Consider the following 112,419-nt stretch of genomic DNA (forward strand, 5'->3'; position numbering starts at 1 on the left):
CAATGCAGGCGGGGTCCGAGTTGAGCTACGGGTTAGGCCTTGGGATAGCGATAGTGGCCTGTGATTTTAAAATCGAAGAGACGATCTTCGAGCATGACACCCCAGCCGATGTTGTGGATGACGAGTGGAACACCTGCTTTTGATCGCTAATTCGAAACCAGGCCGATGTGAGGTACACCGGAAGTCAACTGCCAAGTGACAATGTCACCAGGTAGATAGTCGTTTGAATCTTTGGTGATGGGGATTGTTTGGCCGTGGCGCTTGAAGAAAGTTGCTAGGTTGGGAACCCGCCGGTGGTCGATGTTCTTGTCGGTGGACTTCATGTGCCAGGATTTTGGGTATTCATCCCAGGCGCTCGACATGTCTTGGTGAACAAGGACCTGGAGATCAACCCCAAACTTACGGTACGCCCGGATGATTACATCGGAGCATACGCCTCGATCCAGGGGGACATCGCCCCCTGGATAGTTGAGCTTTTGGTATCGGCTGTCGTAGTAACGCGTGACGCCGATTTGGGCTTTTGCAGCGTTGACCAAATCTTGTGCGGAAACCCCGGCCAGAAGACCCGATGAGCTAATCAGAATCAGAGCATGGGTTAGGTTTCGCATGATCATGTGGCCTAACGAACAAGGCTAACCGGCCACGCCTGCACCGAGACGACAAGCGGAGCCGAGGAAGCGGGAAGTTGAGAGAGAACGGAAGGCAATGCAGGCGGGGTCCGAGTTGAGCTAGGGGTTAGGCCGAAGCTTGCGGACCATCTTTTGAACAATAAGGATGGAAATATAGTACCAGAACGTAAAGAAGAACATGTGAAGAGTGAAACCTGGATGCTGGAAATAGAGGTCGTTGATATAAAATCCTGATGGCGCTGAATTATCGTTAATTACAGTTGTACCCTTGGAAAATGGAGGCGGATTGGGCAAATCTAGCGCGTGAGGGACATAGTAGAAGTTATCTGCAAATTTATTAAATTTAAATAAAGGTTTGGCGGTAAAGAATACTGGATAAGCCAGGCACCTAGCTGCACCTTTTATTACTGCGTCACCTGGAAATGAGGACCAAGATTTAAGTGCAGTGGCATAAACAAAAAAGGACAGTATGGAACATCGCAGGAGCAGTAACAGGTGAGAGAGGAGCAAAGCACCTGGCTTACTAGCTATGCGAATAGTCAGAAGAGGATGAGTTTCCAGCTTCATGGGAGACGAGCCTTCGAAAGAGGCCTAACGAATGAAGCTAACCGGCCGCGCCTGCGCCGAGGCGATGAACGGAGCCGAGGAAGCGAGAAGTTGAGAGAGAGCGGAAGACAATGCAGGCGGGGTCCGAGTTGAGCTAGGGGTTAGGCCTGCCTTCGAAATCTTGATACGAGTTTAACAATTAATAGAAGAATCGAAACTTGTATCACGGCACAAAATGTGATCCAGCCGAGTTGAACAAGAGGTTTTAAGAAGACGCCAGGCCATAGATCGCACATTTGTCTTAATGATGAAGATAATGGCATCGACCAAAGGGCTAAAAGAATATCGGGTAAGAGATGCTCTCTAGGCGAATTGAGGTATATCAGGTCGATGGACCAAGCCCACAGAATGAGGCCGAGTATTAGCGCCGCGTAGAGCCGAACGCACAGTCGTAGGATGGGCATGTGGCGAGGCCTAACGAATGAAACTAACCGGACCCGCCTGCACCGAGGCACTGAGCGAAGCCGAGGAAGCGAGAAGCTGAGAGAGAGCGGAAGGCAATGCAGGCGGGGTCCGAGTTGAGCGGAGGGTTAGGGGCCCCGGACGAGTCGTATCGTGACTTCAAAACCTAATTGAACTGAGTGTCCAAGCTGGGGCGAATCTCTACATTTCCTGGTTTTGAGAAGACAACAAATATTCTAAATTTTCGAGCTATCGGTTCCGTTGATTCAGTTGGGGGGAATTTCAGGGTTGAGCTCCAGGATATAGCCGTGGGAGCCAAGGAAGGATGATAGGCCGTAGATTTAAGTGAATTGGCCTTGGTGACTTTGCCAGAGGTATCGACCTCGAGAAGAACTTCTACCGGCCCAGAGAAACCTGCCATTTTTGAAAGAGTTGGGTAGGGCGGCGGGGTAGGCTTCCCCATTTTTGCCCACATCTCATTTGAAATATCTGTATATGCCTTCAGTTCTTCTGCACTTGGGCTGATTGAGTTGAATTTTGCTGTTTGAGAGAAGGCAGGCGTCGCACTTACGACAATGGACAATGCAACCCGGTGAGCGGAAAACATCGAGGGCTCCTAACGAATGAAGCTAACCGGACCCGCCTGCGCCGAGGCGCTGAGCGGAGCCGAGGAAGCGAGAAGTTGAGAGAGAGCGATAGGCAATGCAGGCGGGGTCCGAGTTGAGCGGAGGGTTAGGCCATTCAGGACGGACGCAGAAAACCGAACACATGGAACTTGGTGTAGATGACCCCATTGGCAGACCCTTGGAGAAGAATCCAGGGGTGGGGGTTAGCCTGGAGCTGCGATAGAGGGAGAGAAATGGTGCCTGCGGAACTACGCATGGCAGGAGTGACTTGCCATGATTTACCACGATCAAAGCTGATTGCAATTTCGGCGATGTTGGCATGAACACGCCAGGTGAAGCCCTGAGGTGGAGTTTCATCGCAGTCGAATTGAATTGAGGTGTTTGGCGCGGTGAACCGTTGCTCAGAAATGACCTGGCTACCCCGCAAAATGCGGTAGCCAATGCCCTGCCGATTGGAAGGGACCAGTGCGTACCAGGAGTGAGCAATATCCTTGTCGTTACGCGGCGTCCAGGCAAGGCTGCGCCGGACTTGGCATGTGGTCTTTATTGATTCGCCTGTGGAATAGAGATACTCAAGGACATACCCAGGTTGTGAATCGTTCAGTTGTCGAATGCCGTCAGTAGAAAACTCGAAGGTGGCTGAGTAGATCTCACTCTTACCAGACTCGTATAGAACCCCTTCAAGGGATATCGAATGAGCCGTGCCCAGGGCCAGTGACTCGTCTGATTGTGCCCTACCCGTTTGAACCTCTTGGCCGATGAGTAAAAATGCGGGATGAAGGCTCAGTGAGCAGCAAAAGAGAAGTGGAAGACAACTGCCCATGGAATGGCCTAACGAAAGAAGCTAACCGGCCCCGCCTGCACCGAGGCAATGAGCGGAGCCGAGGAAGCGAGATGTTGAGAGAGAGCGGTAGACAATGCAGGCGGGGTCCGAGTTGAGCGGAGGGTTAGCCCAGGGGTCAGACGTGATGTCCTGTGACGGCCGTAATTGCTGTACACAGATTTCTATGAATGTGGTTCAACTTTTGAAGGCATTGATATGCGGTTGGCCTTTTTGCCGGATCATCGTGTAACATTAAACCAACAAGTTCTGAAAGTTTGTCCCCTTCTGATCCAATAATTGGCTTAGTAACAAGCTTGATTGGGTCGGTGACTTTATCTGGTTGAATTTGTGGATTCTGGCCAGAAAGCATCTCATAAAGAACGGTTCCGAACTGGTATATATCACTGGCCGTAGTAATTGGATGTTTACGATTTATGGCCCTAGACACAAGTTCCGGTGTTCGATAGCGATAGGGCATTCCGGGCCATTGTGTGCCGGTAAGTGGATCTACATCATCATCATCAGCATGAGTGCCGTCGATTACTTTGATGAGACCGAAATCTGCTAATTTAGCACCGGCATCGCTGATTAAAATGTTTTCTGGTTTTATATCGCGATGAATTAGGGGAGAAGATAGTGTGTGAATTGCATTTAAGGCGGACATACAATTCATGGCAATTCTAATGGCAGAAAGTCGATCCAAGGCTTGAGTTGCAATTAATGTACGACATGTTTTCGGAATGTATTCAATAATGACGAATGGATATTCAATTTTATCAAATGATAAATATTTTCCCTCATCAAAGACGCGAATGATAGCTGGATGGTTTAAAGCTTTTAAGTGCTTTATTTCTTTTAAAAAAGCCAATAGACGACTAGGATTGCTCATTTTATGGAATACTTTAAGCACGAATTGCATGCCTTGATTGGACCCGGAAGAGCAGGTAACGAGAAATGCTGTTCCATTACCCCCCTTACCGATGAATCGATTATTATAATAATATGCAGTCTCGCTTTTAACAGATTTCAAGTGTTGAAGTGAAAAATTATCTCTAAACTCTGGAGATTCTTCTGCCGGTGATTTAGTGACACTTGGAGTATTGGACATTTAGAAATCTCCGATATCGGCTAACGAATGAAGCTAACCGGCCCCGCCTGCGCCGAGGCGCTGAGCGAAGCCGAGGTAGCGAGATGATGAGAGAGAGCGGAGGGCAATGCAGGCGGGGTCCGAGTTGAGCTGAGGGTTAGGCCGCCCGTGGTAGCAGAGGGTGGAATTGATCTTTCGAGTAGGTGAGTACGAAGATCGCATAACAATTACAGCTACCCACCGCAATCACTAGGCTGAATAGAGCCCAGAGAGGAATGTTGCGCCAAACACCCTCCATTGCAGCAAACGGACTCAGCACACCAAGCGGGATTATGACGAATAGTATCCACTGAATGGTGAGAGCCACCATCCGGGCGATGTTGGTCAGTCTCCAGAGTCCCAGGGCCAGCGGCAGCCAGAAAAATGCCCCCATTGCGCCGAATCCCCAGTGGCCCTTGAGCCCGAGGCGGATGCCCATGACCGCTTCGGCTAGATAAAAAGCGCAAAGCCCGACAATGGCTATCCGTAGGCCGATCCGGTTGGTTTGGGGAAGAATTGGCATGCGCGGCCTAACGAAACAGGCTAACCGGCCACGCCTGCGCCGAGGCGCCGAACGAAGCCGGGTAAGCAGGGAGATGAGAGGGAGCGAGAGGCAATGCAGGCGGGGTCCGAGTTGAGCTAAGGGTTAGGCGCTTACAGAGTTCTATTCAAGGCTCTTCAGCCAGACAATTGCCGAATCGACGTCGCTTAGGAAGGATCGGGAAAACTCCGGCGTTACCGAGTCTGTGGCATCCGATTCAGAGAGGGAGGAATCTCCCATCGCCTTTTGGTATGCATGGAATGCCGAAATCCCTTCCCCATTCTTTAGGTACCGGAGTGCCCAAATGGCTAACAGCTTAGATTTCTGGTGGTTGGACAAGGGAAACTCCGAGCGCCTAACGAATGAAGCTAACCGGACCCGCCTGCGCCGAGACGCTGAACGGAGCCGAGGAAGCGTGACGTTGAGAGAGAGCGGAAGACAATGCAGGCGGGGTCCGAGTTGAGCTACGGGTTAGGCCTTGGGATAGCGATAGTGGCCTGTGATTTTAAAATCGAAGAGACGATCTTCGAGCATGACACCCCAGCCGATGTTGTGGATGACGAGTGGAACACCTGCTTTTGATCGCTAATTCGAAACCAGGCCGATGTGAGGTACACCGGAAGTCAACTGCCAAGTGACAATGTCACCAGGTAGATAGTCGTTTGAATCTTTGGTGATGGGGATTGTTTGGCCGTGGCGCTTGAAGAAAGTTGCTAGGTTGGGAACCCGCCGGTGGTCGATGTTCTTGTCGGTGGACTTCATGTGCCAGGATTTTGGGTATTCATCCCAGGCGCTCGACATGTCTTGGTGAACAAGGACCTGGAGATCAACCCCAAACTTACGGTACGCCCGGATGATTACATCGGAGCATACGCCTCGATCCAGGGGGACATCGCCCCCTGGATAGTTGAGCTTTTGGTATCGGCTGTCGTAGTAACGCGTGACGCCGATTTGGGCTTTTGCAGCGTTGACCAAATCTTGTGCGGAAACCCCGGCCAGAAGACCCGATGAGCTAATCAGAATCAGAGCATGGGTTAGGTTTCGCATGATCATGTGGCCTAACGAACAAGGCTAACCGGCCCCGCCTGCACCGAGGCGATGAGCGAAGCCGAGGAAGCGAAATGAAGAGAAAGAGCGGAAAGCAATGCAGGCGGGGTCCGAGTTGAGCGAAGGGTTAGGCGCAGTTTAAATCAAAGGGCGAGATGGCGTGGTTAAGAAATCAGTGACCAGTCTCTATCCTTCTAGCTACTACGGCGCAAATCAGTGTGGCTGCCACGTAGGCCATTCCTGAAATGAAACTGAAATGAAAGAACAACCCTCCAACCGCAACCACAAAGGCCAACGTTCCAAAGTAGTACAAAACGAAAAGCAAGAATTTGAAATTTGATTGGCCCAAATTAACTTCAGTTGCTGGGTGAACAGCCAAACCACTAGTGACCAATACGGGAATCGCAAAGGCGAAACCATAAACGGTCACCAACAATGAATGATCAAGTTTTGGTAAGGTTGCGAGCTGGATAATTGTGGCTAGGCCAGCGGCAGCGAGACCGAAAGAAATGAGGTGCGCTATACCACGCCCGTTCTGTTCTTCTTGATCCGAAGTCATATCAATCCTTCAAGTGTGGAACTGAACGGTCGTTCGCGCCTAACGAAAAAAGCTAAGTGGCCGCGCCCGCACCGAGGCGACGAGCGGAGCCGGGATAGCGAGATGTTGAGAGAGAGCGAGAGGCAATGCAGGCGGGGTCCGACTTGAGCGAGGGGTTAGGCCATGAGCTAGGACGAACACCTAATAGTCTTTGAGAATTGAGGCCGCTGATTCGAATACAGAATCCTCAATTTTCTCTGGAGGGGAAACCGAAAAATCGACCTGACCTGAATCAAGAATGAGTTGATTGCCTTTGAGCGACTTCACCTCCGGATCGAGGTGGGAATACATGCCAACGAAGTGGAGTTGAGAATCGAAGATCAGCAAACGCTTGGTAGCGCGGTAGGACCGACCCCAAGTAGTAACGAAATTGACCAAATGATAGGAATGAGTGGATTTAGTTTGACCAAGGTAGCGAAATTCTTGTTCGTGGAATTCGCCTCTCTTCCACATAGGAACCTTCGCTGATTTAGCAACGCGCCAGAGCTGCACTACTAGAGGACGGGGACCAATAAGGTTGCGTCTTGAGGAGCCAGCAATAATTACGGAGCTTGCCACTGAGGCGAGGAAGAGAACTCGAATGAGCTTCCGACCGATCATCGAGTGGCCTAACGAAAGAAGCTAACTGGCCCCGCCTGCGCCGTGGCACTGAACGGAGTCGAGAAAGCGGGGAGATGAGAGAGGGCGGAAGACAATGCAGGCGGGGTCCGAGTTGAGCGATAGGTTAGGCGATGTAACACGCCAGCTATTATTTAGTTGGTTGTATTTTTAACCACAAAGCGACCATTTTGAATGGCCGTGAGAATTTCATCGGTGGATTTGTCACTTGGATTCGTGACTTTATATTGTTTGAAACAAGAAATAGCCTTGGATTTGTCGCCAAGTGCGAGGTAGGACATTCCTAAAGAGTAGTTCGCATCGGTAACACCAAGTGAAAGCGCTTTCTGAAGGTATGGGATTGCAAGTGCGGATCGACCAGAACCACCAAGGAAAACACCATACATAAAGTTCCCTTGAGGGTCGTCTGGGACCATTTTCAGGAGCCTTTCGAAACTATCGGAAGCTTTTTGCGCCTCGCCTTGGATATCAAGGTTGTGACCGATGCTGTGGAGCAGACCGCCCCTCCGGAGTAGTCCTGGAGTGGTATTTGGGTTAGCGAGAAGGATGTCAAAAAGCTTGGAAAGAACCTTCACATCCTCGGTGGCTCGGAGTTTGTCCTGTGGGGAGTCGAATTGTGTTGGGTAATTCCTGGCATGGTCAACAAGGTCAATAAGGATTTGATCAAGGTATTTGAGGTCGAAGCTCGCTTTCTTATTGGGAGAAGATTCTGGAGGGATCAGAAGGCGTTTGGGTTCATAGGTTCCATAGCTGCCTCCGAAGGCAGCTGCCAAAGGGTAACAAAGGATTAGGAAGGTACGAGCGATTTTAGTTTTCATGGTGACGCCTAACGAATGAAGCTAACCGGACCCGCCTACACCGAGACGAGGAGCGGAGCCGAGAAAGCGAGAAGTTGAAAGAGGGCGGAAGACAAGGCAGGCGGGGTCCGAGTTGAGCTAAGGGTTAGGTGGCGAGGTATGGCGGGTAGGGTTGGCACTAGGGTTACCGACTTTTATGGCGTTTGCGAGAAACCCGGGGCGGCTTCTTAAATTTTCGTGGAAGCTGCCCTCTGATCGCAATCAATCCATGGAGAAATATTGCGATTGGAGCCGATATGAGGATGAAAACTGTAAGCAAGGATGGCGGATAGGAATGAAGAGCCAGTTGCGTGTGAGCAAACAAGACCGGCAGTGAGAAACCAATCAAGGCCATGGATGGCCATCGATCTTGTATTTCACGCTTCTGGGCCGGCTTACGGAGTGCCAGTGCAATTGCGATCACAAAAATAATTGCGAAAGATACGGAAAGTTCAAAATTCTCAGGAGAGAAGAAGCCGAAAAGCACAGTCACCAGCGCTGCCAGTAATATGCCGAAGGCATAAACGAAGAGCATCAACCAGAACGCAGTTGGGTCATTCTCTCTATAGACCGTCCCACCTCTCATGGTGAAGTAGCCATTTCTAATAGCGTTTCGAAATGCGCTGGGGAAGAAGCATAGGACAGGAACGATTAGCAAGAAGGCGCAGCCTTGCGCATCGTTCGCCGGATTACTTCCATTGAGTACAGCGATGGTCAATGAGCCACCTAACGAATGAAGCTAACCGGACCCGCCTGCAGCGAGGCGCTGAACGGAGCCGAGGAAGCGAAATGAAGAGAAAGAGCGGAAGGCAATGCAGGCGGGGTCCGAGTTGAGCTAAAGGTTAGGCGCTCGGAATATTTCATTTTGTTTTGGCCCTAAATGCTAGAACAGTCGCGACGATGGCCAAAAAGAATGATGCAGCGAGAGAAACTTCAAAAGCATAGACATAGGGCTTGTGTGCATCGATGGTTTGGCTACTTGGGTTGGGACTCGAAGAGAACAAGTGTACAAAGCCGAATGCTAAGATCAGCAGGCTGACAACGAAAATGGCCTGAGCTAGGCGGGCAATTTGTTGTGCACGGCTCGTCATGTGCAGCGCCTAACGATCGAAGGTAACCGGCCCAACCGCAGCCGGCCGATGGGAGGGGAACGGAAATCCCAACCAACACGGGAGAGCGGAAAGCACGTGCGGTTGGGTCCGAGTTGAGCGCAAGGTTAGGCCGAGCCGTCAGCTCTGCCGTGGCATGAACCGAGGCGACGGGAAAACCAAGCGGAGATTGAAAAGAACGACCCGGGGCTTGCCACCATGAACGCACGCCCGCCCCAAACGCCCAAGCAAAACGGCCGAACAGGCGAATTTGCAGGCTGAACGGAAATCAGACAGGCCTGCTTCTCGAGGCCTAACGAATGAAGCTAACCGGACCCGCCTGCACCGAAGCGCCGAGCGAAGCCGAGGAAGCGAGATGTTGAGAGAGAGCGGAAGGCAATGCAGGCGGGGTCCGAGTTGAGCTGAGGGTTAGGCCGATGGTGAATTTTTATCGGGAAGGACGATGTAAAGGATGAGTGGAATGAGGCCCATGAGAAAACCCGATAGGGCGAACCAAGGGGATTGGCCAATGCGCCGGAGCGCAAGGGCAGCCATGAGATTTGTAAGTGCAAATCCAAGGCTGAAAATTGCCATCGCAATGCCCTTGTAGGGCGCGAGTTCACCGAACATATAAACGAAGGTGAGGCCAAAGGTCAGAAACAAGGTGACGACGAGCCCAACCAGATGAGCGATAAAGAAGGGCTGCTTGTATTTGCTGATGGTCATCGAGAGGCCTAACGAATGTGGCTAACCGGCCCCGCCTGCACCGAGGCGCTGAGCGAAGCCGGGATAGCGTGAAGCTGAGAGAGAGCGGAGGACAATGCAGGCGGGGTCCGAGTTGAGCTGAGGGTTAGGCGCAGTGGTGTGACGAGAAGGCTCATAGTGTATGCGCGGATTTGAGACCTTCAACGGATTCGGCGAATCGCTTTTCTTCGACTTGAAAGGCCGGTTGCTTTCTTAAATCCGTAGTCTTCTTCAGAGTCTCGCGAAACCAAAACCCAGCATTATCTGGATCAGTTGCATGTGCCTTAGCGTTATAGACCAAGCCAGCCAAGTCGTAATTCAGTTGGGATTTCGCTGCGCTGATATCTTGGCGCTCCAGCATTGCCAAGAGTTTTAAATCATTGTCGGCTGACATGAAATCGCGGGAAGCAAAGTCTTCCATGACCTCACGGTGGTGCTTTCTGGCGGAAATGGCATAGGTTCCAGCTGATCCGACGCCAATGCCAATCAACGCCGAGAGTAGGGGAATAGTCACTGACTTGGTGGGTTGCATGGGGCGCCTAACGAATGAAGCTAAGCGGCCACGCCTGCAGCGAGACGATGAGCGGAGCCGAGATAGCGAAATGCTGAGAGAGAGCGGAAGGCAATGCAGGCGGGGTCCGAGTTGAGCTAAGGGTTAGACCATGTATGGCAATTGCACGAATTATATCAAGGTTGGCGTAAGCGATGACATTCGAGTTGGTATTTAGAATCAGACATTTTCATTTCCAAAATTTGGGCTTTTGGAATTTTATTAAATACTTGTTTAATGATTCGATTTTTAAAATTGGGTGAAGCATGAGCGCCGATAAATATTTTTTTAATGCAATCATCTGGAATATCCACCAAATAAATAGGATAGCCAGATTTGTCCATGTTTGGAGGAACGGCTACGTCGGAGAAATTGCGGAAAATTCGGACTTCTTCCTCGTAAGCCCAATCCAGAGGTTTCTGACATAGAACTTTTGTGTAGGCATCATGTTCGTCAGGTTTAATAAGACTTCGTTGTGTTGTATAACTAACTAAATATGGGGAAGTGTCATGTTTGTCTGGAGATTTTTGCCTAAAAAATTTGTGCATTGAATCAAAGCCGATAACAAAACCTTTATGGCCATCGGCGTAATGGGACCACATTAGTAGATTGCTGAATGTTCGTGATAGTGAAAGGATTCCCAATTTTTCGTTAAGCTCATCCATGAGGCTAAGTCCAATGCGGTGAGGAGAAAGTCTTTCTTTGGCTTTATTCCTGATTTTTTGAACTGCACGTTGAAGCTTTTTTCGATTTTCGGGGGTCCTTTCGTGAAGCGGAATTCCGTTCCATAGATCCTTGGCTTCCTTTTTAATGTCTTCGAAAATATCGCCTGTTTTTGAGCTAACATCAATTAATGGCCTTGATTCGAACGGGTCGTTTAGGGACTTTGGTTGAGTAAATCGAATGGCCAATTTTTCCAGGACATCAATTCTTGCTTCAGGCAAATATTTGTAAAGCATGCGTGCCTCGAATGAGGGTCTAACGAATGAAGCTAACCGGCCCCGCCTGCACCGAGATGCTGAGCGGAGCCGAGGAAGCGAGATGAAGAGAAAGAGCGGAAGGCAATGCAGGCGGGGTCCGAGTTGAGCGGAGGGTTAGGCAGCTAGTCACTTGGATTCCATTTGCCGCTTTTCTTTTAGAGATTTAAGCATCTCCAGTATGTTCCAGCCGTCAGGGGAGTGGAAGTTAACAAACACCCAATGCCCACTGACCTTCGCTACCTCGGGGATGGCTGCTGTATCTGGAAACATTCTGCCTGCGCGGAATCGATGGACGTTCACTAAATACCGATCACCTTTCGATGTAGCCTTGCCTACCTTGTAATGAGCTTCTGGCCAGGCGCTTTGTAGGAATGGATCGCCGTCCAGTCCCACACTCACGCCGTTCGCTTTCGCCTGCGCCTCGAGGTCTTCCCGGAGTGCCAAAGCGAGTTCTGGGCTGAACGATTGGCTCTTGCGTTTCAGAGCGATCCCGAACGCTGGATCACCGTGGTTTTTGAGGGCAATTGGCGTGTACCAATCGTAGAACTGCTGAACGAATAACTTCGCGGATATTTGTTCATCCCCACCTTGCGCATGTATGGGCAGCGCGATGAGCATGATCCCAATGGCGTTAGCTATTCGATTCATAGCTGCCTAACGAATGGAGCTAACCGGCCCCGCCTGCGCCGAGGCGCTGAACGGAGTCGAGGAAGCGGGACGAAGAGAAGGAACGGAGGACAATGCAGGCGGGGTCCGAGTTGAGCTAGGGGTTAGGCCTCTCGGAGGATGAGGACGATGTACATACAGACCAATACCAATGCTATGAGCGCGGGCATATTTAGGAGCAGAATAAATTTACGACTCCAATATTTTCTCTTTATGAAAGTGAGAATCGGCAAACACAGTAATGCTGGCAAGCCCAAAATGAAACACGATGCGGTTGCTTCCCATGATTCGTTGTGAATTGGATTCCCGGAAAGTTTGAACCCAAACAATGTGGTAAAGGACATTAAGAGGGCTGATAGCCAGCACCAAACAGATAAGAAAATGGCGATGCCTTTCCATACTCTGTTGGTAGGGACCGATGAAGCTTTCCCAACATTGCTGACTGGGGGTGCGTACGGGTTGAGATTTTGATTCATGAGGAATTGCCCGCTGGGAGAGGCCTAACGAAAGAAGCTAAGCGGCCCCGCCTGCACCGAGGCGATGAGCGGAGCCGAGATAGCGGAATGTTGAGAGAGAGCGGGAGGCAATGCGGGCGGGGTCCGACTTGAGCGGAGGGTTAGGCGTACCGGCCCCGAAACCCTAATCAAGTTCATCGAATCTTGTTAGAACGAAGACCAATTCAGATCTTATAGCCCCTGGAACCACCAGGAACGCTAAGAAATCATGGTTTGGCTTCAAGTATTGCTTAACTTCAGGAATTAAAGAATCTTGGATTGGAATCCATTCCTTGATGCCCTTGGATGTAACCAGAATTTCTTGATGATATGTGGCGAAAAATTTAACAACATTTGGCAGTGCCTTCCATGAGATCTGAAGGCTCTTTAGTAGTTCAGCCTTTTGGCCGGTAATTGGACGCATTTCGCCTAGGTATGTTAGTTGAGTCTGATATTTGTGAATTTCAGTACACACATTAAGGTCTGATGCAGGATCAGCACAGGTTTTCCTCTCGAGGAGGATCTGACCAAACGGTCTTGGAAGGTATGCCGATGCATCTACCTGACCAGGCAGGCTTGTGCAGACCAGAGATAGTAGAAAGGTGAAAATCAATTGGGCGTTCATGACAACCATCCAGCATGAAGGTGGGGACGCCTAACGAATGAAGCTAACCGGCCACGCCTGCACCGATGTGATGAGCGGAGCCGGGATAGCGGAACGTTGAGAGAGAGCGAAAGGCAATGTAGGCGGGGTCCGAGTTGAGCGGAGGGTTAGGGCGACTCGGAATTTTCATTGTTTTGGAGTGGTACGGAGAAAAAGCCTGTAGATCTTGATGCAGCCCCATGCAACCAAAGGCTGGAGAAGGAGGAGCGTAACGGCAATACAGATTGTAAGAACTGTGGTGATTGGCCTGAGGCTCGGGATGAGAACGAGGAAGCATAGCAAGGCAAAGACTGTAAGCATGATGGAAATGAACCCAATAATGGATGCAGTTCTGCTGGTGATGCCGACCAAATAAAGAAGATCAGAGATGAAATCGGCTCCCCATCCTTTACTGAAATATAGACGGTAGACGACTTTGATAGGGCTTGACCTCTCTTTGGTTTCAGGACCGCTCATGTCGGGAGGCCTAACGACTCAAGCTAACCGGCCCCGCCGTGGGCCCGGAGGATGAACATGACGAAAAGCAATGAAGGCGGGGTCCGGGTTGAGCGCACGGTTAGGCCGCGCTGGGTTAAGATCACGCGGCGCACGAAGCCACCTGAAGGTGTGCCGTGCTTCTTCTACGAACCCGCTTCCGAGGGGCGCACCGAGCGCATTTGGATTGGCGCTTATGAATACAGCTTCGAAGCTGAGGGCTGGTTCTACGGCAACGCAGAAGGGCATTTCTACTGGAGCCATAGCCTCCAGGAATGGGTGCTGAACGACAACGAGTGGGACGACGACTACAAGCCCACACGTTTCATGGTTCTGCCCGAGCCGCCAGCGGTCTAACTTTCGAGCTAACCGGCCCCGCCGTGGGCCAAGGAGACACGATGAGCCAGGATGCAATGAAGGCGGGGTCCGAGTTGAGCGCTAGGTTGAGCGCGGCGAAACTCACATACGAAGACCTCAAGAAGCTGGCGAACCTCCTGAATTTCTGTGCGAACGACCTGCCTTTAGAGTTCAGGCAGGAAGCCGAGGATGCCCGCCGCCTGGAGGATGTGCTCGGAATGCGATGGGGGCAGATCAAAGCCATCGAGAAGGAACCCGGATTCGTGAGGAACCCGGATCCATCGGCGCCGCCTTGGGAAAGAGAGAAGTGGCCCAAGTAGCGCCCAACTTTCGAGCTAACCCGGGCCAAGCGCAGCTTGGGTCCGGCGTTGAGCGAGCCGGTTAGGCCGCTCGGAAAGGATGAGATGAGAACCAGAGAGAAGAACTTCTTGGACGTTGAACGCCTGAAGACGGTCTTCAGCTTTCAGATTCAGTGGAAGGGGAAGTGGTGTTTCCCGACCGGGGCAGACGGCCAGTTGCAGAAGTTTGAGACCCGCGAAGCCTGCAACGCCGCCCGTGCCGAATACCGGAAGAAGCCCACGGTCACGGCCTAACGAATGAAGCTAACCGGCCCCGCCTGCTCCGAGGCGCTGAGCGGAGCCGAGGAAGCGAGAAGTTGAGAGAGAGCGGTAGACAATGCAGGCGGGGTCCGAGTTGAGCTAAGGGTTAGGCCGCGAATTAGTTTTTGAGCCAGGTTGCACAGATTTGGATACCCGAACCACTATAGCTTTTAGGCTTGCCGACAATAAATTGAAACATTTCATGCAGAATGACTTTATTGCCACAGACCCATGAATGACCTAGAACAATTTCATTATTCCTGGCAAGGCCAATCCAGAAATTCCCCTCAACTGAGCCATTTGAGACCCCACGAAACGCTCGGTCGCCGCGTTTCTTGAGAAGGAAGTGATACTCCGCAATCTTTTGTTGATCGTCTTCTGGGATGTTGTCGGGTTTTGCTTTGGCCAATGGGATTTGGATTTGAGTGACTTCTTCCCCGTCGATCCTGACGGCCAGATTGAGGGTGTACTGGGCCTGATCCTTTGCGCACCAGAAATACCGAGGACGATTGTTGATTTCATTCATCCGCTTCTGGACTTCCGGTGAAGGCTGTCCGGAGGCCTGGACCGCCATGGCGAACCAGATTAGTAGCAGCCTAAGAAATTTATGAGGCATGCGAGCGGCCTAACGAATGAAGCTAACCGGCCCCGCCTGCACCGAGGCGACGAGCGGAGCCGAGGAAGCGAGAGGTTGAGAGAGAGCGGAAGGCAATGCAGGCGGGGTCCGAGTTGAGCGGAGGGTTAGGCGCAGTGGGTTGGCTTACTCTGTTGGTTTAGATGTTGACAATGAAGAAAAATAGAACCAAGACCTGACTTGCCCAGAAATGTTAAATGGCTTTTTTGAGTATTCTTTGGTTAATTTCGAATGCAATTTGTCGAGGTTGTTCGAAAGCGTGTTAATGGAAAAGCTGCTGGAATCATCGAAAATAATCACGATGTATGAGTATGCTTGTCGACCTCCGGCATGGTCCAACTTAATTTGATGGATAGACGCGAATGGATGAAAGGAGAACCTGAGCCCAAATAATTGTTTGGCGATCCCCGTTGAATTGAAAATATAGCGTGGTCGCATTGTGTTGGAAATGAGAAGAGTTGATGTGAATAACCAAATGAAAAACTCGAGGTGGATTGAAGGAGTGCTGTGATAGAAGGCGAACCTTGCGAGACCTGCGATAAGCGTCATCACGCCGAGGGCACGAGCGATATTCGTTGGCAGAGAGGGCAGATCAACGATGGTCCACATGGTATTGCGCCTAACGAATGAAGCTAACCGGGCCCCGCCTGCACCGAGGCACTGAGCGAAGCCGAGGAAGCGAGAAGTTGAGAGAGAGCGGAAGGCAATGCAGGCGGGGTCCGAGTTGAGCGGAGGGTTAGGCCACGACAGATGGACCCCCAAGTCATTTCATAGATAGTGCTGGAACGAGGGTGCCAAGGTATGTGAGATAGGGTGCAGCTCGTTCTGCGACACAGATGGCTTTGTCGATGAGGGTAAGAAGGGCAATCGCTTTAGAAAAGCCCGGATCTTCTGTGACATTGATCGTCGTTTGACGGCTGGCGCGAATTAGGCGCCCAAGTGATTGATCAAGCACATCTTGTAGAGATTGGTTACCTCTGATCTGGAATTCTGCAACTGCTCTGCGCATTGTCTCAATAAAATCAAGAAGGATGCACCTCAGTTCTTGGTTCATGTCGCATTCGTTGATGTAGTTAAACAATGATTCTATTTCGGATTTAATTTCTTCGAGTTGATCGGCCGGGATATGGGGTTGAATTTCTTGTTTTGTATAATAACTCGACGCGATTTTTAAAGACAATTTCGCCTGCTCATTGTAATAATGCGCAATACTTCCAACAGGTGTGTCTATGTTCGGAAAGCAAATTGCGGTTCCAAGATCGGAAAGCGGATCGAGTATGATTGATGAATCAAAACCGGGCATTGATGTGAGTTTGAGTTTAACGTCTTCAAGAGTTTGGTTGACTTTTGCAAGAAGAAAAAATATAGATGCTGTATCTGAAGGTTTGACATTGAATTCTATGGCCCAGGCTTCTCTAACAGTTTTTTCCTTACGCTGATTGAAAATCCTGTCGAGCATTTCTACGAGATTGGTTGCCGGGTTTGACATCGTGACCTCTGCAAGTTGAAGGAACTGATGATGAGTGGCCTAACGAATGAAGCTAACCGGACCCGCCTGCACCGAGATGCTGAACGGAGCCGAGGAAGCGAGATGTTGAGAGAGAGCGAAAGGCAATGCAGGCGGGGTCCGAGTTGAGCGGAGGGTTAGGCCTGAATTGAAGAAAGGGGTTTTGTATTTGGCCTTAGAGAAATCGTAAACCAAAGAAGGGCAGCCCATTGGATTTTGGGGCCGACACTTAGTAGCTGAATATATCGTGCTGATTTGACCATAACTTGCCTAGGAATAAATGCAAAAATAAAAGGATATAAAAAGGTAAATATTGATGCTGCTAATAAGAGAAGGGTCGGTTTGCTGCGAAATTTTTTATGCAGCAATAGCGAGGCTACAAGCGCCAAGGGGTAATGCGCTGATAGAAATCCGAGCGTCGGAATAAAATATATAAAAATAAAACACAAGGGAATTGAAATAATAGAATAGGTAATTATTTGATTGCGATTTAATGTTGAATAGCTATTTTTCCAACCAGAAAATAGAGTGAGTATTTGAAAAACAATAATTGTTCCTAAAATATCCAACCAAAGTCGTGCAGATATTTGGTCTCCAGCACCATCTGACCATGTTGACATAAGACTAAAAAACCTTGAAATGGCGACTAATAATGCCATTGCATAACAAGCAAAAATAGCGGGTTTGATGGTGATACGGAAGGGCGCATTATACACTGATGATGTGTCGTTCATAAGGATCCTTTAGTTGGTGTGTTGGCCTAACGAATGAAGCTAAGCGGCCGCGCCTGCACCGAGACGATGAGCGGAGCCGAGATAGCAAAATGTTGAGAGAGAGCGAAAGGCAATGCAGGCGGGGTCCGACTTGAGCGGAGGGTTAGGCTGACGGGACAGCCATCGGGTTTTTAAGGTAGCTGGCAGCCGCATCTATTGCAGCATCTCCGCTTTTCTTCGCAAGATGCTCGACCATTTCTTTGCCTTTTTGTTTCCAGTAGGCATCCGGGACCTTTGCGTATTGGAGGCAGGCTTTGAGAATCTCAAGTTCAGCCAGGCGATGCTTCACGCGAATAGACAATCTTAGATCTGTGCGGTCGATATGCCTTCCGTCAAAGCCACAAATGAAGCCGTGTCCCTTTACGTTGTTATTCAGAAATGTGAGGGTCTTCGCCTGGAGTATTTCGTGTTTCAGCATCATGCCTTCGCCATCCGCATAGACTTCGCTATGGGTGTTTCGGTCGAATGGTTGATCGACAATCTGGAGAACCTGTTGCTGCCAATCGGACCATTCGAGGTATAGCTTTTCAAGCTCGGCCACTACCCACGCTTGATTTGGATTCGTCAGTTCAAGGTTCACGACCTGTTGCATGGCTCTGTTCCTTGGTGGGGAAGCCTAACGAAGGAAGCTAACCGGCCCCGCCTGCGCCGGGGCGCTGAGCGGAGCCGAGGAAGCGGAATGAAGAGAAAGAGCGAAAGACAATGCAGGCGGGGTCCGAGTTGAGCTAAGGGTTAGGCGCTGACCAGTAGGCTTCACTTTCGATGCATACGGCGTGGAATGGCCAAGGTGAGGACTTTAGCGTTGCCTGGAATTGTTCTATCTCGGTTTGGTTCAATGGGCGCCATTTTTCGCTACGTTTGAACCCGAGACTTTCATTGAGGCTCAATGGGAATTGGAGAAGAGCCTTCTGCTGCGCCTCAGCAAGAGATTCTCGGTTGGCACCCCCACCGGAGAGTGGATTGGCGAGTTGAACTCCATCATCTTCCCAACCACAGAACCTGCAGATGTCAAAGCTGCCATACCCTTCGTCGATTACGAGGAACCCACAGGAAGGGCATGGAAGCAGGTCAGTCATGAGCGCCTAACGAATGAAGCTAACCGGCCCCGCCTGCACCGAGGCGCTGAACGGAGCCGAGGAAGCGAGAAGTTGAGAGAGAGCGTAAGGCAATGCAGGCGGGGTCCGGGTTGAGCGAGAGGTTAGGCACCCCATGAAACTGGAGCCCAAACGAGCCACCGGGATTTCGGGGTGAGAACGGACGAAGGGAATGCCGACCGAACAAGGACGGGCCTTCACGCGACCGAGCCCAAAGGTAAAGAACCAAGGCGGATTGCGCCAGAGGTGGAGCAGGTGGAGGAACGGCGCAGCCAGGATGCCACGGGAAACCGCCGGATTGACCCGACAGACCGCAGGAGCACGGCGCTGGAGTGCACCCGCGCAAGCCCGCCATTCACGAGCCGCCGAAGCCACCAGGCCCAAACGATTCACGACCGCCGAAGCCGAGAGGTCGAACCCGAACCCCGATTGAGAAGGACCAGACCCGGGCGACGACGGGAAAGCGCCGAGTGTGCCTAACGAAAAACGCTAACCGGCCCCGCCTGCACCGAGGCGACGAACGGAGCCGAGGAAGCGAGAAGTTGAGAGAGAGCGGAAGGCAATGCAGGCGGGGTCCGAGTTGAGCGAGGGGTTAGGCCCTGCGGGCTTTGAGTAATTTCTTTGCAGCAACCAAACGTTCCTTAAGTTTGGCTGGCCCAACCCCGAGTGCTTTGGGCTGCGCCATATATCGTTCAAGAATGGAAATTTCATCTTCGTACCGTTTTTCTTTTCGGTAAATTATTGCAAGTTGCTCATAATACCAGGGCGCAACACCCCAACCATCGCCTGCAAACCTTGATTCTGATTCTGTAGCTTCGACCGATTGTAACAATAGTTGGATTGCCTCGGAATGGCGACCCTCTCGTTTGAGTTGCTTGATGGTTTCAACTGTCCCTGTGTAATGGACGCCATTTACTGAACCAGCGGCCAAAATTGACTCACGATATTTATTGGCTTCCTCGACGGCGGATTCTATGGCCGACAAGGGTAACTCTCTCTGTGGCGCGGGAGAACTGGTGAAGAAATTTCTTAGCCAATGCATTGATGCCTCCATTGAGGCCTAACGAATGAAGCTAACCGGCCCTATTGCTGCGGGGACACGGGTGCTGAATTGTTTGAGGACCCTAGCGCGCAGCGATAGGGTCCGAGTTGAGCGCAAGGTTAGGCCGAGCCCCAAGCAGTAGCACCCCGAGCACGCGCCGCGCCTGGATTCGAGCCTGCTTGTGTGAGAGCGAAGGTTCATGCCGACGAGCCCAAGGGAGAACACCGGGGTTATCGCGTGTGAGTGAAGATTGAGAAGCTGAATTGCCTGAATGATGGCAGAAATCCATGGGCCGATGGTTGATGAGTAAGCGATAACCCTATTCCTTGAACGCTGAAGGCTGAGGAACGGTGAGGCTTTGCCATGAATTTGGGAACGAACGGTCGAACCAGCCGAACTCCACGCACACCCCGCAGACAGAAAGAGAAGGGCGAACGAGGCCTAACGAATGAAGCTAACCGGCCCCGCCTGCACCGAGGCACTGAGCGGAGTCGAGGAAGCGGAATGATGAGAGAGAGCGGAAGGCAATGCAGGCGGGGTCCGAGTTGAGCTGAGGGTTAGGCTGCCTGTTGTCATTGGACCACCCAATCAGCGGGAAATGAAATTCGCCTGCCTTCGATTGAGAGAGTGCCCTTGCCGCCTTTGACGGAGACCTTGAATGACTTTGGAAGGGCAGGATCACCCGGATTTACAAACTCGGCCTGGAACCGCTGCTTATTGGTATCGCACTTGAGGAATTTGAACTGCCGTTGCTGAAGAAGTGCTGGTTCTTTGGCTGTTGGCGAGGAGAACCTGATTGGCCCCACGATTGAATGAGATTCAAGTGAAACGGCCATGCTGAGCCCATAGCCGTCAGCTTTGAAGTCCAACGAACCCGTTGCCATGGCTGTGCTGACAGCCAAGACCGTGAAAGCCGCAACCTGGACGAGTCGGGTGTGCATGAGCAGCCTAACGAATGAAGCTAACCGGACCCGCCTGCGACGAGGCGCTGGACGGAGCCGAGGAAGCGGGAAGCTGAGAGAGAGCGGGGGGCAATGCAGGCGGGGTCCGAGTTGAGCGGAGGGTTAGGGCGATCTTAGTAGGAGTATGGTTCATTTGAATCATGTAGGTCGATACCTGAAAGTTTGAACTCGTAGACCCGCCTTGCGAATTCGTTTGTTACAAAAGCTCGGCATGGTAATTCAGGAATCTGAAAGATGTGGGAATCGCCGATTAAACTGGTTTCGAAGGTCAATTTACTTACAAGATTAATGGAGCCAGAGGCGCTTCTGCGAACGACGGATTTGCCAAGGTTCAGAGCGGGGATAGAAGTAGTGATTCGGTACGCCCAGAATTTGCCTAACTGGGAGACTGTCGGGTATAGATTCCCATGTGCAAGAAGTAAATCATTCAGGGCATCAACGGCGCATTGACTAAATAGAAAGACATCGGGGGGTAACTGAGAGAAATCAGGAACCGGTTTCCCATCTTCAAGTGATTGCCCGCTAAGAGTGATCTCAATTGATGACCAGTTTTGATAAAAGGAATCTTCTGACGCGGGCTCGAAGTATAAGGGAAAGTCCTTGGCCTGAGGCGAGCCCAACTGTCCAAAGGCCCAGTCTTGTCTTAGTTCGAAGACTTGTAGATTGTTCAAGCTGGGAGCCCTAACTTTGAATTGGACGATGGCGGTTGGGTGGTTGGGAGTTCGCCTAGTCCTGGGGATGGGCTGGAGGGGGAGGGTTTGTGTTTGGGCGATTGGGCGAACTGGATGGGTGGGGTGGCGCGGCGAAAAAAAAGCGATAAAATCATGTGGCGCGTGGAATTCTGGGGAAGAGACTGGGCAAGGGTAGCGCAATCGTTAGCGCAATAGGCGGACTGGACCGATCGGGGTGGGAGCCATGCTTGGGGGAAATAGGCAGACGGGTGGGGGGCGGATCGAAGGGGAGGCGGGGCAGCCGCCGCGGCTCCTGGACCAGCTGCGAGGGCGGCTGAGGGTCCGGCACTACAGCCTCCGGACGGAGGATGCCTATGTGGACTGGGTGCGGCGGTTCATCCTCTTCCATGGCAAGCGGCACCCGAGGGACATGGGGGCCGGGGAGGTCCAGGCCTTCCTGAGCCATCTGGCGGTGGATCGGCGGGTGTCGCCCTCGACGCAGAACCAGGCCAAGGCGGCCCTGCTCTTCCTTTATCGGGATCTGCTGGTGGTGGATCTTCCCTGGCTGTCCGAAGTGGTGCAGGCCAAGCGCCAGCCGCGGCTCCCCGTGGTGCTCACGCCCGGGGAGGTGCGTGCCCTGTTCGACCAGATGGAGGGCGGGATGGCCCTGGTCGCGCAGGTGCTGTACGGCACGGGCCTGCGGCTGATGGAGGGGCTGCGCCTCCGGGTGAAGGACGTGGAGTTCGAGCGGCGGGAGATCGTGGTGCGGGACGGGAAGGGGGGCAAGGATCGGGTGACCATGCTGCCGGACCGCCTGGCCGAGCCTCTCCAGGCGCACCTGGAGCGCGTGCGCGCGCTGCATGCCCGGGACCTGGAGGAAGGTTTCGGGGAGGCCCCCCTGCCGGACGCCTTGGGGGTCAAGGGCCCCCATGCGGCGCGGGCCTGGGGCTGGCAGTGGGTCTTTCCGTCCGTTCAACGTTCGGCGGATCCACGCTCCGGCGTCGTCCGGCGCCACCACCTCCACCCCGAGAGTGTGCAGAAGGCGGTGCGCCTGGCGGGTCGGACCGCGGAGCTGGTGAAGCCCGTCACGCCACACGTGCTGCGCCACAGCTTCGCGACCCACCTGCTGGCCGCGGGCCATGACATCCGCACGGTGCAGGAGCTGCTGGGGCACAAGGATGTCGCGACGACGATGATCTACACCCATGTGCTCAACCGCGGCGGCCGCGGTGTGGCGAGCCCGCTGGACGGGTTGTGATTTTTTGCCACAGATGAACACAGATGAACACGGATGGGCCCAGGCCCCTCACCCGTGTTCATCCGTGTTCATCTGTGTTCATCCGTGGCTGACCTCTCTTTTCCGGAAGGAGTAGCCTCGTCCCATGCACATGTCCGACCGGGCGTTCCGCAAGCTGGTGGATGAAGCGCTGGCGCTCGTCCCGGAGGAGTTTCGGCCCTACCTGGAGGGCGTGGCGGTGGTTCTCGAGGACTGGGCGCCGGACGCGCTGCTGGATGACCTGGGCGTGCCCGAGGACGAGACGCTCTACGGCCTCTACTCGGGCCGGGCCCTGACGGAGGGGCCGGCGCAATCCGGCGACCTGCCGCCCCGCATCACGATCTATCGGGGTCCCCTCCTGGAGGACTGCCCGGACGAGGACGACTTGCGGCGAGAGATCGCCACCACGGTCATCCACGAGATCGCCCACCACTTCGGCATCGGCGAGGACCGGCTGGAGGAGCTGGGCTGGGGCTGAGGCCCGCCGATCGTTGAAGCATTTCCGTCTATCGCCGAGCCACAGGCTGGAAAAGCTGGATCCGCAGAGAACACGGAGCACCCAATGGGCGTCTCTGCGATCTCTGCGTTCCTGATCGTCACGTGTTCAATGGCTTAAATTGATGAAACCAGTTGTGTAACAAGTCCGGGTTCCGATCTCGGCCCGACGCCCTGCCGGGCGCCCTGGACTTGCGGGAAGGTCCGGTAAACTGGAAGGTCGGAGTTCGGAATGCTCAAGCGTCTGTGGTCCACCTTCAAGGGCAGCGTGGCCGGTTCCATGCTGGTGGCCAATGTCCTGGCCATTTTCTCCGGCATGATTCCCGTGGCCCTGGTGAAGCTGGCCCTGCCCTTCGGGGCGGTCCGCCGGGGCACGGACCGGCTGCTGAACGGCATGGCCGAGGGCTGGATCGCCGTGAACGGCTGGTGGATGGCCCTGGTGCAGCGCATCCGGTGGGATGTGGCGGGCCATGAGGGGCTGCGGCGCAAGGGCTGGTACCTGGTGAGCAGCAACCACCAGAGCTGGGTGGACATCCTGGTGCTGCAGAAGGTCTTCCACCGCAAGGTGCCCTTCCTGAAGTTCTTCCTCAAGCGCCAGCTGCTCTACGTGCCGGTGATGGGTCTGGCCTGGTGGGCCCTGGATTTCCCCTTCATGCGCCGCCGCAGCGGGAGCCGGTCGAAGGACCTGGCCACGGCGCGGAAGGCCTGCGAGAAGTTCCGCCAGATCCCCACCTCGGTGATGAACTTCCTGGAGGGCACCCGGTTCAACCGGGCCAAGCACGCGGCCCAGGGCTCGCCCTACCGGCATCTGCTGAAGCCCAAGACAGGCGGCCTGGCCACGGCACTGAGCGCCATGGGCGAGCGCTTCGACGCCCTGCTGGATGTCACCATCGTCTACCCCGAGGGTGTGCCCAGCTTCTGGGACTTCCTCTCGGGCAAGGTGAAGCAGGTGGTGGTGCGGGTGCGCGAGCTGGAGATCCCCAAGGACTTGCTGGGCGGCGACTACGAGGGCGATCCCGCCTTCCGCGCCCGCATGCAGGCCTGGCTGCACGGGATCTGGGAGGAGAAGGACCGGAGGATCGAGGAGATCGTGGTGGGGATGCAGCCTCGCTCGGAGGCCCGTTCCTGACGAACCAGAGGCGCTGGAGGGCGCCTCTGGTTTCGCAGAGGGGATGCGCCCCCGACCTACCCGTTCACTTTCACGAACTGCTCCATGAAGTCCACGAGGGTCTTCACGTTCTCGACGGTGACGGCATTGTAGGTGCTGACGCGGATGCCGCCGATGTCGCGGTAGCCCTTCAGGCCCACCATGCCGGCCTTCTTGGCCTCCTTCACGAACTGGTCGTCCAGCTCGGGCGTGGGCAGGAAGAAGTCCACGTTCATGACGCTGCGGTGGGCCTTCTCGGTGACGAAGCCCTTGTAGAAGCCGCTGTGCTTGTCGACGCAGCCGTAGAGCAGCTCGGCCTTCTGCTTGTTGCTGGCCTCGATGGCCTTCAGGCCGCCGATGCTCTTGTTGTAGGCCAGCACGTTGCGCAGGATGTAGATGCCGAAGGTGGGCGGGGTGTTGTAGAGCGAGTTCTTCTCGGCGTGGATCTTGTAGCGCAGGTAGCTGGGCAGGTCCTGGGCCTCGCACATCTCGAGGAAGTCCTCGCGGATGATGGTCAGCGTCACGCCCGAGGGGCCGAGGTTCTTCTGGGCGCCGCCGTAGATGAGGCCGAAGGGGCTCACGTCGAACGGGCGCCACATGATGTCGCTGCTCATGTCGCAGATGTAGGGCACATCGCCGACCTTCGGGAACTCGTGCCACTGGGTGCCTTCCACGGTGTTGTTCGACGTGAAGTGCACGAAGGCGCTGTCGGGGCCCACCTTGATCTCGTCGGCGAAGGGCAGGCGGCTGTACTTCAGCTCCTTGGTGCTGGCGGCCACGCGGACGTTGTCGCCGCCCACGAGCTTGGCTTCCTTGGTGGCCTTCTCCGCCCAGTTGCCGGTGACGATGTAGTCGGCCTTGCGGCCTCCGCGCAGCAGGTTCAGGGGGATCATGCCGAAAGACAGGTGGGCGCCGCCCTGGAGCAGCAGCACCTTGTAGTTGCTGGGCAGGCCCATCAGCTCCTTGGTGAGGGCGATGGCCTCCTCGTGCACCGCGTCGTATTCCTTCGACCGATGGCTGACCTCCATGACGGACATGCCGGTGCCGGCGAAGTCCAGCAGCTCCTCCTGGGCGCGCTCCAGCGCGGGCAGGGGAAGCCCCGCGGGGCCAGCGTAGAAGTTGATCACGCGATGGGTCATGGGGGATCTCCTCACGCTTTGAAGTCTGACAGGATGGCCACGACCTCGTCGCCGATGCGGCCGAGGTTCTCCTTGGAGCTGGCGCCGAGGTGGGGGGCCATGAAGACGTTGGGAGCGTGGAGCAGGGGGCAGTCGGCCGGGGGCGGGTCGCTGGGCCACACGTCGGTGCCGTAGGCGCGGACCTTGCCGCTGTGCAGGGCGGCGGCCAGGTCGGCATCCACGATGCACTTGCCGCGGCCGGTGTTGATGAGGATGACGCCCTCCTTCACCTTGGCCAGGAAGGCGGCGTTCACCATCCCCCGGGTCTCGTCGGTGAGGGGCAGGTGCAGGCTGATGACATCGGACTTGGCGGCCAGCTCGTCAAGGCTCACCAGCTTGGCGATGGGGTGCTCCTTGAGGTAGGGATCGTAGGCGATCACCTCCATGCCGAAGGCCTGGGCGCGCTTGGCCACTTCCGTGGCGATGTTGCCGGCGCCGATGAGGCCCAGGGTCTTCCCGTAGAGCTCGGTGCGCTTCAGCTCGCTCTTGAGGAACTTGCCCTCCTTCATGGAGGTGTGGGCCTCGATGAGGCGGGCCGGGATGGCCACCATGAAGGCCATGGCCATCTCCGCCACGGCCACACTGCTGGCCCGGGGCGTGTTCATGGCCTTGACGCCCTTCTCGGCGCAGAGCTTCTTGTCCACGTTGTCCATGCCCACGCCGCCGCGGATGACGAGCTTGAGCGCGGGGGCCTGGGCCAGGAGGCTTGCGTCCACTTTGGTCTTGGAGCGGACGAGGAGGACGTTGGCCTGCCCGAGGGTGGCCATGTCGGAACTGACGGTGCCGAAGGCGGCGAGGCGCTCCGGCAGCTTGGCGTCAAAGGCGTCGGCGATGAGGGTGTGCATGCGGATCTCCGTTCAGCCTTCGTACATCCGGACCAGCAGCCCGGAGCGCAGCTTGGGTTCGAACCAGGTGGACTTGGGCGGCATGACCTCGCCGGCATCGGCCACGGACATGAGCTGGTCGAGGGAGGTGGGGTAGAGGGAGAAGGCCACGGCGTAGCCTTCCTTCACGCGGCGCTCCAGCTCGTCCATGCCGCGGATGCCGCCCACGAAGTCGATGCGGGTGTTGGTGCGGGGGTCGTCGATGGCAAGGATGGGGCCCAGCAGGTTCTCCTGGAGGATGCTGACGTCCAGGCCGCGGACGGGATCGCTGGCGGGGTAGGTGCCGGGCTTGGCCTTCAGCTCGTACCAGGCGCCGCCGAGATACATGCCGAAGGTGGTGGGGGCCTTGGGGCTGCGGTGGGCGGCGGGGGCCACGTCGAACGTCTCGCGCACCTTGGCCAGGAAGGCCTCCTGGCTGAGGCCGTTGAGGTCCTTCACCACGCGGTTGTAGTCCATGATCTTGAGCTGGTCGTGGGGGAAGACCACGGCCATGAAGCTCTCGAAGGGCTCGTCGCCCGTGGCGGAGGCGCCGGCGGCGGCGCGGCGGGCCTGGCCGTAGCGGATGGCGGCGGCGGTGCGGTGGTGGCCGTCGGCGATGTAGAGGGCGGGCACGCCGTTGAAGAGGTTCACCAGCTCGCAGATCACGGGCTCGCCGGTGACGACCCACACGGTGTGGCCGATGCCGTCCGGCGTGACCACGTCGTAGACCGGTGGCAGCTTCCGGATGTCATTGACGATGTGATCGATGTAGGGGACGGCCTTGTAGGTGAGGAAGACGGGCTCGGCGTTGGCGTTCTGCTCGGTGACGTGCCGGGTGCGGTCGTCCTCCTTGTCCTTCCGGGTGAACTCGTGGCGCTTGATGGTGCCGTTCTCGTACTCCTGCACGGAGCAGAGGCCCACCAGGCCCGCCTGCACATGGTCGCCCATGCGCTGCTGGTAGACGTAGAGGCTGGGCAGGCCCTCGTGCATGAGGGTGCCCTTCTCGATCATGGCCATGAGGTTGGCCACGCCCTTGGCGTAGACCTCGTCGGCGTGGACGTCCGTGCCCGCGGGCAGGTCGATCTCGGGGCGGCCCACGTGGAGGAAGGAGTGGGGATTGCCCTTCGCCAGCTCGGCGGCCTCCTGGGTGTTCACCACGTCGTAGGGCACGGCGGCGACCTGGGCGGCGAGCTCGGGCCGGGGGCGGTAGGCGCGGAAGGGCTTCAGCTGAGACATGGACACCTGCCTGGGAAGGGGGCCCCTCGGGGCCGCACACGCGCCATTATTCCCCGGTGGGTGCCCTTTGGCTCCCCCGGCCGGCCGGTTTTGACGAAAGTCCCATACCTGCACCCCGGGAGGCGCGAACTGTCAAATTCCGGCCCGGCCCGCAGACGGGTCCGGATCGCCCTCGGGCCCCAGGGAATCGCTGATCAGGGCCACGTTCAGGAGCAGCTCGGTGAGGGGGGTGTCGATGGTCCGCTCCACCCGGCAGGTCTCCACGAACTCGATGTCCGGGCGGTCCCAGGTGAGGATCTCGTAGACCGCGGGGAAGCCGCTCTGGTCGCGGTAGGCGGCGTGGATCACCTCGCCGCGCTTCAGGTAGAGGAGCCCCATGCCGGCCTGGGACCTGACCGTGAGGGTGCAGGACTTCTGCTCCCAGGCCAGGAGCTGGAGGATGCTGCCGAGGGTGAGGCCCCGGATCACGCCCACGGGCTCGGCCTGGACCGCCGTGCGGATCACCTCCATGAGGTGCCCCAGGCGGAGCGGCTTGGAGAGGATGCGGACGGCCCCCAGGTCCAGGGGGGTGTTCAGGTGCTGGCCCTCGTCCAGGCCGGTCATGACGATGACCGGGATCTGGGGGTAGAGGCGGCCCACCTTGGTGATGAGGTTGAAGCCGTCCATGACGGGCATGTCCAGGTCGGTGACCAGCACGTGGACTGCCTCCTGGCGGAGCACTTCCAGGGCCTCCTGGCCGTTCGAGGCCGCGAGGATCCGGAAGCCCTGGAGGCCCTTCAGGCCAGCCCGGTAGAGGCTGAGCGTGGCCCGGTCGTCCTCCACGACAAGCAGGGTGCGCCCAGGGGCGTCGAGGTCGGGACGGAGGCGGGAATGGGCGGCTGGGTTCATGGCACCTGCCTCCAGGATACCGTCACCGGGCCTCTCCCTTGGGAATTTTACGCGCCGGCGTGGGCTCCTTGGCGAGGATGGCCAGGGCCTCGGCGGCGTCCACGGGGTGCCGGGCCTCCCAGTCCATCACCCAGGGGGGCAGCTCAGCGTCCTCGTAGTCCCGCACCTTGCGGTGCCAACTCACGAGGGACTGCACCATGGCTTCATGGAGGTTCTCGGCCTTGGGCGGGATGTGGCCCTCCCAGATGGGCTCGTGGAAGTACGTCCGCAGGGTGGCCTCGACGGGCTTGCCCCACACGGCATAGGTGCGGTCCAGGGGGCCGCCGACGGGCTTCCGGTTGAGGTTCTCCCCGTAGAGGTAGTAGAACACCGCGTCGCCGTCGCTCCAGTGCCGAAGCACGCCGAAGGCCCCCTTGAGCAGCTCGTTCTGGAGGGCCAGGTCCACGGGCTTGTCCGTGCGGAAGTCCCAGGGGCCCACGTGGGCATGGGCCACGCTCGGGTAGCCCACCTCGGTGATCATCACGGGCTTGGGGCCCTTGGCGTCCGCGAAGCGGGCCGAGAGCGTGCGGGCCTTGTAGACGATCCACCACCAGGCGTCGCGGATCTGGTCGTGGGTGGGGTACTCGTCGTACTTGGCGATGGGGTCGTAGGTGTTGATGCCGATGACATCCAGGCAGTCGCCGAAGGTGAAGCTGTCATGGCTGTCGAAGTTCACGCTGTAGACCAGCTTGCCCTTGAAGACCTTGCGGACCTCGGCGGCCAGGGCCCGCCAGCGGTCCGGAAAGCGGTGGGTGGAGGCCATCTCGGTGCCGAGGCTGTACCACTCCACGCCGCCCTCCTGGGCCAGGGCCGCCAGGCGCACGTTGAAGTCCGTGTAGTTCCGCCACCACAGGTCCCAGTCGGATGGCTCGATGTTGCCGCGCCACCAGTCGGCGTTGTCCGCCTCGTCCCGCAGGTTGATGGTGGGGAAGAACATCATGCGCAGGCCCCGGACCTTCGCCTCGTGGAAGGTGCGGCGCAGGCTCTCTTCCGTGGGGCTGGAGGTGGGATGGCGGCGGATCTCGTTGCTGTGTCCCGTGTCCATGCGGTAGATGGCCTGGAGGCTCACGCAGGTGGCGCCCGTGGCCGCGATGCGGTCCAGCTCCTCGTGGTAGTCGTAGTCCGGCATGCCGGCGTAGAGCCCCAGCACCATGCCCCGGGGCTGCGGCACCAGGGCCCTCCGCTGCATGCGGCGCACCAGCAGCAGGGTGACCGGGAGGCCGAGGATGGCCAGGAGGATGAGGATGCGACGGATCATGCGGAGTGGCTCCAGGATCCAGGTTACAGGTTGAAGGGATGTGTCTGGACTCCGGACCTATGTCCGCTCCACCCGCACCTGCACGATCCGCGTCCCCTCCATCCGCAGCACCGTGAGGCGGGCGCCTTCGACGTCCACGGCCTCCTGGGGGCGGGGCACACGGCCCAGGCGGGCGAGGACGAGGCCGGCCAGGGTGTCGAAGCCGTCCCGCTCCCAGGCGAGGCCCAGCCGCTGGGCCACGTCATCCACATGGGCCTGGCCCGAGACGACGTAGACACCAGGGGCCTGCACCACCAGACCGGCGGGCGCTTCGTGCTCATCCTGGATCTCGCCGAAGACTTCCTCGAGCAGGTCCTCCATGGTGGCCAGCCCCGAGAGGCCGCCGAACTCGTCCACCACGATGGCCAGCTGGGTGCGGGTGCGCTGCATCTCCCGCAGCAGGTCCATCACGGGCTTGCTCTCGGGCACGAAACGGGGGGGCTTGATGAGCGTGGCGAGGGGGGGCTGGTCGCCATCCGGAAGCTGGATGAGGTCCTTGAGCAGGAGCACGCCGCGGATGTGGTCGATGCTGCCTTCATAGACGGGCAGCCGCGAGTGGCGGGTCCGCGTGAAGGTCTGCCAGGCCTCCTGGATGCTGGCCTCCAGGGGAACGGCGGCGATGCGCGTGCGCGGCGTCATCACCTCCCGCACGAGGGTGTCGCCGAAGGTCACGACGTTGCGGATGAGCTCCCGGTCGCCGGCTTCCAGGATGCCCTCGGCCTCGCCCTCCTCGAGGAGCGCGGTGACGGCCTCCTCCGTGGCGTCCTCGGGATCGGCGTCCTTCGCGCGCTCCTGGGAGCGCCGCTCGATGAACCGGGCCACGGGGTCCACCAGGGGGGCCAGGAGGGGCTGGATGGGCGCGTAGAAGGGGAAGAGGCGGATCAGCCAGCGGCCCGGATCGGCGGAGGTGAGGAGGGCAGGCAGGGCCAGGTCCATGCCCCAGAGCCCCGCCAGCACCAGGAGGCCCAGGGTCCAGCCGCCGCCGGGGAGGATGGACCGGAAGGGCCAGAGGAGGCCCAGCAGGACCAGGAAGAGGGCCTTGTTCCAGAACTCCAGGCCCAGGCCCAGGGTCCGGGGCCGCTCCAGGAGCGCCGCCAGGTGCGGGTCGCGGATGGTGTCCTCCTCCAGGAGCCGGCGGCGCTGGAGGGAGGGCAGGGCGTGGAAGGCCGATTGCAGCGCCATGGTGGTTCCCCGGTAGAGGAGCACCGCCAGGGCGGCCAGAAGGAGCCAGGATGTGGGGGCGCTGCCGCCGGATTCAGCCATGATTGGATTGATTCTAACGGGTTTCGCCGAGGACCAGCGGCTTCCGCCGTCGGCCGCTATCGGCTCCCGCCGCGGGCCAGGATCTGCCGGGCCAGGTCGGCCTTGGCTTCGTCGCTGAGATGGAGCTTCCGGCGCCCGGCCTCGCGGAAGTATTCCTCCGGGTCGCGGCAGAGGCCATCCGGCGTGGGCGGCAGGCCCTTGCGGGCCCGGGCGGCGTTCAGGAAGCCGTAGGGTTCCTTGGCCAGCTCGGGGCTCTGGAGGAAGTGGCGGAAGGTCCACCAGCCGCCCAGCACGAACCAGACGCCCAGCACGGCCACGGCGCGGTGCTGGAGGCGGCGCATGAGGTCCGGCGTCTTCCGCACCTTCTGCCACCAGACGCCCACGGCGAGGTTGAGGGCGATGATGAGGGCTGTCATCGACAGGGTGCCCGCCCAGCCCAGGTCGCCCCAGCCCCAGCCTGTGAGGGCCACCACCGCCGGGGCCAGGAGGACGCTGAAGATCAGGTTGAGGTGCAGCATGTAGAGCAGCAGCGATTCCCGGCTGGCGGCGTCGATGGGATTGGGGCCCTTCCAGCGCGGACGCAGCAGGTCCACGGCACCCATGAGGGCGCCGCCCAGGAGGATCCAGCCCAGGCGGGCCGCCACGCTGGGCAGGGTGGCGTTGGAGATGGCCCCCAGCTCCGCGTACGTGAAGGCCCCGGACTTGCTGTGCAGCATCCAGACACCGTTGTGCTGGAGCCAGGTGCCGCCCCAGAGCCAGGCGTGCTGGGCCGAGGCGCCCCAGGCCAGCAGCATGGCGCCGAGGACGGCCAGGCCTGCGAGGAAGCGCGCCTCGCTCCAGCGGGCCTTCCCTTCCGCTTGCACCACGCGGAAGTGCCGGTAGAGCCCCCCCAGGAAGGCGCCGAAGGCCGGGAAGGCGAACCAGGGGAAGAGGGGAAACAGGGCCTGCACGCCGCGGTCGGGGTTGCCGTTGAAGAGTCCGCGGATGGGCAGCCACAGGCCGTCCGCCACGCCCGTGGCCCACAGGGAGGGCGAGACCAGGGGCACGAAGATGGCGAGGGCCAGGGCCAGGACCGTGAAGACCCGCGGGTTCCGCACCAGCCGCGCGAGACCCTGGAGGATGAGCAGCGAGAACACGATGCACTGGAGCACGTCGATCTTGAAGAGCTCCCGGGCCTTCTGGGCGGTGTTGAGCACCGTCCAGTCCGCGGCCGTGATGCCCGGGGCGTGCAGGGCGTAGGCGCAGAGGAGGATGAAGCCCAGGCGCCGGGCCGTGTCTGGCCAGAAGGGGCGCAGCGTGCCGTCCGTGCGGAAGGTGGAGATCACCAGGCTGTAGCCGGCGGCCAGGGTGAAGCTGGGCGCCACCAGGCCGTTCAGGTAGTTCAGCCAGTCCGGCCGGAGACCGGCGTGCAGCCAGACGTTGACCGCATGGACCTCGATCATCACGATCACGGCCCAGCCCCGCAGCTGGTCGATCCAGTCGCAGCGCTTCGACGGGGTCAGGTCATCCCAGATGGACATAGACGATTCCTAGCTGGCCTGCTGCCTCATGACGCTGTGCTTCTTCCCGTAGAGGAAGTAGATGACGAAGCCGAGGGCCAGCCAGGTGATGAGCCGCCACCAGTTGGCCGTGGGCAGGGAGAACATCAGCAGGAGGCAGGTGAGCACGCCCATGACGGGCACGAAGGGCACCCAGGGGCAGCGGAAGGGCCGCTCGGCCTCGGGATGCTTCTTGCGCATGATCAGCACGGCGGCGCAGACGATGACAAAGGCCAGCAGCGTGCCGATGTTCGCCAGGTGCAGCAGGGCGTCGATGGGCAGGAAGCCCGCCAGGGTGCCCACGAAGATGCCGATGAGGATGGTGGACTTCCAGGGGGTGCGGAACTTGGGGTGCACGTCGCCGAAAGTGGCCTTGGGCAGCAGGCCGTCCCGGGCCATGGCGAGGAAGACGCGGGGACCGCTCAGCATCATCACCAGCAGCACGGAGGTGATGCCCGCCACGCCCGCGGCGGCGATGATGCCTTCCGCCCAGCCCAGGCCCTTCTGGCTGAAGGCGATGGAGACCGGCGCGTTGATGTCGAGCTGGTCGTACTTCACCATGCCCGTGAGCACCGCCACCACAGCGATGTAGAGCACCGTGCAGAGGATCAGGGACACCACGATGCCGATGGGCACGTCCCGCTGGGGGTTCTTGGCCTCCTCGGTGTGGGTGGAGACGGAGTCGAACCCGATGTAGGCGAAGAAGATGATGGCCGCGCCGGCCAGGGTTCCGATGGGCGCCCCCGCCGGATCGGTCTGGCCCGCCACGTGATGGCCGAAGACGTTCAGGCCGGTCCAGCCGAAGGGGGCGAACGGATGCCAGTTGGCCGGATCGATGAAGAAGGCGCCCACGCCGATGACGAAGAGCACGGCGGCCACCTTGATGGCCACCATGGCGGCGTTGAAGTTGGCGCTCTCATGGATGCCCTTCACCAGCACCGCCGTCACGATGGCCACGATGATCAGGGCCGGCAGGTTCATGGCAGCGCCGGTGGAGGCGAAATGCCCCGTGGCCGGGTCGTACTTCCAGGGGCTCTCGCTCAGCAGCTTGGGGATGTGGATGCCGATCTTGCTGATGGCGCTCTGGAAGTAGGCGGACCAACCCGTGGCCACGGCGGCGCTGGAGACGCCGTACTCGAGGATGAGGTCCCAGCCGATGATCCAGGCGAACAGTTCGCCGAGGGTGGCGTAGGCGTAGGTGTAGGCGGAACCCGCCACGGGCACCATGGCGGCGAACTCGGCGTAGCACAGGGCCGCGAAGATGCAGGTGATGCCCGCCACCACGTAGGAGAGCATCAGCGACGGACCCGCGATGTTGTGGGCCGCGGCGCCCGTGGCCACGAAGATGCCGGCGCCGATGATGGCGCCCACGCCCAGGGACGTGAGCTGCACCGGGCCGAGGATGCGGCGCAGGCGGTTCTCGCCCTTGGCTTCTTCGAGGAGCAGGGCCAGGGGCTTCCGCGCGAAGACCTGGGAGGTGGGGCGGGATTCGGTCGACATGAACAAAACTCCATGCGATCCGGGACGGGGGCCCGGAAGGGAATTCCAGGATGATGGGCCAGGGGGCTTCCGGCGATGCTAGCACCGAATGGATCTCGGTAAGATGCCCCCCATGCTGCCGACGACCTTCCTGGACGGCCTCGCGCGGGCGCGGGGTTCCCTGCTCCTGTGCCGGGGTTGCCTGGGACCCGTGGACGCGGAGGCCGAGGCGGGGCTCTGCGCCCGCTGCTGGCAGGGCCTGCAACCGCTCCCCGTGGGCCGCTGCGGGCGATGCGCCCTGCCGCACGCCGAAGGCCCCTGTCCGGAGCCGGTGGCCTGGGAGCTGGGCGAGGCCCTGTGGGACTACCACGGCGGGCGTCCGCCCTTCGGGGCGCTCGTGTTGCCGGGCATCAAACGGGGCGAGACGGGGTGGCGGAAGGCCCTCCTCCGGCACCTGACCCTGGCGGCGTTGCCGGATTGGGTGCAGGAGGCGGACCGGGTGACCTCGGCCCCCAGCGCCCTGCCGCGCCGCCTGTGGCGGGGATTCGACCTGGCCGCCGAGGCCGGGCGGGTGGTGGCGGACCGCGCCGGTCGTCCCTATGAGTCCCTGCTGGCCAAGGGCTGGTGGCGCGGGCGCCAGGCCACGCGCACGGAGAGCGCCCGTCGCCGCCTGCCCCGGAAGGCCATCACGCTGCGGCGGGGTGCGTTGCCGGGCGGGATCGTGCTGCTGGTGGATGACGTGTGGACCACCGGCACCACCCTCCTGCGCTGCGCCCAGGTCCTGAGGGAGAGCGGGGCGGACGAGGTGCGGGTGCTGGCGCTGTTCCGGGCGATGTAGGTTTCAGCTATCAGCTATCAGCTATCAGCTGTCAGCTGTCAGTGACTGGCCAGCGGCTGTCGCATCGGCACCGAGCTTCCCGCGGCCCGCAGGTAGGAGGCGGGCCAGGCGATTTCGGCGCCCATGGCCTGGGCGGCGTGCAGGGGCCAGCGGGGGTCGCGCAGGAGCTCGCGGCCCAGGAGGACGAGGTCGGCGGATTCCTGGGCCAGGATCTGCTCCGCCTGCTCGGCGCCGGTGATGAGGCCCACGGCGCCGGTGGGGAGGCCGGCCTCGGCGCGGATCCGGGCGGCGAAGGGCACCTGGTAGCCGGGGCCCAGGGGGATCTCGGCGCGGGGCACGAGGCCGCCGGAGGAGCAGTCCACCAGGTCCACGCCGAGGTCCTTCAGGTCCTTGGCCAGGGCCACGGACTGGTCGAGGGTCCAGCCGCCCTCCACCCAATCGGTGGCGGAGATCCGCGCCAAGAGGGGGACCTCCTCGGGCAGGATGTTTCGCAGGGCACCCACCACCTCGCGGACCAGGCGCGTCCGGTTCTCGAAGGAGCCGCCGTAGGCGTCGGTGCGGTGGTTCGACAGGGGCGACAGGAACTGGTGCAGCAGGTAGCCGTGGGCGGCGTGGACCTCGATGACCCGGAAGCCCGCGGCCACGGCGCGGCGGGCCGCGTCCATGAAGGCTTCGATGAGGGCCAGGATGCCGGGCTCGTCCAGGGCCGTGGGCAGGGTCCACCCGGCATCGAAGGGCAGGGGGCTGGGCGCCACGGGCGTCCAGCCGCCCGCCGGGGCGGGCAGGCTCCCGCTGCCCTTCCAGGGCGCCGGGTTCGAGGCCTTGCGTCCCGCGTGGGCCAGCTGGATGCCCGGCACGGCGCCCTGGGAAGCGATGAAGTGCGCGATGCGGGCCAGGGCCTTGGCCTGGGCATCGTTCCAGAGGCCGAGATCATCGGGACTGATGCGGCCCTCCGGCACCACCGCCGTGGCTTCCGTGATCACCAGCCCCGCCCCCCCCTGGGCCAGGCCTCCCAGATGGACCAGGTGCCAGTCATTGGCCAGCCCGTCCGTGGCCTGGTACTGGCACATGGGCGACACCGCGATGCGGTTGGGCAGCGTGAGGCCGCGGAGCGTGAGGGGTTGGAAGAGGCGGGTCATGGGACCTCCCGGACGATCGAGCCTACCTGAGGCGGGAGGGGTTCGATGACCCCTCCCACCGTGCGTTGCCTACATGCCGAGTGCCTTGCGCACCTCCCCCTCCAGCACCCCCTCGCGGATCTCCGCCAGGTCGTAGCGGACGCGGGTCATGGGCTTGGTGACCTTGAGGATGCGGGTGAGGTCGATGGGGGTGCCGCTCATCACCACATCGCAGGGCGTGGCCTCGATGGTGGCTTCCAGGTCCTTCACCTGCTGGTCCCCGTAGCCCATGGCGGGCAGGATGCCCTGTGCGTTGGGGTACTTGCGGTAGGTGGCGGCGATGGAGGCCACGGCGTAGGGCGTGGGATCCACGATCTCGTGGGCGCCCACGGCCTTGGCCGCCACCACGCCGGCGCCGTAGGTCATGGAGCCGTGGGTCAGCGTCGGCCCGTCCTCGATGACGAGGGCGCGCCGCCCCTTCACCAGCTCCGGCTTGTCGCAGGTGACGGGGCTGTGGGCGCGGATGACGCGGGCCTTCGGGTTCACCCGGGCGGCGTTGTCCTCGATGGCCTTGATGTCGGCCTCCTTGGCGCTGTCGCACTTGTTGATCACGATGATGTCGGCCATGCGGAAGTTGGCCTCCCCCGGGTGGTAGGCCATCTCGTGGCCGCTGCGCAGGGGGTCGGCGATGCAGAGGTGGAGGTCGCTCTTGTAGAAGGGCAGGTCGTTGTTGCCGCCGTCCCAGAGGATGACGTCGGCCTCCTTTTCCGCGCTGCGGATGATCTGCTCGTAGTCCACGCCGGCGTAGACGATGAAGCCATTGTCGATGTGGGGCTCGTACTCCTCGCGCTCCTCGATGGTGCATTCGTGCTTGTCGAGGTCGCCGTAGTCCGCGAAGCGCTGGCAGGCCTGCTTGGCCAGGTCGCCGTAGGGCATGGGATGGCGGATGGCCACGACCTTCTTGCCGAGCTTCTTGAGAATGTTGCTGATGTAGCGGGTGGTCTGGCTCTTGCCTGCGCCCGTGCGCACGGCGGTGATGCCGATGACGGGCTTTGTGGACTTGATCATGGTCTTGTCCGCGCCCAGCAGCTCGAAGTCGCAGCCGTGGGCGATGCAGAGGCTCGCCAGGTGCATGACTGTGGCGTGGGGCACGTCCGAGTAGGAGAAGACGGCCACATCCACCTTCTCGCGGTGGATGAGGTCCACCAGCTCCGATTCGTCGAGGATGGGGATGCCCTCGGGATAGAGCTTCCCGGCGAGCACGGCCGGGTAGCGGCGGCCCTCGATGCCCGGGATCTGGGTGGCGGTGAAGGCCACCACCTGGTACGCGGGGTTGTCCCGGTACACGGTGTTGAAGTTGTGGAAGTCGCGCCCGGCGGCTCCCAGGATCACCACGCGTCGGATCGGCATGGTCCTATGCCTTTCGGTCCAGCGATGCGCCGACACGCTCGGGGGTGGCAGTCCTGGCGGCACCGCGACGGAAGGAGGATAGCCGTCTCGGGCAGGTCTTGAGAATGGGGAAGTGGCTTGAATCACACCGCACGGGAAGGTCTATGCTTCTTCCATGCCCATTCCAGCCTCCCTCTCGGCCTTCTTCCGCCGGTGGCGCCGGTTGATCCTGGTGCTGGCCGGGGTCTACGCGCTGTGGATCCTGGTGGGCTTCTTCCTGATTCCGGCTCTGGCGAAGCCCCGCATCGAGCGGGCGGCCACCCAGGCCCTCAAGCGGCCCACCACGGTGGCCCGGCTGCGCTTCAACCCCTTCACCTTCGGGGTCACCGTCGAAGGCCTGCGGGTGGCCGAGCGGGGCGGCGGGGACTGGATCACCCTCCGGCGCGCCTACGTGAACCCCTACGTCTGGCGGCTCCTGCGCCACACGGTGGGGTTCGCGATCATCGAGGTCGACGGCCTCACCGTCCGAACCGTCCTGGACCCCGAGGGACGCCTCAACTTCCAGGATCTGCTTGAAGAGGAGGAGAAGCCGGGCGCCCCCGCCCAGGAGGCATCGCCATCGGCCTGGATCCTGGATGTGCGCCGCTTCCAGCTACAGGACGGGCGGGTGGAGTTCCTGGACCGCTCCGCCTCGGCCCCCTTCCATTCGGAGTTGGGGCCCATCGCCTTCCGCCTGGACAACCTGCGCACCGAGGTCGGCCACCGCAGCGGCGTCTCCCTAGAGGCCTGGACGGAGACCAAGGAGCACGTGGCCTGGAAGGGGGACCTGGGCTTCCAGCCCTTCGCCTCCAAGGGCACCCTGCTGCTGGAGAACCTGTCGCTGCCCAAGTACCGCCCCTATGAGCAGGAGCAGGTCTCCAGCGAGATCCGCAGCGGCACGGGCATGGTGCGGACCCAGTACCGCTTCGAGTGGTCCAAGGGCCACCACGTCGCGGAACTGTCGGGGCTGGATCTCAGCGTGAAGGACCTGAAGATCGCCGAGCGGGGCGTCGCTGAGCCCGTCATCGAGCTGCCCTCGCTCGAGGTCAAGGAGGGCAAGGCCGACCTGCTGGCGCCCTCGGTGGAACTGGGCTCCATCACCGCGGAGCAAGGCGTCCTCAGGGTGCAGGCCACCAAGGACGGCGCCCTGAACCTGGTGCGCCTCCTCACGCCGCCCAAGCCCAAGGAGAAGAAGAAAGATGAGAAACCGCTCCAGCTCCTGATCCGCGACCTGGCCCTGAAGGGCTTCCGGGTGGGCTGGGAGGACCTGGGACCTGCGCGGCCCGTGAAGGTGGAGGCCACGGACGTGAACCTGGGCTGGAAGAACCTGAGCCTGGATCCCAAGGCCTCCAGCCAGGCCTCCCTGGAGCTGAAGTTGGGCGCCGGCTCCCTGAAGGCGGAGGGCACCCTGTCCCCCTTCAAGACCGCCGGCGATCTCCAGTTGAAGGCCGAGGGGGTGGAGCTGGCCCCCTGGGATCCCTACCTGGACACGGCCCTGGACCTGCGCATCGCCTCGGGGAAGCTGGGGGCCGACGGCCGTGTGCGCTTCGCCTTCGAAGGTCGCAAGACTGATGGCGTCACCTACCGGGGCGCCGCCTCCGTGCAGGCCCTGGAGGCCCGGGACGCGGCCCTGAACGAGCCCTTCGTGCGCTGGAAGTCCCTGCGCCTGACGGGCGCGGATATCCACACCGCGCCCATGTCCGTGGCCGTCCAGACCGTGGACTGGACCGAGCCCGAGGGCCGGCTCGTGATGCAGCCGGACGGCAGCACGAATGTGGCCCGGGCTCTGCGCCTGGCCCCGGAGGGCAAGCCCCCGGCGGTCACCGCCGCCGTGGTGCCCGCCACACCCGCCGCCGCGCCGGACCTGGGCATCGAGAAACTCGCCATCACCGGCGGGCGCCTCAGCTTCATCGACCGCTCCGTGCAGCCCAATGCGGCCCTGGTGCTCAGCGATCTGGAAGGCAGCTACCTGGGCCTCTCCGGCCGCCCCGATGCGGTGTCCAAGGTGGACTTCAAGGGCCGGGCCGGCGGTCTGGCGCCCATCACCATCACGGGCCACGCCATGCCGCTGCGCCACGACCTGGACACGGATGTGGCCCTGAGGATCCAGGGCGCCGACCTCACGGACTTCACGCCCTATACGGGCAAGTACCTGGGCTACACCGTGCAGAAGGGCAAGCTGGTGGTGGACGCCCGTCTGCGCATCGACCACCGGAACCTCAAGTCCGAGAACGCCGTGAAGCTCGACCAGTTCTACCTGGGCGACAAGGTGCCGAGCCCCGACGCCACGGGCCTGCCCGTGAAGCTGGGCCTGGCGATCCTCCGCGACCGCAAGGGCGTCATCGCCTTCGACCTGCCCATCGAGGGCAACCTCGACGATCCCGACGTGAAGTACGGAAAGCTGGTGTGGAAGGCCATCTTCAACCTGCTGGGGAAGATCGCCGCCTCCCCCTTCACGCTGATCGGCAAGCTCTTCGGCGGCGACGCCGGCGACCTCAGCAGCGTGGCTTTCGCGCCCGGTTCCAGCGCCCTGGACGCCGCGGCCACGGCCAAGCTCCAGGGGCTGGCCAAGGCGCTCCAGGAACGGCCCGAACTGCGGCTGGAGGCCGAGGGCGCCGCGGACGAGGGCCAGGATGGCGGGGCCCTGCGCAAGGTTTCGCTGGAGGCCCTGCTGCGCCGCGCCCGGGCCCAGGGCCTCAAGGCGGAGGAGGCTCCCGTGCCGCCCGCCGAGCGGGAGCGCTGGCTCAAGGCGGCATACGACACTGCCTTCCCAGCGCCCAAGCCCCCCAAGGGCGAGAAGCCCGCCCCGCCCCCGCCACCGGCAGAAATGGAGCAGCGCCTCCTGGGCGTCCAGAAGGTGGATCCCGCGGAGCTGGCCCAGCTGGCGGACGCCCGCGCCAAGGCCGTGCTCGCCTGGCTGCTGGACACGGGCAAGGCCGATCCGGCCCGGATCTTCCAGGTCCGCACCGGCCAGGCCAAGGGCGCCGTCGTGGCCTTCACCCTGAAGTAGGCGGCCTACTCGGGTACGGCCTCCTCCCGGCGGGCTTCGGGCGAGGCCCCCGTGAGGGCGAGGCCGATGCCCCCCAGGGTGAGGGCGGCCGCGAGGAACCACGGCGCTCCGGGCACTTCACCGAGCCAGACGGCGCCGGCGGCGGCCGTGAGGGGCGGCACGGCGAGCTGGGCCACCGCGGCCCGGATGGCTCCCAGCCTGGGCACGACGGTGTACCAGAGGGCGTAGGTGGCGCCGGAGGCCAGGGTTCCCGAGGCCAGGGCGAGCAGCGCCCCCGTCGGGGTGAGGTGCCGGTTCCCCGCCAGGAGGAGGGGCCCCAGCGCCAGGGCCGTGGCTCCCAGGAACGCGGCGGCCGTGTCCACCAGGGCCCGGGAGGATCCCCGTCCCAGCCAGGTGTAGGCACCCCAGGCGGCGCCCGCGACCAGCATCAGCAGGGCCGCCCAGGCCTGGGGCCGATGCGCAGAGGGGAGGGTGAGCACCAGCAGTCCGGCGAAGGCCAGCGCCGCCCCGGTCCCCTTTCTCGACGTCAGCCGCTCCCCGCCGGCAAGCGCCAGTCCGAACAGCGTGGCCTGGACCGCCCCGAAGAGCAGGAGAGCGCCCGTTCCGGCGGTCAGGGCCCGGTAGGCGAAGGAGAAGGCCAGGGCGTAGGTCGCCAGCGCCAGGGCCCGTCCCGGGTGGAGCGCGCTGATGAAGGTGGTCCTGCCCCGGTGCAGCAGCAGCAGGAGGGCCAGGGCGCCTCCGCCCAGGCGGAGGAAGGAGAAGCTCGCGGCATCGGCCAAGTCGCTCCCCAGGGCCGCCCGGCAGAGGAGGGAGTTGGCGGAGAATCCCGCCAGGACCAGGATCAGGGCAGCAGGCAGGGGCCAGGAGGAGGGTCGGCGCCATGGCATGCCCGCAAGTATGCGCAGCCTGGGGCGTCCGCCAAGGGGAGTTTCCTGTGCGGACATGGATGGGCGCGCAGGAAGGGCTAATGGATGCTGCGGGCCGACCGCTCCCGGAGGCCCCGCACGCCGCTGAACATCGCCTGGATGCGGGGAAGGTCCGCCTCCAGGCTCCCGGTGGGGTGGAACACGGGCATCAGCCGGATCACATGGTCGCCGAAGTCGAACCCCACGGGCCAGATGGGCACGCCGGACGCCGTCGCGATCCAGTAGAAGCCGGATCGCCACTGGCTCACGCCCTTGCGGGTGCCCTCCGGGGCCAGGGCCAGCAGGCGGGCGGGGACCCCCTCGAAGGCCTTCACGCAGGCATCCACCACCCCGTGGCTCACCTGGCGGTTCACGGGGATGCCGCCCAGCCAGAGGAAGAAGCGCCGGAGGGGCGTCTGGAAGAGGGAGTGCTTGCCCAGCCAGGACACTCGCAGCTCCAGGGCGAAGACCACAGCCACGCCCACGATGAAATCCCAGTTCGAGGTGTGGGGGGCCACGATGGTGACGAACTTGAGCTCCTCCGGGAAGGCCCCCTCGATGCGCCAGCCGCCCAGGCGCAGGTAGGCCCGCCCGAGGGCCCGCCACAGCCAGCCCCGGGGCTGGCGGAGGGCGGGGGGAAGGGACGGGAAATCCTTGGGTTGGGGCAAAGGGATCCTCGCGAAGCGGAGCGCGGCATGGAAAGGATGGGCCCCACAGATTAACCGGGCCCGGCCATTCCGCCTCTGCGTACGCGCCGCGGGCGCCTTCCGGCGCCCGCTTCGTGCGTTCCCTGCCGGACTACTTGGCGGAAGCGTAGGCCTTGAGCCCATCGAAGGTCTGCCTGGCTCGGGCCTCTGGCCCTCGGGGCTACGCCCCCACCATCGGCTGCGCCGATGCGGCCCTATCCTCCCTTCGCTGTGCTTCGGTCGGATGGTCATGGCCCTTGGCCATTCCGCCTCTGCGTACGCGCCGCGGGCGCCTTCCGGCGCCCGCTTCGTGCGTTCCCTGCCGGACTACTTGGCGGAGGCGTAGGCCTTGAGGCCGTCGAAGGTCGGCTTCATGGCCTTCTCGCCCTTGTGCCAGTTGGCGGGGCAGACTTCGCCGTGCTCCTCGGTGAAGTCGATGGCGTCCAGGAGGCGGAGAACCTCCTCCACGCTGCGGCCCAGGTCGTTGTGGTTCACGGTGATGTGCTTGAGGATGCCCTCCTTGTTCACGATGAACAGGCCGCGCAAGGCGATGCCTGCGGGCAGCAAAACGTTATAGTCCTGGGCGATGGTCTTGTTCAGGTCGGACACCAGGGGGAAAGTCACGCCCTGGATGCCGCCTTCCTTGCGGGGGGTGTTGACCCAGGCGTGGTGGCTGAACTTGGAGTCCACGCTGACGCCGATGACCTGGGTGTTGCGGGCCTCGAACTCCTTGAGGGCGTCGGCGAAGGCCAGGATCTCGGTGGGGCAGACGAAGGTGAAGTCGAGGGGGTAGAAGAAGAGGACGACCTTCTTGCCCTTGTAGTCGGACAGCGAGATCTGCTTGAACTCGCCGTTGACCAGGGCGTCGGCCTTGAAGTCGGGTGCGGGCTGGGTGACGAACGCGGCCATGAAGCCTCCAGAAGGGGTCTTGCCCCGGGTTTCGTTGGGAATAATCAGGCTAGGGCCAGCCCACCCAGGGTTCAAGAAAAAATCTGACTAAATCGGTAAAGTATATCGAACCCATGGGTCAACTGAGGCGCGCAGATGCAGAAGTCACAGGGCTTCCATGCTACCCTGCGGGGTTCCGGCCCCCCCAAGGACCCCCATGCAGCCCATCCAGCCCATCCAGCTTTCCGTGTTCTCCGAGACCGCCCGCCTCCGGCAGGTGGTGGTCCACAACCCCGGGCCCGAGGTGGACCTGATGGTGCCGGGGATGATGGAGAAGCTCCTCTTCGACGACATCCTCTACGGCGACCTGGCCCGTCAGGAGCATTCCCAGTTCCGGCAGGTGTTGGCCCGGGTGGCCGATGAGGTGCTGGACATCCAGGACCTCTTCATCGCGGCCCTCCAGGACGAGGGGGTGAAGCTGGCGTTCGTCGAGGATCTGCGGCGCCTGGTGGGGCTGCCGGACGACACCTGCAACCTCCTGCGGGACATGACCCCGGCGGACGTGGCCCGCAGCGTCATCGGCGGCCTGCCCTGGGACGACATGCCGGCCCACACGCACTGGGAGGAGGAGTTCGACTACCGGGTGCGGCCCATCCCGAACCTGCTGTTCATGCGCGACCCGGCCTCGGTCATCGGCGACGGCTACAGCGTGAACTCCATGGCCACCTGGGCCCGGGAGCGCGAACCCCTCATCCTCAGCTATGTCTTCCGGCACCACCCGCGGCTCCGGCATCACACGGAGCACGACAAGTGGTTCGACCAGGTGACGCCCCTCATCCGTGGCGAGATCAAGGCGCCCGTGAGCCTGGAGGGCGGCGACATCCTCGTGCTCAGCCGCAAAGTGCTGGTCGTGGGCTGCTCCGAGCGCACCCAGGCGGACGCCATCCAGCTCCTGGCCGAGAGCCTTCGCGACCATCGCGCCGAGGACGACAGCAGCTTCGACCACCTGCTCATGGTGCTCATGCCCAAGAAGCGCAGCGCCATGCACCTGGACACCATCTTCACCCGCACCAGCGAGGGCGAGTGCCTGCTCTACCCGCCCTATTTCGTGGAGGGCAGCCGGGAGCTGCTGAACGTCACCAGCATCGACCTGCGCCATCCCGAGCTGCGCATGAGCACCCACCCGAGCCTGCTGAAGGCCCTGAAGGGCGTGGGCATCGACCTGAGGCCCATCTTCTGCGGCGGGAACGACTTCATCCTCCAGCAGCGGGAGCAGTGGACCGACGGCGCCAACGCCTTCTGCCTGGCGCCGGGCGTCATCACCAGCTACGGCCGCAACCTGGCCACCGCCGAGGCGCTCGACCGGGCCGGCTACCAGGTGCTGAACGCGAAGGCGGTCCTGTCGGATCCCGCCCTGGACCTGCTGGACGGAGGGAAATACCTGGTGCAGATCGAGGCCAGCGAGCTGAGCCGAGCCCGGGGAGGGCCGCGCTGCATGACCATGCCCCTCTCTAGGGAAGGCGCGTGAGCGCCGGTCGTGGAGGCGACCTGGACGCCGGCCGCCACCCGGCCCTGGCCCGCTTCGACCGGGCCCTGGCCGGCGGCGCGGCCCCGGAGGTGTGGATCCGCTTCCCCCGCCAGCTGGGCGATGTGGTGATGACGCTGCCCTTCCTGCGCACCCTCCAGCACCACTGGAACGCCGTGGCGGCGGAGCGGGGCGTGCAGCTCCGCTGGATCGCCGTGGGCCACCACATCGGCGCAGCCCTGCTCTCCGAGGCCGATCCCGCCTTCATCGCCGAGGCCCACATCGAGGGCGGCGGCGCCGCCAAGCCCGATCCCTGGGCCCTGGTCCGCGGCTGGCGGAAGCGTCCGCCCGCGGCCTTCCTGAACCTCTCCCAGAGCGCCCGCCTGCCCTTCGCCGCCTGGCTGAGCCGGGTGCCGCTCCGGGCCGGCATCGCCGACAACCACTTGCGCCCGCTGTATCACCACAGCATCCGCTACCGGAACCTGCCCCTCCACATCGCCACCCGCATCCAGCCCCTGCTCGAAGCCCTCACGGGCGACGGCCGGGCCCTCTGGCTGCCCCTGACCCCGGCCCTGCTGGGCGGCCACCAGGGGCCGGACAAGCTGCGGGCCGAGGGCTGGGGCGGGGAGCCTTACGTCACCCTGGCCTTCGGCACCCGCGGCTTCGGCAAGCGCTGGTTCCCCGAGGATCGAACCTGGCCGGAGCTGATGCGCCTGCTCCAGGGGCAGGGCTTCCGTCCGGTGCTGCTGGGCGGGCCCGACGAGGTGCCCCTGGGCGAGGCCCTGGCGGGCGCCGTCCCCGGGTCCCTGAACCTGGCCGGGAAGACCACCCTGCCCGAGGCCTGCGCCATCCAGGCCGCGGCCCAGGGCAACGTGGCCATCGACACGGGCCTGGCCCACACGGCCGCCGCCACCGGCCGACCCACGGTCACGCTCTTCGGGCCCAGCCCCGAAGTCTGGGTGAACCCCATCGGGCCCCGGGCCCTGCCCCTGCGGGGGCCGGATGTGGACTGTGATCCGGCGGCTCCCGTCGGCTTCCCCACCCACGGCTCCAGCGCCCACCGGATCTCTCCGGCGAGAGTGTTGGAAGTGTTGGAAATGTTGATGAAGGAATCCTGAGCGAGGTTCCTGCTAGACTGGATTTCCGCGCCTCGTCACCCGAGGCGCCCCTTTTTTTAGGGCCGACTTGACCCCCACCCCCCCGCAGACCCCCCAACCCAAGCTCAGGCACCGCCTGGAGTACGGGCTGTTCCGCCTGCTGGACGGGATCCTCGGCCGCCTGCCCATGACCACCGTCCAGACCCTGGGCGAGGGGGCGGGCACGCTGTTCTACCTGGTGGACCCCCGGCACCGCCGCATCGTCCGGGAGAACCTGCGGTTCGCGGATCTCGACTTGTCCGAGGCCGAGACCCGGGCCCTCTCCCTGGTCTGCTTCCGGCACTTCGGGGGCCTCTTCGTGAGCCTCCTCCGCCTGCGCCACGCCACGCCGGAAGAGCTCGATCGCTGGATCAAGGTCGAGGGGCTGGAGCATTTTGATGCCGTCCAGGCCGCCGGAAAGGGCTTCATCCAGCTCACCGGCCACTACGGCAACTGGGAAGCCGTCGCCCTGGCCCAGAGCCGCCTGGGCCGTACCATTGACGCCATCGGGCGGGAGCTGGACAACCCTCTGCTGGAGCCCATCTCGCTGGGCTTCCGCACCCGGTTCGGCAACCGGGTGATCCTCAAGGACGGCGCCATGCGCGACACCCTGAAAGCCCTGAAGGCGGGGCGGGGCGTGGGCTTCCTCCTCGACCAGGACGCCCTCACCAGCGGCGTGTTCGTCCGCTTCCTGGGCCAGTGGGCCTCCACCTTCTCCACGGCCGGCAGCCTGGCCGCCCGCTACGACCTGCCGGTCCTGCCGGTCTTCAGCTGGCCCAACCCCGACGGCACCACCACGGTGCGCTTCGAGCCCGCCTTCCACGTACCCGTCACCGGGGACGCGGCCCGGGATGCCTGGGTGGCCACCCAGCTCATGACCGCCCGCATCGAGGCCCAGATCCGCAAGGATCCCCGCTGGTGGTTCTGGATGCATCGCCGGTTCAAGACCCGGCCGGGGGAGGGCCATCCCCTCCCGGCTCCGCTTCCGCCCCGGGAGTGGGTAGAATCGATCCAACCACCCCCTGCGTGACCGGGCCCCTTCGGCCCGCCATTTTTTTGACCCCCTTTACCAGGACACCCCCCATGCCCAAGCACGTGCTTGCGAAGCTCGAACAGGAACTCAAGACCGTCAAGCAGGCCCTCCTGGTGGACATCCCCCAGGAGATCGCCCGGGCCGCCGGCCAGGGCGACCTGTCCGAGAACGCCGAATACGAACAGGCCCTCGCCAAGCGGGACATGTTCCAGAACAAGCTGGTGACGCTGGAGAAGCGCATCTCCGAGGTGGCCAGCCTGGACATCAGCCGTCTGCCCAAGACCCGGGCCGCCTACGGGTCCAAAGTCACGATCCTGGACCTGGATTCCGAGGAGGAGTTCACCTTCAAGCTGGTGCTTCCTGAGGAACTCGACGGCCATCCCCAGCATCTCAGCATTAGCTCCCCCATTGGCATGGCGCTGGTGGGCCAGGAGGAGGGCAACGAGGTGCGGGTCCAGATCCCGGCGGGCGTCCGGCGCTTCGAGATCCTGGAACTGAAGACCATTCACGATGTAGCCTAGGTCCGGCGAGGTCCCGCCATGAACAAGTACAAGCGCGAGCAGAAATGCTCCTTCTGCGGCAAGGAGCCCCACGAGGTGGAGCAGCTCCTCGCGGGGCCGGAGGCGTTCATCTGCAACGAGTGCCTGGAGGCGGGCCAGCTCCAGCTGCGGATGAGCCGCCAGGGCAAGCCCCTGGGCAAGCCCGACGCCCGGCTCAGCCGCCCCAAGGAGATCAAGGCCTTCCTGGACGACTACGTCATCGGGCAGGAGTCCGCCAAGAAGCGCCTGAGCGTGGCGGTCTACAACCACTACAAGCGCATCGTCACCCCCCGGAAGGCCCTGGGCGGCCCCGAGGTGGAGCTGTCCAAGAGCAACATCCTGCTGCTGGGTCCCACGGGCACGGGCAAGACCCTGCTGGCCCAGACCCTGGCCCGCTTCCTGGATGTCCCCCTGGCCATGGCCGATGCCACCACGCTGACGGAAGCCGGCTACGTGGGCGAGGACGTGGAGAACATCCTCACCAAGCTGCTGCAGGCCGCCAACTACGACGTGGAGCGGGCCCAGCGCGGCATCGTCTTCATCGACGAGATCGACAAGGTGGGCCGCAAGAGCGAGAACCCGAGCATCACCCGCGACGTCAGCGGCGAGGGCGTGCAGCAGGCCCTGCTGAAGCTGGTGGAGGGCACGGTCGCCAACGTCCCCCCGCAAGGCGGACGCAAGCACCCGCACCAGGAGTTCATCCAGCTGGACACCAGCAACATCCTGTTCATCTGCGGCGGCGCCTTCGTGGGCATCGAGGACATCATCAAGCAGCGCATCCGGGCCAAGGCCGTGGGCTTCGGCTCCACGCCCTCGTCGAAGGAGGACAAGGAGAACCTGCTGCGCCTGGTGGAGCCCGAGGACATCATCAAGTTCGGCCTCATCCCCGAGCTGGTGGGCCGCCTGCCCGTCGTGGCGGGCCTCTCGCCCCTGGACCGCGAGGCCCTGGTGGCCATCCTCACCCAGCCCAAGAACGCCATCACCAAGCAGTTCGTGAAGCTCTTCGACATGGATGACGTGGACCTGAGCTTCGAGGAGGGCGCCATCGACGCCATCGCCGAGCAGGCCCTCACCCGCAAGCTGGGCGCCCGGGGCCTCCGCAGCCTCGTGGAGCAGATCCTGCTGGAGCCCATGTACGAGCTGCCTTCGGACAAGCGCACCTCGCGCGAGTCCCTGCGCATCACCCGGCAGAAGGTGGAAGAGGTGCTGGGCCTGCCTTCCCAGCCCATCTCCGCGGCGGGCTGAAGAAGGGAAGACCTTTGGCGGTACCGAAGACCCTGACCCTGCCGGCCATCCCCATCCGGGACATGGTCCTGTTCCCCGGCGCCCGGGTGCCCTTCGTGGTGGGCCGCTCGGCTTCGGTGCGCACGCTGGAGCTGGCCATCAAGGCCGGCGACCACCTGCTCATGCTCACGCAGAAGGACGCCAAGGTGGAGGCGCCGGGCCAGGACGACCTCTACCCCATCGGCACCCTGGCCCTGGTGGAATCCGTCCTCGCCCTGCCCAAGGACTACTACAAGGTCGGCGTGAAGGGCATCGCCCGGGTGAGCCTGCGCCGCTATGACGACAGCGGCGAGATCATCCAGGCCGAGGCCTACCTGCTGGCCGAGCCCACCCAGCCCCCCGCTGAATCTCTCCAGCCCTTCCACCAGGCGGTGGAGGCCTTCCTGGGCCGCAATTCCGACGCCTCGCGGCTGCTCAGCATGGACCAGATCCGCGAGCTGCCCCTGGGCAAGGCCATCGACACCGTGGCCGGCCTCCTGCCGGCCGAGGTGAAGCAGAAGCAGGAGATCCTCGATCAGCTCGAGATCGGGCCCCGCCTCGAGGCCATGATGCGCCTGCTGGAGCTGGACGCCGCCCGCTCCGAGGTGGACCGCACCCTGGACGAGAAGACCCGGCAGCGCCTGGACCAGGACCACAAGCAGTACGTCCTGAACGAGAAGATGCGCGTCATCCAGCAGGAGCTGGGCAAGAAGGAGGAGAAGGACGAGTTCGCCCGGCTGAAGGACCAGATCGAGGCCGCCGGCATGAGCGCCGAGGCCAGGGCCAAGGCCCTGGAGGAACTGGAGCGCCTGGAGGCCATGCCGCCCCAGAGCGCCGAGGCCACCGTGAGCCGCACCTACCTGGACTGGCTGCTGGCCCTGCCCTGGACCACCATGGCCGACGAGCGCCTGGACCTCATGGAGGCCGAGCGCGTGCTCGACGAGGACCACTCCGGTCTCGACAGGATCAAGGCCCGCATCCTGGAGCACCTGGCCGTCATGGCGCGGCTGCAGAAGGTGTCTGACATGAACGAAGGGGGACCGCCCGGACGCGCTGCGTCCTCTGCGTCCCCCCTCGTGCTCCCCCACGCGGAGGCCGGGCAAAGCCCGTCCGCCGCGTCCACGAAGGTCTCCGAGGGCGAGAACCGTCCCCCCCTCCGCGGACCGATCCTCTGTCTGGTGGGCCCTCCTGGTGTGGGCAAGACCTCCCTGGCCCGCAGCATCGCCCGGGCCCTGAACCGGCCCTTCGTGCGGTTGTCGCTCGGCGGCGTGCGCGACGAGGCCGAGATCCGCGGCCACCGGCGCACCTACATCGGCTCCATGCCGGGCCGGATCATCTCGCTGATGAAGAAGGCGAAGGTCCGCAACCCGCTCATGCTGCTGGACGAGATCGACAAGATGGCCTCGGACTTCCGCGGCGATCCCAGCTCCGCCCTGCTGGAGGTGCTGGATCCCGAGCAGAACGCCAACTTCCAGGACCACTACCTGGACGTGGGCTTCGACCTCAGCCAGGTGCTCTTCCTGGCCACGGCCAACATCCGCCACCAGATTCCCGAGCCGCTGGAGGACCGCCTGGAGGTGCTGGAGCTCTCGGGCTACACCACCAAGGAGAAGCTGGCCATCGCCGAGCAGCACCTGCTGCCCCGGGCCCTGGAGGGCCACGGCATGAAGGACCTGGGCGTGCATTTCGAGCCCGCCGCCCTGGAGAAGCTCGTGCAGGACTACACCCGCGAGGCGGGCGTGCGCCAGCTCGAGCGCGAGATCGCCAACATCCTCCGCAAGCTGGCCCGGCATACGCTGCAGCCCGAAAAGGGTGAGGCCTTCGATTCCGTCATCACCGCCGAGCGCGTGCCCAAGCTGCTGGGCCCCGAGAAGTTCCTCGAGACTCGCGCCGAGGACACGGCCCCACCGGGGCTCGTGAACGGCCTGGCCTGGACGCCCACGGGCGGCGACCTGCTCACCATCGAAGCCGCCGTGCTGCCCGGCAAGGGCGTCCTCAAGCTCACGGGCAAGCTGGGCGAGGTCATGCAGGAGAGCGCCAACCTGGCCCTGAGCTACGTCCGCGCCCGGGCCGAGCGCCTGGGCCTGAAGCGGGATTTCCTGGACACGGTGGATCTCCACGTCCACGTGCCTGAGGGCGCCATCCCCAAGGACGGCCCCAGTGCCGGCATCACCCTGGCCACGGCCCTGATCTCGGTGCTGACGGGCATCCCCGCGCGAGCGGATCTGGCCATGACGGGCGAGCTGACCCTGCGGGGCCGTGTGCTGCCCATCGGCGGCCTCAAGGAGAAGCTCCTGGCCGCCCACCGCCAGGGCCGCAAGGCCGTGCTCATTCCCAGTGAGAACGCCCGGCACCTGGAGGAGATCCCCGCCGAGGTGCGCGAGCAGCTCAGCATCCACCTCGTCAGCCACATGGACGAGGTCATCCAGCTGGCCCTCACCCGCATGCCCCAGCCTCTGGGGGCCGAATCCGCCGGTCCCGGCCGCGAGAACCCGGCGACGGCGCAGTAGGGCTGTCAGCTCTCAGCTATCGGCTATCAGCTATCAGCTTTCAGTGGCTGACAGCTGACAGCTGACAGCTGACAGCTGATAGCTGATAGCCTGATTCCATGCGCTTTCTCTCCAGCCACGTCATCCACTTCGTCGTCATGGGGCTCGGCATCTCCCTGGTGCTGGGGCTCCTTCATCCGACGACGCGGCCGGAGCGGACGCGGGCCTCGATCCTCAAGCATGCGGCGGGTCTCATCGGCATCGGCCTGGCGCTGGCCTGGCTGATGTACCTGCTGCCCCGGCATCCCGTCCGCTTCTAGGAGCCGCCGTGGTCGAGAAGGTCCTGGGTCATTGGGCGAACCTGGTCGCCACCCTGGAGCGGGTCTGGCATGAGATCGCCCGGGCGGTGCCGCCCCTGGGTCGGGCCGGGGCCTTCACCATGGAGGTGCTGGGCAAGTACCACAAGGACGACTGCCTGAGCTACGCCGCGGGGCTCAGCTTCTGGCTGATCGTCAGCCTGGTGCCCCTGTCCACCCTGCTCTTCAAGCTGCTGGGAGCCGTCCTGGGCAGCCGCGCCTACGGGCCGGCCACGCTGAAGACGCTGCAGGAGATCGTGCCCTACCTGCCCCGCGAGTTCGTCGTGGACGCCGTGGCCAACAGCCAGCGGATCGGCGGCATGGGACTCTCCTGGGGCGTGCTCCTCTTCGGCAGCTACTGGGGCATCAGCCAGCTGGACACCAGCCTGGCGCACGTCTTCGGCCTGCGCATCAAGAAGCACCGGCAGACTCGAAAGAACCACCTGCTGCGCCAGGTGACGTTCCTGGTGGTGGGCCTGCTCACCCTGGTGGTCTTCCTGGCCCTCCTGGTGGGCGGCGCCCTGCGGAAGTTCATGCCCGCGAGGCAGACGGATCTCCTGCCCTACCTGGCGCCCATCCTGGGCCTGGTGGTGGTGACGGTGGTGCTCCAGCACCTGCCCCGTCTGCACGTGAAGTTCAAGCACGCCTTCCTGGGCGCGGGCATTTCCACAGCCCTGTGGTGGCTGGCCAAGTGGGGATTCGGCATCTACCTGCGCCACACCATGACCTGGGGCATCATGTACGGCTCGCTGCTGGGCATCGTCGCGGGGCTCATCTTCCTCTACTACAGCTGCGCCATCCTGCTGCTGGGCGCAGAGATCACGGCGGCCTTCTACCGCCACGAGACCGGGGCCACCCCGGTGCCGCCCTGGCTGAGGGGAAAGGCCGGCGAGGCGGGGGGGCGAGGCTAGGACGAGTCCGTCTGGGGAAGGCCGGCCTTGACGCGGAAATGTTATATCGTATGATTACGATATGAACAGGACCCGAGGAACCATTCCGCCGCGCTGCTGCACCCTCGCCATCGGGGAGCAGGATGAGGCCCGGTTCCTCCAAATGATGAGAGCCGCCGGGAATCCGCTGCGCTTCCAGATCCTGAAGTTCCTGGTCACCCATCCTGGCTGCATCACCGGAGAGATCGTGGATCACCTGCCCATCGCCCAGGCTACGGTCTCCCAGCATTTGAAGGTTCTTCGGGAAGCCGGCTGGATCAAGGGCGAAGTGGATGGCCCGTCGGTGTGCTATGAGCTCTCCCCGGAGAATACAGCCTGGTTCAGGACTCTCGTGGGACGGGTGTTCTAGAGCCTTCCATTTTTTTTGGCTCATTTAATCGTAATTTTACGATAACAAGGAGAGACCAGCATGAACCCGATCCAGGATTCCTCCCGCGTCGCCGCAGGTGGTGGCTACATCCAGGCCATGCCCTGCGCCTGCCTTCATTCCGACGGTGGCGGCGGTTTCCGCTGGCAGAACGGCCCGGACCACTCCATGACCCATCCCCCTGAAAGAGCCGCCATGCGTCCAAAGCCGTTGTTTCTGGCCGCCCTCGCCCTTTCTGCCATGGGTCTCCAGGCACAGGAGGTGGGGCGTCCCCTTCCCGAAAAACATCCGCCCGCGATCCTGGCAAGCGCCCTCCCCGCCCTGGCGACACGCAGAAAAGCCCTTGATGCGCTGCTCCACGAGCAGTGGGAGCACCATCTTCGCTCTCATCCGGAATTCGCATCGATCATTGGAGACAAGCGGTACAACGATAGGCTTTCGGACTTTTCGCAAGCAGCCATCGACCGGAACCTCGAACAGGCCGCCGTTTTCCTCGGGCGGTTCGAGGCGATTGACACCAGGGGCTTTTCCGCCCAAGAACGCCTGAACCAGGAGCTGATGGTGCGCCGCCTGCGCCTCGAGCTGGAAGGCGCGAGGTTCAAGGATTGGGAGATGCCCGTGTTCCAGAACGCGGGCATCCACCTCGACGCGCCGCAGCTTGTGTCGCAGCTTTCCTTCGAGACGGTGAAGGACTACGAGGATTACCTGGCCCGGCTCCACCAGCTTCCCCGAGCCTTCGATCAGACGGTGATCCAGATGCGGAATGGCATGCGCGATGGCCTCATGCCTCCGGCCTTCCTCCTGCCCAAGGTGATCCAGCAGTGCGAGAACCTCATTGCCCTCAGCGGGGAGGATTCTCCCTTCGCCCAGCCGCTGGCCAAGTTCCCCGCCTCCTTCTCCGAGGCCGACAAGGCAAGGCTCAAGGATGGCATCCTCCGCGCGATCAATGAAGAAGTCGTGCCCGCCTACCGGGCTTTCGCAGGCTTCATCCGCCATGAATACGCCGCCAAAGGGCGCGCGCGCGCCGGGCTCTGGTCTCTGCCGCAGGGTGAGGAGCGCTATGCCTTCCAGGTGAAGGTATCCACCACGACGAACTTGAGCCCGGACCAGATTCATCAGATCGGGTTGAATGAGGTGCGGCGAATCGAGGGTCTGCTGCTCGAGACGGCCAGGAAGCTCGGATTCCAGGATCTCAAGACGTTCAACGCGTCCCTCCAGGCCAACCCGGCGGTCCATCCCACGTCCCGGCAGGAGATCGTGGACCTCTACACCCGGTACACGACCCAGATGAACGCGAAGCTGCCCGAGTTCTTCGGACGGCTGCCGAAGGCCGGCGTGGTGGTGATGCCCGTACCGAGGTTCCGGGAGAAGGACGCTCCAGCTGCTTCCTACGACCAGGGCACGCCCGACGGCTCCCGCCCCGGCCACATCATGGTCAATACGGGCGATTTCGCCAGCCGTCGCACCCTCAGCATCGAGACCTCGGCGCTTCACGAGGGCGTTCCCGGGCACCACCTGCAGTTCGCTCTCGCCCAGGAGCTTTCCGGGCTCCCTCCCTTCCGCCAGCAAAGCGACTACACGGCCTACATCGAGGGATGGGCCCTCTATGCCGAGCAGCTCGGCGAGGAGGCGGGCTTCTACCGGGACCCCTACAGCTACTACGGGCACCTGCAGGATGAGATGCTGCGGGCCATCCGCCTGGTGGTGGATACCGGCCTCCATCACAAGAAATGGACGCGCCAGCAGGCAGTGGCGTTCTTCCATGCGCACTCGGGCATCGAGGAAGTCGTGGTCCAGAGCGAGACGGACCGGTACATCTCATGGGCGGGCCAGGCCTTGGGCTACAAAGTGGGCCAGCTCAAGATCCTCGAACTGCGCGACTACGCCAAACACCAACTCGGTGCGAAGTTCGACATCCGCAAGTTCCACGACGAGCTGCTCGGCGCCGGAGCCTTGCCCCTGGATGTGCTCGGCCGGCGCATCAAGGACTGGGTGGCGGAACAGAAACGTTGAGCGCGGGGACCGCCGAGCCCCGCGCACCCTTCAAGATCACCCCTAATCCACTGCCTCCTCTCTCCGTATTCCGCTCATCGATCCCTTGACCGGGAGGAACCCATGCGCCGACTTCAGCTGGCTTCGCTGTGCCTTGCCCTCGCCTCTTTCATCGCCCCGTCTCTGCCCGCCCAGGCGCCCCCGCCGCCGCAGGAGCTACAGGCGGAGAACGCCCGCATCCAGGACCTGTGGAAGGGGAAGAAGTTCGAGGAGGCCCTGACGATCCTGGCCGCCCGGGCCCAGTCCCCCGGCTTCGCGCAGCTCGCCGCCGAGACCCGGGCCGGCGTGCACTACAACATGGCCTGCGCGGCCTCGCTCCTGGGCCGCCGCGGCGAGGCCCTGGCCTACCTGGGCACGGCGGTGGGGGAAGGCCTCAAGGACTGGACGACCTTCAGCGTGGACACGGACCTGGATTCGCTGCGGAAGGAGCCGGGCTTCCTCTGGCTGGAGGGCATCGTCCGCGAGCGGGGGGACTATGTGGGCATCCTCCGGCGGTTCAAGGACTACGGGCCCGCGGGTCTTCCGGTTCCCGCCTTCACCTACCAGGCCCCGGATGCCGCGGACCTGGCCGCCCTCCGCAAGACCTGCCGCCTGGACGAGGTGGCGGGGAAGGGCCCCGAGTTCGAGCGGATCGTGAACCTCATGCGCTGGGTCCACGCCCAGGTGCGCCACGACGGCAGCTCGAAGAACCCCGAGCCCATGAACGCCCTTCACCTGCTGGAGGTCTGCCGCGCGGAGAAGCGGGGGATCAACTGTCGCATGATGGCCACCATCCTGAACGAGGCCTACCTCTCCATGGGCTTCAAGTCACGCCAGGTCACCTGCCAGCCCCTGGACGAGAAGGATCCGGACTGCCACGTGATCACCACCGTGTGGTCCAACGACCTGGGCCAGTGGCTCTACATGGACCCCACCATGGAGGCGTACTTCACGGACGGCCAGGGCCGCCCCCTCTCCATCGCCGAGGTGCGCGAGCGCCTCATCTCCGGCGGGCCCCTGGAACTCTCGAAGGGGGCCAACTGGAACGGGCGCCCCGAGAGCCCGGCCACCTATAAGGCCTACATGGCCAAGAACCTGGTGCGGATCACCTGCCCGATGGAGAGCGCCTACGGCTACGAATCCCGCTCCGAGCGCCGCTACGTGACGCTGGACGGCCTCGGCTTCCCGTCCCGGCCTGCCCGCGATGCCGCCGGAGGCCTCATCACCCACAATCCCGCCGCCTTCTGGGCCCGGCCGTGAGGCGCCTGGTCTCGCTGCTCCTCCTTCCCGGGCTCCTGGCCGCCCAGGAGGGACCGGCCCTGTCCCGAGCCGAGGCCCTGGCCGTCCTGGCGCGGTCGGGGACGGCGGAGGTTCGGGTGGGCGCGCTGGTGGACCACCTCCACCGGCGCATGCCCTGGGTGGCCACGGACTACCGCACCCGGACCGTGGACGAGATCCTGGTGCGGGGCAGCGGCAACTGCGCGGACCACGCCAAGGTGCTCCTGGACCTGCTGAAGGCCGGCGGCTTCGAGGCCCGCTGGGTGCATGAGATCAACCTCCAGGCTCCCTCCGACCAGCGCGAGGCCAGGGCCCGGACGAAGGTGGCCGAGGGCGGGAAGGGCTTCAGCGTCTTCGGGTACCGGCACAACGACCACCGCTGGCTGGAAGTGCGGGATCCCGCCAGCGGAGCCTGGTTCCCCGCGGATTCCTCGCTGGGCGTGGTGGGCGGGGAGGCCTGGGTGGCGGCCCGGCTGGGCTTCGGAACCCGGCCCGAGGCCGTGGCGGACATGATCGCCCCGGTCTTCGTGGAGGCCGTCCAGCCAGGCAGGCCGCCGGAGGCCCGCAGCGAGGCCTACCTTCTCAAGGCCTTCGGCGCCATGGAGGGCGGACGCATCCGCACCCTGCCGGCCTGGCCCGCCTGGGAGAAGGCGGTCCGGGCCCTGGAGCCCCATGCCTCCGCCGCCTTCCGGGGAACAGAGGATCTCCACGAGCAGGCCGAGACGCTGACAGCCCTTGCGGAGGCCTACGCGAGCCTGCGGGTTCAAGCCCAGGCCCTGCTGGCCCCTTCCGCGGCTGAGCTCGCCCAGCAGGGGGACCGGGCCTTCCTGGCCAAGGACTTCCCCCGCGCCGCCGGTCTCTACGACCAGGCCCTGGCGGCGGGACTGAAGGGTGCCCAGTACCCCTACCAGGGGGCCTGCGCGCACGCCCTGGCCGGGCAGGGAGAGGCCGCCTTCGGACTGCTTCAGAAGGCCCTGGAGCGGGGCTTTCGCGAGGACTCCCTCCTTCAGGAAGACACCGACCTGGCTCCACTTCACGCGGACCCCCGCTGGCCCAGAATGCTGGCGGCGGCAAAGGCCAACGCCCGGAACTTCCGAGCCGTCCACTCGGACCCCGACGGCGCGCGGTTCATCGCCACCGATGTGGACCTCTTCTGGAAGGCCTACGCGAAGCTCCCTGGCTCGCCGGATCCCGCGGGCCTCCTGCGGCGGGAGTACCTCGACCGGGGCAGCGTCGGCCTGCAGGACTTCATCCCGAACCGCATCCGGAGCGCCGCGAACCTGCTCGACGCCATCCAGAGGCACCCTCGCTACTTCGCCGCCATCCAGGAGAACACGCGGAAGGCCGCCGGGGTGGAGGCCGTGGCGAGGAAGTCTTTCCGGGCACTCAAGGCGCTCTATGCCGACGCGATGTTCCCGGATGTCTATTTCGTGGTGGGGGCCATGAACTCGGGCGGCACCTCGTCTTCCAACGGTCTGCTGCTGGGCATGGATCTGTTCGGCCGAGGGCCCGGCGTGCCCATGGACGAGATGGGCCCCTGGCACCGGGCGGTCATCCATACTCCGGCGGACCTGCCCAGCATCGTGGCCCACGAGCTGATCCATTTCCAGCAGACCCATGAGGCGCGCACCCTGCTGGGGAAGGCCTTCCACGAGGGTTCGGCGGACTTCCTGGCCTCGCTCATCGCCGAGGGCACCTTCAACCAGGCCGCCTACGCCTACGGCTACGCCCATGAGGCGGAGCTCTGGCGGGAGTTCCGGGCAGAGATGGCGGGAACGGACGCGTCCCATTGGCTCTACGGCAGCAGCCAGCGCGAGGGGCGCCCGGCGGACCTCGGCTACTTCATGGGCTTCCGCATCGCCCAGGCCTACTACGCCCAGGCCAAGGACAAGGCGCACGCCATCCGGGAGATCCTCACTTCCAGCGACTTTGAGGGGATCCTCAGGGACAGCCGGTACGGGGAGGCGCTGGCGGCCGGGACGCGGTAGGGCTTCACCTTCTGGGTCCTGAAGGGTGCAATGCCCTGGGCGGAGGCTGGGAGGCCGACCGGAAGGCAGAGGAATGCCAGGCCGATGCGCATGGGCCCGGGGCTCCAGCCAGGGGCGGCCTACTCGCCTCCCCGCGTGCTCGGCGGAATGGCGAAGCCGTCGGCTTTGTATTCGTTGATCTTGTTCCGTACCGTGCGGAGGGCGATGTCCAGCTGGGCCGCGGAGTGGGTGCGGTTGCCCTTGAGGGCGCTGAGCGTCGAGAGCAGCCAGAAGCGCTCCAGCTCCGGCAGGCTCAGGCCCAGGGGCAGCACGACGGGCGTGCCGAGGGCCAAGCCCACCAGGGGCTTGCGAGGATCGGCCACCACGGCGCCCGGGGGAAGCGGCCGCTCCTCACCTGGGGGGGGGTCCGGGGCGGGCGGGGCCCAGGACCCGGCGGCGTCCTGGACGGGATCGGCGGGCAGGCCTTCGAAGGCCTCGGGAGGCAGGAGCCAGCGGAGATCCTGCTGGCTGAGGCGGTGGCCCTGGTTCAGGACCACGCAGCGCTGGATGACGTTCTCCAGCTCGCGGAGGTTGCCCGTCCAGGGGTGGCGGGCCAGGGCGGCGAGGAAGCTGGGCGCCAGGCTGGGCACCGCCCGGTCGTTCTCCCGGGCGCAGCGCTCGGCGAAATGGGCGGCCAGCAGCTCCAGGTCGCCCAGCCGCTCCCGCAGGGGGGGCAGGTTCAGGGGGATGACGTTCAGCCGGTAGTAGAGATCCTCGGCGAAGCGGCCTGCCTTCACGTCCGCCAGGAGGTCGCGGCTGCTGAGGGAGATGAGGCGGACATCCACGGGGATGGCGCGGCTGCCGCCCACGCGCTCCACCGTCCGGTCCTGGAGGACCCGCAGCAGGCGATCCTGGAGGCCCAGGGGAAGGGCTTCGACGGCCTCCAGCACCAGGGTGCCGCCATCCGCCTGCTCGAAGGCGCCGGTCTTCGCGGCGGAGCCGGGGCGGCCGCCCTTCTCCAGGCCGAACAGCTCCGCTTCCAGCAGGTCTTCGGGGAGGGCGGCGCAGTTGAAGGTCACGAAGGGGCCGCTGTGGCGGGGGCTGGACCCGTGGATGAGGCGGGCCAACATCTCCTTGCCGGCCCCGCGCTCGGCCTGGATGAGGATGGTGGCGCGGCTGTCCGCGGCGCGGCGGGCCAGGGCCAGGACCTCGCCCAGGGCCCGATCCCGGGTGAGGAGGAGGGGGGCTTCGGCGAGTTCGGTGGTCTGGAGGTGTTCCTCGGAGATCAGGGTCTTCTGCATGGCGGCGGTGAGTTCCTCAGGGGTGAAGGGTTGGGGGAGGACGTCGAAGGCGCCCAAGGCCAGGGCCTCCCCGGACGCGCCGGGGCCGGTGGTGAGGAGGACGGGCAGGGCGGGATCCACGGCCTTGAGGCGGGCCAGGAACTGCGGGCAGCCCATGCCGGACAGGTGGAGACTCACCACCGCGATATCGAAGGTGCCGGGATGGATGCGGCGCAAGGCCTCCTCGCCGTTCCGGGCCAGCTCCACGGGGAAGCCGGCCCGCTTCAGGCCCAGGGCGAGGCCGTCCCGCATCGTGGGATTGTCGTCCACCACCAGTACCCGAAGGGGAGTCGCCATAGCTGGTCATCCATGCGTGGCCGGCTGGCCACGCCCCCGTTATCGGGCGTCGGTGTCCAGACTGGAGTTTTGTGCCGATCTGCGCCGCTTCATCCGCTGGGGCAGGTCCCCGGAGGCCGCTTCACCCCGGACCGGATCGCCGTGGCGGCGGATGAGGAGGTAGAGCTGGCGGCGGCTCACACCCAGGCGGAGGGCGGTCTCCACGCGGTTGCCGTAGGCCCGGCGCAGGGCCCGGTGCAGGAGGAAGCGTTCCAGGTCGTGCAGGTTCGTGGCCATGTCCTCGGCCTCGAAGCTGGGCGGGCCGGCCGGCTCGGGCTCCGGCAGCTGGCCCAGGAGCTTCCAGCGCAGCATCCGGTTGCGGAGCTCCCGGAGGTTGCCGGGGCAGGGCAGGGCCCCCAGGGCCGGAGGCCAGGGCGCAGGGACGCCCTCCTCCTCCGCCAGGGCCGCCAGCAACCCCGGAAGGCAGTCGGGATCCTCGTCCAGGGCGGGAAGGCGCAACTCCAGGCAGGCCAAGCCGGCGGGCATCGGGCCCCGGGCCGCCACCACGCCGCCGGGGTGGATGGCGGTCCAGGCGGCGCCTTCCTCCACCGAAGCGGCTTCGAACCAGGGCCGATTTCGGCGAAGGGCAAATTCTGCCGCAATCGTTGAGACCCCCGATCCCGCCGGGCCGTGGATCCATAAGCCCTCCGGCCGCGCCAGGAGGGCCTCCAGATGGGCACCCCAGCGGCGGAAGCCGGGCAGCAGGAAGAGGGGGATCACGGGGACTCCGCGTCCGGGGTTCCGGGCATCAGTAGGTCCAGGTGAGGGTGCAGCCCGTGTCCTTGGCGAGCCGTTCCGCCAGGTCGGGGTCGTGCTTGAGGCGCAGGTCCCGGCCGGCCCGGACGCGGGCCACCAGGCCCTCCTTCGAGCGGTACTCGAAGGTCACGGGCAGGTCGCCCCGGTGGTCCTTGAGGATCGACTCCAGGCGGGGCGGGCACTCGCCCACGGGCAGCCGCACCAGCGCCCCGGTGAAGCCCTGGCCCTGGAAGGTCTCCAGCGGCTCCAGCACGGTGGCGAAGACCTTCACCACGGTCTGCTCTTCTTCCTCTTCGGCGTCCCCGTTTCCGTTGCCGTTGGCCTGGAGGGTTTCCACCCGCAGCTCGCCCGTGATGCGCAGCATGGCTTCGGGCACCGCCAGGTGCCGGTAGCGCTCGAAGGGGCGCAGCGTGGCCTTCTTGGTGAGGGAATCCCACTTGCTGGCCATGAGCAGCACTTCCATCTTCCCGGCCAGGTCCTCCACCTGGAGGATGGCCCAGGGCTCGCCCTTCTGGTTGGTCTTGAAGGCCACGGTGCTGACCATGGCGCCCAGTGTGACCTCGCCGCGGTCCCGCAGCCGCCCGGCGGCCACGTCCTCCAGGATCTTGGCCAGGGTGCCGTGGGTGTGCACCTGGATGGCGTCGGCGAACTCCTCGAGGGGATGGCCGCTGACGAAGAGGCCCAGCACCTCGCGCTCGGCCGCCAGCCGGGTGCGGCGGTCCCAGGGCTCGATGCCCTCGGGCACGCGCCAGTCCTCGCTGAGGCTGGCCATCTCCGCGTCGTCGAAGAGGCTGGTCATGCCCGTGTCGCCGGTGCCGCGGGAGGCGGCGGAGATGGCGTCCGGCAGGCCCTGGACCAGCGCCGCCCGGTTGGGCTCCAGGCTGTCGAAGGCACCGGCCTTGATGAGGGACTCCCACACCTTGCGGTTGGCCTTCGAGAGGTCCGTGCTCTTCAGCGCGTGGAACAGATCCTTGAAGCCGCCTTCGGCCTCGCGCGCCTCGAGGATGGCCTGCAGCGCGGCTTCCCCAAGCCCCTTCACCGCGGCGAATCCGAAACGGATCTGCCGATCTCCCGTCGCGGTGAAATCGAGCGCCGACTCGTTGATGTCCGGCCCCAGCACCTCGATGCCCCGCTCCCGGCAGTTCTGCACGTACTTGGCCACGTCGTCCGTGCGGCCGGACTTGGTGGAGAGCAGGCCCGCCATGAACTCCACGGGGTAGTTGGCCTTCAGGTAGGCGGTCTCGTAGGCCACCATGGCGTAGGCCGCGCTGTGGCTCTTGTTGAAGCCGTAGCCCGCGAAGTACTCGATGAGGTCGAACATCTCCGCGACCCTGGCCTTGTCGTAGCCCCGGGCGGCGCCCCGCTCGATGAACTTGGTCTTCTCCTTCGCCATCTTCTCCTTGTCCTTCTTGCCCATGGCGCGGCGCAGCATGTCCGCCTCGCCCAGGGAGTATCCGGCCACGAGGCTGGCGATCTGCATGACCTGTTCCTGGTAGAGGATCACGCCGTAGGTGGGGGAGAGGATGGGCTCCAGGTCCGGGAACATGTAGGTCACGGGCTCGCGGCCGTGGCGCCGCTCCACGTACGTGGTGCCCATGCCCGCGCCCAGCGGGCCCGGGCGGAAGAGGGCATTGAGCGCGATGAGGTCGTCGAAGCGGTCCGGGCCCAGTTGGCGGAGCAGCTGCTTCATGCCTCCGGACTCGAACTGGAAGACGCCGTCCGTGTCGCCGGCGGCGAATAGCTCGAAAGTTTTCCTGTCGTCGAAGGTGCGGATGGACCTCATGTCGTGCGGCTTGCCGTGCCGCCGTTCGATGACCTCCTGGGTTTTGGCGATCTGGGTGAGCGTCTCAAGGCCCAGGAAGTCCATCTTCAGCAGGCCGGCGCGCTCGGCCTCGGTCATGGTGTACTGCACCATCACCTTCTTGTCCTTGTCCATGCTGAGCGGCGCGAACTGCGTCAGCTCGTCGGGCGCGATGATGACGCCCGCCGCGTGGACACCGGTGTTGCGGGCCAGCCCCTCCAGCCGCGCCGAGATGTCGAGGATGTTCTTCACCTCGGGATCGCTCTCGTACAGCTCCCGGAGCTTGTCGCTCTTCTCCAGCGCCTCGCCCACGGTGATGGGCTTGCCGGGCTCCTGGGGCACCAGCTTGGTGAGGTTGTTGGCGAAGGCGAAGTCCTTCTCGAAGACCCGCGCCACGTCCTTGATGACGGCCTTGGTCTTGAGCTGGTTGATGGTGACGATGTTGCTGACCTTGTCCTGGCCGTACTTCTCCGTCACGTAGTCGATGACCCGCTGGCGCCCGTCGCGGCAGAAGTCGATGTCCACGTCGGGCATGGAGACGCGCTCGGGGTTGAGGAAGCGCTCGAACAGCAGGTCGTACTGCATGGGGTCGATGTCGGTGATCATCATGGACCAGGCCACGATGCTGCCGGCGGCCGAGCCGCGGCCCGGGCCCACGGGCACACCCATCTCGCGGGCCTTGCGGATGAAGTCCCAGACCAGCAGGAAGTAGCCGGGGAATCCCATCTTGAGGATCATGTCCAGCTCGAAGGCCAGGCGCTCGCGGTACTTCGCCTCGGGATGCTTCAGCGTGCCGGCCTGCCAGCGGGGGCGGCACTCGGCCATGCGGGCCTCGAAGGTCTCCTTGGCGACATGGACGAAATAGCCCTCCAGGTCATAGCCGTCGGGCACGGGGAACTGGGGCGTGACGGGCTTCCGCGTGATGGGGAACAGGTCCACCTTGGCGGCGATCTCGAGCGTGCGCTCCAGATATTCAGGATGGTCCGGGAAGACGGCCCGCATCTCCTCGGGCGTCTTCACGAAGAACTGGTCCGTGGAGAACCGCATGCGCTTCTCCTTGGCCTTGGTGGTCTTCGTGCCGATGCAGAGCAGGGTGTCGTGCAGGTCCGCGTCCTCGTGGTTGAGGTAGTGGGCGTCGTTGGTGGCCACCAGCGGAATGCCCAGCCGCTCCGCGAGCTGCTGCTGGAAGGGGATGATCTCCTTCTCCTTGTCGAAGCCCTGGTCCTGGATCTCCAGGTAGAAGTCCTCGCCGAAGAGGTCGCGGAAGTCGCGGGCCACGCGCTCGGCCTGGTCCAGCCGATTCTGGAGGATGCGCGCCTGCACCTCGCCGCCAAGGCACGCGGAGAGCGCGATGAGGCCCTCGCTGTGCTCGCGGAGGATGTCCTTGTCGATCCGCGGCTTGTAGTAGAAACCCTCGGTGAAGCCCGCCGACACCAGCTTCGAGAGGTTGGCGAACCCCTTCGGATTCTTGGCCAGCAGCACCAGGTGGTAGCCCGCGTCGCGGCTGCCGCTGGGGTCCACGCAGTCCTCCAGGCCCTCCTCGCCCGTGAGGTTCTTGGCCTCGAGCTTCCGGTCGAAGCGGGTCTTGGGAGCCACGTAGACTTCGCAGCCCAGGATGGGCTTCACGGCCCAGGTGCCCTCGGCATCCTTCGTCTTCTCGCAGGCGTCGTAGAGCTTCATCATCCCGAACATGTTCCCGTGGTCGGTGACGGCCACGGCGGGCATGCCGCTGGCCCGGCACTTCTTGATGAGGTCGGGGATGCGGGTCAGGCCGTCGAGAAGCGAGTGCTCGGTATGCAGGTGGAGATGGGCGAAGCTCATGCCCCCATTCTCCGCCGGATCGGCCGCGACCGGGCAAGTGCCCGGAGGTCAACACCCGATCCCCGCGGGATCAGTGCCGGGAGAGCAGCTCGCGGAGGGTCTCCCGCAGGCTGGCGGCATCCAGGCCCAGGTCCAGCCGGACATGGGGACCCGCGGTGATGGGGCCGCCCAGCTGGATCCACCGGGGGCGCCGGCGCAGCAGGTCGTCCTCCCGCCAGACCGCCAGGATGCTGGGTTCACGGGCCCAGATGAGGACGCTGGGGTAGGGACCCTCCCGGGGGGGCACGGTACCCCACAGGTGCACATCGGCGCCCCAGCTGTGAAGCCACTCCTGGATCCGGGCGCTGGCTTCGGGATCGTCCATGCCCAGGGCCACCGTCCAGCCGGCCAGGAAGCCCCGGGTGCCCGGCTGGGCGTCGCCCTCGCGCTCGTACCAGCCCAGCCGCTCGGGGTGGTGGAGGAGGCGGGTCCGCAGGTGGTAGGAAGCACCGTCCAGGGCCACCAGGGGCGCTTCGGGGTTCTCGCGCACACGGTCCGCCCACCCGCTTCCGAAGAGTCCTTCCATCAGCGGGGAGGATCGGTCGGTCCGGAAAGCATTGCCCGGCACGAGGCTTCGCCAGATCTCGACCTCGGTCTCGGCCCGCTGGACGCGGGATTCCATGTCCCGCACCACGAGCCACTGCCAGGAGGTGCCGATGGCCATGGCCAGGATCACGAGGCTGAAGCCGGACAGCCGGATCTTGATCCCGAAGAGGCTCTGGGCGGCGATCTCCACCACCACCGGGACGGTGAGGGCGAAGAAGGCGAAGAACAGCCTCCGCCCCATGGGATCGCCGCCTTGCCGGGCCCGCAGGGACCAGTAGACGATGAACCCGCAGCCCAGGAGGTAGGTGAGGTCGTAGAGGCCGTGGGCCCACACTTCCGCCTGGCTCGGGTGGGTCAGGAGAAGGTTGCGGATGTAGTTGGGGATCATGCCCAGGGCGATCCATTCCGGGAATCGCCGCGGGAAGTATCGCGGGAACAGGTTCACCAGCGCCGCGCAGAGGGTGATGAATCCGACGGACACCAGCAGGCTCTGGATGCGGTCCACCAGGTCCGGATTCCAGGCCGGCATGGAGCCGAGGGCCAGCACCCCGTGCCGGACGCCCACGAGCAGGCAGGTGAGGGCCATCCAGCCCATCATCCGATCCCGCCGGGCCAGGGCATCCAGGCCGAAGCCCACGAAGAGGGTCGCCAGCGCTCCCGCCTGCAGGGCGTCGAGGAATGGCCAGTCCAGGAGTTGCATGCGAAAGCCCTCGGGCGGTGGGAGGATGATCCCGTCCAGCCTAAGTCGCTTTCATTGAACAATCCATTCCGCCCCCCCTTCCACGACCGCCCCGGCCTAATCCATTCCCCTCCGCCTCTCGTAGCCGCCACATCCTGGAGCAGCCGTGACCATTCCCTGGAGGCCCCGTTGATCGCCTTCGAGAACCTGGAAGTGCGCTACGCCGCCGCGGCGGCGCCCGCCCTGAAGGGTCTGACCCTCGCCCTGGACCAGGGCATCGTGGGCCTGCTGGGCCCCAACGGCGCCGGCAAGTCCACCCTGCTGAAGGCCCTTCTCGGCCTCCTGCGCCCCTCCGCCGGCGGCGGGACGGTGCTGGGCGTGGCCCTCGGGGCTCCCGAGGCCGCCAAGCTCCGGGCGCGCGTCGGCTACATGCCCGAGTACGACGCCCTCATCGAGGACGCCTCGGCCTATGAACAGGTCGCCTTCTGGGGCGAGCTGAGCGGCCTTGCGCCGGAGTCGGCCCGGGACCGCGCCCACGAGGTGCTCTACTTCGTGGGTCTGGATGAGGCCCGCTACCGGCCCGTCAGCGGCTATTCCACCGGCATGCGCCAGCGGGTGAAGCTGGCCCAGGCCCTGGTGCACAGCCCGGAGCTGGTCTTCCTGGACGAGCCCACCAACGGCCTGGATCCCGACGGCCGCCGCCGCATGCTGGACCTGGTGCTGCGCGTCCACGCGGAGCTGGGCACGGGCGTCATCCTGGCCTCCCACCTGCTGGGCGACGTGGAGCGCGTGGCGGACCAGCTGGTGATCCTCGACCAGGGCCAGATCAAGGCCGCAGGCTCCATGGCTGGACTGCGCAGAGCCCTGGCCCGGCGCGTGGAGCTGCGCTTCCTCGACCCGCTCGACGGAGGCCAGGAGGCCGCTCTGGCGGATCTTGGCGCGGTGCTGGAGGCCCGCAACGGCCTCTACGACCTGGAGCTGGCGGAGGCCGATCCCACGGCCGCCTTCCGCTGGGCCGAGGCGAAGGGCGCCACGCTCATCCAGCTCACACCGCGCCACGACCGACTGGACGAAGTGCTGCTGAGGGCCCTCCATGGGGCCCCGGCCGCCGGAGGGGGAGCCTGACATGCCCATCTATGCCCCCACGTTGCCGCCCGCGCCGGATCTCAGCCACGGCCAACCGCCGGCCCTGGTGCTCGCGCGCTTCGACCTGACGCGGCTCTGGCGCCAGAAGATCGGCCGCTTCTTCGGCTTCACCTTCCTCTTCCTGCTGCTGTGGAAGGTGGCCCGGATCTACGTGGATCATCTGCTCCAGACCAACCAGACCTTCCGACCCATGCAGGACTTCGCCAGGACCATCCTCACCCAGGGAGCGGACTTCCAGGCGGACCTGCTGAACCCCGCCAGCTACCTGCTCTGGTTCCTGGTGGCTCTGGTGGGCGGCGGGCTGGTGGCCCGGGACACGCTCTACCGCGTGCGGCCCCTGATGTATGCCCATCCCGTCGCGCCCCGGGACTACCTGATCGCCAAGCTGGGCTTCGCCTCGGCGCTGCCCTTCGCCATCCTCCTGCCCTTCGCCCTGCTGCCCTGGCTCATGTCCCTGATCCTCGCCGGCGCCAGCGGCCCCGTGTGGGTGACGGCGCCCCTGCGGCTGCTGCCGGCCATGGCCATCAGCTCGGTCCTCATGGGCACCCTGGCCGCGGGCGCCTCCAGCATGGCCGCCACGCCCCGGGCGGGCATCGGCTGGGTGCTGGGCCTGGTGCTGGGCTCGGCCACCCTGGCCTCCATGATCCAGGGACTGACAGGCTCCTCGGCCGTGCAGGCCCTCAACCCGATCCTGCTGGCGGAGACTTGGCCCCAGCTCTTCGTGGGCGTGGCCCACCCCCTGATGGGCTGGGGTCCCGCGCTGCTCGGCACGGCCCTCCACCTGGGTCTGTGGACCTTCGTGGCCGCGAAGCGGACCATGCCCTCCGAGGCGGTGATCTGATGATGACGCTCGACCGCGCCTCCCTCCGCTACGGCCCCATCCTGGGCCTCAGCCCCACCACCTTCGAGCTGCCGGACGGCGGCGGCATCACGGGACTGCTGGGCCCCAACGGCGCCGGCAAGTCCTCCCTGCTGCAGCTGCTCTCGGGCCTGCTGCCGCCCTCCGGCGGTGAGGTGAAGGTCTTCGGGGACGCGCCCTTCCGCAACCCCGCCGTGCTCGCCCGCCTGGGCCTGGTGCCCGAGGGCGACCGTCTGCCGACGGGTCTCCGCGCGGACCGCTGGCTGCGCATGATGGGCGAGCTCTCGGGGCTGTCCGGCGAATCCCTGAAGACGGCCGTGGCCCGCGCGCTCGCCACGGTGGGCATGGCCGACCGCGCCCATCTCACCTTCGCCCGCATGTCCAAGGGCATGCGGCAGCGCATCCGCCTGGCCCAGGCGCTGCTGCATGAGCCGGAGCTGCTCATCCTCGACGAGCCGTTCAACGGCCTGGATCCCGAGGCCCGCCTCACGCTCATGGCCCTGCTGCGGGACCTCGCCGCGACGGGCACGCGCATCCTGGTGTCGAGCCACATCCTCGGCGAGATCGCCCAGCTCACGGACCGCATCCTGCTGCTGTTCCGGGGCCGCCTGCTGGCGGAGGGCACGGTCACGGAGATCCGCCAGCTCCTGGACCGCCATCCCGTGGAGCTGCGCCTCACGGGCGAGGCCCAGGTGCTGGCCCGGTGGGCCGTGGAGCAGCCGGAGCTGGCGGCCCTGCGCATGGAGGAGGACGCCGTGGTGATCTCGGTGCGATCGCCCCGCGACATCCTGCCCCGCCTCCAGAAGGCCGCTGCGGAGGGCGGCATCCCGCTGCGGGCGCTGGATCCGCTGGATCTCAACCTGGATGCGGTCTTCCAGTACCTCACCAAGGATCACGCCTAATGCTGTCCGGGGATTCCTCGCTGCGCGAACATCCCCGGGCCCCTGCGTCCGGAGCGGGCGGAGCCCGCGCCGGACTTGCCCCACCGACGCTCAGGGGGAATCCATGACCACGACTGCGCCCTCTCCCCTGACAACGATCCGCGCCACGGCCCGCGGCTACGCGCCGCGCGTCCTCCAGGGCCGGGGCTGGGTGCTGGCGGCCCTGGTCATGGCGCCGGTGGGCCTCAGCCTCCTCATCTTCACCATCAGCCGGCTCCGAGGCCTGGACGCCGATCCCAGCGAGGCCCTCCGCATCTTCCACGAGGGGCTGGTGAAGATGATGCTGCCCATCATGGCCCTGGTGGCGGCCCCGGCGGGCATTCGCGAGGACCTGGAGCAGCGCACCCTGCCCCTGCTGCTGGTGCGCCCCGCGCCCGCCTGGGCCCTGCCCCTGGGCAAGGGCCTGCCCTGGTTCGCCTGGGGCGCCGCCTGGCTCGTCCTTGGGGTCCTCGGCCTCCAGCTGGTCGGGGGCGACCCCACCCTGCTGCCGGGCCGCATCCTGGCCCTGGTGGGCGCCTGGTGGGGCGAGCTGGCCCTCATGACCCTGGTGGGCCTGCTTTTCAGGCGCGGCACCCTCTGGGGCGCCCTCTATTTCTTCCTCTGGGAGCCGCTGGTGCGGATCTTCCCGCCCTTCCTCCAGCGCCTGACCTTCACCCACCACATCGAGAGCCTGGCAGGCAGCCGCGCCGCCCAGGTGGGGGCGCCGCAGCTGCTGGCCCAGGAACAGGTGACGACCCATCCCGCCCTGGCCATCCTGGCCCTCCTCGCCTTCGGCGCCCTCTGCTGGGCCCTCGCCGGCTGGAAGCTCCACCGCACGCCCGTGGGGCTGGCGGGCGCCGAGGCGGAGGGCTGACTCGCTCCGCCTCCCGCCAACCGGCACCCACGCTCATGGGAGGAGCACCAGGGCCCCCCGGGTCGCCCGGGACTCGAGCAGGGCATGGGCTCGGGCGGCCTCGCGCAGGGGAAGCGTGCCGTGGATGTGGGCCTGGATGATCCCCTGCGCCTGCGCGGCGAACACCTCGGAGGCGGCGGCGCGGAGGGCCGCGGGGTCGGCGATGTGATGGAAGATGCTGGGCCGCTGGAGGGCGAGGGAGCCGCGCTTCGCCAGGTCGGCGGGGTCCAGCGAGGGCAGGGGACCGCTGCTCCGGCCGAAGGAGGCCAGGAGCCCGAAGGGGGCCAGGCTGTCCAGGGAGGCCTCGAAGGTGTCGCGTCCGACCGAATCGAACACGGTGCCCACGCCGCGGCCGCCCGTGATCCGGCGGACCTCGGCAGGCACCTGGTCGTAGGCCGCGCCCCGGGGCACCACGAGGACCGCCTCGGCGCCTTCGGCCCGGACCGCCGCGGCCTTCTCCTCGCTGCCCACCACGCCGATGACCCGGCCGCCCTCGCGGGCCAGCCACCGGGTGAGGATGAGCCCCACACCCCCCGCCGCGGCGTGGACCAGGACCCAGGGTTCCACCCCCGCGCGCCACACCCGCCGGACCAGCATGTGCGCCGTCAGGCCCTTGAAGAGGAGGGCCGCCGCCTCCTCGTCGGACAGGTGCGCGGGCAGCGGCACCAGCCGGTCGGCGGGGTGGTTCCGCGCCTCCGAGTAGGCGCCCGTGGGCCCGTCCACATAGGCCACCCGCTGGCCCACCGCCAGTCCCGTCACGCCGGGCCCCAGGGCCTCCACGACCCCGGCGGCCTCGAAGCCCGGCACCGCGGGCAGGGGCACGGGGTAGGCGCCGCTGCGGTGGTAGACGTCGATGTAGTTCACGCCGACGGCCGTGTGGCGCAGTCGGACTTCGCCCGGCCCCGGGTCCGGGAGGTCCGCCTCCACCCACTGGAGGACCTCGGGGCCGCCGGGCGCCGTGAACTGGATGCGATGGGTCATGGGGCCTCCTGTTGTTCGATTGTCGTCAAACAATGGATTGATACATCCGCCGGACGCTCCCGGTCAATCAAAATAGTTTGAAAACCATCAAAATATTTGATGATCGAACCCCGAACCCGGGCATCCTGGAGCCATGCGGAGCCTCCCTCACCCCGGGCGCGACCAGCTCGACCTCCCCGCGGTGCTCTACGCGCTGAGCGATCCCACGCGCCTGGAGATCGTGCGCAGGCTGGCCGCAGATGGGGAGCGGGCCTGCGGGACCTTCGGCCTGTCTGCCACCAAGGCCACGCTGAGCCACCACTTCAAGGTCCTGCGGGAGGCCGGGCTCATCCAGACGCGGGTGGAGGGTGTCCATCGGTACAACAGCCTGCGGAAGCAGGATCTGGACGCCCGCTTCCCGGGCCTGCTGAAGGCGGTCCTCAAGGCCTCCGGCCCCTGTTGAGACGAGGCTCCGGATCGCCGGGACGATAGACTGGAGGGATGGCCGAACCCTTCCGCACCGTCACGCCCGCGGGCACCGAGATCCTCGTCGAACCCATCCCGCACGTGCGGAGCTGCTCCGTGGGGTTCTGGGTGCGGCGCGGCTCCCGGCACGAGGGGCCCGCGGAGGAAGGCCTGGCCCACTTCCTGGAGCACACGGTGTTCAAGGGCACGGCCTCCTACGCCACGCCCGATGAGATGGCGGCGGCCACGGACCGCCTGGGCGGGCACGTGGACGCCTTCACGGGCAAGGAGGTGGCCTGCTTCTACGGGAAGGTGCTCTCCGAGCAGCTTCCGGACCTGGTGGGCCTGCTGGGCGAGCTGGTGACCTCGCCCCGCTTCGACGCGGAGGAGCTGGCGCGCGAGCGCAGCGTCATCCTCGAGGAGATCGCCCAGAGCGAGGATCAGCCGGACGACTGGGTGAGCGAGCTGTTCTACGGCGGGTTCTGGGAGGGGACGCCGCTGGCGCATCCGATCCTCGGCACGCGCGACCAGGTGTCGGGCTATGGTCCCCCGGAAGCCCGGGCCTTCTTCGACCACACCTACCGGGCGCCGAACCTCGTGGTGGCCGCGGCCGGGGCCCTCGAGCCCGGCGCCTTCCAGGCGCTGCTGGCGCCCATCCTGAACCGCCTGCCGAAGGGCACGGACCATGCTCCGGACCTGCCGGCCCGCACGCGGCCCTTCCTGCTGAACGTGCCCCGGAAGGACCTTCAGCAGGCCAACCTGGTGATGGGCTTTCCCGCGCCGGACCACCGCTCGCCGGACCGCTCTGCCGCCAACCTCCTGAGCCAGGTGCTCGGCGGCGGCATGGCCTCGCGCCTTTTCCTGGAGCTGCGCGAGCGCCGGGGCCTCTGCTATCAGGTGGGCAGCTACCTCAGCCCCTATGCCGACACGGGCGCCCTGCAGATCAGCGCCAGCTGCGCCCCTGCTCAGCTGCGCGAACTGGTGAAGCGCACCATGGCCGAGTGCGCCCGGATCCGCGAAGCCGGCGTGGAGGCCGACGAGCTGGAGCGCGCCAAGCTCCAGGCCCGCACCAGCCTCGTCTTCAGCCAGGAGAGCAGCAGCAGCCGCATGTTCAGCCTGGCCCACCAGGCCATCCACCAGGGCGGGCTGCGCAGCCTGGACGACCAGATCGCCGAGATCGACGCCGTGACCCCCGAGGATGTGCAGCGCATGGCCCGGACCCTGCTCGATCCCGCCCAGGTCGGCGTCAGCACCCTCGGCACGCGGCGCGGCTGTGACATCCGGCCCCAGGACCTGGTGGCCTAAAGCGCTTTCGCCAGCCGTCTCACGGCCTCCTCCAGCTCCCGCTCGTCCATGGCAGAGAAGCCCAGGCGCAGGTGGGCAGTCGGGCGGCCCCGGAAGTCGAAAGCCCGGCCAGGGGTGAGGCCCACCCCCAGCTTTCGGGCGCGGTGGATCCAGGCCTCCAGGTCAACGGCGGGATCCACACGGAGCCAGAGGCTCATGCCGCCGGGCGGCAGGTCGAAGGCCACGGTCCCGTCCAGATGCCGGCGCAGGGCCCCGGCCAGGGCGGTCCGGCGGGCCTCGTAGATCCGCCGCATTTTTCGTGCGTGGCGCTGGAGCAGGCCGTCCTCCAGCAGGTCCGCCGCAGCCCGCTGCACCACCTGGTCCCCCTGGCAGTCCGCGGTCTCCCGGCGGGCAGCCAGGGCCTCCACCAGGGCCCGGGGGCCGGCCACGAAGCCCAGGCGGAGGCCGGGGGCGAGAATTTTGGAGAGGGTCCCCAGGTAGACCACCACGCCGCCAGGGTCGTCACCAGCAAGGGGCAGCACAGGGCGGCCCTCGAAGTGGAACTCGGCGTCGTAGTCATCCTCCAGGATGGCGAGGCGGTGTCGTCGGGCCAGGTCGAGCAGCCTCAGGCGCCGCGAGGCGCCCATGGTGACCGTGGTCGGGAACTGGTGGTGGGGCGTCAGGTAGACCGCCCGGAGGGGGCCCTCCTCCAGCCGCGCGGCCAGGGCGTCGACCTGCAGGCCCGCCTCGTCCACGGAGACCGGCACCAGTTCGGCGCCCGAGCCGCGGAGGGTGGCCCAGGCGGCGGGATAGCCGGGGTCCTCCACGGCCACGCGGTCGCCGGGCCGGATGAGGGTGCGGGCCACCAGGTCCAGGGCGCCCTGGCTTCCGCCGGCGACCATCAGGCGGTCTTCGGAGACGGCCAGCCCGCGCGTCTCCGAGAGAAGCCGCGCCAGGGCCGCGCGGAGCCGCGCCTCCCCCCGGGCGTCGCCGTAGCCCAGGAGCTCCCGGCTGGCCAGGGCCCGCCGGTAGGCGCGGGCCAGGAGATCCGTCGGCACGAGCCGCAGGTCCGGGAGACCGCCTCCGAAGCTCAGCAGACCTGGCTCCCGGAGGCTCCGCCTGGGTGCAGGGGCCGCCAGGTCGTAGCCCGGGCGGCCTTCGGCCCCGCCTCCGCCGGGATGCCTGGCGGCGGGTGCCTGGGGCAGGTCCCGGGCCACGCGGGTCGTGCGCGCCTCCGCCACCGTCCAGCCCTCGGCCTCCAGCTCCCGGTAGGCGGCCAGCACGGTGTTCCGGTGGACGGCCAGGGTCCGGGCCAAGGTCCGGGAGCCGGGCAGGGCGTCCCCGGGCCGCAGGCGGCCGCGCCGGATGTCGCCCCGGATGGCCTGGGCGATCTGCTGGAAGACCGGCTCGCGGGAGGTTCCGGGCTGCAGAACGATGGGGAAGGTCCAGGGGCGCATGGTCTAGTTGTAATGACAGAAATGGATCTTTTCAATGGGCCACATGGTCCGATCCTGGGAATGGCCACTTGGCTCCGGAGGCTCCATGCGCACATCGAAACCCCATTCCGAAATCGCTCCCAAGGGGTACCAGGGCTTCCTGCAGGTCGTCCGGTACCTTCAGGGGAGCGGCCTGGATCACGGGCTCCTCCACCTCGTCGAGGTGCGGGCCTCCCAGCTCAACGGCTGCGCCTTCTGCATGGACATGCACGCCACCGCGGCCCTGGAGGGCGGCGAGTCCCAGCGGCGCCTGAACCTCCTGGCCGCCTGGCGCGAGGCGCCGGTGTTCACGGACCGGGAGCGGGCGGCCCTGGCCTGGACCGAGGCGCTCACGGAGCTGGGCCGGCACCGCGTGGATGGCGCCCTCTACGCGGCCACCAGCGCCCACTTCACCGAGCAGGAGCTGGTGGACCTGACCTACGCCATCGCCCTCATCAACGCCTGGAACCGCCTGGGCGTGGGCCTGCAGCCGGACCTGCCCCCCGACAAGACAGAGGTGCCCGCATGAGCGCCGCCCTGACCTACCGCCTGGACCGGATCCCGCCGGTGGACGCCATCCGCGCCCTCTACGCCGCCGCGCCCCTGCGCCGGCCCATCCACGATCCGGAGCGCATCCGCCGCATGTTCCAGGATGCCAACGTGGTGATCTCCGCCTACGACGAGGACCGCCTGGTCGGCCTGCTGCGAGGCTGGACGGACTTCGTCTACGACGGCTACGTGTGCGACCTGGCGGTGCATCCGGCTTTCCAGAAGGCGGGCGTGGGCCGGCAGTTGCTGGATCTGGCCGTGGGCCTGGGCGAAGGCATCCAGTGGGTGCTCCAGGCCGCGCCCCTGGCCCGGGACTACTACGCCCACGTGGGCTGGGAGAAGATCGAGAACGGCTGGAAGATGAACCGCGCGGGCTGGACCCCTGGCTCGTACGAGGCCTACCAGGCCGAGCACGCGGACCTGGCGGCGAGGGCCTGATGAGCGACTCCGCCTCCCGCGCCTTCGACCGCTGGGCCCTCCGCTACGCGCGCCACTACGCACGGTGGGCCCTGGGCGCGGCCTTCCTCTCGGGCATCGCCTCCCGCTTCGGCCTCTGGGGGACGGGGCGGGGCTACGGCACCTTCGCCAACTTCGTGAAGTACACGGCCCAGGTGAACCGCTTCATGCCGGCCCGTACCATCCCATTCCTGGCCTGGGCCGCCACGGCGGCGGAATTCACCTTGGGTCTGGCGCTGCTCCTGCCGCTGCGCGGCCGGGCGGCGCGGATCGTCGCACTGGGCAGCGCCGCCCTCCTGGCCGTCTTCGGCCTCGCCATGGCGATCTCCTTCGGCCCGAAGGAACCCCTCGACTACTCTGTCTTCTCCGCCTCGGCGGCGGCGCTGTTGGTGGCGCTGCATCCCGCCTCCGACACTTGAGGTTCCGTGAGCAACCTGTCCCTCTACCTCGCGTCCATCCTGATCTGGGGCTCCACCTGGATCGCCATCACCTACCAGTACGGCCGCGTGGCGCCCGAAGTCTCGGTGGCCTACCGCTTCGCCCTGGCCGCGACCCTGCTTGCCGTCTGGTGCCTCCTGCGGGGGCTGAAGCTCCGCTTCACGCGGCGGGAGCACGGCTGGCTGGCCCTCCAGGGCGCCCTGATGTTCGGGATCAACTACGTCTGCGTGTACCTCGCGGAGCAGCGGATCCCCTCGGGCCTCATGGCCGTGATCTTCTCCCTGATGGCGGTCCTCAACCTGATCGGCGCGAGGCTCTTCTTCGGCACCCCGCTGACCCGCAGGGCCATGGCGGGCATGGCTCTCGGCGTGGCGGGCGTGGCGATCGTGTGCCTGCCCGGCGCCGCGGGGCCGCTTCAGGGCGGCCTGAGCCGCGCCGGACTGCTGTTCGCGCTGGCTGGAACCGTGGCCGCCAGCCTCAGCAACCTGGTGTCCCAGCGCAACCAGCGCCAGGGCATCCCGGTCGTCCAAGGCAATGCGGTGGGCATGGCCTACGGCGCGGCCTTCGTGGCCCTCTTCTGCTGGGCCGCGGGCCGGCCCTTCACCTTCGATCCCTCGCCGCGCTACCTGGGTTCGCTGGCCTTCCTCTCCCTGTTCGGATCGATCCTCGCCTTCGGCGCCTACCTCACCCTGGTGGGCCGCATCGGGGCCGGCCGGGCGGGCTACGCCATGATTGTCATCCCCGTGGTGGCCCTGGCCCTCTCCACCGCCTTCGAAGGGCTCCAGTGGCGCTGGGGGATGGCCCTGGGCGCGGCCCTCTGTCTGGCGGGCAACGCCCTGGTGCTGCCCAAACGACCGCACCCCAAAGGGTCACCGGCCTGAATCCAGGCCGGTGACCCTTTGGCGGGGCTAATTGGGCGGCATCTCGGTTCCCCAGTAGCAAGCGCGGAACAGGGGGCCGTAATCCTTGCGGCCGGCCATGCTGGCGATCCGCTCGATGGAAGTGGTGGGGACGGCCTTCCACCGGAAGTTGGCGATGATGGACTTCATGAAGACAGCGAAGGCCTTGTCGCCCATCTCCTTGTGGAGGGAGGCGAGGATCAGGGCCCCTTTTTCGTACAGGAGCGAGGTCCGTGCGAGGAACGTGGCCCGCGGATCGTTGATCCAGCGGAGGCGATTGGCGAAAGGGATGGTGCCAGAGCTCGCATAGGCGGATGCATGGTTGCGCCAGCGGCTGAGCATGCCCTCATAGGCGCTCGTGCCTTGATTCTTCATGCCGCGCATGGCCAGCGCGGAGGCGTAATTGGCGAAGGATTCGGTGACCCACTGCTCCTCCGGAGAAGACATCTTCACCAGGTGGCCCCAGTACTGATGCGCGATCTCGTGGGCGAACCGCTGGTTGATCCCCTTCGTGAAGAGCTGGCTGATCTCGTCCATCTTCCCGTCGAAAGCTTCGTTGGTGATGATCATCATCCCGGGAGGGGCCTGGCCGAAGCCGTAGGAATTCACCTGGATGATGTTGAATTCACTGAAGGGGAAGGCTTCGAACAGGCCTTCATAGAACCCGATGGTCTGCCGGGCGATGTCGATGAGCCGCTTCTGCATGCTGCCGCCCCGGTTCGCGTAGGCGGCCACGCGGATGGTCAGGCCGTCCTTGGTCTCCTCGGTGAAGCTGTAGGCGCCCGCGAACATGGAGAAGAACTGCACAGGCTTGTCGATGCTGACTTCCAGGAGGTTCTCGGCGTCGCTCTGGATACGCCGGATGGTCCGGCCGGGGGCGACGGGCACATCGTCCTTGGGGGTCCGGATGACGGCATGCACTGTGTAGGCCTGCCCATCCATGTCCGGTTGGGGGAACCATGGCGCCACCCCCAGCTCCCAGTAGTTGTCCCCTCCCGGGCGCAGCAGGATCGGCCCGCCGTATTCGAAGGTCAGGGTGAAAGGTTGGCCCGGGGACATGGGGTGATCCAGTTCCACCAGGAGCTTGTCGTTGCGGTGGTGGAATGGAAGGCTCCTTCCCTCCGCATCCAGGACCCTGGAGACCTTGTAGATCCCCAGGTTGTAGGCCCGGTCCTCCACGTTGTAGAGGTTGAGCTCGAGGATTCGGAGTCCCTCGTCCCCGGCCACCAGGGTTTCCTTGACCTTCAGCTGGGCGTAACCCTTGTTCCCGTGGAAGTCGATGTCCACGGCCGTCAGGCTGAGGAGCGGGGAGAGGGGAGCCTTCCAGTCCCACCCGATGGGCTGGTCGGAGAGGGGCACCAGGCGCAGCCCGTCGTAGGTTGCAGGCCGGATGGGATCGGCGAGGGACCAGAGGGATTCCCTGAGGCTCCCGCCCTGATCAAGTCCGTAGATGAACGGCCTGTCCTCGCCCTGGATCTCTGCACGGATCAGGGTTTTCATGGGCGTGTTGGCGAGGTGCCGGGCGAAGGCCTGGCCGCGGTCACCGAGCCCATCGCGCCGGAAGAATTTCCAGTCTGTCTGGAAGGAGGCCTCCGGGGACTCGGCGGCGATGCCGACTGGAATCGAAAGCTCCATTCCCGCGGTCCACAGGGTGAGGCTCCGAATGTCCTCGGTCAGGATCCGCTGGTCCTTGGCCTCGGACAGGATGGCCCTGGTGTTGGGCACCAGGAGGTTCTGCTTGTAGTTCGATTCGAGCGACGCGCGCTCCAGGGGGTCTTCGGACCGATACTGGAAGGAGCCTTTTCCCTTGAAGAAGAAGCCGAGGGTGCGCCCCCCTGAGGTCATGGGAGCCACGGTTCCTGAGGCCATGACGAAGTTCATGCGGCCCACCGGCAGAGTCCAGTTCTTGACCGACACGGCGGGCCCCAGCACGGGCTGGGCGGTGTAGGTTTCGACCTGGCGGCTGAGGTTCGAAGAAGCCATCTGAGTGTCGGCGGAACAGAGGGGCGCGAGGGTTCCCAGGAGGAGAACCGGCAGGAGTCGCCGCAAAGCGGACAAGGCGGACATGGGATCGCTCCAGAGGGCATGCATTAGGGAGGAAGCCATCATCTTATGCCATCGACTCCCTCTGAAAAACGAATTCCGACCTGGCCGGTACAATGGCTGAGTGTCCGATGCCTCCTTGATGCCCTGGGATCGCCCCGCCCCCGAGCGGGAGGGACTGCCTTCGGCCTGGTCGCTGTTCCCGGAGGACCTGGCGGCCCTGGGCTGCCCGGGCAGCGCCCTGGAGACGTTCAAGCGGCTGCACCGGCCCTGGACCTGGAAGGACGGCGCACCGGACCTGGGCTCGACCATCCGCCGCTGGCTGGAGGGCGTGGCGGACCTGCGCCTGCCTTCGATCGTGGAACGCCAGGCCTCCGGCGACGGCTCCACCAAGCTGGCCCTGGAGCTGGCGGACGGCAGGCGCATCGAGTCGGTCCACATGCCGCGCAAGGTGCGGAACCCCCGCGTGACCTACTGCATCTCCAGCCAGGTGGGCTGCGCCATGGGCTGCACCTTCTGCGCCACGGGCAGCATGGGCATCCTGCGCAACCTCCAGCCCGGCGAGATCCTGGGTCAGGTGCTGGCGCTCATGGCGGAGCTCGGGCCGGACCGCGGGCATGAGCTGACGCTGGTGTTCATGGGCATGGGCGAGCCCCTGCACAACCTCGACCACCTGCACCGGGCCATCCGCCTCATGTGCCACCCGGCGGGCCTGGGCCTGGGGAAGAACCGCATCACCGTGAGCACCTCGGGCCTGGTGAGGGGCATCGAGAAGCTGGCGAAGCTCGAGCCCCGGCCCCTGCTGGCCCTCAGCCTCAACGCCACCACGGACGTGGCGCGGAGCCGCACCATGCCCGTGAACCGCGTGTGGAACCTGGCGCGGCTGCGGCGGGCGCTCGATGACTGGGGCCCGAAGCGCGGCGAGAAGTTCTGTTTCGAGTACGTGCTCATCGCCGGCGAGAACGACACCGAGGCCGATGCGCAGCGCCTGGCGGACTGGCTGGGTGACCTGCGGAGCGGCCACAACCTGAACCTCATCCCCATGAACGAGCATGCGGCCAGTGCCTTCCGCGAGCCCGGCGAGGACCGCGTCCAGCAGTTCGCCGAGTGGCTCAAGGCGCGGGGCTGCTTCGTCACCGTCCGCCGCAGTCGCGGTCGGGACGTGCAGGGCGCCTGCGGGCAGCTGGTCAAGGGCCGGTGATTCACTGGATCGTGGGATTTCGCCTTCAAAAGATAAAGGTTCACCACCAAGGCACCAAGAAAAGCCAAGGCCACGCGCGGTTGCCGTTCTTGGTGGTCTTGGTGCCTTGGTGGTGAAAAAGTTCTTTCCTTTCTTATCAGATGCTCGCTGGCATCAAGGGGTCTCCTCGGAGCGCTTCCGCAGGCGGATCCACTGGAAGGCGCGGGGCACGCTGAGCACCAGCAGGGCGGGGATCCCGATCCACACCACTTCGGTGCCCAGGGAGAACAGGAGCCAGTCGAGCAGCTTGCCGGAGAGGGGGATCGGCGACACGAAGATGGGCTGCCAGAGGCAGACGAACCGCGCCTCGGAGAAGGGCAGCAGCAAGGCCACGCCGGTCCCCCCGAAGGTGCAGGCGTCCAGCAGGCTGTGGGAGAGGGCGGCCGATAGCATGCAGGCCCAGAGGCGGGGGCTCCAGAGCTGGCGCCGGAATCCGAGGAGCATGGCCGTGGCGGCCAGGAGCAGCAGGGCGAGGAGGGAGTGGCTCATGCCGCGATGGGCCAGGCTGGTCCCGTCGAGGCCAATGAAGGCGGTGAACCAGTCCAGGTCCGGGGCCAGGGCGCAGGCCGTCGCGAAGGCCAGGACCCGGCGGGGGGGGCGTCCCTGGTGGAAGGTCGCGCTGATGGTGAGGCCAGCCAAGGCGTGGCCGAAGACGGAGGACATGGAGGGATCCGGGGGGTGGGGAGCGGGCTGGGGCCCGTTCGGAAGGCGCCTGGCCGGACCCGCATCGGGTGCCTGTCCGCGGCAGGAAGCGCGAACCTCCAGCATAGCCGTCCCGGACCGGCTCATCCACGGCTCCATCCATGGGTCGGTCAGTCCTCGACGGCGAACACCACCTTGTCGTTCTTGAAGCGGGGCAGGGCGAGGAGTTCCACGGTTGCGGACTGCCCGTCGGCGCTGAGGGTGAGGCGGTAGTGCTCGCCCGCGGTGTAGGAGCCGGGGACGACGATCACCTTGGCGAGGCGGGACAGGCCCACCTCCCGGGCCCGGATGACGAGGGTGGTGCCGGTGCGGAGGTCCAGGTGGCGGGTGAAGGCCGCGTCCCGCCAGCTCGGCCCTGAGTGGTCCAGGCCGAACAGGGGGACCTTGATGATCCCCTCCTTCTCCAGCGCGGCCCGGACGCCGACCAGGTAGTGCAGCGAGTTCAGCCGGGCCAGCTGATCGGCGTTCTCCCACTGGAGCCGGGCCTGGCCCTCCAGGATGCTGAGCTGCTCCGCCTGGAGGCCGGAGATCTCGCGCTCGATGTCGCGCTTCTGGTGCTCCAGGACGCCGAGCTGCTTCTGGAGCCGCCGGCTGGCGGCCACGGCCGCGTCGCGCTGGCCGGGCAAGGGGTCGGGCTCCCGGCGGTCCAGCTCCCGGGGCGAGAGCGCGGCCCCGCCCTGGGACACCCAGGTGCCGTACTTGTCGTGGACGTAGAAGTGGTAGACCTCGAAGCCCGGGGCCATGCGTGCCGACAGGGGCACGTGGCTGAGCGTCTTCCGGGCCGCCTCCTCCGAGAGACCGCGGCCTCTGAGGAAGCGCATGGCCAGGCCGTAGTGGCTGTCGTTCGCCTGCGCGATCTCCGGCGGGGGCAGCGCCGCTTTCAAGTCCATGACCCGATCGCTCAGCGTCCGGAGCTCCGCCTCCTTGTCCAGAATCTCCAGGAGGAGGCCCCGCCGGGAGCTGTCCTGCTCGATCCGGATCCGCGCCTCCAGGGCCCGCTTCTGCGCCGGTGTCAGCAGCATGGGGCTGGCGTCCAGGTGGAGATCCCGGACCCCGACCAGGGCCAGCCTCTTGAATTGCGCGCTCCAGGCCTGCCGGAGCTGCTGGGAGGCCTCGTCCGCCTGGGCCGCCTGCTCGGTCAGGGCGCGGATCTGCGGATCCTCGCGCTGGCAGGCCACGAAGGCGGCCAGCGCGAGCCCCGCCAGGGTCGGCGCGATCCATCGGCGGCCACCGTGGGCCATGACCCTCCCGAAAAGCACGGCGCGGGACATCCGGGCCAAAGATCAAGTTTATCAAGCCGCGGGCCCGGATCGAGGAGGGAGATCGCGACCTGGGGCGGAACCCGGGATTGCGTCCCGGCCTTTCCCCCTGGGACCCTGGTTCCATGCGCATCCCGGTCCACCAGCTCCCCCATGGCCACGGCCTCGATCTGCCCGCCTATGCCACGGCGCACGCGGCGGGCATGGACCTGCGGGCGGCGATCCCCGAGGGTGAGGCCTGGACGATCGCGCCGGGCCAGCGGCGGCTGGTGCCCACGGGCCTGGTGCTGGCCATCCCCCAGGGCTTCGAGGGCCAGGTGCGGCCCCGCTCGGGGCTGGCCCTGCGCCACGGCCTCACGGTGCTGAACGCGCCCGGCACCATCGACGCCGACTACCGCGGCGAGGTGCAGGTGCTGCTCATCAACCATGGAGAAGCCGCCTTCGAGCTGCGCCGCGGCGAGCGCATCGCCCAGCTGCTGGTGGCCCCGGTGGAGAGCTGGACCTGGCTCCCCGAGCCCAGCGTCGAGGCCCTGGGCGACACCGGGCGCGGCGATGGGGGCTACGGCAGCACGGGGCGCTAGGAGTGCCTAACAAAACCCCGACGGGGCCGCGAGAAATCCAGGTGGGATGCACCGCAGATATCAGTTCGTCTCGTGTATCGCCAAAGGCGATACCGAGAGGGAAGGGCCCGAATGGCAACGTGGTTCGTGGTTCAAGGGACCTGACGCCGCGGGCGCCCACCTGGATTTCTCCCTTCGGGCGAGGGCCGGCGGGGAGGCTCCACCTCCGCGAGGAACGAGCGGGAGGGCCCTGCGGGGCAGAGCCCGCCAGGTGGAGGACGATACCGCGTCACGCTCGTCGCGCGTAGTAACCGCTGCGCATCTCCTCGCGTTCCTCGCCTCGCTCGCCCGGCGGCCCTCGCGCGACCTCGTGGGGGTATTGTTAGGCACTCTAAGCCGGATTCGACACCACCCGGTTCCGTCCGCCCTCCTTGGCGCGGTAGAGGGCAGCGTCGGCCCTGGCCAGGATGGCGTCCGGGGCGGCATCGCCTGGATCGAAGGCGGTCAGGCCGATGCTCACGGTCAGGATGATGGGACCCGCGCCGGACTGCACCGGCGTATGCGCCACTTGGCTCCGGAAGTACTCGGCCAAGGCCATGGCGCCCGCCTGGTCGGTGCCTGGAAGCAGGACGCCGAACTCCTCCCCGCCCAGGCGGCCGAAGAGGTCCAGCCGCCGCAGCCGCACCCGGGCCAGCTCCGCGAGGTGCTTGAGCGCGAGGTCCCCGACGGCGTGGCCGTGGGCGTCGTTCACCTGCTTGAAGTGGTCGAGGTCCAGCAGGAGGAAGGCCGCGGGCTTGTGGAAGCGCTTGTGGCGGGCCAGCTCCAGGTCCATCTCCTGGAGGAAGCGGCGGCGGTTGGCCACGCCCGTGAGGGGATCCGTGGTGGCCAGACGCTGCAGCTCCGCCTCCATGGCCTTGCGCTGGGTGATGTCCTCCTTGACGGCGAGGTAGTGCGTCGTCCGCCCACTGGTATCCACGATGGGGGAGATGCGGGCCAGCTCCCAGTACTCCTCGCCGTTCTTCTTCCGGTTGACCAGCTCCCCTTCCCACGGGAGGCCCTGGTCGAGGGCGGCCCACATGTCCTCGAAGGTCTTCTGTGGCGTGTGGCCGGACTTGAGGATGCGGGGGTTCTGGCCGATCGCTTCCGTTGGCGTGTAGCCCGTGGACCGGGTGAAGCCGGCATTGACGAACTGGATGTCCGCGTGGGTGTCCGTGATGACGATGGAGGCGACGCTCTGCTCCACCGCGGCGGACAGGAGCCGCTGGGATTCCGCCAGCTTCTCGCGTTCGGTGACATCCTGGCCGAGGGCGAGCAGGCCGATGACGGCTCCGCCGGCGTCCCTCAGCGGCTTGTCGTGCCACTCCACCAGGATCGTCCGCCCGTCCCGGGCCAGGATCTCGCTGGTGTTTGCGGTGCTCCTCCCTCCGGCCACCGCCTCCTGGAAGCGCGCCCGCGCCTCGTTCCGCTCCGCCTCCAGGGGGAAGATGGCGAACCAGTCCGCGTTCTGCACCTCCGACTGGGCGTAGCCGGAAAGCTCCTCCGCGAACCGGTTGAAGCGGAGGATCCGCCCCTCCGCGTCGAGGACGATGACGATGGCCTGGGCCGTGTCGATCAGCCCTTCCGCGAAGTCGCGCTCCCGGCGCATCGCCTCCTCCAGCTCCTTCCGCTGGTCGAGGGCCTGCTCGAGGTTCTGGGCCAGGCGCGCCTGCCGCAGGCCCAGCCGGGTCGCGATGCCGAGCATCCCGTGCAGGTACTTTGCGCCCGCGAGGAGGTAGCCCATGAAGATGAGGCACATGAGCCCGTAGGCCCACGGGAGGTGGGACTGGGCCCTGAGCAGGATCGCGGCCGCCATGGGCAGGCCCGCCAGTGTCACGAAGACCCATAGGGCGGCCGGGACGGCGGCCAGGATGGGAACCGCGCCTGCGATCATGCCCGCCAGCACGAGGCCCGTGAACATCCGCGCCTCCCCGGTGCCGTTCCACACAAAGAGGACGGCGCCCGTGCCCCAGGCCGCGGAGACGAAGGCGGTGGCCACCACGTACCGCCGGCGCCAGACCATGGCAGCCCCGGCATCCGGATTCGCAGCCGCGAAGCGCCGGGCCAGTGCGTAGCGGCCCGTGGCCAACACCGCGACGAGCCCCCACCAGGCCAGGGCCAGCCTCTGCGGAACGGCCTGGGATACGTTCGCCCAGGCCAGCAGGGCGGCGTTGGCCAGGTGCACGCCCCAGGTGAAGGGCGCGTTCTTGAACATCTGGGCGGTCATCCGCCGCTGGGCTTCCGCTTCGACATCCGGGTGGAGGTGGATGGACATGACCGGGTTCCTGACGAGCCGGCTCGGGAATCGGGACCGCAGCGGCTCATTCCCCTTATCGGTTCCGGGTCACCCGCCCTGGAATTCTAGTTTGAACAGCTATAGGATCACCCTCCACCCCGGAGGCTCCATGCGACGTGCCGCCCTCGCCCTCTCCCTCGCCACCCTCCCGCTGCTGGCCGGCCAGCCGCTGACCTACGCCGACGGCGCCACCAAGCTTTCGGGCTACCTGGCGAAACCCGTGGCCAAGGGCGCCGTGAAGGGGAACATGCCTGGTGTGGTGGTCATCCACCAGTGGATGGGCCTCACGGACCATGAGCGCAGAGTCTCGGACGACCTGGCCAAGTTGGGCTATGTGGCCCTGGCCGCCGACATCTACGGCGAGGGCGTGCGGCCCGCGAACACCGCCGAGGCCGGCAAGCTGGCGGGCCAGTACAAGGGCGACCGGGCCCTCTACCGCCGGCGCATCGCCGCGGCCCTGGAAGCGCTCAAGGCCCAGAAGGGCGTGGATGCCTCGCGCCTGGCCGTCATCGGCTTCTGCTTCGGCGGAACGGGGGCCCTGGAGGCGGCTCGCGCAGGCCTGCCCGTGAGGGGCGTGGTCTCCTTCCACGGCGGCCTGGACGTGCCCGCAGACTTCAAGCCCGGCCCCATCTCCGCCAAGGTGCTGGTGTGCCACGGCGCCGACGATCCCTTCGTGCCCGCCAAGGACGTGGCCGCCTTCCAGGACGAGATGCGGGCCTCGAAGGCGGACTACGTGTTCGTGGCCTATGCCGGCGCCGTGCACGCCTTCACGCAGAAGGAGGCCGGCAGCGACAACAGCAAGGGCGCGGCCTACAACGAGGCCGCCCATCGCCGGAGCTGGCAGCACATGAAGGACTTCTTCAAGGAAATCTTCGGCAAGTAGCTCCCGGAACCTTGATCAAGACAACCCTATGGTCAACAATGGTCCGCCTCGGGACCTTTCGAGCCACAGGGTTGTCCCATGAAGTCGCTGTTCACGGTCTGGCCCCTCGACGAGCGGAGCAACCTCAACTGGCTCATGGGCCAGCCGGTGCCGCACAGCCATCCCTTCCACCAGGTGTTCTTCCTGACGAAGGGTACTGGCAGCCACTGGGTGGATGGCATCGAGACGCGCCTGGAGGCGCCCTGGGTCATGCTCATCGCCAAGGGGAAGAAGCACCTCTTCCTGCCGGACGTGCCCACGGAGGGCTGGATGTTCGACTTCGGCGAGGACTTCCTTGACGACGACGCCTCCTGGGTCTTCTCGGACTTCCTGGCGGCGCCGAACCTGCCCTTGCACGATGGCGCGCTGGTCCACCAGGCGTCGGCCCTGGCCCGGCTCCTCTGGGACCTGGGCCAGGTGGCGCGGGAGGAGACGCGGCCGGCCATCCGGCACCTGCTGGCGGCATTTCTGCACCTCTTCCAGGCCCGCATCCGGGAACAGGCGGCCCGGGCCCAGGCCCAGAGCGGTGCCGACTTCAAGCTCTTCCAGACCTTCCTCCACCAGCTAGACAAGAGCTTCCAGGAGGAGAAGGAGGTGGAGTTCTACGCACGGAAGCTCCGCTGCACCCCGCGCCGCCTGGGCACCGCCTGCAAGGCCGTGCTGGGCAAGACGCCGCAGACCCTGATCATCGAGCGCGTGATGTTGGAGGCCAAGCGACTGCTCCTGCACACCGACATGAGCGTGCAGCAGATCGCGTCCCTGCTGGGCTGCGAAGAGCACTCGAACTTCACCAAGGCCTTCCGAAAGGCCACTGGCGAGACGCCTTCGGCCTTCCGCCGCACCCGACAGCTGGAGAGCGCGATCTGAAGGCGAGTCCAGGACTGGATTCACCAGAAATTGTCCGTTCCGTACCAGGCCGGACGGACGCGGGAGGTCTAAGCTTGCCTTGCCTCGGGAATTGAAAACCTAGAGGTCAACATATGTATTCAACCGTTGAAATGTTGCAATTAGGCAACACAGAGGAGGTCTGTCTTGAAGCTCCGAACCCTCACCGCCGCCCTGGCCTGCGCCTGGCCCGCGCTCCTCGCCGCCCAGGCGAGCGAGACGCAAATCTACGGCACCTTCCTGCCCTTCTTGGACCACATCAGGACCAGCGGCGCCACGGCGCCGGGCCTGTCCCCCGCCACGGGCGGGGCCACGCAGGTGGCCGCCTCCGCCTATACCGGCGACGCGGGCAACCTGGCCGCCCGGAACCGCATGACCTCGGGCACGTCAAACCTGGGCTTCCGCGGGAGCTTCAAGGTCAGCGACGACCTGAAGATCATCTGGCAGATCGAGAGCGCCGTGAGTCCCGACGGCGACGCGCCCAACTCCCTCACCAGCCGCAACAGCTGTCTGGGCCTGGAAGGCCCCTGGGGCCGCGTGTTCTACGGCAACTGGGACACACCCTACAAGTACCCGATCCTCTTCGTGGGCGCCCTGCGCGGCCTGAACCCCTTCGACAACGCGCTCACCGCGAACCCCGGCTTCAACGTGCCCGGTACCACCACCCAGAACGGCCGCGTCAACGGCAAGGCCGACGCCGCCTTCAACCGGCGGCAGGGCAACAGCATCCAGTACTGGAGCCCCGAGGTGAACGGCTTCTCGGGCCGCGTGGCCTACTCGGTGAACGAGGGCAAGACCACCGCCTCCGCTACCGTGCCCTCCATCAGCCCCGAGCTGTATTCCGCCCTGCTGTCCTACAAGCGCGGCGCCTTCACCCTCAGCTACGGCTACGAACAGCACAAGGACTACTTCGGTCTGGCCCAGCTGGGCGGCTCCGCGGGCGCGACGCCCACGAACACCTCGTCCAGGGACGTGGCCCACGAATTGGTGGGAAGCTACGCCTTCCCCACGGGCACCAAGATCTCCGCCATCGTGGAGCGCCTGGCCTACGACACCGACGACACCGTTGACGGGAAGGTCAACCACTACGAGCGCGACGCCTGGTACGTCCTGGTCCAGCAGCGCTGGGCGAAGCACCAGCTCTTCGGCGCCTATGGCAAGGCGGCCGCCGGCAACGTCACCGTGGTGGGCGGCGGCCCCGCCACCACCAACGGGCTGGGCGGCGCGCAGTGGAGCGCGGGCTACAGCTACAGCCTCGCCAAATCCGCGGATCTCTACGCCTCCGTCTATGGCATGACCAACGAGCGGTCCGCGAGCTACGCGCTATTCCCGCCCGTGGGCACCGTGGCCCCAGGCACCTCCACCACGGGTTTCGGCCTGGGCATCCTCTATACCTTCTGACCCTGGGGGGAACGGGCGGGATGGGCCCCTGGAAGCGGCCCGGCCCCTCCCGCCCGGCATTCCCACGGGGCCGCTTCCGTCCGAGGAGCAAGCCATGGGCAACCTGGGCATGACCGAGATCCTGACGATCGGCGGAGTACTGCTGATCTTCTTCGGGCCGTCGCGCCTGCCCAGCCTGGGCAAGTCGCTGGGCCAGAGCATCCACGAATTCAAGAAGGCCGGGCGGGCGCTGACCGCCGAGGCCACGGACCGCGCCGAGTGAGCTGAGGGCGCGGCGATCCCCGCATCCGAGTGACAAGGAGACGACACATGAGCGATGAACCGAGAGAGGAAGGGCAGGGGCCGGACGCCTACACGCGCCAGGTGCTGGAGCAGGGCCTGTCGCGCCGCAGCTTCCTGGGCCGGGCGGCGGGGGGCGCCGCCGCCGTGGGGCTCTTCGGCATGGGGGCTTCCCCGGCCCTGGCTGCGGCCGTCAAGGAACCCAAGGCGGAGGCCTTCGCCACCAGCACGGACGGCGGCGCCACGCTGACCTTCCTGCCCAAGCCGAAGCCCATCCGCGACCGCGAGATCTCAGAAACCCTGACCTTCGACGTGGTGGTGGTGGGTGCCGGCGCCTCGGGTGTGCCCGCGGCCCTGTCCGCCGCGGAGCACGGCGCCAAGGTCGCCGTGGTTCAGAAGGCACCCTTCGCCCTGTCCCAGGGCAACACGGGTTCCGGCATCGACCTGGCCGCCAGCGAAAAGGCGGGCGTCGAGGCCCTGGTGGCACGCCTCATCGCCGACAGCAACCACCGCTGCAACCCCAGACTGATCCGCCAGTGGGCCTATCACTCCGGCGAGGCCGTGCGCTGGGTCATCGACCGTGCCAAGCAGGGCGGCGCCACAGTGGTGGACCAGGGCAGCCCGGTCCAGCGCGCCATCCTCAAGGTGAACGGCTACGGCATGGGCTACGTCACCTCCTTCTTCGGCCCCAAGCCCTACACCACGGGCGACGGCATGCGGGCCCTTGCCAAGACCGCGGAGAAGGCGGGCGTGAGGTTCTTTTACCAGATGCCCGCCGTGCAGCTGGTCCAGGCGAAGTCGGGCGAGGTGCAGGGCGTCATCGCACGGGGCCATGACGGCAAGTACCGCAAGTTCCTGGCGAAGAAGGGCGTCATCCTCGCCACCGGCGACTACCAGAACAACAAGGCCATGTCGGACTACTTCGTCCCCGACGTGAAGCACCTGGAGCGCAAGCAGCTGGATAAGACCGGGGACGGCTTCGCGCTGGCCTACTGGGCGGGCGGCGTCTTCGAGCCCATCGGGCACACCAAGATGCTCCACGACTTCGATGCGGGACCGGCCTCCATGTGCGACATGCCCTTCCTGACCGTGGATCGCAAGGGCCGCCGCTTCGTCAACGAGACGGTGGAGATGTCCCTGCTGAACAACTACCTGAAGGACGCGGAGAACGCCGGACACTATTCGCAGGTCTTCGACGCCGACTACATGACCCAGGCGGCCACCTGGCCGGGCAAGCTGGTTCCACCCGATGGGCTGAAGAACTACATGCCCGACGAGCCCGGCCCCAAGAAGGGGGTGTTCGAGTCCCAGGTCAACACCCACAAGGCCGACACCCTGGACGAGCTGGCCTGCAAGCTCGAGGTGGATCCCGCCACTTTCGTGGCCACGGTTAGGCGGTACAACGAGGTGGTGGCCTCCGGCAAGGACAACGACTTCGGCAAGCCCGCGAACTTCCTCGCCCCCATCCTGAAGGCCCCCTTCTACGGCATCCATCGCCGCGTGCGCGTGTCCGCCATCTGCTCCGGCATGCTTGTGGACGAGCACCACCAGGCCCTGGACGCTGACGGCAAGCCCATCAAGGGCCTCTTTCTCGTCGGTAACCTCGGCGGCGGCTTCTACGGCGGCGTGGACTACCCGCTCACGGTGTTCGGCCTCTCCTTGGGGCGCTGCTACACCTTCGGCTACCTGACGGGCCGCCACGTCGCGCGCCTTTGACCCCGGGACGACGCCCGAATGGAGACGACATGACCATCCTCACTCCCTCCCGGATTCTGGAATTCGGCCTCGCCGGCCTGCTGGCGTCCTCCCTGGGCGCCGCTCCTGCGGCGCGGACCTCGAAACACGCGGCCCGCGGCGTCACCTGCGCCCAGTGCCACGGCAAGGGCGGCAAGCCAGCCGCCGTACCCTTCCGTCAGTGCCAGGGCTGCCACGACCCCGCGGACCTGGCCGCCCGAACGGTTCAGGTGAAGCCCACGAACCCCCACCTGAACCGGCACTACGGTACCCAGACGGACTGTACCCGCTGCCATCACGAGCACAAGGCTAGCGAGAACCTCTGTCTGCCCTGCCACACGCGGTTCACCTTCAAGGTGCCCTGAGCGGGATGGCGCGCCTTACGGGGCATTCCGACCGCTTCTACAGGTCCACCAGCAGGTTCCTCCCCAGCGCCGCCACCCTGTGGCTGCCGAGGCCTCGCGTCTCGGGGTTTGATGGATTTCCCGTGGTCTATGCCGTCGGGCAGCACAATGAAATACGTCGCGGCATCCAGGGGCTGACCGAGGCCGAAGAACCGACCCGGGAAGCGGGGCCCGTGAACTGGGCCCCGCTTCCGGTGGTGCTGTGCAGGATGAACACGGCGTTATGGACCACGCCGGAGGTATCCTTTCGCGGCGTGCCGTAGGTGCGGTAGTGGATGCGCAGCTCGGACAGCGTCTCGCCGGACTGGAGCCGGAAGTTGCGGAGCCGGGCGTCGCCCTCCGTGGGCGCCTGGGCCGGGAGCAGGCTGGAGGCCAGGGTCGGCAGGACCAGGAGAGCGTAACGGATTGGGCGCATGTCACCTTCCGGAGCGGTCAGGATAGGCGGGCTTGCGGGTGGCGGAAGGCTGCTTCCTGATCGCCGCTTCCACCTCCTGGATGGCCCGGTCGAGCTGGGGATCCTTGCCCTGGGCCAGCAGGGCGGGATCGTCCACCACCTCGATGTCGGGGTCCACGCCGTGGCCTTCGACGATCCACTGTCCGTCCTTCGAGTAGATGCCGAAGGTGGGCACGGTCACCGTGCCGCCGTCGATGAGGGCCGGGGCTCCGCTGATGCCGATGAGCCCGCCCCAGGTACGCCGGCCAATGAGGGGGCCGAGGCCGGCCTGGCGGAAGTAGTGGGGGAAGAGGTCGCCGCCGGAGCCGCTCCAGCCGTTGATGAGCATGGCCATGGGGCCGTCGTGGGCGATCTGGGGCCACTGCCAGTCCTTGCCATCGCGCACGCCCCAGTAGTTCAGGGTCTTGCGGCCCAGCATCTCGATGAAGCGGTCGGGGATCTGGCCGCCGCTGTTAAAGCGCTCGTCGATGATCAGGCCCTCCTTGTCCCACTGGCCGCGGAACTGGCGCACCAGGTCCGTCTGTCCGCCGATGCCCGTGTCGGGCACGTAGACATAGCCGATGCGGCCGCCGGAGGCCTTCTCCACGTATTTCCGGTTGGCCTCGATCCAGGCCCAGTAGCGCTGGGGGTAGTCGTTGGCCACGGTCGCCACCGCCACGTCGCGGGCGCCCTCCAGGGTGGGCTTGTCATTGACGGTGAGGAGCACGGTCTTGCCGGCCAGGCCCTGGAAGGCCGCCCAGGGGTCCACGCGGGGATCGAGGGGAATTCGGTTCACGGCCAGGAGGTAGTCGCCCTCCTTCACCTGGAGGCCGGGCTGGGCCAGGGGGCCGCGGACGCTGGCATCCCAGGCCGCGCCCCGCAGGATGGTCTTGATGCGGTAGGTGCCGTGCTCCAGGGCGAAGTCCGCGCCCAGGAGGCCGACGCCGAGTCGGGCCGGCATCTCCTGATCACCGCCGCCCCGGTAGGCGTGGGAGGCGTTCAGCTCGGAGATGAGCTCGCCGATGACGAAGTTCACGTCCTCGCGGGTGACGCAGCCCTGCAGCAGCTTGCCGTAGCGCGCCTTCTGGGCCTTCCAGTCCACGCCGTGCATGCCGGGGTCGTAGAACATGTCGCGCTCGAGGCGCCAGGCGTCGTTGAAGATCTGCTGCCACTCGGCCCGGGGCTCCACGGTCATCATCAGCTCGCCCGTGGGCAGCTTCTTCTCGAACTTCTGGTCGGGCTTCAGGTCCAGGAGGGCGTACTCCTGCTTCCGATTCACCAGCACCTTCTTGCCGTCCTCGCTGACGAGGGCGCCGTCCACATCCGGCAGCACGGCCTTCTCCTCGCGTCCCTCCAGATCGTAGGTGTAGAGCGTGCCCGTGAAGGTCTCGGCCATGGGGTTGAGCTGGGCTGCGCGGCGGTAGACCAGCTTGCCCTTGGTGGCAGCCAGGTCCGTGTAGTAGCCGGCCACGGGGGGCAGCAGCACCATGCGGGACTCCAGGCCGTCGAAGTCGATCTCCACGGCCTTGGGGGCCTCGGGCTTGTCGGCGTCCTTCTTGGCGCCTCCGTTGCCAGCCTCCTTCTTCTCGTCTTTCGCCTTCTCATCTTTTGTCTCGTCCGCGTCGTTGCGGGGGGCCAGGGGCGAGGGCACGTCCTTGCGCAGGGGCAGGGCCGCCAGGCGGGTGGTGGCGGCATAGACCCAGGTGCCGTCCAGGTCGCTGTAGGTGGGTGCGAACTGCTGGCCGGTGCTGAGGAAGAGATACTTGCCCTCGGGGTCGAAGGCGGGGTCGCCGGCGTTGTAGAAGGGCGCCGTCACCTGGTGCCGCTGCCCGGTCTTCGTGTCGTAGATCGCGATCACGCTGTTGCGGTTGGGGGCGTCGAGGGGGAAGGCGACCCAGCGGCTGTCCGGGGACCAGCTGGCGCGGAAGGCCTCCAGGGGGCCATCAAACAGGTAGAGGCCCTTGTCCACCGCCTGGACCTTGCCGGTGCCCAGATCGCAGAGGTTGATGCGCATGGCCTGGTCCGCGAAGACCACCTGCTTTCCGTCCGGCGACCAGGAGATGCGGTAACGGAAACCGGGGCCCAGGTGCGTGACCTGGCGCTCCTGGCCGGAGCCGTCCGCGGGCCGCAGGTACAGCTCGTACTCCCCCGACCGGTCGCTGAAGTAGGCCACCTGCTTGCCGTCCGGGGACAGGGCGGGGTAGCGTTCCGCCGCGCCGGGCGTGCGCGTGAGGTCCATCACGTAGCCCTTCTCGGCGGGCACGGAGAAGACCTCGCCCCGGGCCTCGAAGAGCACGCGCTTGCCCTGGGGCGAGAGGGTGGGGTTCTTCAGGAGGCGGCTGGCGTTCTCCTCCCGTGGCCTCAAGGTGGCCTGGTCCGTCACCACCTCCACCTTCACCTCGACCACCTTCTCGGAGGGCAGCTCGATGCGGTGGAGGCGGCCGCCGGCCTCGAGCACGATGTCCGAGGGGCCGATGGCCGGGAAGTGGGCGTCGTAGTCCTTGAAGAAGGTGATCTGCTTGAAGGCCTTGGTGGCCAGGTCATAGGACCAGACGTTCGCGCGCTTCGCGCTATCGCGATCGGAGAGGAAGTAGACCTTCCCGCCGTGCCACATGGGCTGGGAGTCGTTGGAGCCGCCCTCGCTGGGCAGGCGGGTGGCGGTCTTCTTCTCCAGGTCGTAGAACCAGATCTCCGAGGCCATGCCGCCGCGGTAGCGCTTCCAGGTGCGGAAGTCCGTGCTGATGGGCTGGTAGGCCAGCACCTTGCCGTCGGGGGACAGGGCGCCGAACTCGGCGTAGGGCAGGGGCATGGCCTTCGGCAGGCCGCCGTCCTTGGCCACCGTGAAGAGCTTGTTGAAGCGGTCCTTGCCCGATTCCATGCCGGATGCGAACAGGATCGACTTCCCGTCGGGCGTCCAGTCCACCATTCGGTCGGGCATGGGGTGGTGGGTGATTCGGGTGGGCACGCCACCGGTGACGGGCAGGGTGTAGACATCCAGGTTGCCGTCGTAGTTGCCGCTGAAGGCCACCTCCCGGCCGTCCGGCGAGAAGCGGGCGAAGGACTCCTCCCCTTTGGGGGTGGACAGCCGCTGGGCCGTGCCGCCGGCCTTGGGGACGATCCACAGGTCGTTGGCGTAGGTGAAGACGATCTGCGTCGCCGACACGTCGGGGTAGCGCATCAGGCGGGCGTCGATCTGCGCCGAGGCGCTGACGGAAGCCGCCACGACGAGGGCGGTGGCGAAGAAGGGCAACAGGCGCATACGTCTCTCCGGGTTCCTGAGGGGTCCAGGCAGCTTACGCAGGAGGGGGCCGGAGGTTGAGGGGGGATGGACAGTTGCCTTGGACAACATCGATCCGTTGGGGGATCCGGTAGGGATCCGTTGGGCACGCTAAGGTGGTCCCGGAGCCCACCATGCGAACCGTCCTCTGCCTCGCCCTCGCCTGCTCGGGCCTGCTGGCCCAGCGCCCCCCGGTGGAGGAGGGCGCCCTGCGCGCCCACCTGGCCTTCCTGGCGGATGACGTGCTGGAGGGCCGGGGCACCGGTCAGCGCGGCGGAGAATTGGCCGTGCGGTACCTGGAGACCCAGCTCCAGGCGATGGGCCTCCAGCCCGCGAACGGATCCAGCTTCCGCCAGAGCGTGCGCCTTTCGGGTGTGCGGCTGGAGGAGGCTGCCAGCCGCCTCGCCTTCGAGGGGCCGAAAGGGGTGACGACGCCCCTGCTCAGGACGGACCTGGTGATGGGCGCCGCTGGCGCCGAGACCGCCCTGCCCGTGGACGCGCCCCTGGTCTTCGTGGGGCATGGCATCGCCGCCTCCGGCCGGGACGACTACAAGGGGCTGGATGTGCGCGGCAAGGTCCTGGTCATGCTCGTGGGCGACCGCCGGGGAGGCGCGCCGATGCCCCTCTGCTGCCAGCCGGAGAACGAGCAGGGGCGCTGGACCTACAAGTTCGAGGAGGCTCGCCGCCGCGGCGCCGCGGGCGCGCTGCTGGTGCACACGGACGCCTCCGCCGGCTACGGCTGGACCGTGGTCCGGAACAGTTGGGGCGGCGAGCGGTTTCAGCGGAAGGGCTCCGGGCAGGCCGGCGCGATGCAGGGCTGGATCACCGAGGCCTTCGCGGTCCGCCTCTTCGAGGCGGCGGGCCAGGATTTCCATGCCCTGGCCGCGGGCGCCGACGCGGCTGGCTTCCGCCCCGTCCCGTTGCCCCTCCGTGCCAAGGGAGCGCTGCACTCCGCCGTGCGCACCCTGGAGCAGTGGAACGTGGCAGGGATCCTTCCGGGCACGGATCCCGCCCTCCGCGACGAATGCGTGATCTACGCGGCCCACTGGGACCACTTCGGCAAGCGGCCGGACGGAGCCATCTACGCCGGGGCCGTGGACAACGCCACGGGCTGCGCGGCGGTCCTGGCCCTGGCCCAGGCGCTGGCGGCCCGGCCGCTCGCGCGCAGCGTGCTGTTCCTCTTCCCCTGCGCGGAGGAGCAGGGCCTGCTGGGCTCCTCGGCCTACGTGGCCGCGCCCCTGCGGCCGCTGGCGAAGACCCGGCTCGTCATCAACCTCGAGAGCCTGAACGTGGTGGGGCCCACCCGCGACATCGGCCTGCTGGGGTCGGATGATCTGGCCACCCGCGCCCTCTGCGCCCGGGCGGCCGCCGCCACGGGCCTCGTGATCACCCCGCCGAAGGCCGATCCGGCGGGCCTCTGCTTCCGCTCCGACCACTACCCCTTCATGAAGGCCGGCGTGCCCGCCCTGTCGCCGGGCTTCTCACTGGACGGCGGCTGGGACTACCTGGGTGACAAGGCCGCGGCCCAGGCGAAGGCCTCGGACTTCCTGAACCACTACCACCGGCCTTCGGACCGCTACGACCCCGCCTGGAACCTGGCGGGCCTGATGCAGCAGGTGCGCTTCGCGCTGGAGCTGGGCCGCCTGGCGGGCTCGGAGTGAGCACTCGCCCCGCGACCCCCGGATCGAAAAGACGAACGCGAAGGGCGCGAAGAAAAGCCCTGAAGAGCGCGAAGGCAGCCACCAGCGCCTCGGCCGTGGGACATCCGGGCCTGCGGCCTGCTTCACGGGCGGCGGCTCCGGGCGGCTTCCATGGGCCGCCATGGCCGCAGCCCGTGAAGGGATGTCCGGGGTGGGACGAGTCCCATTCGCGCTCTTCGCGCGCCCGCAGGGCGTTTTCGCGTCATTCTCGTTCGTCTTTTCCGGATGGTCTGGGGTCGGGCCGTCAGGACGCCCGCACGGCCCAGCGGAGCTTGGCGCTGGTGGAACGCGGATTGGCACGGCGCTCCTCCGGTGACGCGCGGAGGGGCTCGGGCGCGGCTTCCGCATAGTGGCCCTCCCGGAGGCCCTGCTGGAAGGCCTTCTTCACGCGGCGATCCTCGCCGGAGTGGAAGGTGAGGATGGCCACGCGGCCGCCGGGTTTCAGGGCGCCGGGCAGCTGGGCGAGGAAGCGGTCCAGCACGCCGAATTCGTCGTTCACGGCGATGCGCAGGGCCTGGAAGGTGCGCTGGAGGACCTTCTTGAGCTCGTCGTCGTCCAGCGCGGGCAGGGCGGCGCGCACGTGGCCCGCCAGCTCCCGCGTGGTGCCGACCCGGAGGCCTGCGATGGCCTGCGCGAGGGCGTCTGCATGGGGCTCGTCGGCGTTCTCCGCCAGGAGCTCCGCCAGGGCATCCCCATCGAGCGCGGCCAGCAGGTCCGCGGCGGGGCGGCCCTTCTGGGGGTTGAGGCGCAGGTCCAGGGGCCCCTCCGCCTTCCAAGTGAACCCGCGGGCCGGGTTGTCGATCTGCATGGAGGACACGCCCAGGTCCGCCAGCGCCAGGTCGAAGGGACCGAGCTCCGCCGCCACCTTCGCGAGGCTGGCGAAGTTGGTGCGGCGCACGATCAGCGCGGCCTCGTCGAAGCCCAGAGCCCGCAGCCGCGCCTCGGTGCGGGGCAGCTCGAGGGGATCCACGTCCAGTCCCACCAGGCGTCCGCCGGGCTGGAGCCGCGTCAGGATCTCCCGGGCATGGCCGCCGTAGCCCAGGGTGGCGTCCAGGGCGACCTCACCCGGCTTGGGCGCCAGCGCCTCGAGGATCTCGTCCACCATGATCGACCGATGGGTGCCGGCGGGCGTGTGCCCCCGGGCTGCGACCTTGGCCTGCTCCTCGGCGTAGCGCTCCGGGGCCAGCTCCTTGTACTTCTCCTCGAAGCGCCGGGGGTGGGTGCCCTTGTAGCGGGGGCGGCGCGGGGGTCGCTGATCCTGGTCGTTCATGCAGCCATGGTAGCCGTCAGCTGCCTCTGACCTCGGCCAGGGCCAGAGCCATGCGGCGGCAGGCCTCGTTCTGCTCGTCCAGGTCGTGGGCGGCGAACCCCAGGCTCAGGTAGGGCACGGGCTGGCGGTGGAGGTCGTACAGGCTCCCCGGGTAGACCACCACGCCGTGGGCCAGGCAGCGCTCGGTCCAGGCCTCGAGGGGCACGCCCTCGGCCACGCGGACCCACAGGGAGAGCCCCTCCCGCGGGTTCTTCACGGAGATGGCGGGGTGGAGGTGGAGCAGCAGGCGGTCCACCATGGTCTCCCGCCGCTCGTCCGTGAGCTTCCGCACGCGCCGCAGGTGCCGCACGATCTCGCCGTCCCGCAGGGTTTCCTCGATGGTGGCCTCCTGCACGAGGTTGCCGGGCCAGTCCACCAGCTGGCGCTGCTGGGCCAGCGTCTTGATGAGGCCAGCCTCGCCCGCCAGGAAGCCCACCTGCATGCCCGGCGCGAGGATCTGCTCGAAGCTGCTGAAGTAGAGCACGCGGCCCTTGGGATCCTCGCTGGCGAGCGGGAGGCGCGGATTGCGCTCCCGGTGGAAGCCCAGGGCCGGGTCGCCTTCCAGGATGCGGAAGCCGTGGGCCTCCGAGAGCTGGAGCAGCCGCTGGCGCCGAGCCGGATCCAGGCTCACCTGGGTGGGCTGCTGGGGCGCCGTGGTGAGGTAGAGGAGGCGGATGGGCTCCCGGCGCAGGAGGTGCTCGAGGGCCTCCACGTCCAGGCCGTGGGCGTCCACGGGGACGGCGAAGAGCCGGGCGCCGGCGGCCCGGAAGGCCTCGGCCACGCGGAACTGCCCGGGGTTCTCCACGGCCACCGCGTCCCCAGGCCCGAAGAGCACCCGCGACACCAGGTTGAGGGTGCTCATCAGGCCGCGGGTGAGCAGGAGGTTGCCCGCCTCCACCGAGAGGCCGCGCAGGTCACGCAGCATCTTGCAGAGCGAGTTCCGCAGGTCCAGCAGGCCGCGCGGATCCCAGCCCGGCTGGAGCAGGCGCTCCGGATGCAGCCGCAGCACGCGGCCGTAGGCCCGGTGGATGGCCTCCGTGGGCGTGAGCCGCAGGTCCGTGGTGTCCGGCAGGAGCTGGAAGGACTCGGGCGCGGGCATGCCGGGCTGGAAGAAGGGGCCCTCCCGGGGCGTGGTCCGCTTCCAGGAGGCCGAGTCCTGGGCGGCGATGCCCGCGGGGGCGTCGAGGACCACAGGCTGGTTCCGGGCGATGAAGGTGCCGCGATCCGGAGAGGCCTCGATCCAGCCCTCGGCCTCGAGCTCGCGGTAGGCGGCCAGCGTGGTGTTGCGGTTCACGCCCAGGAGATCGGCCATGGCCCGGGTCCCCGGGAGGGCGTCCCCGGGCTTGAAGCGCCCGTGGCGGATGCCCTCCTCGATGGCCTTCACCAGTTGCAGGTACAGAGGCTCGGCATTGGATCGGTCCAGCGCGATGGCGAGGTCCCAATTGCCCATCCGACTCCCTGTCACGACCAGCATCCGGTTCGGAAATGCCCCCGTCAAGGTCGGTAGCCGCATGGGCCGCCGCCCTCGCCGCCCCCGACGCAGGGCGCCAGGCCAAGCAGGACCGCGCCGAGGAGGCCGGTGGAGAGGGGACGCCACGTGGGGTCGGCCGGCTGCGTGTGCGCCGGGTACATGAGCATGGGTGCCTCCGTTGGCGGGCAGGTCCCTGAGTCGGGGCCCAGGGTGGAATGGGTCCAGCGTGGGACGTGGGGAGATTTCCTCCAGATCCGGTCCGGAGATGAGAGGCCCTCCGGTTCCGCGGGGAAGACATCAGGGAAGAGATGCCTGAGATGACGGTGGTGGGCTACCATCGCCGGAAACTCCCCCTGGAGGCCGATGACGCTTCTCCGCTGGACCCTCCCCCTGGTGGCCGCGGCTCTGGCCGGCCAGGAGGCCGCGCCCTTCGTCCCGGAGGCTGCCAACCCCTGGGTGCCCGCCTGGGAACTGACGCTCCGGGGGGACCGGCTCTCGGCCCCGGGGGCGCCGGAGGAGGCCTTCCGCCGTCTGGATGGGCAGCTTCGCCTCCGCTGGGCCTGGGAGTCCGGCCTGCTGCGCCTCGAGGCCGGCACGCGATCCGCCGTGGGATCTGATGGCAACCGCTTGAACGCGGCCCGTTGGGATCAGCAGCCTTCCAACGGAACCCAGGCGGACGTGGCGCGGGGGATCGCGTCGTGGGTCTCCGAGCGGGCCTTCGGCTCCCTGAGCCTGGGGCTCCAGGGCAGCGGCCTCCTGGCCCCGCAGGCGCTGTGGGATCCGGACCTCCGCTTCCTGGGCGTCGGCGGGCGGGTCGGGCTGCGCGGCGCCGGGGGCATGCTCGAGGAGGCGGGTCTCCGCGTGGCGGCAGGCCGGGTCCGGGACGTCCTGGGCGGACGCGTGGACCTCGCCGCCGGACAGCTGGTCTTCCGGATCGACACCGGGCCCTGGTCCTGGACGGCCCACGCCGGGCGCTGGGACCTGGCCTGGGATCCCGGCGACGAGCGGCTCCGCCGGCTGCCGGGCCATGATCCCGCGGCCCGCCAGCGGCTGGTGGTGGACGCGGCCGGGGTCTCGGGCACCTGGCACGCGATCCTCCCCGTGGAAGCCGGATGGTCCGGCATCCGGAACCGCGAGACCGGCGAGACGTCGGAGGAGGCCCAGGTCGCCCTGGGCAGCCGCGAGCGGGCCTACTGGCCCCAGCTCACCCTCACCTGGCAGCGGCTGTCCTCCACGGGCACCCTCTATCCCGTGAACGGCGACGAGTGGTGGTACTACCGGCGGGTGCGGGGGCCCCGCGCCGACCTGTCCCTGCCGCTGCCCCGCCGCTGGATCGCCTCGCTGGTGGTGCTCCGGCAGCGGACGGACGGTGCGGATGAGTCCGTCACCCGGACGATGCTGGTGGTGCAGAAGCGGTTCTGATGCCAAGGTGCGTTCAGTTCGACAGGAAGCTTAAAAGCCGACGCGAAGGCCGATCCCAGCGCTTCAGCTCAGGACATCCGGGCCGCCGCCTGCAAAAGGATGTCCGGGATGGGTCGGGGCCCCTTTGCGCCCTTCGCACGCCCGGAGGGCGTTTTCGCGCCATTCGCGTTCTTCTTTTGCGGCTGAAGTCCGCCGTTCATCAGGTGATCTTTTTCTTCGAACGCAAAACCGCATGATCAGTAGGCCCGGTCGTCCGCCAGGGGCGGGTAGTCCTGCCCGAACTTGTTCTTGTGGGGTTCCAGGGCGGGCAGGGACAGGTCCAGGTCCCAGCTTCCATGGGTGACCTCGGCGCCAATCCGCACGGTCCAGGCCTTCTCGCCGGATTCGGGATGCCAGAGGCGCAGCCGGTAGGTGCCCGGGGGAACCCGGTCGAAGGCCACCCCGGCGCGGCCGTCCAGCACCTGGGCGAAGGGCGTCGTCACCACCCAGAGGAAGGCGTTCATCTGGTGGTGGACGTTGCAGTAGAGCTTCACGAGGCCTGGCCGGGCCACTGTCACCTTCGGCGCGTCCCCGGGCCGGTACTGGCCCGTGTCGAAGCGGTTGCCCTGGGTGACGCTGAACACGTTGTGGAGGATGTGGTCGAGGTTGGGGAAGGTCACCTCGGTGCCGGGCGTGGCCAGGGAGACCCGCGGCTGGAACTGCTTGCCCAGGGTGCGGATGGCCACGGGCCTCGAGGGTCCGGGCGGTGGCACCGGCGCGTCGACGGGCTCCAGGATGGCCACGCAGTCCTTCAGGGAGGCTCGGATCCGGCCGTCCTTCTCGTGCAGCCGCACGGGGCCTTCAAGTCCGCCCGCCTGCAGGGGAACGGCCAGCGCCAGGGCCAGCGCCAGGGCCAGCGCCAGGGCCGGAGCCAGGGCCAGGACCGGAGCCAGGGCCAGGACCGGAGCCAGGGCCAGGGTCGGCTGGCCGTTCACGGGGACTCGAATCATGCTGGGCATCCGGGGTAGATTCGAGCCAGTATAGCCACCGACCAAGGAAGGCCGATGCCGCAGCCCATGAGCTGGTACCGAACGCTGGCGTGGACCTTCTTCCTCCGGCAGGCGGCGGCCATCGCCGCCCTCATCGCGCTCATCCTCTGGGTGGCCTACAGCGAGGCGGAGCGCGGCGCCCGGGCCACGGCGGCCGCGAGCCTCTCCGCCGGGCGGTACGTCGTGGAGCGCGCCTTCGAGCAGCAGGGACGCTCTCTGGACGCGGGCCTGGAGGTCTTCACCGAATACTCGGGCAACCTCGCCCTCGTGGAGCAGGCGCTGGAATCCGGGGCCTCCGCGAGCCTGGCGGACACGCTGGCGGACAACCTCCCGCGCCTCGGGGCCGACCTCGCCTTGGTGGTGAAGCCGGACGGCACCCTGCTGTCCACCACCGGGCCCGGCGGGCGCACGGATTTCCCCGAGGCGGGGATCCTGCAGATGGCCCTGGCCCCCGAGGAGGCCGAGACGGCCGGCCATCCCGGCCCCTCCTATCGGGGCTTCCTGCGCGTGGACTGGGGGAACCGCCCCGGGGTCTACCACGCGGTGGCCCGGCCGCTGCGATCCCCCGGGGGGCGCGCGCTCGGGGCCATGCTCGTGGGCGTGCGGGTGGATGACCGGATCGCCCTGGACCTGCGTCGCATGGCCGTGGCCGGGCCCCAGCGGGGCGATCCCGCGCCCCACCTGGTTCTGCTCAGCCGCTTCCAGACCCTGGGCGCCACCCTCCCGGGTTCCGGCGAGCTCGACCGCCTCCTGGCCCGGGAGCCGTCCCTCCTGGCGGTGCGGGCCCGGGTCCTGGATGGCCAGGGCTCCGGCGTGCTGCCCTTCCGCGTGGGCGGGCTGAACTACCTGGGGCTGGTCTCCCCCATCCGGGGCGTGAACGCGCTCGACCTGGAGATGGCAGATGTCCTGCTGATGCCCGTGGATCCCCTGCTGGCGCCGTTCCGCAACCTCCAGCGGGCCATCCTCGCCGCCGGGGCCGTGGGGCTCCTCGTGACCCTGGGCCTCAGCCTGCGCTCGGCCCGGAAGGTGACGGCCCCGCTGAAGGAGCTCGCCACGGCCACGGAGGCCTTGGCGGCCGGGGAGCATCCCGGCCCCCTGGCCCTGATGCCCAGCCCCGACGAGGTGGGCGTGCTGACCCGCACCTTCAAGTCGATGGTGGCGGAGCTGAAGGCCAAGGATGAGCTCCTGGCCCTGCTGGCCGCGACCCGGCGGCCGTCCGCGTCTTCCCCGCCGGTCCGCGATGACGAGGCGACCCTGCGCCTGGCACCGCCCGCGGCCATGCCGGCGGACGAGCCGCTGCCCGGCCCCCTCCGGATCGGGGAGACCTTCGCCGGCCGCTACCGGGTGGAACGGCTGCTGGGCCGGGGCGGGATGGGGGTGGTCCTCCAGGTGCGCGACCTGCAGCTCGACGAGGAGGTGGCCCTGAAGGTGGTCCGGCCGGCCCTGGCCTCGGTTCCGGCCTTTCTCGACCGGCTCAAGCAGGAGATCCGCCTGGCCCGGCGGATCTCCCACCGCTACGTGCTCCGCATCCACGACTTCGGCGAGAGCGAGGGCATCCCCTTCGTGACGATGGAATACCTGCGCGGCACCACCCTTCGGGAGCTGCTGGAAGGGCGGGGGCGGCTCCCCCTGCCGCTGGCCCTGCGGATCACCCGCCAAGTCGCCGAGGGCCTGGAGGCGGCCCACCTCGTGGGCGTGGTCCACCGGGACATCAAGCCGGCGAACGTGCTGTTCGACACCCGGGGCGACGCCAAGATCATGGACTTCGGCCTCGCCGCGCCGGCCACCACCCCGGCCCCCGGGGATTCGGGGAACCTCATCGGATCGCCGCGGTACATGTCCCCCGAGCAGATCCGCGGCGGGGTCGTGGACGCCCGGACCGACCTGTACGCGCTGGGAGTCATGCTCTTCGAGCTGTGCGCCGGGAGCGCGCCCTTCGACACCCCCCGCATCGAGGATCTGCTGGCCCTGCACCTGGACGCGCCGCCACCCTCCCTGGGCGAGGCCGTCCCGGACCTCCCCCCCGACCTGGGTCTCCTGGTGGCCCGGCTCATGGCGAAGCGCCCGGAGGACCGGCCCCAGTCCGCCGCCGAGGTGGTGGAGATCCTGAAGGCGCTGGCCGCCCACGGGGGCGCCACGTCCCGGCTGTGACCCGCGCTCAGCGCCGGGGCAGCCCGCCGACGAAGTCCGCCAGCGCCGCGAGCACCTGCGCCTCCTGATCCTGGTGAGGGGCATGCCCGCATCGGGGCAGCTTGAGCAGCCGCGTCCCCGGCACCTGTTCGGCGATGACGTCGATCTGCCGGAGGGTGGCGTAGGCGTCGTCTTCGCCCTGGATGGCCAGGACTGGACAGCGGATGGTGCGCAGGCAGGCCTCGATGTTCCAGTCGCGGAAGGCCGCCGACAGCCAGGTGTCGTTCCACTCGTGGAACACCCGGGCCGCGTCCGCGTGGTGGCGGGACAGCTTCCGGGGCCAGTGCGTGGCGGTCCAGGCCTTTCGGGCTCTCCGCAGGCCCGCCAGGGTCTCCTCCTCGACGAATTCGTGGGGGGCCAGGACGGCCACGCCCACAGGCGCCTCCGGAAAGACGCTGGCGAAGAGCAGCGCGATGCTGCCGCCGTCGCTGTGGCCGACGAGCACCGGGTGTTCGATGCCCAGAGCCGCGAGGAAGGCGGGCAGGGCCTCCTCCGCCTCGCGGTGCAGGTAGCGGGGCGTGCGCGGCTCCAGGTAGGGGTCGGAGCTGCCGTAGCCCGCGCGGGATCCCGCCACCACCCGGCATCCCGTGGCCTCGGCCAGCTTCCCGGGGAAGTCCTGCCACAGGGCCGCGCAGCCGAGGCCTTCGTGCAGCAGCACCAGGTCCGGCTGGCCCGGCCGGGCGGCGGGGATCTCGCGGTATTCGATCCGCCGACCGTCGAGGGTGAGGTGTCGCATCGGCTCCAGGGTAGCGGCCGGCGGCGCTACCCTTCCAGCATGGATGCCCCCGCCTTCACCTTCCGCCCCATCGGAATCCTGCGCTCACCCTACGCGAAGCGCATCGACGCGCCCCACCAGCCCACGGTGGTCGAGGGCACGGAGACGGGCCGGGCCGAGGAGGCCACGCTGGAGCTGGACCCCTCGCTGCCGGAGGCGGTGCTGCGGGACCTGGAAGGCTTCGAGCGCGTGTGGCTGATCTTCGCGTTCCACCTCAGCGAGGGCTGGGCGCCGCTGGTGCAGCCGCCCCGGGGCCCCCGGGCCAAGCGCGGCGTGCTGGCCACCCGCTCGCCCCACCGGCCCAACCCCATCGGCCTCTCCTGCGTGGAGCTGGTGGCCGTGGAGGGCCGCACCCTGCGCCTGCGGGGCGTGGACCTGCTGGACGGCACGCCGGTGCTGGATCTGAAGCCCTACGTGCCCTACGCCGACGCCTTTCCGGAGGCCCGCGCCGGGTGGATCGATGCGGTGGACGCGGCCACGGGTCGTCGCTCCGCCCCTGGACCGAGGAAACCCCGGCGAGCTTGACGGGCCGGTCCACACATTCCACCCTACTGGCACCCAACCCTCAAGGAGCCGCTCCATGGTCCCGATCTCCCATCTCTGGCTGCCCATCGTGCTGTCGGCTGTCGTCGTCTTTGTCGCCAGCAGCCTCATCCACATGGTTCTGAAGTGGCACAACTCGGACTACCGCGCCCTGTCCAACGAGGACGAGGTCCGCGCCGCCATCCGCAAGGGATCCCCGAACCCCGGCCAGTACGTGATGCCCCGCTGCAACGACATGAAGGAGATGGGGACGCCCGAAGTCCAGCAGAAGTACAAGGAAGGTCCTGTGGGCTTCCTGGTGCTGGGCCCCAACGGCGCGCCGAACATGGGCAAGGCCCTAACGCTCTGGTTCCTCTATGCCGCGGCCGTGGCCTTCATGGCCGCCTACGTGGCGGGACACACCTTGGATGCCGGGGCCCACTACCTCAAGGTATTCCGCATCGTGGGCACGGTGTCGTTCCTCACCTACGTGGGCGGCAGCGTGCAGATGGGCATCTGGATGGGCAAGCCCTGGGGCAGCGTGCTCAAGGACGTCCTGGACGGCCTCATCTACGGCCTGCTGAGCGCCGGGGTCTTCGGCTGGCTCTGGCCGAAGATCTGACGCCGTGGAGCCCAAGCCCGACCGCTATGGCCGCATCGCCTACCGGAGCCTCATCGATTGGCCCCAGCGCCTGAAGCGCGAGGCGCCCCTCCTCCAGCGCGTGCTGGCCGGGGCGCCTTCGCCGCGGGTGCTGGACCTGGGCTGCGGCACGGGCGAGCATGCCCGCCTGCTGGCCTCGCTGGGCTTCGAGCCCACAGGCGTGGACGCTTCGCCGGCCCAGGTCGCGGCGGCCCGCGAGGCCGATCCGCAGGGCCACTACGTCCAGGGCAGCCTCACGGATCTGGCGGGTCTGGTGGAAGCGGGGCAGGGCGGGGCCCTCTGCGTGGGCAACACCCTGCCCCACCTCACGGAGGAGGCGGACCTGCGCCGCTGCTTCGAGGGGCTGGCGTCGCGGCTGCTGCCGGGCGGACGCTTCCTGCTCCAGACCCTGAACTACGACCGCATTCTGGATCGCGGCGAGCGCGCCCTGCCCGCAGTGGTCCTGCCCGGAGAGGACGGCGCGGAGACGGTCTTCCTGCGCCTGATGACCGCCCGGGCCGGCGGTCGCCTGACCTTCACGCCCGTGCGCCTGCGCTGGCGCCCCGGCGCCCAGCCGCCCGTGGAGGTGGTGTCCGCCGAGGAGGTCCAGCTGCGCGCCTGGCGCCGGGCCGAGGTGGAGGCCCTGCTCGCCGCCGCGGGCTTCGAGGTGCGCGAGGCCCTCGGCACCATGACGGGCGAGCCCTGGAGCCCGGCCTCGTCCGACCTGGTGATCGTGGCGGAGCGGCTCAGCCAGGGATGACGTGGAAGAGCACCGCGAACACGTGGCAGGCGCTTCCCGCCACCACGAAGAGGTGCCAGAGCGCGTGGTGGTAGGGCAGCTTCTTCAGGCTGTAGATGGCCGCGCCCACGCTGTAGAAGACCCCGCCGCCGAAGAGCCAGTAGAGGCCGTGGGTGGACAGCGAGCGGCCCAGGGGCGCCGCGGCGATGACGATGATCCAGCCCATGAGCAGGTAGATGCCCGTGGAGATCCAGCCCATGCGCCTCACGAAGGCGGGATCCACGGACGTGTCCGGCAGCGCGTGCAGGTGGTCGATGGGGGTGGGGCGCAGGGCCACCTTGGCGATGCGGCCGTAGAAGACGCCCTTGAAGGTGATGCCCGCCACGGCGAGGGCCCACACCAGGCCGAAGACGGTCCAGCCCCAGCCCGGGCTGACGCGGCCCAAGGCCGAGAGGCAGAAGGGCGTGTAGGTGCCGGCGATGAGCAGGAAGATGGCCGAGTGGTCGAAGACCTTGAACACCAGCTTCACGCGGGGGCCGCGGAAGGCGTGGTAGAGGGTGCTCATGAGGTAGAGCAGGATGAGGGTCGAGCCGAAGATGGCCGCGCCCACCACGTCCCGCGCCGTGCCGTGGAGGGCCGCCTCCACCACCATGAGCACGAGGCCCGCGATGGCCAGGGCCGCGCCCAGCCCGTGGGTGAGGCTGTTGGCCAGCTCCTCGCTGGAGGTCTGCGGCGTCGAGCCGGGAATGACGGCGCTTCGGGACATGCCCCAAGGATGACAGACTCGAGGCATTCCCCGCTCGGAGCACCCGTGCCCTTTCGCCCGTTTCTGGCCCTCGTCCTCGCCCTGACCCTCGGGCCGACCCTCGCCCTGCCATTGGGGGCCCAGCCCCCCGGCGGCGTGGTGGTGAGCCAGGAGCGCCTGGCCTCCGAGGCCGGCGCCCAGGTGCTACGCGAGGGGGGCAGCGCCGTGGATGCGGCCGTGGCCACGGCCTTCGCCCTGGCCGTCGTCCATCCCGCCGCCGGCAACCTGGGCGGGGGCGGCTTCCTGCTGTCGAGGCCTACCCGGGGTCAGGCCTCGTTCATCGATTTCCGCGAGTCGGCGCCGGCCTCCGCCCACCCCCGCATGTGGCTCAAGGCGGACGGCGCCTACGACGAGGCGAGGCATCACGAGAGCCTGGCCAGCGTCGGCGTGCCGGGCACGGTGGCGGGACTGCGCGAGGCCTGGAGGCGGGAAGGGCGGCTGCCCTGGGCCCGCCTGGTGGCGCCCGCCGTCCGGCTCGCCCGCGAGGGCTTCGCGCTGTCGGAGAACCAGGCCGCCAGTCTCGCAGAGCAGCTGCCCGCCTTCGCCCGCCATGCGCCGACCCTGGCCCAGTTCAGCCGCGAGGGGAAGCCGCTTCGCGCGGGTGACCGCCTGGTGCAGCGGGACCTGGCCCGCACCCTGCAAAGGCTGGCGAAGGACTGGACCGACTTCTACCGCGGCCGGACCGCGGCCCTGATCGTCCGCGACATGGCGGCGAACGGCGGTCCCATCACCGCCCAGGACCTGCGTGGCTACCGTCCGGTGCGGCGCGAACCCCTGCGCGGGACCTACCGGGGGTTCGAGCTGCTGGCCGCGCCGCCCCCCAGCTCCGGCGGCCAGGTGCTGATCGAGTCCTTGAACATCCTTGAGGGCTTCGATTTGAAGGCCGCCGGTTCCGGATCCCCCGCGGCAGTCCACCTGGGGGCGGAAGCCCTGCGGCGGGCCTTCGCCGACCGGGCGCAGTTCCTGGGCGATCCGGCCTCCGCTGGGGACATCCCCCTGGCGCGCCTGCTCTCGAAGGCCTACGCGGCCGAGCTGCGGGCCACGATCCGGCCCGACCGCGCCTCGGCCTCGGACCCCAGCCGGTTCACCTGGGAGCCGGACCGCCCGCACACCACCCACCTGTCTGTCCTCGACCGCGCGGGCAACGCCGTGAGCCTCACGTACACCCTGGAGGAGAGCTACGGCCTGAAGCGCATCGTGCCCGGCGCGGGATTCCTGCTGAACAACGAGCTGGGCGACTTCAACGCCGTGCCCGGCCTCACGGACGCCACGGGCCGCATCGGCACCGTACCGAACCTGGCCCGGCCCGGCCGGCGACCGCTCTCCAGCATGTGTCCCGTGATCCTGGTGAAGGGCGGTTCCGTGGTCATGGTGAGCGGCAGCCCCGGCGGCCGCACCATCCCCGCCACGGTGCTGAACACCGTGCTCAACGTGGTGGACTTCGGCATGGGCGCCCGCGCCGCCGTGGACGCCCCGCGCTTCCACCACCAGTGGCTGCCGGACCGCATCCAGGTGGAGGCCGACCTCCCCGCCGCCACCCGCGAGGCACTGAAGGCCATGGGCCACACGCTCAAGGAGGTGCCGAAGCAGGGCTGCGCCCAGGTGATCCTCGTCCGCGGCGGACAGGCCGAAGGCGCCGCCGACACCAAGCGCTGGTCCGACAGCGGCGTGGCATCCGAATAGGAGCCAAGCGCCGCACTTCTCCGGTCACAGGGCTGGTGCCGGGGAAGGGGTTCTGGAGGCTACGCCCCGTTCTTCTTCCAGTGTCAGTTTCTGAACCAGCTGAACGAGTTCCACCCGATTACGGACTCCCGTCTTTTGGAAGATCCGGTAGTTGTGGTCTTTCACTGTTTTCAGGGAAATGAAGAGCGCATCTGCGATCTCCTGGTTGGTGAGGCCCTGACACACCAGCTGGATGACCTCTTCCTCTCGCTTGGAGATCCCGTAGGCCTCGACGAGGGGAACTCCCGTGAACCTGGCCGGCAGGAGGGGGGCACCGGGCGGTGCCTGGGCTTGGAGGGTCCTGTCGAAGAGGTGGATCCAGAGCACGGTCACTAGGTTGTACATCATCCCGAGGCTGACGGTGATGGTGACATAGAGGTGCGGATGGATCGTGGCGGAGAAACGGTACCATCCGATGAACAGGGTCAGCGCCACGAAGACCAAGGAGTAGGCCGCTCCGAGAATCCGGAGGTGCCGCCAGGAAGTCCCCGTCTGGATCGGATGGGTGCCGAAGAAAAACCACAGGCTGACTAGCGCCATGCCCAGAAAGGTCAGCGAAACGAGCGTGCGGATGAGCAGCCTGATCAGGGCCTCCTGGTGCAGGGCATACAGGATCAGATTGAGCGCGACCATGCCCGCCGACAGCCATGCGGCGGCCTTCCAGGGCCGGCGCCGGGCGGTCTGGGGCTGGTTAGGCCGGGTGACGCCGAGCGTGAAGGCTAGGTAGGACACACCCAGGTGGATGGCCAGGATTATGGAGAGGCTGCTGAGTCCGAGGATGGCCAGCCGGCCGGCGGCGGGCGTGAGCCCCCCGAGCACGCTCGCCTCCATGAACCGGTAGAACATCCGCAGGAGAATCCACAGGTTGTAGAACAGCAGGGACGGGATGAGCTCCTCCGTCACGGGGGAGTAGTGACGGTGGGACCGCTGGGACAGGAAGGCCATGGTGGTGAACCCGGTGGCCAGGGCCAGCAAGAAGGTCAAGATCATGCTCGGAAACATAAGGTCAGGATAGCTCACCTGGGCGTGGCTTCCGCTTGGGCGTGATGGCCCACGGACCGACTTAAGTCCGGATTTCCGGAATCAGGACTTTCGGTGGATGGAATCGGGTGCGAACAGCTCCACCTTTCGGGGGCACCACCTTCCTTCCCATCCCAGTGGAGGCTCTCCGTGACGGCCCAAAAACTCCTACCTTCATTCCTCCTGTCGCGGGTGGGGGGCCTTGCGTTGGGGCTTTCGGCCCTTGGCCCTGCCCTTGGCTTGGGGTGGGTCTCGGCCCAAGACCTGAGCCGTCCAGAGCGGCCGGTGCCTCCTGCTCTCAGGGAGCAAATCCCGTCACGGGACCAGCCAGCAGCTCCGGCGAGGCAGCCTCACGTGGATCGGCCGCATCCCACTCCAGCACGTTCCATGGAGCGGGCAATGGCACCGTCGCCTTCCGAGCGACCCGCTCCAGGAGAAGGGCGGAGGCTTGGGAAGCAGCAGGATGATCCAGGCAAACCCCAATCCCAGGTTGCGCCCGGGAAAGGGGAGCTGGATCCGGCCGCGAAAATCATCGTCGAGCCGAGGGCCCTTCCGCGCTGCCAAGTCCAACCCACGCCGGAATTGTGGCGGAAACGGGATCTCATGGCGGAAATCCAGGCCATGGCCCGGCGCGGATTCATTGCGATTCACCCGGTGGAAGGAGCCATCAACGAGCTCAGCGGCCTCTGCAAATTTCCGGCCGGGTGGACCGCGTACGGGTTCCGGGTGCCAGCCGGTGAAAAGATCCACATCAGGCTTCGCCATCCCAATGAAGGGTGGTTCCGCCTGATCATGGTCAACAAGTGGGGTGGTCTGGAACAGGGGATGCTCCAGAACCTCATTCCAACCGGCAATCCGGAAGTGACCTTCACCAATCCCACCCGGGAGACCCAGAACGTACACGTCATCGTCGACGACCCGGGCTGGATGTCCAGCAAGGCGAATCCGTTCACGCTGAAGATCACCCGCAGCTGGGATCCGGGCAAGCATCCGATGGACGGTACGCCCATCGTCACGGGGATCTGGGCTGAGAAGTCTAAGGCACCCAAGGGCAGCCCTGCCTCCGCGGAAAACCCAGAACCATCCAAGGGGTGAACCCTGGGATAGGTGGAGAAGGACGCACCCACCGTCCGGCCTCTACCGGAAAGCCAGAAAGCCCAGAACCCTGGCTGAGGGCCGGGGTTCTGGGCTGGATGCTGCTCCGGGATGGGTCCTACTTCAGGTGCTTGTCGAACCAGTGGAGCATCTCCCAGAGGGTGTGCTCGACGGACTCGCGGGCGATGTAGCCGTGGCTCTCAAGGGGGAGGGTGACGTAGCGGGCGGTCTGGCCGTTGCCCTTCAGGGCGGCGTAGAGGCGCTCGCTCTGGATGGGGAAGGTGCCCTGGTTGTTGTCGGCCTCGCCATGGATGAGCAGGATCGGCGCGTTGAAGTGGTTGGCCGACAGGAAGGGCGACACCTTCAGGTACATGTCCGGCGCCTCCCACAGCGTGCGCCGCTCGCTCTGGAAGCCGAAGGGCGTCAGCGTGCGGTTGTAGGCGCCGCTGCGGGCGATGCCGGCCTTGAACAGATCCGAGTGCGCCAGCAGGTTGGCGGTCATGAAGGCGCCGTAGCTGTGGCCGCCCACGCCCACGCGCTTCCGGTCGATGACGCCCAGCTCGTCGGCCTTGTCGATGGCCGCCTTGGCGCTGGCCACGACCTGCTCCAGGTAGGTGTCGTTCACGGTCTTGGGATCGCCCACCACGGGCATGGTGGCGTTGTCCAGCACCACGTAGCCCGACAGCAGGAAGAAGAGGTGGGAGATGCCGCCGAGGGTGGTGAACCGGTTCGTGGAGCCGCTCACCTGGCCGGCGGTGCCGGCGTCCGTGAACTCCAGCGGGTAGGCCCAGACCACGGCGGGCCGCCGCTCGCCTTCCTGGTAGTCCGGCGGCAGGTACAGCGTGAAGCTGAGGGCCACGCCGTCGGGCCGGGTGTAGGTCACGAGCTTCTTCTGGATCTTCCGCAGCTCGGGCAGGGGGTCGGTGAAGGTGGTGAGGGCCGTCTTGCGGGCGTCCGGCGCCGAGGCGTGCAGGATGTAGTTCGGCGCCTCGGTGGGACTTTCGCGCCGCGTGATGAAGGTGCCGTCCCGCAGCAGCGCCACAGGGGCCTCGTAGACGCCGTCGCCGCAGCGGAAGAGGCGCTCGGTCTGGAGGGTGGCGGGATCGAAGCGGGCCAGGAAGGGGCGGTCGCCGGAGGGCGTGGCGCCGGATCCCGTGAGGAAGAGGTTTCCGGCCTCCTGGCGCAGGGCCGTGTGGCCGTTGGGCAGCAGGCGGGTCAGGAAGGTGCCCGGGGCCTTGTAGCGGTCGTTGGCGCTGAGGTCGAAGGCCAGGCGGGCCTCCGCGGGCTTCGCGGGATCCACCAGCCAGGTGCGGGTCCAGCGGCGGTCGCGCTCGTACTCGCGCACCACGGCCAGGCTGCCGCCTTCGCTCCAGTCGAGGCCCGCCATGCGGGCCCTGAGGCGGATCAGCTCCGTTGGCGCGTCCTTGAAGGGCGCGACCTGGGTCAGCACGCGGTCGCGGAACTCGGCCTTCTGCCGGGGGTCGCCGCCGTCCAGGGCCTCCACCCAGGCCAGGGTCGCCGGCTCCGTGGGCCGCCAGTGCAGGCGTCGCGGGCCCGTGCGCACGCCCTCGATGGGGATGCCTTCGGCCAGGGGCAGGTCCGCGGCCGTGTGGATGAGCTTGCCGGCGCGATCCCAGACCTCCTGGCGGACGGGGAACTGGAAGGCCGGCACCAGGAAGGAGAAGGGGCGCTGGAGGCGCGCCACCAGGAGCAGCTTCCCGTCGGGGGAGGGCTGGAGGTCGGCGTAGAGCCCCGGCCGGCCGAGGGGCTTCAGCGCCCCTGTGGCGGGCTCCACGCGCACCACCTGGGCCTGGCCCAGGAACTCGAACAGGCGTTCGTCGAAGGCGTCCTTGAGCAGGTCCTGGTACGTGGGCGCGGGGGCGGCCTTGCCTTCGGTCTCCTGGATGCGGGGGCCGATGGGCACCTCGGGCGCTTTGGGGGCCGCTCCCTGGCCCGGGGGCACGGCCTTGGCGATGAGGCTGCCGTCCGGCAGCCAGTCGAAGGAATCCCCCAGCACGGCGTTGAGCTTCAGGCCCGGCACGCGGCGGAGCTTCCCGGTGGCGGCCTCCCCGATCCACAGCTCCGTGGCCCCGGCGGCGGTCCCCGTCAGCGCGAACCGGGCGCCGTCCGGGGACCAGCGGGGCTGGCCCAGGGCCACGTCAGGCGGCAGCGCGAGGGGCTGGGCGGCACCGCCCTTCACATTCTGGAGGGCCAGGGCCTTCAGCCGAGGCGGGTTGTGGGGGCCGCGGGTCCGGGGGTTCAGCCGCAGGCCCGCCAGCCGGGCCATGGGCTGGGCCAGAGCCCTGATCGGCGGATGGCGCTCGAACTCCGCCAGCAGGAAGCGGTCGCCCGTGGGGCTGGCCAGCAGGGAGGGGGTGCCCGGCGCGTCCAGCACCCGCTCGATGGCCTTGGGCGCCTTCTGGTAGGGCGTGGGCTGGGCGGTGAGCGCCAGGCACAGGAAGGGAGCGAAGGCGCGCCGCATGGAAACTCCGGGAGGATGTCCAGGAGCATACCACTTCTTGCGAGGTAATCCCTCAATCGACCCGGAACCGGGCGTGGCTGCCGCCAGGACCGGGCGTCACTTCCAGGCGGGCGGAGATGCGCGCCTTCACGTCGTCCAGGTGGCTGATGAGGCCCACCAGCCGGCCGCCCTGGTTCAGCTCCTCCAGGGTGCGGAGGGCCAGGTCCAGGGCCTCGGCATCGAGGCTGCCGAAGCCCTCGTCGATGAACACCGTGTCCAGCCGGATGCCGCCGGCATGGCGCTGCACCACGTCCGAAAGGCCCAGGGCCAGGGCCAGACTGGCCTGGAAGCCCTCGCCGCCCGAGAGCGAGCTCACGGCCCGGGCCCGGCCCGTGTGGGCGTCCGTGATCTCCAGCTCCAGGCCTCCGGCCCGGCGCAGGTCGCCGCTGCCGACGGCCCGCCGCAAGGCGTAGCGCTGCTTGCTCATGCGGCGCAGGCGCTCCGAGGCGGAGACGAGCACCTCGTCCAGGAGGGCTCCCTGGACGTAGCGTTCGAAGGAGATGCGGGCACCGTCCTCGCCCCGGGCCACCCGGGCCAGGCTGGCGGCGGCGCGGTGGCGGCGCTCCTCCGCGCCCTGCCGGGCCTCCAGCTCCGCCAGCGACGCCTCCAGGCGCTGGAGGGCGGCCCGCTCGGACTGGGCGTGGCCCAGG

102 protein-coding genes and 2 pseudogenes (1 of these 104 only partly in view) are annotated in these 112,419 nt (G+C 66.1%); 46 read left to right on the plus strand and 58 right to left on the minus strand.

The annotated features are described in order from the left end of the window. Positions 1-32: 32 nt before the first annotated feature. From MLJ35_RS09240 to MLJ35_RS09315, 16 genes and pseudogenes are all read right to left on the minus strand, one after another. Positions 33-611, minus strand: a pseudogene (locus MLJ35_RS09240) (DUF1287 domain-containing protein). Between the two features lie 1,192 nt (positions 612-1,803). Further along, complete coding sequence (locus tag MLJ35_RS09245; protein ID WP_243384102.1) at positions 1,804-2,244, minus strand: TonB family protein; 441 nt, start codon at positions 2,242-2,244, stop codon at positions 1,804-1,806. Between the two features lie 134 nt (positions 2,245-2,378). After that, a complete protein-coding gene (locus tag MLJ35_RS09250) occupies positions 2,379-3,086 on the minus strand; it encodes a hypothetical protein (RefSeq protein ID WP_243384103.1) in 708 nt (235 codons plus the stop codon). Between the two features lie 136 nt (positions 3,087-3,222). Further along, a complete protein-coding gene (locus tag MLJ35_RS09255; protein WP_243384104.1) occupies positions 3,223-4,194 on the minus strand; it encodes a serine/threonine protein kinase in 972 nt (323 codons plus the stop codon). A gap of 136 nt (positions 4,195-4,330) precedes the next feature. Continuing rightward, positions 4,331-4,651, minus strand: coding sequence for a hypothetical protein (locus MLJ35_RS09260; protein WP_243384105.1), 321 nt, complete (start codon positions 4,649-4,651; stop codon positions 4,331-4,333). A gap of 573 nt (positions 4,652-5,224) precedes the next feature. Next, positions 5,225-5,803: pseudogene (locus MLJ35_RS09265) on the minus strand (DUF1287 domain-containing protein). Positions 5,804-5,972: 169 nt separating this feature from the next. Further along, the gene (locus MLJ35_RS09270) at positions 5,973-6,359 is read right to left on the minus strand and encodes a hypothetical protein (RefSeq protein ID WP_243384106.1); all 387 of its coding nucleotides are present in this window, start codon (positions 6,357-6,359) and stop codon (positions 5,973-5,975) included. A gap of 180 nt (positions 6,360-6,539) precedes the next feature. Further along, positions 6,540-6,998: a hypothetical protein gene (locus MLJ35_RS09275; RefSeq protein WP_243384107.1), complete on the minus strand. Its 459-nt coding sequence runs from the start codon at positions 6,996-6,998 to the stop codon at positions 6,540-6,542. Positions 6,999-7,150: 152 nt separating this feature from the next. Then, complete coding sequence (locus tag MLJ35_RS09280) at positions 7,151-7,834, minus strand: tetratricopeptide repeat protein (protein ID WP_243384108.1); 684 nt, start codon at positions 7,832-7,834, stop codon at positions 7,151-7,153. Between the two features lie 163 nt (positions 7,835-7,997). Then, entirely contained in the window at positions 7,998-8,570 is a 573-nt protein-coding gene (locus MLJ35_RS09285) for a hypothetical protein (protein WP_243384109.1), read from the minus strand. 142 nt (positions 8,571-8,712) lie between these two features. Then, positions 8,713-8,943, minus strand: coding sequence for a hypothetical protein (locus MLJ35_RS09290; protein ID WP_243384110.1), 231 nt, complete (start codon positions 8,941-8,943; stop codon positions 8,713-8,715). A 426-nt stretch (positions 8,944-9,369) separates the two neighbouring features. After that, positions 9,370-9,666: a hypothetical protein gene (locus tag MLJ35_RS09295; protein WP_243384111.1), complete on the minus strand. Its 297-nt coding sequence runs from the start codon at positions 9,664-9,666 to the stop codon at positions 9,370-9,372. Positions 9,667-9,817: 151 nt separating this feature from the next. Then, a complete protein-coding gene (locus MLJ35_RS09300; protein ID WP_243384112.1) occupies positions 9,818-10,216 on the minus strand; it encodes a hypothetical protein in 399 nt (132 codons plus the stop codon). Between the two features lie 155 nt (positions 10,217-10,371). Continuing rightward, positions 10,372-11,193 carry a DUF2971 domain-containing protein gene (locus tag MLJ35_RS09305; RefSeq protein ID WP_243384113.1) on the minus strand — a complete coding sequence of 274 codons (822 nt, stop codon included), beginning with the start codon at positions 11,191-11,193 and terminating at the stop codon, positions 10,372-10,374. Between the two features lie 147 nt (positions 11,194-11,340). Continuing rightward, the gene (locus MLJ35_RS09310; RefSeq protein ID WP_243384114.1) at positions 11,341-11,832 is read right to left on the minus strand and encodes a YbjP/YqhG family protein; all 492 of its coding nucleotides are present in this window, start codon (positions 11,830-11,832) and stop codon (positions 11,341-11,343) included. A 687-nt stretch (positions 11,833-12,519) separates the two neighbouring features. After that, on the minus strand, positions 12,520-12,999 hold the full coding sequence (locus MLJ35_RS09315; RefSeq protein WP_243384115.1) for a hypothetical protein: 480 nt from the start codon (positions 12,997-12,999) through the stop codon (positions 12,520-12,522). 552 nt (positions 13,000-13,551) lie between these two features. On the opposite strand from MLJ35_RS09315, the gene MLJ35_RS09320 reads away from it, so the two are divergent. The 3 genes from MLJ35_RS09320 to MLJ35_RS09330 are packed head-to-tail and all read left to right on the plus strand — an operon-like array spanning position 13,552 to position 14,462. Beyond that, positions 13,552-13,869 (plus strand): hypothetical protein, encoded by a 318-nt coding sequence (locus MLJ35_RS09320; protein ID WP_243384116.1) that lies wholly within the window; start codon positions 13,552-13,554, stop codon positions 13,867-13,869. Between the two features lie 41 nt (positions 13,870-13,910). Further along, complete coding sequence (locus tag MLJ35_RS09325) at positions 13,911-14,189, plus strand: hypothetical protein (RefSeq protein WP_243384117.1); 279 nt, start codon at positions 13,911-13,913, stop codon at positions 14,187-14,189. A 48-nt stretch (positions 14,190-14,237) separates the two neighbouring features. Next, entirely contained in the window at positions 14,238-14,462 is a 225-nt protein-coding gene (locus MLJ35_RS09330) for a hypothetical protein (RefSeq protein WP_243384118.1), read from the plus strand. Positions 14,463-14,586: 124 nt separating this feature from the next. On the opposite strand, the gene MLJ35_RS09335 is transcribed toward MLJ35_RS09330, so the two are convergent. The 8 genes from MLJ35_RS09335 to MLJ35_RS16240 all read right to left on the minus strand — a co-directional run bounded on the left by MLJ35_RS09335 (position 14,587) and on the right by MLJ35_RS16240 (position 21,352). Continuing rightward, on the minus strand, positions 14,587-15,042 hold the full coding sequence (locus tag MLJ35_RS09335) for a hypothetical protein (RefSeq protein WP_243384119.1): 456 nt from the start codon (positions 15,040-15,042) through the stop codon (positions 14,587-14,589). A gap of 823 nt (positions 15,043-15,865) precedes the next feature. Next, entirely contained in the window at positions 15,866-16,591 is a 726-nt protein-coding gene (locus MLJ35_RS09340; RefSeq protein ID WP_243384120.1) for a hypothetical protein, read from the minus strand. 155 nt (positions 16,592-16,746) lie between these two features. Next, the gene (locus MLJ35_RS09345; protein WP_243384121.1) at positions 16,747-17,343 is read right to left on the minus strand and encodes a hypothetical protein; all 597 of its coding nucleotides are present in this window, start codon (positions 17,341-17,343) and stop codon (positions 16,747-16,749) included. Positions 17,344-17,485: 142 nt separating this feature from the next. Continuing rightward, a complete protein-coding gene (locus MLJ35_RS09350; RefSeq protein ID WP_243384122.1) occupies positions 17,486-17,974 on the minus strand; it encodes a hypothetical protein in 489 nt (162 codons plus the stop codon). A 133-nt stretch (positions 17,975-18,107) separates the two neighbouring features. Beyond that, positions 18,108-18,458, minus strand: a complete 351-nt coding sequence (locus MLJ35_RS16235; RefSeq protein WP_420843033.1) for a CPCC family cysteine-rich protein — start codon at positions 18,456-18,458, stop codon at positions 18,108-18,110. A 610-nt stretch (positions 18,459-19,068) separates the two neighbouring features. After that, on the minus strand, positions 19,069-19,518 hold the full coding sequence (locus tag MLJ35_RS09355) for a tetratricopeptide repeat protein (protein ID WP_243384123.1): 450 nt from the start codon (positions 19,516-19,518) through the stop codon (positions 19,069-19,071). A 572-nt stretch (positions 19,519-20,090) separates the two neighbouring features. Further along, on the minus strand, positions 20,091-20,459 hold the full coding sequence (locus MLJ35_RS09360) for a hypothetical protein (protein ID WP_243384124.1): 369 nt from the start codon (positions 20,457-20,459) through the stop codon (positions 20,091-20,093). Positions 20,460-20,593: 134 nt separating this feature from the next. Beyond that, positions 20,594-21,352: an imm11 family protein gene (locus MLJ35_RS16240; RefSeq protein WP_420843034.1), complete on the minus strand. Its 759-nt coding sequence runs from the start codon at positions 21,350-21,352 to the stop codon at positions 20,594-20,596. Positions 21,353-21,395: 43 nt separating this feature from the next. Here MLJ35_RS16240 and MLJ35_RS09365 point away from each other — a divergent pair, with 43 nt between their 5' ends. From MLJ35_RS09365 to MLJ35_RS09375, 3 genes are all read left to right on the plus strand, one after another. Beyond that, positions 21,396-22,409 carry an integron integrase gene (locus MLJ35_RS09365; protein WP_243384125.1) on the plus strand — a complete coding sequence of 338 codons (1,014 nt, stop codon included), beginning with the start codon at positions 21,396-21,398 and terminating at the stop codon, positions 22,407-22,409. Between the two features lie 130 nt (positions 22,410-22,539). Beyond that, on the plus strand, positions 22,540-22,905 hold the full coding sequence (locus tag MLJ35_RS09370; protein ID WP_420843035.1) for a metallopeptidase family protein: 366 nt from the start codon (positions 22,540-22,542) through the stop codon (positions 22,903-22,905). 249 nt (positions 22,906-23,154) lie between these two features. Beyond that, complete coding sequence (locus MLJ35_RS09375; RefSeq protein WP_243384127.1) at positions 23,155-24,051, plus strand: acyltransferase; 897 nt, start codon at positions 23,155-23,157, stop codon at positions 24,049-24,051. A 56-nt stretch (positions 24,052-24,107) separates the two neighbouring features. On the opposite strand, the gene serC is transcribed toward MLJ35_RS09375, so the two are convergent. From serC to MLJ35_RS09415, 8 genes are all read right to left on the minus strand, one after another. After that, positions 24,108-25,208: a 3-phosphoserine/phosphohydroxythreonine transaminase gene (gene serC / locus MLJ35_RS09380; RefSeq protein WP_243384128.1), complete on the minus strand. Its 1,101-nt coding sequence runs from the start codon at positions 25,206-25,208 to the stop codon at positions 24,108-24,110. Positions 25,209-25,219: 11 nt separating this feature from the next. Next, positions 25,220-26,092 carry an NAD(P)-dependent oxidoreductase gene (locus MLJ35_RS09385; protein WP_243384129.1) on the minus strand — a complete coding sequence of 291 codons (873 nt, stop codon included), beginning with the start codon at positions 26,090-26,092 and terminating at the stop codon, positions 25,220-25,222. 12 nt (positions 26,093-26,104) lie between these two features. Further along, complete coding sequence (locus MLJ35_RS09390; protein ID WP_243384130.1) at positions 26,105-27,346, minus strand: DUF1015 domain-containing protein; 1,242 nt, start codon at positions 27,344-27,346, stop codon at positions 26,105-26,107. A 132-nt stretch (positions 27,347-27,478) separates the two neighbouring features. Next, complete coding sequence (locus MLJ35_RS09395; RefSeq protein ID WP_243384131.1) at positions 27,479-28,234, minus strand: response regulator; 756 nt, start codon at positions 28,232-28,234, stop codon at positions 27,479-27,481. Between the two features lie 22 nt (positions 28,235-28,256). Next, a complete protein-coding gene (locus MLJ35_RS09400) occupies positions 28,257-29,531 on the minus strand; it encodes a glycoside hydrolase family 113 (protein WP_243384132.1) in 1,275 nt (424 codons plus the stop codon). 57 nt (positions 29,532-29,588) lie between these two features. Next, entirely contained in the window at positions 29,589-30,833 is a 1,245-nt protein-coding gene (locus tag MLJ35_RS09405; RefSeq protein ID WP_243384133.1) for a hemolysin family protein, read from the minus strand. Between the two features lie 56 nt (positions 30,834-30,889). After that, positions 30,890-32,353 carry a heparan-alpha-glucosaminide N-acetyltransferase domain-containing protein gene (locus tag MLJ35_RS09410; RefSeq protein ID WP_243384134.1) on the minus strand — a complete coding sequence of 488 codons (1,464 nt, stop codon included), beginning with the start codon at positions 32,351-32,353 and terminating at the stop codon, positions 30,890-30,892. A 9-nt stretch (positions 32,354-32,362) separates the two neighbouring features. After that, positions 32,363-33,871, minus strand: a complete 1,509-nt coding sequence (locus tag MLJ35_RS09415; protein WP_243384135.1) for an amino acid permease — start codon at positions 33,869-33,871, stop codon at positions 32,363-32,365. 103 nt (positions 33,872-33,974) lie between these two features. Here MLJ35_RS09415 and MLJ35_RS09420 point away from each other — a divergent pair, with 103 nt between their 5' ends. Beyond that, the gene (locus MLJ35_RS09420; RefSeq protein WP_243384136.1) at positions 33,975-34,688 is read left to right on the plus strand and encodes a ComF family protein; all 714 of its coding nucleotides are present in this window, start codon (positions 33,975-33,977) and stop codon (positions 34,686-34,688) included. 38 nt (positions 34,689-34,726) lie between these two features. On the opposite strand, the gene MLJ35_RS09425 is transcribed toward MLJ35_RS09420, so the two are convergent. Further along, positions 34,727-35,827: an NADH:flavin oxidoreductase/NADH oxidase gene (locus MLJ35_RS09425; protein WP_243384137.1), complete on the minus strand. Its 1,101-nt coding sequence runs from the start codon at positions 35,825-35,827 to the stop codon at positions 34,727-34,729. A gap of 69 nt (positions 35,828-35,896) precedes the next feature. Beyond that, positions 35,897-37,216, minus strand: a complete 1,320-nt coding sequence (locus MLJ35_RS09430) for a cyclic 2,3-diphosphoglycerate synthase (RefSeq protein ID WP_243384138.1) — start codon at positions 37,214-37,216, stop codon at positions 35,897-35,899. A gap of 154 nt (positions 37,217-37,370) precedes the next feature. Between MLJ35_RS09430 and MLJ35_RS09435 the strand changes: the two genes are divergently transcribed. Continuing rightward, entirely contained in the window at positions 37,371-40,244 is a 2,874-nt protein-coding gene (locus MLJ35_RS09435; protein ID WP_243384139.1) for a DUF748 domain-containing protein, read from the plus strand. A gap of 5 nt (positions 40,245-40,249) precedes the next feature. Here the strand turns inward: MLJ35_RS09435 and MLJ35_RS09440 are convergent, their stop codons facing one another. The 3 genes from MLJ35_RS09440 to MLJ35_RS09450 form a co-directional block, all read right to left on the minus strand. Then, entirely contained in the window at positions 40,250-41,131 is an 882-nt protein-coding gene (locus MLJ35_RS09440) for a DMT family transporter (protein ID WP_243384140.1), read from the minus strand. Between the two features lie 77 nt (positions 41,132-41,208). Further along, positions 41,209-41,817, minus strand: coding sequence for a 1-acyl-sn-glycerol-3-phosphate acyltransferase (locus MLJ35_RS09445; RefSeq protein WP_243384141.1), 609 nt, complete (start codon positions 41,815-41,817; stop codon positions 41,209-41,211). 345 nt (positions 41,818-42,162) lie between these two features. Continuing rightward, entirely contained in the window at positions 42,163-42,744 is a 582-nt protein-coding gene (locus MLJ35_RS09450) for a peroxiredoxin (protein ID WP_026852219.1), read from the minus strand. Positions 42,745-42,940: 196 nt separating this feature from the next. On the opposite strand from MLJ35_RS09450, the gene MLJ35_RS09455 reads away from it, so the two are divergent. The 12 genes from MLJ35_RS09455 to MLJ35_RS09510 all read left to right on the plus strand — a co-directional run bounded on the left by MLJ35_RS09455 (position 42,941) and on the right by MLJ35_RS09510 (position 57,678). Then, positions 42,941-44,251 (plus strand): arginine deiminase, encoded by a 1,311-nt coding sequence (locus MLJ35_RS09455; protein ID WP_243384142.1) that lies wholly within the window; start codon positions 42,941-42,943, stop codon positions 44,249-44,251. Next, positions 44,248-45,366, plus strand: coding sequence for a glycosyltransferase family 9 protein (locus MLJ35_RS09460; protein WP_243384143.1), 1,119 nt, complete (start codon positions 44,248-44,250; stop codon positions 45,364-45,366). Before MLJ35_RS09455 ends, MLJ35_RS09460 begins: the two co-directional genes overlap by 4 nt. Positions 45,367-45,433: 67 nt before the next feature. Continuing rightward, complete coding sequence (locus MLJ35_RS09465; RefSeq protein WP_243384144.1) at positions 45,434-46,414, plus strand: lysophospholipid acyltransferase family protein; 981 nt, start codon at positions 45,434-45,436, stop codon at positions 46,412-46,414. 53 nt (positions 46,415-46,467) lie between these two features. Beyond that, entirely contained in the window at positions 46,468-46,938 is a 471-nt protein-coding gene (locus MLJ35_RS09470; protein ID WP_243294830.1) for a GreA/GreB family elongation factor, read from the plus strand. Between the two features lie 18 nt (positions 46,939-46,956). Next, entirely contained in the window at positions 46,957-48,201 is a 1,245-nt protein-coding gene (clpX, locus tag MLJ35_RS09475; protein WP_026852223.1) for an ATP-dependent Clp protease ATP-binding subunit ClpX, read from the plus strand. 14 nt (positions 48,202-48,215) lie between these two features. Then, positions 48,216-50,729 carry an endopeptidase La gene (gene lon / locus MLJ35_RS09480; protein ID WP_243384145.1) on the plus strand — a complete coding sequence of 838 codons (2,514 nt, stop codon included), beginning with the start codon at positions 48,216-48,218 and terminating at the stop codon, positions 50,727-50,729. A 98-nt stretch (positions 50,730-50,827) separates the two neighbouring features. Further along, on the plus strand, positions 50,828-51,028 hold the full coding sequence (locus MLJ35_RS09485; protein ID WP_243287799.1) for a hypothetical protein: 201 nt from the start codon (positions 50,828-50,830) through the stop codon (positions 51,026-51,028). A gap of 8 nt (positions 51,029-51,036) precedes the next feature. After that, on the plus strand, positions 51,037-51,975 hold the full coding sequence (locus MLJ35_RS09490; RefSeq protein WP_243384146.1) for a YihY/virulence factor BrkB family protein: 939 nt from the start codon (positions 51,037-51,039) through the stop codon (positions 51,973-51,975). Positions 51,976-52,036: 61 nt separating this feature from the next. Beyond that, complete coding sequence (locus tag MLJ35_RS09495) at positions 52,037-52,363, plus strand: ArsR/SmtB family transcription factor (RefSeq protein WP_243384147.1); 327 nt, start codon at positions 52,037-52,039, stop codon at positions 52,361-52,363. 258 nt (positions 52,364-52,621) lie between these two features. Further along, entirely contained in the window at positions 52,622-54,394 is a 1,773-nt protein-coding gene (locus tag MLJ35_RS09500; RefSeq protein WP_243384319.1) for a DUF885 domain-containing protein, read from the plus strand. 102 nt (positions 54,395-54,496) lie between these two features. Beyond that, entirely contained in the window at positions 54,497-55,672 is a 1,176-nt protein-coding gene (locus MLJ35_RS09505; protein WP_243384148.1) for a transglutaminase-like domain-containing protein, read from the plus strand. Next, entirely contained in the window at positions 55,669-57,678 is a 2,010-nt protein-coding gene (locus MLJ35_RS09510; protein ID WP_243384149.1) for a TPR end-of-group domain-containing protein, read from the plus strand. The genes MLJ35_RS09505 and MLJ35_RS09510 overlap by 4 nt, the downstream gene beginning before the upstream one ends. Positions 57,679-57,797: 119 nt before the next feature. On the opposite strand, the gene MLJ35_RS09515 is transcribed toward MLJ35_RS09510, so the two are convergent. From MLJ35_RS09515 to MLJ35_RS09530, 4 genes are all read right to left on the minus strand, one after another. Next, the gene (locus tag MLJ35_RS09515) at positions 57,798-59,294 is read right to left on the minus strand and encodes a sigma-54-dependent transcriptional regulator (protein ID WP_243384150.1); all 1,497 of its coding nucleotides are present in this window, start codon (positions 59,292-59,294) and stop codon (positions 57,798-57,800) included. A 39-nt stretch (positions 59,295-59,333) separates the two neighbouring features. Then, positions 59,334-60,053, minus strand: a complete 720-nt coding sequence (locus MLJ35_RS16155) for a helix-turn-helix domain-containing protein (RefSeq protein WP_243384151.1) — start codon at positions 60,051-60,053, stop codon at positions 59,334-59,336. Between the two features lie 28 nt (positions 60,054-60,081). Continuing rightward, a complete protein-coding gene (dnaE, locus tag MLJ35_RS09525) occupies positions 60,082-63,711 on the minus strand; it encodes a DNA polymerase III subunit alpha (RefSeq protein ID WP_243384152.1) in 3,630 nt (1,209 codons plus the stop codon). Positions 63,712-63,781: 70 nt separating this feature from the next. Further along, positions 63,782-64,996 carry a hypothetical protein gene (locus MLJ35_RS09530; RefSeq protein WP_243384153.1) on the minus strand — a complete coding sequence of 405 codons (1,215 nt, stop codon included), beginning with the start codon at positions 64,994-64,996 and terminating at the stop codon, positions 63,782-63,784. A gap of 168 nt (positions 64,997-65,164) precedes the next feature. Between MLJ35_RS09530 and MLJ35_RS09535 the strand changes: the two genes are divergently transcribed. The 4 genes from MLJ35_RS09535 (at position 65,165) to MLJ35_RS09550 (ending at position 68,774) form a co-directional block, all read left to right on the plus strand. Beyond that, positions 65,165-66,100 (plus strand): ABC transporter ATP-binding protein, encoded by a 936-nt coding sequence (locus MLJ35_RS09535; RefSeq protein ID WP_243384154.1) that lies wholly within the window; start codon positions 65,165-65,167, stop codon positions 66,098-66,100. Position 66,101: 1 nt separating this feature from the next. Then, positions 66,102-66,962: a hypothetical protein gene (locus tag MLJ35_RS09540; protein WP_243384155.1), complete on the plus strand. Its 861-nt coding sequence runs from the start codon at positions 66,102-66,104 to the stop codon at positions 66,960-66,962. Further along, entirely contained in the window at positions 66,962-67,882 is a 921-nt protein-coding gene (locus tag MLJ35_RS09545; RefSeq protein ID WP_243384156.1) for an ABC transporter ATP-binding protein, read from the plus strand. Before MLJ35_RS09540 ends, MLJ35_RS09545 begins: the two co-directional genes overlap by 1 nt. Before the next feature lie 103 nt (positions 67,883-67,985). After that, positions 67,986-68,774 (plus strand): hypothetical protein, encoded by a 789-nt coding sequence (locus MLJ35_RS09550; protein ID WP_243384157.1) that lies wholly within the window; start codon positions 67,986-67,988, stop codon positions 68,772-68,774. 33 nt (positions 68,775-68,807) lie between these two features. Here the strand turns inward: MLJ35_RS09550 and MLJ35_RS09555 are convergent, their stop codons facing one another. Next, a complete protein-coding gene (locus tag MLJ35_RS09555) occupies positions 68,808-69,794 on the minus strand; it encodes a quinone oxidoreductase family protein (protein ID WP_243384158.1) in 987 nt (328 codons plus the stop codon). Positions 69,795-69,927: 133 nt separating this feature from the next. Between MLJ35_RS09555 and MLJ35_RS09560 the strand changes: the two genes are divergently transcribed. Both MLJ35_RS09560 and MLJ35_RS09565 read left to right on the plus strand, forming a co-directional pair. Further along, the gene (locus MLJ35_RS09560) at positions 69,928-70,236 is read left to right on the plus strand and encodes an ArsR/SmtB family transcription factor (protein WP_243384159.1); all 309 of its coding nucleotides are present in this window, start codon (positions 69,928-69,930) and stop codon (positions 70,234-70,236) included. Positions 70,237-70,274: 38 nt separating this feature from the next. Beyond that, positions 70,275-71,543, plus strand: coding sequence for a M16 family metallopeptidase (locus MLJ35_RS09565; protein ID WP_243384160.1), 1,269 nt, complete (start codon positions 70,275-70,277; stop codon positions 71,541-71,543). Here MLJ35_RS09565 and pdxR read toward each other — a convergent pair. Then, on the minus strand, positions 71,540-72,979 hold the full coding sequence (pdxR, locus tag MLJ35_RS09570; RefSeq protein ID WP_243384161.1) for a MocR-like pyridoxine biosynthesis transcription factor PdxR: 1,440 nt from the start codon (positions 72,977-72,979) through the stop codon (positions 71,540-71,542). The genes MLJ35_RS09565 and pdxR overlap by 4 nt on opposite strands. A gap of 85 nt (positions 72,980-73,064) precedes the next feature. Between pdxR and MLJ35_RS09575 the strand changes: the two genes are divergently transcribed. The 4 genes from MLJ35_RS09575 to MLJ35_RS09590 are packed head-to-tail and all read left to right on the plus strand — an operon-like array spanning position 73,065 to position 75,321. Further along, positions 73,065-73,526, plus strand: coding sequence for a carboxymuconolactone decarboxylase family protein (locus MLJ35_RS09575; protein ID WP_243384162.1), 462 nt, complete (start codon positions 73,065-73,067; stop codon positions 73,524-73,526). After that, entirely contained in the window at positions 73,523-73,984 is a 462-nt protein-coding gene (locus MLJ35_RS09580; RefSeq protein WP_243384163.1) for a GNAT family N-acetyltransferase, read from the plus strand. Before MLJ35_RS09575 ends, MLJ35_RS09580 begins: the two co-directional genes overlap by 4 nt. Then, positions 73,984-74,421: a hypothetical protein gene (locus MLJ35_RS09585; RefSeq protein ID WP_243384164.1), complete on the plus strand. Its 438-nt coding sequence runs from the start codon at positions 73,984-73,986 to the stop codon at positions 74,419-74,421. Before MLJ35_RS09580 ends, MLJ35_RS09585 begins: the two co-directional genes overlap by 1 nt. Positions 74,422-74,427: 6 nt before the next feature. Further along, positions 74,428-75,321 carry a DMT family transporter gene (locus MLJ35_RS09590; protein WP_243384165.1) on the plus strand — a complete coding sequence of 298 codons (894 nt, stop codon included), beginning with the start codon at positions 74,428-74,430 and terminating at the stop codon, positions 75,319-75,321. A gap of 27 nt (positions 75,322-75,348) precedes the next feature. Here the strand turns inward: MLJ35_RS09590 and MLJ35_RS09595 are convergent, their stop codons facing one another. Further along, the gene (locus MLJ35_RS09595) at positions 75,349-77,406 is read right to left on the minus strand and encodes a M1 family metallopeptidase (protein WP_243384166.1); all 2,058 of its coding nucleotides are present in this window, start codon (positions 77,404-77,406) and stop codon (positions 75,349-75,351) included. A gap of 118 nt (positions 77,407-77,524) precedes the next feature. Between MLJ35_RS09595 and rlmN the strand changes: the two genes are divergently transcribed. Beyond that, entirely contained in the window at positions 77,525-78,583 is a 1,059-nt protein-coding gene (rlmN, locus tag MLJ35_RS09600; RefSeq protein WP_243384167.1) for a 23S rRNA (adenine(2503)-C(2))-methyltransferase RlmN, read from the plus strand. 153 nt (positions 78,584-78,736) lie between these two features. Here rlmN and MLJ35_RS09605 read toward each other — a convergent pair whose 3' ends face one another. Further along, on the minus strand, positions 78,737-79,285 hold the full coding sequence (locus MLJ35_RS09605; RefSeq protein ID WP_243384168.1) for a metal-dependent hydrolase: 549 nt from the start codon (positions 79,283-79,285) through the stop codon (positions 78,737-78,739). 149 nt (positions 79,286-79,434) lie between these two features. Beyond that, positions 79,435-80,565: a hypothetical protein gene (locus MLJ35_RS09610; RefSeq protein ID WP_243384169.1), complete on the minus strand. Its 1,131-nt coding sequence runs from the start codon at positions 80,563-80,565 to the stop codon at positions 79,435-79,437. A 143-nt stretch (positions 80,566-80,708) separates the two neighbouring features. Here MLJ35_RS09610 and dut point away from each other — a divergent pair, with 143 nt between their 5' ends. Next, positions 80,709-81,164, plus strand: coding sequence for a dUTP diphosphatase (gene dut, locus MLJ35_RS09615; protein WP_243384170.1), 456 nt, complete (start codon positions 80,709-80,711; stop codon positions 81,162-81,164). A 370-nt stretch (positions 81,165-81,534) separates the two neighbouring features. Here the strand turns inward: dut and MLJ35_RS09620 are convergent, their stop codons facing one another. After that, positions 81,535-83,454: a sensor domain-containing diguanylate cyclase gene (locus tag MLJ35_RS09620; protein WP_243384171.1), complete on the minus strand. Its 1,920-nt coding sequence runs from the start codon at positions 83,452-83,454 to the stop codon at positions 81,535-81,537. Between the two features lie 130 nt (positions 83,455-83,584). Between MLJ35_RS09620 and MLJ35_RS09625 the strand changes: the two genes are divergently transcribed. From MLJ35_RS09625 to MLJ35_RS09650, 6 genes are all read left to right on the plus strand, one after another. Continuing rightward, positions 83,585-84,358, plus strand: a complete 774-nt coding sequence (locus MLJ35_RS09625) for a dienelactone hydrolase family protein (protein ID WP_243384172.1) — start codon at positions 83,585-83,587, stop codon at positions 84,356-84,358. Between the two features lie 78 nt (positions 84,359-84,436). Further along, positions 84,437-85,264, plus strand: coding sequence for a helix-turn-helix domain-containing protein (locus MLJ35_RS09630; RefSeq protein ID WP_243384173.1), 828 nt, complete (start codon positions 84,437-84,439; stop codon positions 85,262-85,264). A 165-nt stretch (positions 85,265-85,429) separates the two neighbouring features. Next, positions 85,430-86,683 (plus strand): porin, encoded by a 1,254-nt coding sequence (locus MLJ35_RS09635; protein ID WP_243384174.1) that lies wholly within the window; start codon positions 85,430-85,432, stop codon positions 86,681-86,683. Between the two features lie 94 nt (positions 86,684-86,777). Then, entirely contained in the window at positions 86,778-86,945 is a 168-nt protein-coding gene (locus MLJ35_RS09640; RefSeq protein ID WP_243384175.1) for a twin-arginine translocase TatA/TatE family subunit, read from the plus strand. Between the two features lie 47 nt (positions 86,946-86,992). Further along, a complete protein-coding gene (locus MLJ35_RS09645; RefSeq protein WP_243384176.1) occupies positions 86,993-88,678 on the plus strand; it encodes an FAD-dependent oxidoreductase in 1,686 nt (561 codons plus the stop codon). A 29-nt stretch (positions 88,679-88,707) separates the two neighbouring features. Continuing rightward, the gene (locus tag MLJ35_RS09650; protein WP_243384177.1) at positions 88,708-89,061 is read left to right on the plus strand and encodes a cytochrome c3 family protein; all 354 of its coding nucleotides are present in this window, start codon (positions 88,708-88,710) and stop codon (positions 89,059-89,061) included. 127 nt (positions 89,062-89,188) lie between these two features. Here the strand turns inward: MLJ35_RS09650 and MLJ35_RS09655 are convergent, their stop codons facing one another. Then, positions 89,189-89,515 (minus strand): alpha/beta hydrolase family protein, encoded by a 327-nt coding sequence (locus tag MLJ35_RS09655; protein WP_243384178.1) that lies wholly within the window; start codon positions 89,513-89,515, stop codon positions 89,189-89,191. Between the two features lies 1 nt (position 89,516). Beyond that, positions 89,517-92,792 carry a S41 family peptidase gene (locus MLJ35_RS09660; RefSeq protein WP_243384179.1) on the minus strand — a complete coding sequence of 1,092 codons (3,276 nt, stop codon included), beginning with the start codon at positions 92,790-92,792 and terminating at the stop codon, positions 89,517-89,519. Positions 92,793-92,944: 152 nt separating this feature from the next. Between MLJ35_RS09660 and MLJ35_RS09665 the strand changes: the two genes are divergently transcribed. Then, positions 92,945-94,471, plus strand: coding sequence for a M28 family peptidase (locus MLJ35_RS09665; protein WP_243384180.1), 1,527 nt, complete (start codon positions 92,945-92,947; stop codon positions 94,469-94,471). Positions 94,472-94,754: 283 nt separating this feature from the next. On the opposite strand, the gene rsmH is transcribed toward MLJ35_RS09665, so the two are convergent. Genes rsmH through MLJ35_RS09680 form a run of 3 tightly spaced genes read right to left on the minus strand, consistent with a single transcriptional unit; the run spans position 94,755 to position 97,457 of the window. Next, positions 94,755-95,780, minus strand: a complete 1,026-nt coding sequence (rsmH, locus tag MLJ35_RS09670) for a 16S rRNA (cytosine(1402)-N(4))-methyltransferase RsmH (RefSeq protein ID WP_243384181.1) — start codon at positions 95,778-95,780, stop codon at positions 94,755-94,757. A 16-nt stretch (positions 95,781-95,796) separates the two neighbouring features. Then, positions 95,797-97,269 carry an aminotransferase-like domain-containing protein gene (locus MLJ35_RS09675; RefSeq protein WP_243384182.1) on the minus strand — a complete coding sequence of 491 codons (1,473 nt, stop codon included), beginning with the start codon at positions 97,267-97,269 and terminating at the stop codon, positions 95,797-95,799. Between the two features lie 44 nt (positions 97,270-97,313). After that, on the minus strand, positions 97,314-97,457 hold the full coding sequence (locus MLJ35_RS09680; RefSeq protein WP_243384183.1) for a hypothetical protein: 144 nt from the start codon (positions 97,455-97,457) through the stop codon (positions 97,314-97,316). A gap of 196 nt (positions 97,458-97,653) precedes the next feature. Here MLJ35_RS09680 and MLJ35_RS09685 point away from each other — a divergent pair, with 196 nt between their 5' ends. Next, on the plus strand, positions 97,654-98,712 hold the full coding sequence (locus tag MLJ35_RS09685; protein WP_243384184.1) for a hypothetical protein: 1,059 nt from the start codon (positions 97,654-97,656) through the stop codon (positions 98,710-98,712). A gap of 236 nt (positions 98,713-98,948) precedes the next feature. Here the strand turns inward: MLJ35_RS09685 and MLJ35_RS09690 are convergent, their stop codons facing one another. Next, positions 98,949-99,701 (minus strand): cupredoxin domain-containing protein, encoded by a 753-nt coding sequence (locus MLJ35_RS09690; protein ID WP_243384185.1) that lies wholly within the window; start codon positions 99,699-99,701, stop codon positions 98,949-98,951. A 54-nt stretch (positions 99,702-99,755) separates the two neighbouring features. On the opposite strand from MLJ35_RS09690, the gene MLJ35_RS09695 reads away from it, so the two are divergent. Beyond that, on the plus strand, positions 99,756-101,891 hold the full coding sequence (locus MLJ35_RS09695) for a serine/threonine-protein kinase (RefSeq protein ID WP_243384186.1): 2,136 nt from the start codon (positions 99,756-99,758) through the stop codon (positions 101,889-101,891). A gap of 7 nt (positions 101,892-101,898) precedes the next feature. Here the strand turns inward: MLJ35_RS09695 and MLJ35_RS09700 are convergent, their stop codons facing one another. After that, positions 101,899-102,666 carry an alpha/beta fold hydrolase gene (locus MLJ35_RS09700; RefSeq protein ID WP_243384187.1) on the minus strand — a complete coding sequence of 256 codons (768 nt, stop codon included), beginning with the start codon at positions 102,664-102,666 and terminating at the stop codon, positions 101,899-101,901. Positions 102,667-102,705: 39 nt separating this feature from the next. Here MLJ35_RS09700 and tsaA point away from each other — a divergent pair, with 39 nt between their 5' ends. From tsaA to MLJ35_RS09715, 3 genes are read left to right on the plus strand one after another with little or no spacing between them, the layout of a single operon-like run. Continuing rightward, positions 102,706-103,230 (plus strand): tRNA (N6-threonylcarbamoyladenosine(37)-N6)-methyltransferase TrmO, encoded by a 525-nt coding sequence (gene tsaA / locus MLJ35_RS09705; RefSeq protein ID WP_275976496.1) that lies wholly within the window; start codon positions 102,706-102,708, stop codon positions 103,228-103,230. 55 nt (positions 103,231-103,285) lie between these two features. Beyond that, positions 103,286-103,849 (plus strand): hypothetical protein, encoded by a 564-nt coding sequence (locus tag MLJ35_RS09710; protein ID WP_243384189.1) that lies wholly within the window; start codon positions 103,286-103,288, stop codon positions 103,847-103,849. A 4-nt stretch (positions 103,850-103,853) separates the two neighbouring features. After that, positions 103,854-104,627, plus strand: a complete 774-nt coding sequence (locus tag MLJ35_RS09715; protein ID WP_243384190.1) for a class I SAM-dependent methyltransferase — start codon at positions 103,854-103,856, stop codon at positions 104,625-104,627. Here MLJ35_RS09715 and trhA read toward each other — a convergent pair. After that, a complete protein-coding gene (trhA, locus tag MLJ35_RS09720; RefSeq protein ID WP_243384191.1) occupies positions 104,614-105,372 on the minus strand; it encodes a PAQR family membrane homeostasis protein TrhA in 759 nt (252 codons plus the stop codon). The genes MLJ35_RS09715 and trhA overlap by 14 nt on opposite strands. Positions 105,373-105,417: 45 nt before the next feature. Here trhA and ggt point away from each other — a divergent pair, with 45 nt between their 5' ends. Beyond that, positions 105,418-107,094, plus strand: a complete 1,677-nt coding sequence (gene ggt / locus MLJ35_RS09725) for a gamma-glutamyltransferase (RefSeq protein WP_243384192.1) — start codon at positions 105,418-105,420, stop codon at positions 107,092-107,094. 24 nt (positions 107,095-107,118) lie between these two features. Here the strand turns inward: ggt and MLJ35_RS09730 are convergent, their stop codons facing one another. After that, entirely contained in the window at positions 107,119-108,123 is a 1,005-nt protein-coding gene (locus MLJ35_RS09730) for a helix-turn-helix transcriptional regulator (protein WP_243384193.1), read from the minus strand. Positions 108,124-108,756: 633 nt separating this feature from the next. Here MLJ35_RS09730 and MLJ35_RS09735 point away from each other — a divergent pair. Continuing rightward, positions 108,757-109,248 (plus strand): hypothetical protein, encoded by a 492-nt coding sequence (locus tag MLJ35_RS09735; protein ID WP_243384194.1) that lies wholly within the window; start codon positions 108,757-108,759, stop codon positions 109,246-109,248. Positions 109,249-109,366: 118 nt separating this feature from the next. Here MLJ35_RS09735 and MLJ35_RS09740 read toward each other — a convergent pair whose 3' ends face one another. Both MLJ35_RS09740 and MLJ35_RS15955 read right to left on the minus strand, forming a co-directional pair. Then, entirely contained in the window at positions 109,367-111,730 is a 2,364-nt protein-coding gene (locus MLJ35_RS09740) for a prolyl oligopeptidase family serine peptidase (RefSeq protein ID WP_243384195.1), read from the minus strand. Between the two features lie 52 nt (positions 111,731-111,782). After that, positions 111,783-112,419 carry the final stretch of an AAA family ATPase gene (locus tag MLJ35_RS15955; protein WP_275976483.1) on the minus strand. Its footprint extends 2,156 nt past the window's final position, so only the last 637 of its 2,793 coding nucleotides appear in the window; the start codon falls outside the window, past its right edge; its stop codon occupies positions 111,783-111,785.

Source organism: Geothrix alkalitolerans (genome assembly GCF_022808885.1).
Taxonomy (GTDB): Bacteria; Acidobacteriota; Holophagae; order Holophagales; family Holophagaceae; genus Geothrix; species Geothrix alkalitolerans.

Bases quoted from the DNA above. Each gene is read 5' to 3' on its own strand.
- MLJ35_RS09400 (WP_243384132.1), bottom strand. From the start codon at position 29,531: ATGATCCGTCGCATCCTCATCCTCCTGGCCATCCTCGGCCTCCCGGTC.
- MLJ35_RS09395 (WP_243384131.1), bottom strand. From the start codon at position 28,234: ATGAACCCAGCCGCCCATTCCCGCCTCCGTCCCGACCTCGACGCCCCT.
- MLJ35_RS09350 (WP_243384122.1), bottom strand. From the start codon at position 17,974: ATGCAACAGGTCGTGAACCTTGAACTGACGAATCCAAATCAAGCGTGG.
- MLJ35_RS09365 (WP_243384125.1), top strand. From the start codon at position 21,396: ATGCTTGGGGGAAATAGGCAGACGGGTGGGGGGCGGATCGAAGGGGAG.
- MLJ35_RS09345 (WP_243384121.1), bottom strand. From the start codon at position 17,343: ATGAACGACACATCATCAGTGTATAATGCGCCCTTCCGTATCACCATC.
- MLJ35_RS09530 (WP_243384153.1), bottom strand. From the start codon at position 64,996: ATGCAACTCCTGGACTGGCCATTCCTCGACGCCCTGCAGGCGGGAGCG.
- tsaA (WP_275976496.1), top strand. From the start codon at position 102,706: ATGGATGCCCCCGCCTTCACCTTCCGCCCCATCGGAATCCTGCGCTCA.
- MLJ35_RS09405 (WP_243384133.1), bottom strand. From the start codon at position 30,833: ATGGCTGAATCCGGCGGCAGCGCCCCCACATCCTGGCTCCTTCTGGCC.
- MLJ35_RS09515 (WP_243384150.1), bottom strand. From the start codon at position 59,294: ATGGCGACTCCCCTTCGGGTACTGGTGGTGGACGACAATCCCACGATG.
- MLJ35_RS09605 (WP_243384168.1), bottom strand. From the start codon at position 79,285: ATGTCCTCCGTCTTCGGCCACGCCTTGGCTGGCCTCACCATCAGCGCG.
- MLJ35_RS09545 (WP_243384156.1), top strand. From the start codon at position 66,962: ATGATGACGCTCGACCGCGCCTCCCTCCGCTACGGCCCCATCCTGGGC.
- MLJ35_RS16235 (WP_420843033.1), bottom strand. From the start codon at position 18,458: ATGACTGACCTGCTTCCATGCCCTTCCTGTGGGTTCCTCGTAATCGAC.
- MLJ35_RS09585 (WP_243384164.1), top strand. From the start codon at position 73,984: ATGAGCGACTCCGCCTCCCGCGCCTTCGACCGCTGGGCCCTCCGCTAC.
- MLJ35_RS09485 (WP_243287799.1), top strand. From the start codon at position 50,828: ATGCGCTTTCTCTCCAGCCACGTCATCCACTTCGTCGTCATGGGGCTC.
- MLJ35_RS09290 (WP_243384110.1), bottom strand. From the start codon at position 8,943: ATGACGAGCCGTGCACAACAAATTGCCCGCCTAGCTCAGGCCATTTTC.
- MLJ35_RS09700 (WP_243384187.1), bottom strand. From the start codon at position 102,666: ATGCGACACCTCACCCTCGACGGTCGGCGGATCGAATACCGCGAGATC.
- MLJ35_RS09325 (WP_243384117.1), top strand. From the start codon at position 13,911: ATGAGCCAGGATGCAATGAAGGCGGGGTCCGAGTTGAGCGCTAGGTTG.
- MLJ35_RS09335 (WP_243384119.1), bottom strand. From the start codon at position 15,042: ATGGCGGTCCAGGCCTCCGGACAGCCTTCACCGGAAGTCCAGAAGCGG.
- MLJ35_RS09575 (WP_243384162.1), top strand. From the start codon at position 73,065: ATGCGCACATCGAAACCCCATTCCGAAATCGCTCCCAAGGGGTACCAG.
- MLJ35_RS09645 (WP_243384176.1), top strand. From the start codon at position 86,993: ATGAGCGATGAACCGAGAGAGGAAGGGCAGGGGCCGGACGCCTACACG.
- MLJ35_RS09610 (WP_243384169.1), bottom strand. From the start codon at position 80,565: ATGGCCCACGGTGGCCGCCGATGGATCGCGCCGACCCTGGCGGGGCTC.
- MLJ35_RS09500 (WP_243384319.1), top strand. From the start codon at position 52,622: ATGGGTCTCCAGGCACAGGAGGTGGGGCGTCCCCTTCCCGAAAAACAT.
- MLJ35_RS09450 (WP_026852219.1), bottom strand. From the start codon at position 42,744: ATGGCCGCGTTCGTCACCCAGCCCGCACCCGACTTCAAGGCCGACGCC.
- MLJ35_RS09690 (WP_243384185.1), bottom strand. From the start codon at position 99,701: ATGATTCGAGTCCCCGTGAACGGCCAGCCGACCCTGGCCCTGGCTCCG.
- MLJ35_RS09620 (WP_243384171.1), bottom strand. From the start codon at position 83,454: ATGTCCATCCACCTCCACCCGGATGTCGAAGCGGAAGCCCAGCGGCGG.
- MLJ35_RS09710 (WP_243384189.1), top strand. From the start codon at position 103,286: ATGGTCCCGATCTCCCATCTCTGGCTGCCCATCGTGCTGTCGGCTGTC.
- MLJ35_RS09650 (WP_243384177.1), top strand. From the start codon at position 88,708: ATGACCATCCTCACTCCCTCCCGGATTCTGGAATTCGGCCTCGCCGGC.
- MLJ35_RS09580 (WP_243384163.1), top strand. From the start codon at position 73,523: ATGAGCGCCGCCCTGACCTACCGCCTGGACCGGATCCCGCCGGTGGAC.
- MLJ35_RS09360 (WP_243384124.1), bottom strand. From the start codon at position 20,459: ATGCACACCCGACTCGTCCAGGTTGCGGCTTTCACGGTCTTGGCTGTC.
- MLJ35_RS09630 (WP_243384173.1), top strand. From the start codon at position 84,437: ATGAAGTCGCTGTTCACGGTCTGGCCCCTCGACGAGCGGAGCAACCTC.
- MLJ35_RS09655 (WP_243384178.1), bottom strand. From the start codon at position 89,515: ATGCGCCCAATCCGTTACGCTCTCCTGGTCCTGCCGACCCTGGCCTCC.
- MLJ35_RS09455 (WP_243384142.1), top strand. From the start codon at position 42,941: ATGCAGCCCATCCAGCCCATCCAGCTTTCCGTGTTCTCCGAGACCGCC.
- MLJ35_RS09250 (WP_243384103.1), bottom strand. From the start codon at position 3,086: ATGGGCAGTTGTCTTCCACTTCTCTTTTGCTGCTCACTGAGCCTTCAT.
- MLJ35_RS09320 (WP_243384116.1), top strand. From the start codon at position 13,552: ATGACGAAAAGCAATGAAGGCGGGGTCCGGGTTGAGCGCACGGTTAGG.
- MLJ35_RS09425 (WP_243384137.1), bottom strand. From the start codon at position 35,827: ATGACCCGCCTCTTCCAACCCCTCACGCTCCGCGGCCTCACGCTGCCC.
- MLJ35_RS09735 (WP_243384194.1), top strand. From the start codon at position 108,757: ATGGCGGAAATCCAGGCCATGGCCCGGCGCGGATTCATTGCGATTCAC.
- MLJ35_RS09300 (WP_243384112.1), bottom strand. From the start codon at position 10,216: ATGCAACCCACCAAGTCAGTGACTATTCCCCTACTCTCGGCGTTGATT.
- rsmH (WP_243384181.1), bottom strand. From the start codon at position 95,780: ATGAACGACCAGGATCAGCGACCCCCGCGCCGCCCCCGCTACAAGGGC.
- MLJ35_RS09685 (WP_243384184.1), top strand. From the start codon at position 97,654: ATGACGCTTCTCCGCTGGACCCTCCCCCTGGTGGCCGCGGCTCTGGCC.
- trhA (WP_243384191.1), bottom strand. From the start codon at position 105,372: ATGTCCCGAAGCGCCGTCATTCCCGGCTCGACGCCGCAGACCTCCAGC.
- MLJ35_RS09355 (WP_243384123.1), bottom strand. From the start codon at position 19,518: ATGCATTGGCTAAGAAATTTCTTCACCAGTTCTCCCGCGCCACAGAGA.
- clpX (WP_026852223.1), top strand. From the start codon at position 46,957: ATGAACAAGTACAAGCGCGAGCAGAAATGCTCCTTCTGCGGCAAGGAG.
- MLJ35_RS09640 (WP_243384175.1), top strand. From the start codon at position 86,778: ATGGGCAACCTGGGCATGACCGAGATCCTGACGATCGGCGGAGTACTG.
- rlmN (WP_243384167.1), top strand. From the start codon at position 77,525: ATGCCCTGGGATCGCCCCGCCCCCGAGCGGGAGGGACTGCCTTCGGCC.
- MLJ35_RS09260 (WP_243384105.1), bottom strand. From the start codon at position 4,651: ATGGGCATCCGCCTCGGGCTCAAGGGCCACTGGGGATTCGGCGCAATG.
- MLJ35_RS09340 (WP_243384120.1), bottom strand. From the start codon at position 16,591: ATGTCAAACCCGGCAACCAATCTCGTAGAAATGCTCGACAGGATTTTC.
- MLJ35_RS09495 (WP_243384147.1), top strand. From the start codon at position 52,037: ATGAACAGGACCCGAGGAACCATTCCGCCGCGCTGCTGCACCCTCGCC.
- MLJ35_RS09275 (WP_243384107.1), bottom strand. From the start codon at position 6,998: ATGATCGGTCGGAAGCTCATTCGAGTTCTCTTCCTCGCCTCAGTGGCA.
- MLJ35_RS09680 (WP_243384183.1), bottom strand. From the start codon at position 97,457: ATGCTCATGTACCCGGCGCACACGCAGCCGGCCGACCCCACGTGGCGT.
- MLJ35_RS09370 (WP_420843035.1), top strand. From the start codon at position 22,540: ATGTCCGACCGGGCGTTCCGCAAGCTGGTGGATGAAGCGCTGGCGCTC.
- MLJ35_RS09390 (WP_243384130.1), bottom strand. From the start codon at position 27,346: ATGTCTCAGCTGAAGCCCTTCCGCGCCTACCGCCCCCGGCCCGAGCTC.
- pdxR (WP_243384161.1), bottom strand. From the start codon at position 72,979: ATGCGCCCCTGGACCTTCCCCATCGTTCTGCAGCCCGGAACCTCCCGC.
- MLJ35_RS09375 (WP_243384127.1), top strand. From the start codon at position 23,155: ATGCTCAAGCGTCTGTGGTCCACCTTCAAGGGCAGCGTGGCCGGTTCC.
- MLJ35_RS09315 (WP_243384115.1), bottom strand. From the start codon at position 12,999: ATGAACGCCCAATTGATTTTCACCTTTCTACTATCTCTGGTCTGCACA.
- MLJ35_RS09295 (WP_243384111.1), bottom strand. From the start codon at position 9,666: ATGACCATCAGCAAATACAAGCAGCCCTTCTTTATCGCTCATCTGGTT.
- MLJ35_RS09410 (WP_243384134.1), bottom strand. From the start codon at position 32,353: ATGTCCATCTGGGATGACCTGACCCCGTCGAAGCGCTGCGACTGGATC.
- MLJ35_RS09595 (WP_243384166.1), bottom strand. From the start codon at position 77,406: ATGTCCGCCTTGTCCGCTTTGCGGCGACTCCTGCCGGTTCTCCTCCTG.
- MLJ35_RS09555 (WP_243384158.1), bottom strand. From the start codon at position 69,794: ATGACCCATCGCATCCAGTTCACGGCGCCCGGCGGCCCCGAGGTCCTC.
- MLJ35_RS09675 (WP_243384182.1), bottom strand. From the start codon at position 97,269: ATGGGCAATTGGGACCTCGCCATCGCGCTGGACCGATCCAATGCCGAG.
- MLJ35_RS09415 (WP_243384135.1), bottom strand. From the start codon at position 33,871: ATGTCGACCGAATCCCGCCCCACCTCCCAGGTCTTCGCGCGGAAGCCC.
- serC (WP_243384128.1), bottom strand. From the start codon at position 25,208: ATGACCCATCGCGTGATCAACTTCTACGCTGGCCCCGCGGGGCTTCCC.
- MLJ35_RS09270 (WP_243384106.1), bottom strand. From the start codon at position 6,359: ATGACTTCGGATCAAGAAGAACAGAACGGGCGTGGTATAGCGCACCTC.
- MLJ35_RS09540 (WP_243384155.1), top strand. From the start codon at position 66,102: ATGCCCATCTATGCCCCCACGTTGCCGCCCGCGCCGGATCTCAGCCAC.
- dut (WP_243384170.1), top strand. From the start codon at position 80,709: ATGCGCATCCCGGTCCACCAGCTCCCCCATGGCCACGGCCTCGATCTG.
- MLJ35_RS09280 (WP_243384108.1), bottom strand. From the start codon at position 7,834: ATGAAAACTAAAATCGCTCGTACCTTCCTAATCCTTTGTTACCCTTTG.
- MLJ35_RS09420 (WP_243384136.1), top strand. From the start codon at position 33,975: ATGCCCCCCATGCTGCCGACGACCTTCCTGGACGGCCTCGCGCGGGCG.
- MLJ35_RS09430 (WP_243384138.1), bottom strand. From the start codon at position 37,216: ATGCCGATCCGACGCGTGGTGATCCTGGGAGCCGCCGGGCGCGACTTC.
- dnaE (WP_243384152.1), bottom strand. From the start codon at position 63,711: ATGAGCTTCGCCCATCTCCACCTGCATACCGAGCACTCGCTTCTCGAC.
- MLJ35_RS09550 (WP_243384157.1), top strand. From the start codon at position 67,986: ATGACCACGACTGCGCCCTCTCCCCTGACAACGATCCGCGCCACGGCC.
- MLJ35_RS09565 (WP_243384160.1), top strand. From the start codon at position 70,275: ATGGCCGAACCCTTCCGCACCGTCACGCCCGCGGGCACCGAGATCCTC.
- MLJ35_RS09305 (WP_243384113.1), bottom strand. From the start codon at position 11,193: ATGCTTTACAAATATTTGCCTGAAGCAAGAATTGATGTCCTGGAAAAA.
- MLJ35_RS09660 (WP_243384179.1), bottom strand. From the start codon at position 92,792: ATGCGCCTGTTGCCCTTCTTCGCCACCGCCCTCGTCGTGGCGGCTTCC.
- MLJ35_RS09470 (WP_243294830.1), top strand. From the start codon at position 46,468: ATGCCCAAGCACGTGCTTGCGAAGCTCGAACAGGAACTCAAGACCGTC.
- MLJ35_RS09385 (WP_243384129.1), bottom strand. From the start codon at position 26,092: ATGCACACCCTCATCGCCGACGCCTTTGACGCCAAGCTGCCGGAGCGC.
- MLJ35_RS09740 (WP_243384195.1), bottom strand. From the start codon at position 111,730: ATGCGGCGCGCCTTCGCTCCCTTCCTGTGCCTGGCGCTCACCGCCCAG.
- MLJ35_RS09435 (WP_243384139.1), top strand. From the start codon at position 37,371: ATGCCCATTCCAGCCTCCCTCTCGGCCTTCTTCCGCCGGTGGCGCCGG.
- MLJ35_RS09245 (WP_243384102.1), bottom strand. From the start codon at position 2,244: ATGTTTTCCGCTCACCGGGTTGCATTGTCCATTGTCGTAAGTGCGACG.
- MLJ35_RS09625 (WP_243384172.1), top strand. From the start codon at position 83,585: ATGCGACGTGCCGCCCTCGCCCTCTCCCTCGCCACCCTCCCGCTGCTG.
- MLJ35_RS09695 (WP_243384186.1), top strand. From the start codon at position 99,756: ATGCCGCAGCCCATGAGCTGGTACCGAACGCTGGCGTGGACCTTCTTC.
- MLJ35_RS09255 (WP_243384104.1), bottom strand. From the start codon at position 4,194: ATGTCCAATACTCCAAGTGTCACTAAATCACCGGCAGAAGAATCTCCA.
- MLJ35_RS09730 (WP_243384193.1), bottom strand. From the start codon at position 108,123: ATGATCTTGACCTTCTTGCTGGCCCTGGCCACCGGGTTCACCACCATG.
- MLJ35_RS09665 (WP_243384180.1), top strand. From the start codon at position 92,945: ATGCGAACCGTCCTCTGCCTCGCCCTCGCCTGCTCGGGCCTGCTGGCC.
- MLJ35_RS09505 (WP_243384148.1), top strand. From the start codon at position 54,497: ATGCGCCGACTTCAGCTGGCTTCGCTGTGCCTTGCCCTCGCCTCTTTC.
- MLJ35_RS09560 (WP_243384159.1), top strand. From the start codon at position 69,928: ATGCGGAGCCTCCCTCACCCCGGGCGCGACCAGCTCGACCTCCCCGCG.
- MLJ35_RS09310 (WP_243384114.1), bottom strand. From the start codon at position 11,832: ATGCTCATCGCGCTGCCCATACATGCGCAAGGTGGGGATGAACAAATA.
- MLJ35_RS09440 (WP_243384140.1), bottom strand. From the start codon at position 41,131: ATGCCATGGCGCCGACCCTCCTCCTGGCCCCTGCCTGCTGCCCTGATC.